This is a genomic window from Gordonia alkaliphila (genome assembly GCF_023017165.1).
GTDB lineage: Bacteria > Actinomycetota > Actinomycetes > Mycobacteriales > Mycobacteriaceae > Gordonia > Gordonia alkaliphila.
This window is the reverse complement of sequence record NZ_JALKBW010000001.1, coordinates 510438-625780: the sequence shown is the minus strand read 5'-3', so window position 1 is coordinate 625780 and position 115343 is coordinate 510438. Positions and strand designations below refer to the sequence as shown.

General features: G+C 66.8%; 41 protein-coding genes and 6 pseudogenes (2 of these 47 cut by a window edge). 30 read left to right on the top strand and 17 right to left on the bottom strand.

Annotation, left to right across the window (positions count from 1 at the left end; all coding sequences use genetic code 11):
- The 14 genes and pseudogenes from MUG78_RS02685 to MUG78_RS02625 all read left to right on the top strand — a co-directional run.
- Positions 1-2856, top strand: a pseudogene (locus tag MUG78_RS02685) (non-ribosomal peptide synthetase); its annotated part reaches 7374 nt to the left of the window's first position; the annotation flags it as partial.
- Positions 2763-6185: a non-ribosomal peptide synthetase gene (locus tag MUG78_RS02680; protein ID WP_246991952.1), complete on the top strand. Its 3423-nt coding sequence runs from the start codon at positions 2763-2765 to the stop codon at positions 6183-6185. The pseudogene MUG78_RS02685 and the gene MUG78_RS02680, both read left to right, overlap by 94 nt.
- Before the next feature lie 28 nt (positions 6186-6213).
- Positions 6214-12936, top strand: a complete 6723-nt coding sequence (locus MUG78_RS02675; protein ID WP_308221320.1) for a non-ribosomal peptide synthetase — start codon at positions 6214-6216, stop codon at positions 12934-12936.
- Positions 12830-13648 (top strand): AMP-binding protein, encoded by an 819-nt coding sequence (locus MUG78_RS18070; protein ID WP_281499936.1) that lies wholly within the window; start codon positions 12830-12832, stop codon positions 13646-13648. The genes MUG78_RS02675 and MUG78_RS18070 overlap by 107 nt, the downstream gene beginning before the upstream one ends.
- Entirely contained in the window at positions 13549-15825 is a 2277-nt protein-coding gene (locus MUG78_RS02670; protein ID WP_281499770.1) for a condensation domain-containing protein, read from the top strand. Before MUG78_RS18070 ends, MUG78_RS02670 begins: the two co-directional genes overlap by 100 nt.
- Before the next feature lie 35 nt (positions 15826-15860).
- Positions 15861-26831: a non-ribosomal peptide synthetase gene (locus MUG78_RS02665; RefSeq protein ID WP_246991950.1), complete on the top strand. Its 10971-nt coding sequence runs from the start codon at positions 15861-15863 to the stop codon at positions 26829-26831.
- Positions 26832-26863: 32 nt separating this feature from the next.
- Entirely contained in the window at positions 26864-48538 is a 21675-nt protein-coding gene (locus MUG78_RS02660) for a non-ribosomal peptide synthase/polyketide synthase (RefSeq protein ID WP_246991942.1), read from the top strand.
- Between the two features lie 202 nt (positions 48539-48740).
- Positions 48741-57662, top strand: a pseudogene (locus tag MUG78_RS02655) (amino acid adenylation domain-containing protein); the annotation flags it as partial.
- Positions 57652-75402: a non-ribosomal peptide synthase/polyketide synthase gene (locus MUG78_RS02650; protein ID WP_246991938.1), complete on the top strand. Its 17751-nt coding sequence runs from the start codon at positions 57652-57654 to the stop codon at positions 75400-75402. The pseudogene MUG78_RS02655 and the gene MUG78_RS02650, both read left to right, overlap by 11 nt.
- A gap of 180 nt (positions 75403-75582) precedes the next feature.
- Positions 75583-76581, top strand: coding sequence for an alpha/beta hydrolase (locus tag MUG78_RS02645; RefSeq protein ID WP_246991930.1), 999 nt, complete (start codon positions 75583-75585; stop codon positions 76579-76581).
- A gap of 102 nt (positions 76582-76683) precedes the next feature.
- Complete coding sequence (locus MUG78_RS02640) at positions 76684-76920, top strand: MbtH family protein (RefSeq protein WP_246991928.1); 237 nt, start codon at positions 76684-76686, stop codon at positions 76918-76920.
- A gap of 179 nt (positions 76921-77099) precedes the next feature.
- Positions 77100-78362: an ATP-binding protein gene (locus MUG78_RS02635; protein WP_246991926.1), complete on the top strand. Its 1263-nt coding sequence runs from the start codon at positions 77100-77102 to the stop codon at positions 78360-78362.
- Entirely contained in the window at positions 78359-79297 is a 939-nt protein-coding gene (locus MUG78_RS02630) for a hypothetical protein (protein ID WP_246991923.1), read from the top strand. The genes MUG78_RS02635 and MUG78_RS02630 overlap by 4 nt, the downstream gene beginning before the upstream one ends.
- 107 nt (positions 79298-79404) lie before the next feature.
- Entirely contained in the window at positions 79405-80910 is a 1506-nt protein-coding gene (locus MUG78_RS02625; RefSeq protein ID WP_246991921.1) for an IS1634 family transposase, read from the top strand.
- Between the two features lie 275 nt (positions 80911-81185).
- Here MUG78_RS02625 and MUG78_RS02620 read toward each other — a convergent pair whose 3' ends face one another.
- The gene (locus MUG78_RS02620) at positions 81186-81698 is read right to left on the bottom strand and encodes an MTB12 C-terminal domain-containing protein (RefSeq protein ID WP_246991919.1); all 513 of its coding nucleotides are present in this window, start codon (positions 81696-81698) and stop codon (positions 81186-81188) included.
- Positions 81699-81759: 61 nt separating this feature from the next.
- On the bottom strand, positions 81760-82524 hold the full coding sequence (locus MUG78_RS02615; protein ID WP_246991917.1) for an acetoacetate decarboxylase family protein: 765 nt from the start codon (positions 82522-82524) through the stop codon (positions 81760-81762).
- Between the two features lie 168 nt (positions 82525-82692).
- On the opposite strand from MUG78_RS02615, the gene MUG78_RS02610 reads away from it, so the two are divergent.
- The 9 genes from MUG78_RS02610 (at position 82693) to MUG78_RS02570 (ending at position 89157) form a co-directional block, all read left to right on the top strand.
- On the top strand, positions 82693-83340 hold the full coding sequence (locus tag MUG78_RS02610) for a DNA-binding response regulator (protein WP_246996766.1): 648 nt from the start codon (positions 82693-82695) through the stop codon (positions 83338-83340).
- A 41-nt stretch (positions 83341-83381) separates the two neighbouring features.
- On the top strand, positions 83382-84593 hold the full coding sequence (locus MUG78_RS02605) for a sensor histidine kinase (protein WP_246991916.1): 1212 nt from the start codon (positions 83382-83384) through the stop codon (positions 84591-84593).
- Positions 84593-85627, top strand: a complete 1035-nt coding sequence (locus MUG78_RS02600; protein WP_246991915.1) for a DUF8320 family protein — start codon at positions 84593-84595, stop codon at positions 85625-85627. The genes MUG78_RS02605 and MUG78_RS02600 overlap by 1 nt, the downstream gene beginning before the upstream one ends.
- Positions 85628-85804: 177 nt before the next feature.
- On the top strand, positions 85805-86083 hold the full coding sequence (locus MUG78_RS02595; protein ID WP_246996764.1) for a response regulator transcription factor: 279 nt from the start codon (positions 85805-85807) through the stop codon (positions 86081-86083).
- Between the two features lie 231 nt (positions 86084-86314).
- Positions 86315-86683 carry a 50S ribosomal protein L14 gene (gene rplN / locus MUG78_RS02590; RefSeq protein WP_246991914.1) on the top strand — a complete coding sequence of 123 codons (369 nt, stop codon included), beginning with the start codon at positions 86315-86317 and terminating at the stop codon, positions 86681-86683.
- A gap of 3 nt (positions 86684-86686) precedes the next feature.
- Positions 86687-87004, top strand: a complete 318-nt coding sequence (gene rplX / locus MUG78_RS02585) for a 50S ribosomal protein L24 (RefSeq protein WP_246991913.1) — start codon at positions 86687-86689, stop codon at positions 87002-87004.
- A 1-nt stretch (position 87005) separates the two neighbouring features.
- Positions 87006-87584 (top strand): 50S ribosomal protein L5, encoded by a 579-nt coding sequence (rplE, locus tag MUG78_RS02580; RefSeq protein WP_246991903.1) that lies wholly within the window; start codon positions 87006-87008, stop codon positions 87582-87584.
- A 1-nt stretch (position 87585) separates the two neighbouring features.
- Entirely contained in the window at positions 87586-87771 is a 186-nt protein-coding gene (locus MUG78_RS02575) for a type Z 30S ribosomal protein S14 (RefSeq protein ID WP_246991901.1), read from the top strand.
- 336 nt (positions 87772-88107) lie between these two features.
- Positions 88108-89157, top strand: a complete 1050-nt coding sequence (locus MUG78_RS02570) for an EAL domain-containing protein (RefSeq protein WP_246991899.1) — start codon at positions 88108-88110, stop codon at positions 89155-89157.
- Positions 89158-89186: 29 nt separating this feature from the next.
- Here MUG78_RS02570 and MUG78_RS02565 read toward each other — a convergent pair whose 3' ends face one another.
- Entirely contained in the window at positions 89187-90269 is a 1083-nt protein-coding gene (locus MUG78_RS02565; protein ID WP_246991897.1) for a GGDEF domain-containing protein, read from the bottom strand.
- A gap of 51 nt (positions 90270-90320) precedes the next feature.
- Here MUG78_RS02565 and nadE point away from each other — a divergent pair, with 51 nt between their 5' ends.
- Entirely contained in the window at positions 90321-91097 is a 777-nt protein-coding gene (gene nadE, locus MUG78_RS02560; RefSeq protein WP_246991895.1) for an NAD(+) synthase, read from the top strand.
- A 227-nt stretch (positions 91098-91324) separates the two neighbouring features.
- Here the strand turns inward: nadE and MUG78_RS02555 are convergent, their stop codons facing one another.
- The 3 genes from MUG78_RS02555 to MUG78_RS02545 form a co-directional block, all read right to left on the bottom strand.
- Positions 91325-92704, bottom strand: a complete 1380-nt coding sequence (locus MUG78_RS02555; RefSeq protein WP_246991893.1) for an HNH endonuclease signature motif containing protein — start codon at positions 92702-92704, stop codon at positions 91325-91327.
- A gap of 350 nt (positions 92705-93054) precedes the next feature.
- On the bottom strand, positions 93055-93852 hold the full coding sequence (locus tag MUG78_RS02550) for a hypothetical protein (RefSeq protein WP_246991891.1): 798 nt from the start codon (positions 93850-93852) through the stop codon (positions 93055-93057).
- 288 nt (positions 93853-94140) lie between these two features.
- A complete protein-coding gene (locus MUG78_RS02545; protein ID WP_246991889.1) occupies positions 94141-94374 on the bottom strand; it encodes a DUF5652 family protein in 234 nt (77 codons plus the stop codon).
- Positions 94375-94497: 123 nt separating this feature from the next.
- Between MUG78_RS02545 and ppsA the strand changes: the two are divergent.
- A pseudogene (ppsA, locus tag MUG78_RS02540) lies at positions 94498-96815 on the top strand (phosphoenolpyruvate synthase).
- Positions 96816-96869: 54 nt separating this feature from the next.
- Positions 96870-97655: pseudogene (locus MUG78_RS02535) on the top strand (purine-cytosine permease family protein); the annotation flags it as partial.
- Between the two features lie 76 nt (positions 97656-97731).
- On the opposite strand, the gene MUG78_RS02530 reads toward MUG78_RS02535, so the two are convergent.
- The 9 genes and pseudogenes from MUG78_RS02530 to MUG78_RS02490 all read right to left on the bottom strand — a co-directional run.
- A complete protein-coding gene (locus MUG78_RS02530) occupies positions 97732-100254 on the bottom strand; it encodes a hypothetical protein (RefSeq protein WP_246991886.1) in 2523 nt (840 codons plus the stop codon).
- Between the two features lie 85 nt (positions 100255-100339).
- The gene (locus tag MUG78_RS02525; protein WP_246991883.1) at positions 100340-100666 is read right to left on the bottom strand and encodes a cupin domain-containing protein; all 327 of its coding nucleotides are present in this window, start codon (positions 100664-100666) and stop codon (positions 100340-100342) included.
- Entirely contained in the window at positions 100663-101889 is a 1227-nt protein-coding gene (locus MUG78_RS02520) for an MFS transporter (RefSeq protein ID WP_246991881.1), read from the bottom strand. The genes MUG78_RS02525 and MUG78_RS02520 overlap by 4 nt, the downstream gene beginning before the upstream one ends.
- Positions 101886-102638 carry a respiratory nitrate reductase subunit gamma gene (gene narI / locus MUG78_RS02515; RefSeq protein ID WP_246991879.1) on the bottom strand — a complete coding sequence of 251 codons (753 nt, stop codon included), beginning with the start codon at positions 102636-102638 and terminating at the stop codon, positions 101886-101888. The genes MUG78_RS02520 and narI overlap by 4 nt, the downstream gene beginning before the upstream one ends.
- Positions 102639-102645: 7 nt before the next feature.
- Positions 102646-103392 (bottom strand): nitrate reductase molybdenum cofactor assembly chaperone, encoded by a 747-nt coding sequence (narJ, locus tag MUG78_RS02510; protein ID WP_246991877.1) that lies wholly within the window; start codon positions 103390-103392, stop codon positions 102646-102648.
- Entirely contained in the window at positions 103392-105053 is a 1662-nt protein-coding gene (gene narH / locus MUG78_RS02505) for a nitrate reductase subunit beta (RefSeq protein WP_246991875.1), read from the bottom strand. Before narH ends, narJ begins: the two co-directional genes overlap by 1 nt.
- Positions 105053-107959: pseudogene (locus MUG78_RS02500) on the bottom strand (nitrate reductase subunit alpha); the annotation flags it as partial. The gene narH and the pseudogene MUG78_RS02500, both read right to left, overlap by 1 nt.
- 51 nt (positions 107960-108010) lie before the next feature.
- Complete coding sequence (locus tag MUG78_RS02495; RefSeq protein WP_246991873.1) at positions 108011-109258, bottom strand: IS256 family transposase; 1248 nt, start codon at positions 109256-109258, stop codon at positions 108011-108013.
- A 135-nt stretch (positions 109259-109393) separates the two neighbouring features.
- A pseudogene (locus tag MUG78_RS02490) lies at positions 109394-110221 on the bottom strand (molybdopterin-dependent oxidoreductase); the annotation flags it as partial.
- A 77-nt stretch (positions 110222-110298) separates the two neighbouring features.
- On the opposite strand from MUG78_RS02490, the gene MUG78_RS02485 reads away from it, so the two are divergent.
- The 4 genes from MUG78_RS02485 to MUG78_RS18235 all read left to right on the top strand — a co-directional run bounded on the left by MUG78_RS02485 (position 110299) and on the right by MUG78_RS18235 (position 114735).
- Positions 110299-111384: a tellurite resistance/C4-dicarboxylate transporter family protein gene (locus tag MUG78_RS02485; protein ID WP_246991871.1), complete on the top strand. Its 1086-nt coding sequence runs from the start codon at positions 110299-110301 to the stop codon at positions 111382-111384.
- 98 nt (positions 111385-111482) lie between these two features.
- Positions 111483-112577, top strand: coding sequence for an LLM class flavin-dependent oxidoreductase (locus tag MUG78_RS02480; RefSeq protein ID WP_246991869.1), 1095 nt, complete (start codon positions 111483-111485; stop codon positions 112575-112577).
- Complete coding sequence (locus MUG78_RS02475) at positions 112574-113221, top strand: CE1759 family FMN reductase (RefSeq protein ID WP_246991867.1); 648 nt, start codon at positions 112574-112576, stop codon at positions 113219-113221. The genes MUG78_RS02480 and MUG78_RS02475 overlap by 4 nt, the downstream gene beginning before the upstream one ends.
- A 212-nt stretch (positions 113222-113433) precedes the next feature.
- Positions 113434-114735, top strand: coding sequence for a helix-turn-helix domain-containing protein (locus tag MUG78_RS18235; protein ID WP_246991866.1), 1302 nt, complete (start codon positions 113434-113436; stop codon positions 114733-114735).
- On the opposite strand, the gene MUG78_RS02465 is transcribed toward MUG78_RS18235, so the two are convergent.
- Together MUG78_RS02465 and MUG78_RS02460 are read right to left on the bottom strand one after the other, a co-directional pair.
- Complete coding sequence (locus MUG78_RS02465) at positions 114710-115315, bottom strand: hypothetical protein (protein ID WP_246991864.1); 606 nt, start codon at positions 115313-115315, stop codon at positions 114710-114712. The genes MUG78_RS18235 and MUG78_RS02465 overlap by 26 nt on opposite strands.
- On the bottom strand, positions 115316-115343 hold the 3' portion of the coding sequence (locus tag MUG78_RS02460; RefSeq protein ID WP_246991862.1) for a hypothetical protein. The gene runs 533 nt beyond the window's last position; only the last 28 of its 561 coding nucleotides appear in the window; its start codon lies off the right edge, out of view; it ends in the stop codon at positions 115316-115318.

The following is a 115343-nucleotide window of genomic DNA, read 5'->3' as shown; positions in this document are numbered from 1 at the left end:
GCGGGTGGTCAGTATGTTCCGGTAGATACCGGCGCTCCTGCTGAGCGTGCCCGCGTCATGCTTGAGACCGCCGGTGCTGGTGTGGTGCTGGTGGCTGCTGGAACCAGCCCGGAGCCGGTTGCTGATCTCGTTGGGGTGCGTCTGCTGGAGGTGGATGCTTCCGGTGAGGTCGACCTGGCGGTTTCTCCGGTGGCTGATGTTGAGCGTTTGTCGCCGGTGCGGCCGGAGTCGGCGTTGTACACGTTGTTCACGTCGGGTTCGACGGGTGTGCCCAAGGGTGTGACGGTGTCGCATGGTGCGGTGCTCAACCGACTGCGGTGGGGCTTGGCTGCTTTCCCGTGGACATCCGGTGATCGAATCATTTTAAAGACGCCGTACACCTTCGATGTGTCGGTGCCCGAACTGTATGCCCCGTTGATGGCCGGTGCGACCGTGGTGATTGCGAAGCCGGATGGTCACCGCGATCCGGGCTATATCGCTGACCTGATTGTCGAGTCGCAGGCGACGTCGGTGCACTTTGTGCCGTCGATGTTGTCGGTGTTCCTGGATGTGGTGGATCGGGAGAAACTTGCGTCGTTGACGTCGCTGCGGTGGTTGTTTGCTTCGGGTGAGGCGTTGCCGCCGGCGACGGTGAAGGCTGCGCACGAGATCTGGCCGGGCATCGGGATTCATAACCTGTTTGGTCCGACCGAGGCTGCTGTGGAGGTGGGTTGGGCTGATGTGTCTGACGCACCCGATGTGGTGACGATCGGGCGTCCGGTGTGGAACACCTCGATGCTGGTCTTGGATGATCGTCTGCGGCCGGTCCCTGATGGTGTGCCGGGTGAGTTGTATCTCGGTGGTGTGCAGATCGCGCGTGGCTATGCGGCGGCGCCTGCGTTGACGGCGGAACGTTTCATCGCTGATCCGTTCGGGGAGGCTGGTGCTCGGTTGTATCGCACCGGTGATCTGGTGCGCCGCAACAGCTGTGGCGATCTCGAGTATTTGGGTCGTACGGATTTCCAGGTGAAGTTGCGTGGTCAGCGTATTGAGTTGGGTGAGATCGAGTCGGTGATCGCGGGTGTGCCGGGTGTGGTGCATGCGGCGGCGATGGTGGCGACTGCGCCCGCGGGGGGTGAGTTCCTGGTCGGGTATGTCTCACCGGCGTCGGTCGATTTGGATGCGGTGAAGGCGCACGTGGCGGCATCGTTGCCGGAGTACATGCGCCCGAGTGTGTGGATGCTGCTTGAGGACGTCGAGCTCAACAGTGCGGGCAAGCTGGATCGTCGGGCGTTGCCCGAGCCGGATCTGTCGTCCACTGCAGTCGAGTACGTCGCACCCGAGGGTGAGGCCGAAGAGGCTTTGGCTGCAGTGTTCGCGGACGTGCTCGGCGTGGAGCGGGTCGGGGTCACCGAGTCGTTCTTCAATATCGGTGGTAACTCGCTGTCTGCGATGCGCGTGGTCGCACGCGCGGGTGACGCACTCGGTGTGGACCTGTCGATCCGGGACCTCTTTGATCACCAGACGGTACGAGAACTCGCGGCCGCCGCGGCTGACCGTGCTCCAGCGCTGCCGCCGGTGACCGCCGTCGTACCGCGTCCGGAGACGATTCCGCTCTCGTTCGCGCAACAGCGGATGTGGTTCATCAACCGACTCGAGCCGGATGCTCCGACGTACAACATTCCGGCGGCGTTGCGTTTGTCCGGTGACGTAGACATTGCGGCACTGCGTTCGGCGGTTGCCGATGTGGTGCGTCGTCACGAGATTCTGCGTACGAGCTTCCCGGATGTGGCTGGTGTTCCGGTTCAGGTGATTGCACCTGAGGCATCGGTGGATGGGGATCTGCCGTGGACTCAGGTGGGGTCGGTGGAGGAGTTCGGCGCGGCGGTGGCTGCTGGTTTCGATGTGTCGAGGCAGTGGCCGATTCGTGCGGTGGTCTTCCCGGACGGTGACGATTATCTGTTTGCCGTGGTGGCGCACCATATCGGTGCGGACGGTGAGTCGGTGTTGCCGTTGATGACCGATGTGTTGACTGCTTACGCTGCGCGTGCGGCCGGTGAGGTTCCGGTATTCGTGGAGTTGCCGGTGCAGTTCGCCGATTATGCGATCTGGCAGCGTGAGGTGTTGGGTTCGCCGGAGGATGCGGATTCGGTGCTGGGCCGGCAGCTTGCTTTCTGGCGAGAGGCGCTTGCTGGTGTCCCGGATGTGTTGGAGTTGCCGGCCGATCGTCCGCGCCCGGCTATCGCCACGCATGTGGGAACCAAGGTTGGCTTCACGATCCACTCGGAGACAGCCGCGCGTATCGGGGAGTTGACGAGCGGCTCGGGACTGACGCCGTTCATGGTGGTCCACGCAGCTCTTGCAGTGCTGCTGGCGCGACTCTCTGGCACTCAGGACATTGCGATCGCGACGCCGACCGCTGGCCGCGGTCAGGCTGAACTCGATGCTCTGGTGGGCATGTTCGTGAACACGTTGGTGTTGCGTGCCCAGGTCGATTCATCGAAGACATTTAGTGACCTGCTCGCTGAGGTGCGGGTTTCCGATCTTGCGGCGTTGGCTCATGCGGATGTGCCGTTCGAGTCGGTGGTCGAGGCGATCGATCCGGTGCGTAGTGAAGCGTTTTCGCCGTTGGCGCAGGTGATGCTCTCATTCGACCCGGGTGCGTCGGCGGCTCAGGCGGACGTGCAGATCGCCGGTATCACGGCGCAGCAGTTGCAGGCGCCGGTCACCCCGGCCCAGGTGGATGTGGCCTTCACCGTGTCGTCGGCCCCGGCCGGACAGGATTGGTCCGGTTCGGTGATCGCTGCGCCGACCTGTTCGACGAGTCGACCGCGCAGTGGCTGGCTGATCGTTTCGTGGCGCTGCTCGGCGAGCTGACTGCAGAGCCCGCCGCTGCCGTGGGCGACGTGGCGTTGCTCGATGCGGGTGACCGTGCCGCGGCATTGGCTGTGGCGACCGGACCGGTGATTGATGTCCCGGCTGGCTCGGTTGCTGATGCTGTTGCTGTGCAGGTGGCTGCGACTCCGGATGCCGCGGCGTTGGTGTTTGAGGGCCGTGAGGTTTCGTACGCCGAGTTCGGTGCCCGGGTGGCAACGTTGGCGCGTGAACTGATTGCCGCGGGTGTGGGCCCGGACGTCGCTGTTGGTGTGTGCATTGATCGCAGCGTGGAGTTGCTGGTCGCCATTCATGCGATCACCGCTGCCGGTGGCCAGTATGTGCCGGTCGACATCGCGGCGCCGGTTGAGCGTGCCCGGGTGATGCTCGATACGGCGGGCGCCCAGGTCGTGCTGGTCGCTGCGGGTACCGCGCCGGAACCGGTCGCCGGCTTGGAGTCGCGGGTTATCGAGGTCGACGGAGCCGCTGAGGTTGATCTCTCGGTTGCTGCGGTGACCGATGCTGAGCGCCTCGCGCCGTTGCATGGTGACAGCGCGTTGTACACGTTGTTCACGTCGGGTTCGACGGGCACCCCGAAGGGTGTGACGGTCTCGCATGAGGCGGTGCTGAACCGTCTGGTGTGGATGCGTGACGACTACGGTCTTGCCGCGGATGCTCGGTTCTTGCAGAAGACGCCGTACACGTTCGATGTGTCGGTGTGGGAGTTGTTCTTGCCGCTCCTGATCGGTGCGCCTCTTGTGATTGCTCGTCCGGATGGGCATCGGGATCCGCAGTACTTGGCGTCGGTGATCGCTGAGGAGCAGGTGTCGGTGGTGCACTTTGTGCCGTCGATGCTCTCGGTGTTCCTCGATGTGGTCGGTGACTGTGTCGCGGCGTTGACGTCGTTGACCGAGGTGTTCACGTCGGGTGAAGCTCTGGCGCCGGCGATTGCGCAGGAACTGCTGACGGTGTTGCCGTCCACGGAACTGCATAACCTGTATGGCCCGACCGAGGCCGCGGTCGATGTGACTGCCGTGCAGGTGTTGCCGGGCGATGAGCTCGTCACCATCGGGCGTGCGGTCGCCAACACGACCGCTCTGGTTTTGGATGATCGTTTGCAGCCGGTCCCCGATGGTGTGCCGGGCGAGTTGTATTTGGGTGGTGTGCAGATCGCGCGGGGTTACGCTGCTGCGCCCGCGTTGACGGCAGAACGTTTTGTCGCTGATCCATTCGGTGAGCCGGGTTCGCGTCTGTATCGCACTGGTGACCTGGTCAAGCGCCAGGCCGGTGGCGATCTCGAGTACCTGGGTCGTACCGATTTCCAGGTGAAGCTGCGTGGTCAGCGTATCGAGCTTGGTGAGATCGAAGCGGTGATCGCCGGGGCTCCCGGTGTGGTGCATGCCGCAGCAACGGTGGCGCAGGCTTCGACCGGTGGCGAGTTCCTGGTCGGTTACGTCTCACCGGCGTCGGTGGATCTGGATTCGGTGAAGGAGCATGTGGCGGCGGTGTTGCCGGAGTACATGCGACCGTCTGTGTGGACGCTACTCGACGAAGTGACGCTGAACTCGGCGGGCAAGTTGGATCGTCGGGCGCTGCCCGAGCCGGATCTGTCGTCGACGCAGGTCGAGTACGTCGCACCCGAGGGCGAGGCCGAGGCGGCTTTGGCGGCGGTGTTCGCCGGTGTGTTGGGCGTGGATCGGGTGTCGGTGACCGAGTCGTTCTTCGATGCGGGCGGCAACTCGCTAGCGGCGATGCGCCTGGTCGCCCGCGCGGGTGAAGCACTCGGTGTCGAGTTGTCGATCAGGGATCTGTTCGATGCGCCCACAGTGCGCGACCTGGTCGCGGCGTCGGTGGGCAAGGAAGTGGCGTTGCCGCCGGTGACGGCGGCGGCGCCGCGTCCGGACCGGATCCCGCTCTCGTTCGCGCAGCAGCGGATGTGGTTCATCAACCGACTCGAGCCAGAACTGGCGACGTACAACATCCCGTTTGCTCTCGAGGTGAGCGGTGATCTCGACGTCGACGCACTGTATCGAGCGGTCCTCGACGTCATCGAAAGGCACGAGATCCTGCGCACGACGTTCCCTGTGGCCGATGGTGACCCGTACCAGCTGGTGCATGCGGCCGGTTCGCGTGAAGCCGAACCCGACTGGGCTGCGGTCGACGACGAAGCGGCGCTGCGCCAGGCGGCGATGACGGGCTTCGACGTCACGACTCGGCCCCCGCTGCGCATCCGCTTGTGGGAGCGCTCCCCGGGCGAGTGGCTGTTCGTCGCGGTACTTCATCACATCGTTGCCGACGGTGAGTCGATGGGTCCCCTGGTCGGCGACGTTGTCGCCGCCTACGCCGCGCGGGCGGAAGGCCGCGCGCCGGAGTTCGAGCCGTTGCCCGTCCAGTTCGCAGACTACGCACTCTGGCAGCGCCGTGAACTGGGTGATCCTTCGGATCCGGCGTCCGTCGTCGGCCGCCAGCTGGAGGTGTGGGAACGCGACCTGGCCGGACTCCCGGGTCTCGTGGAGATCCCGGCGGATCGCCCCCGCCCGCAGGTCGCCTCGCACCGTGGCGCCACGTACACCACCGAGATCCCACACGCGATCGGTGACCGGATCGAGGAACTCGCGCGCCAACGCGGCGTGACGCCGTTCATGGTGGTTCACGCGGCACTCGCAGTGCTGATTTCACGTCTTTCGGCGACGGCCGAGATCGCGATCCTCACGCCGATCGCCGGTCGCGGACAGCGTGAACTCGATCCGTTGATCGGCATGTTCGTCAACACGCTGGTGCTCAGGACCGACATCAACTCGTCGATGAGCTTCGACGCGTTGCTGTCGGAGGTGCGCGGTACCGACTTGGAGGCGTTCGCGAATGCCGACGTGCCCTTCGAGTCACTCGTCGAACGGCTGAACCCGGTGCGCTCGCAGGCGTTCACACCGCTCTCGCAGGTGATGTTGACGGCGGGGCCGGGCTCCCGGGACGCAGAACCGTCCGCAGGCGACATCGATGGGCTGCACATCCGGCCGGCTACCTCTGGGGTGACACCCGCCCAGGTCGACCTCACCTTCGACGTTCGATTCATAGCGGACGGGCCGTGGGCACTGTCGGTCGTTTATGCGACAGATCTCTTCGATGAAACGTCGATTACTACACTGAGTAGAAGATTCATCGCCGTCGTCGACGAGCTGACGGAGAATCCGTATTCTGCAGTGGCGTCTCCGCGACTGTTGGATGAGGCCGAGACCGAGCAGATCACGGCCTGGTCGACGGGCGGCGACGGTCCGCACGGTGTGCACACCGTGCCTGCCCTGGTCGATTCGTGGCCGAACGGCGACGGGTGACGATATGACGTCGAAGGAGGGGGATCCAGTGCCTGAGGTGAGCGAGCGCGGCAGCCATGAGGCGGCAGCCGCGCTGGTCTTCGGGAATCGACGGGTCTCACGTGCCGAATTCAACGCCCGCGTCGCTACACTGGCCCGGAAACTGATCGCCGCGGGAGTCGGGCCGGAGGTAGCGGTCGCCGTCGCCATGCCGCGCTCGGTAGAACTGCTGGTCTCACTGCATGCGATCGAGGCCGCCGGTGGCCAGTTCGTGCCGCTCGACATCGACGCGCCCGAGGGGCGCACCGAATACATGCTGACCACCGCCGGTGCGGAGCTCGTACTGGTTCTGGAGGGCGAGCTGCCCGCATCGGTCCGCGGCGTCGGCGACGACGTGCGCCTACTCGTGGTGGACTGTGACCGCGAGGTCGATTTCGCGGCGCGCCCGCTGGATGATGACGAGCGGCTCGTGCCGCTACTCCCGGAGAACGCCGCCTACACGCTGTTCACCTCGGGATCGACGGGACGGCCGAAGGGCGTCACGGTCGCCCATCGCGCGATCGTCAACCGTCTCGCCTGGATGCGCGACTGGTCGTCACTGGGAAGCGATGACGTCTTCCTGCAGAAGACCCCGATCACCTTCGATGTGTCCGTTCCCGAACTGTTCCTCCCGATGGCGATCGGGGCGACGCTGGTCATCGCCGAACCCGGACGGCACGGCGATCCGCAGTACCTGTTCGACCTGATCAAGCGTGAGCAAATCACCGTCGTGCACTTCGTCCCGTCCATGGCGGCGGCTTTCCTGGACATCCTCGGCGACCGGATCCAGGAACTCACGTCGGTTCGGATGATCTTCGCCTCGGGTGAGGCACTCCCGCCGACAGTCGCTCAACGCTTGCTCGACGTGTTCCCGCACGCCGAACTGCACAACCTGTACGGACCCACCGAGGCCGCCGTCGAGGTGATCGGACAGCACGTGCGGCGCGGAGACAAGACCGTGCCGATCGGATCACCGGTGCCCGGCACGACGTCGTACGTGCTTGACGACCGGCTGCAGCTGGTGCCGACAGGTGTGCCGGGAGAGCTCTACCTTGGCGGTGTTCAGGTGGCGCGCGGCTATGCCGCACAGCCTGCGTTGACTGCGGAACGGTTCATCGCAGATCCGTTCGGCCAGCCGGGCGAGAGGCTCTACCGGACCGGTGACCTGGTCCGCTGGAACAGGCGCGGAGAAATCGACTACCTCGGCCGCACCGACTTCCAGGTGAAGCTGCGCGGTCAGCGCATCGAACTCGGCGAGATCGAAGCGGCGATCGCCGACGTGCCCGGTGTGGTGCACGCTGCCGCGACGGTGCTTGAGGCTCCGGGTGGCGGGGAATTCCTGGTCGGTTACGCGGCACCGTCGTCAGTCGACCTCGAGCAGGTCAAGGCCGGCGTCGAGACCGCGCTGCCGGAGTACATGCGACCGAGCGTGTGGGTACTGCTCGATGACGTGAAGCTGAACACCGCCGGCAAGCTGGACCGGAAGGCGTTGCCGGCACCCGACTTCGACGTGGCCGAGACGGAGTACGTCGCCCCCGAGACGGACGCCGAACGGATCGTCGCGGAAGTCTTCGCCGACGTCCTCGGCGTGGAGCGGGTGTCGGTCACCGCGAGCTTCTTCGACGCCGGCGGCAACTCGCTCTCGGCGATGCGACTGGTCGCCCGCGCCGGAGAGGCCCTCGGCGTCGAATTCTCCGTGCGGGACATGTTCGATGCCCCGACGGTGCGAGAGCTTGTTGCGGCAGTGGCTGATCGTGCACCGGCGCTGCCACCGGTGACCGCGCTGGTGCCGCGCCCAGAGATGATTCCGCTGTCGTTCGCGCAGCAGCGCATGTGGTTCATCAACCGCCTGGATCCGTCGGCGCCGACGTACAACATTCCGTCCGCGTTCCGGTTGCGTGGCGCGGTGAATCTTGCGGCGCTGCGCCAGGCGGTGTCTGATGTGGTCGCCCGGCATGAAGTGTTGCGGACTGTGTTTCCCGATCGCGAGGGTGTGCCGTACCAGCTGGTCGTCGAGGTCGGTGAAGCGGATAGCCGGCTGGATTGGCGGGTCGTTGAGGCCGCAGAGGAGGTGCTGGCTGAGCTGCAGCGCGGGTTCGATGTGACCGTCGAACTGCCGGTGCGGGTGCGGTTGGTGCTCGAGTCTGCCGATTCGCTGGTGCTTGCCCTGGTGGTGCATCACATCGCCTTCGACGGCCAGTCGTTCGGACCGATGGTGGGCGATCTGCTCACCGCGTATGCGGCGCGCAGCGGTGGTTCGGTACCGGAGTTCGTGCCGCTTCCGGTGCAGTACGCCGATTACTCGGTGTGGCAGCACGAAGTGCTCGGTTCACCCGAGGACCCGGCATCGATCATGGGCCGGCAACTGGCGTACTGGACGGATGCGCTGGCGGGCGTGCCCGATGTGATCGAGTTGCCGACCGATCGGCCGCGTCCTGCGGTGTTCTCCTCGGCCGGTGATCAGGTGCAGTTCGCGATCCCGGCCAAACTCGGTGTGGAGATCGACCGGTTTGCCGCGGCATCGGGTGCGTCCCGGTTCATGGTGCTGCACGCGGTGTTCGCGACGCTGCTCGCCCGGATGTCGGGGGCGAGCGACATCGTGCTCGGCACGCCGATCGATGGTCGTGGCCCGCGTGGGCTGGATGCTCTGGTGGGCATGTTCGTGAACACGCTGGTGCTGCGAACGCAGATCGATCCGGCGGAGTCGTTCGAGGCGTTGATGGCGCGTACGCGTACGGCGGACCTGGATGCGTTCGCCCATGCCGAGGTGCCGTTCGAGTCGATCGTGGATGCGATCGATCCGGTGCGCTCGGAGGCGTTCTCGCCGCTGGTGCAGGTGATTCTGTCGGTCGATCCGCTGGCGCAGGCCTCCGATGAGAGTGTGCCGGTCGGAGAGGTGACCGTGGAGCCGTTCGACGGCGCCGACACCCCGGCCCAGATGGACCTGAACCTCACCATCGCCGGTGCCGACGATGGGGCGTCGGACTGGACGGGTCTGCTGACGTTCGCTACCTCGATTTTCGATCACTCAACGATCGAAAAGTTGGGGGAGCGGTTCGTCCGACTGCTCGAGGGTGTGCTGTCGTCCCCGACCGCTCCGGTCGGCGACCTGACCTTGGTCGACGACGTCGAGTCGGCGACCGTTCGTGCCGAGTCGGTTGGCCCGGTGGAGCCGATCCTGGACGAGACGATCGCCGACGCGGTCGCTACACAGGTGGCGGCCCGCCCGGATGCGCTGGCTTTGGTGGCGGGGGAGCGCGAGTTCTCGTACGGCGAGTTCGGTGCCCGGATCGGCGAGTTGGCGCGGACGCTGATCGTTGCTGGCGTTGGTCCCGAGACTGCCGTCGGTGTGGTGATGGACCGCTCCGCAGAACTCGTGACTTCAGTCCATGCGGTGATGGCCGCCGGTGGCCAGTACGTGCCGATCGCTACCGATTCCCCGGCTGAGCGCGCCGAGTACGTGGCCTCAACCGCTGGCGTTCAGCTCGTACTGGTTGCCAACGGTGCCGAGGTCCCCGAGTTCGTCGCCGGATTGAACGTCCCGGTAATCGAAGTCGATTGCTCGAGCGAGCTCGCTGCCGACGCCAAGCCGTTGGATTCGTCCGAGCGTCTTGTTCCTCTGCGTGCTTCCGATGCCGCCTACACCCTGTTTACCTCGGGTTCGACGGGTCTGCCCAAGGGTGTGACCATCCCGCATGGTGCGGTGCGCAACTTTGTGGCGTGGTTCGACCAGACTGTTCCGGCCGGCGATCAGCGTTTGTTGTTCAAGACTCCGCATACGTTCGATGCGTCGGTGTTGGAGTTGTTCTGGCCGTTGGTGGCGGGCCAGACGATGGTGATCGCTGATGCCGGGGGCGAACGCGATCCGCAGTACCTCGCTGACGTGATGAACGCTGCCGACGTGAGCGTTGTGCAGTTCGTCCCGTCACTGCTGGCTGCGTTCTTGGACATCGTCGGCGATGAGCCGCTGTTGCCGAATCTGCAGGTGTTGTTCTCCGGTGGTGAAGCTTTGCCGCCGGCGGTGGCGAAGGATTTCCGTCGCCGGGTGCCGCAGGCCAAGGTGGTCAACCTATTCGGTCCGACCGAGGCCGCGGTCTACACGATGTCGGCAGTGCTCGATGAGGTCGATCAAGTGGTGCCGATCGGTGCGCCGATGGCGAATACGACTGCGTTCATCTTGGATTCGCGTCTGCATCCGGTTCCTGATGGTGTGGCCGGTGAGTTGTATCTGGGTGGTGTGCAGTCCGCACGCGGGTACGCCTCGCGTCCGGATCTGACCGCCGAACGCTTCATCGCCGATCCGTTCGGTGAAGCCGGTTCGCGTCTCTACCGCACCGGTGACCTGGTGAAGCGCAGCAGCGACTCCGGCGAACTCGAGTACCTGGGTCGCACCGACTTCCAGGTGAAGTTGCGTGGCCAGCGTTTGGAGCTCGGTGAGGTCGAGTCCGCGATCGCCGGGGTCGATGGTGTGGTGCATGCCGCGGCTCGTGTGGTCGAGGGCCCGGCGGGTGATCAGCTGGTCGGTTATGTCGCGCCGGCGTCGGTCGATACCAACGCCATCGCCGTTGAGCTGGCCAAGCAGCTGCCGGAGTACATGGTTCCGACCGCCTGGGTGACTTTGGCCGAGATGCCGTTGAACACGGCGGGCAAGGTGGATCGCCGCTCGCTGCCCGAGCCCGAGTTCGCTGCTGTTGAGTACGTGGCCCCCGAAACTCCGGAGGAAGAGACAGTCGCTGTGGTCTACGCCGACCTTGTCGGCGTCGACCGGGTGTCGGTGACCGAGAGCTTCTTCGATGCCGGCGGTAACTCGCTCGCGGCCATGCGTTTGGTCGCGCGGGTGAGTGACGCACTCGGTGTGCAGGTGTCGGTGCGCGACGTCTTCGACGCTCCCTCGGTGCGCGAACTCGTTGCGGAGGTCGCCGGCCGCGCCCCGGCGTTGCCGCCGGTCACCAAGGCAGATCCGCGTCCGGCGCAGATCCCATTGTCGTTCGCGCAGCAGCGGATGTGGTTCATCAACCGCTTCGATCCGTCGCTGCCGACCTACAACATTCCGGCAGTCATGCGGATTACCGGTGCCCTCGATGTAGCGGCACTGCAGGCGGCATTTGCTGATGTCGTGGCACGTCACGAGGTGCTGCGGACCACGTTCCCCGACGCCGATGGTGCGCCGGTCCAGGTAATCGCGCCCGAGTCTGCAGTCGCTGCGCAGTTGCCGTGGATCGAGGTCGAGTCTGAGGCCGAGTTGGTTGCGGAGGTCTCTGCGGGCTTCGACGTGACCGAGCAGTGGCCGATCCGTGCGGTGATCTGTCCTGTCGGTGCCGACGGGTTCGTGTTCGCTGTGGTCGCACACCACATCGCCACCGACGGTGAGTCGATGGGTCCGTTGGTCGCTGATGTGCTGACCGCGTACGCGGCACGCGCGGCCGGCCAGGAGCCGCCGTTTGCGCCTTTGCCGGTGCAGTTCGCCGACTTCGCGATCTGGCAGCGTGACGTGCTGGGCGCGCCGGATGAGGCGGATTCGGTGCTGGGTCGTCAGTTGTCGTACTGGCGCGATGCGTTGGCGGATCTGCCGGATGTGCTGGAGTTGCCCACGGATCGGCCACGCCCGGCGGTTGCTTCGTATGTGGGTGCTGAAGTCCGGTTCGAGATTCCGGCTCGGGTTTCTGAACGGGTCGCGGCGGTTGCCGGTGCTCATGACGTGACACCGTTCATGGTGGTGCACGGCGCGTTGGCGGTGCTGTTGGCGCGGTTGTCGGCGACGCAAGACATTGCGGTCGCTACGCCGGTTGCCGGTCGTGGGCAGGCCGAGCTGGACGCGCTGGTCGGCATGTTCGTCAATACGCTGGTGTTGCGTACCCAGGTCGATTCGGGTGTGTCGTTCACCGATGTGCTCGCACGTGTGCGTCAGGGCGATCTTGATGCTTTTGCGCATCAGGAGGTGCCGTTCGAGGCCGTCGTTGATGCGATCGATCCGGTGCGCAGTGAGGCCTTCTCGCCGCTGGCACAGGTGATGCTGTCGTTCGATCCGGGTGCCTCGATGCGAGGGATCGAAGCAGACGTGCAGGGTCTGCGGGTCGCTGGTGTGCCTGATCCGTTTGTTCCTGCCCAGGTCGATCTGACCTTCCGGGTGCTGCCCGATGGCGATGGCACCTGGTCGGGTGCGGTCGTCTATGCCACCGATCTGTTTGATGAGTCCACGGCGCGGTCGCTGGCCGATCGATTCGTGGCCTTCCTCGATGAGTTGACCAGCGACCCCGGTTCGGCTGTCGGCGATGTTGCACTGTTGGACCAGTCGGCCCGCGACGAGGTGCTCGCGGTGTCTTCGGGACCGGCGGTCCAGGCGCCTGCGCTGCCGATTGCCGATGCGGTGGCGGCGCAGGTGGCTGCGACTCCGGATGCCGCGGCGTTGGTGTTTGAGGGCCGTGAGGTTTCGTACGCCGAGTTCGGTGCCCGGGTGGCAACGTTGGCGCGTGAACTGATTGCCGCGGGTGTGGGCCCGGACGTCGCTGTTGGTGTGTGCATTGATCGCAGCGTGGAGTTGCTGGTCGCCATTCATGCGATCACCGCTGCCGGTGGCCAGTATGTGCCGGTCGACATCTCGGCGCCGGTTGAGCGTGCCCGGGGTGATGCTCGATACGGCGGGCGCCCAGGTCGTGCTGGTCGCTGCGGGTACCGCGCCGGAACCGGTCGCCGGCTTGGAGTCGCGGGTTATCGCGGTCGACGGAGCCGCTGAGGTTGATCTCTCGGTTGCTGCGGTGACCGATGCTGAGCGCCTCGCGCCGTTGCATGGTGACAGCGCGTTGTACACGTTGTTCACGTCGGGTTCGACGGGCACCCCGAAGGGTGTGACGGTCTCGCATGAGGCGGTGCTGAACCGTCTGGTGTGGATGCGTGACGACTACGGTCTTGCCGCGGATGCTCGGTTCTTGCAGAAGACGCCGTACACGTTCGATGTGTCGGTGTGGGAGTTGTTCTTGCCGCTCCTGATCGGTGCGCCTCTTGTGATTGCTCGTCCGGATGGGCATCGGGATCCGCAGTACTTGGCGTCGGTGATCGCTGAGGAGCAGGTGTCGGTGGTGCACTTTGTGCCGTCGATGCTCTCGGTGTTCCTCGATGTGGTCGGTGACGGTGTCGCGGCGTTGACGTCGTTGACCGAGGTGTTCACGTCGGGTGAAGCTCTGGCGCCGGCGATTGCGCAGGAACTGCTGACGGTGTTGCCGTCCACGGAACTGCATAACCTGTATGGCCCGACCGAGGCCGCGGTCGATGTGACTGCCGTGCAGGTGTTGCCGGGCGATGAGCTCGTCACCATCGGCGTGCGGTCGCCAACACGACCGCTCTGGTTTTGGATGATCGTTCGCAGCCGGTCCCCGATGGTGTGCCGGGCGAGTTGTATTTGGGTGGTGTGCAGATCGCGCGGGGTTACGCTGCTGCGCCCGCGTTGACGGCAGAACGTTTTGTCGCTGATCCATTCGGTGAGCCGGGTTCGCGTCTGTATCGCACTGGTGACCTGGTCAAGCGCCAGGCCGGTGGCGATCTCGAGTACCTGGGTCGTACCGATTTCCAGGTGAAGCTGCGTGGTCAGCGTATCGAGCTTGGTGAGATCGAAGCGGTGATCGCCGGGGCTCCCGGTGTGGTGCATGCCGCAGCAACGGTGGCGCAGGCTTCGACCGGTGGCGAGTTCCTGGTCGGTTACGTCTCACCGGCGTCGGTGGATCTGGATTCGGTGAAGGAGCATGTGGCGGCGGCGTTGCCGGAGTACATGCAGCCGTCGGTGTGGAACCTGATCGACGACGTCGTTTTGAACAGCGCCGGCAAGCTCGACCGTAAGGCATTGCCCGCTCCGGACTTCTCTGCCGCGCAGAGTGAGTACGCCGCTCCGGTTGGCTCGGTGGAAGAGCAGCTGGCGGCCATTGTCGGTGGTCTCCTCGGGATCGATCGAGTGTCGGTCACCGAGTCGTTCTTCGCTCTCGGTGGCGATTCGATCATGTCGATCCGGTTGGCGTCGGCGGCGCGGGCGGCCGGCTGGGAGCTCTCGCCACGAGAGATCTTCGAGAGCCGCACCGTGCGCAAGATGGCCGCACTGGTCACAAATTCCGACCGGGGTGTTCAGGTGCTGGACGAGCTTCCGGGCGGAGGTGTCGGGGAATCTGTCATCAGGCCGATCACATCCTGGATGCTTGAGCACTCATCTCAGCCCTCGGACTTCGCTGATTTCGCACAGTCGATGGTGCTTGTTGCCCCGGCCGGCATGACGCCGGAGGCACTGGCCGACATCCTGGCCGCGATAGTCGCCGCACATCCTATGCTCTCGGCGCGACTGGAGATCGTCGACGAGGCGTGGACCCTCACCGCGGGCACTGAATTCGACGCCGCCGAGTCCGTGCTGTCCGTCCAGTCGACAAACGACAGCGGCACCGAAGAGTTCGGTGCCGACGTCCTGCGCGCCTACACCGAGGCGGTGTCCGGGATGGACCCGGCGGCAGGTCGTCTGCTCCGGGCATGCCTCGTCACCACCGGCGACGACCGGGCCCGGATCGTGCTGGCCATCCATCACCTCGGTGTGGACGCGGTCTCCTGGCCGATCCTGATCGAGGACTTGATCACCGCGTGGGCGCAGCACCGGGAAGGTAAGCCGATCTGCTTGCGAGCTGAAGGCACCTCGCAGCGGGCCTGGGCCGGTGCTGTCGCCGGACTGCGCGAGGAGTTCGAGGAACAATCCGGCTATTGGCTGGAGCGGCTGCCGGAGCTGCCCACCCGACTGGGCAGCCGATTCGATGCAAGCCGGGATCGGGACAAGACCTCGGTCGCACTGGTCCACAACGTCGAGGGTGAGGTAGCCGCCGAATTACTCACGCGATTGCCGGAGGCATTCGGCGGCACCGTCGATGACGTGCTGCTGGGGACCTTCGCCCGCGCGGTTCATGGTTGGCAGCGTTCGCGAGGAATCGATGCCGCCGCCACAGTGTCGGTGCTCGCCGAAGGACACGGCCGCGACGAGCATTTGCTGGATCGTGGCGACGAGCCGCGGCGCGCGGAGCTCTCGCGGACGGTGGGCTGGTTCACCACGCTGGCGCCGCTGAAGTTGGATCCGGCCGCCGACGTCGTGCACGCGATCAAGGCCGCCAAGGAGGAACGCCTCGGCACCCCCGACGGCGGAGCGGGATTCGGGGTGTTGCGGTACCGCGAGAACGGTGAACGCGCGATCGGTGATCTCGGATCGAGGCCGTTGCCGTCCATCCTGTTCAACTATCTTGGGGCGACTGGCGCCGCCGGTGTGGGCGTCGAGACGCCGTTCGCTACCGCCGGTGATGTGCCGCCACTACCGGGCAGCGTTCGAGGTGAGATGACCATGTCGGCCGCGCTCATCATCGATGCGATGAGTGTCGCCAGCGAGGATGGCCGCCGCCTGCAGGTGCGGTTCCGATTCCCGGAAGCCATGCTCCAGGCCGAAGACGTCCAAGGTCTGGCCGATCAGTGGTCGGCGGAGCTCTCCGCCGCGGTGGAAGCAGGCCGGAACCAGATCGGTCTTTCGCCGTCGGACGTGCCGGGCTCGGGCATCACTCAGGAAGAACTCGACCTGATCGCGCTGGACGCTCCGGGGGCGCAGGTCTGGCCCTGACGCCGCTGCAGGCCGGATTGTTCTTCCAGGCCGGCATGGTTCGCGACGACGAGCTGGACGTCTATCACGTGCAGGCGCGTGTGCAATTCGGCGACGTCGATACCGGCCGACTGCAAGCGGCGATGGATACCCTCCTGCAGCACCACGAGGTGCTGCGGTCCAGCTTCCGCCAGATCGAAGCCGGAGTGGTGGCAGTGGTTCCCGACGATGTCGTGGTCCCACTGCGCGAGGCGGACCTCGGAGACCTAGACGACGAAGCTGCGGAAGTGCGCCTGGCAGAGATCGCCGACACCGAGCGTGCGCAACGCTTCGACCTGTCATCCCCGCCACTGTTGCGGGCGATCCTGGTCCGCCACCCCAACGGTGCCGACCTGATCGTCACCTCGCACCATATTCTGTTCGACGGCTGGTCCGGCCCGCTGGTCCTAACAGATCTGCTTGCCGCCTATGCGACGGGTGCGCCCTACACGCCGACACACGAGCACAGCTTCGCCGACCACGCGCGAGCGGTGGCGCGCACCGATGCTGCTGCCGGTATCGCGGCATGGCAGGAGAACCTGGCGGCCGTTGACGGCCCGACCCGGATTGCGCCCACAGGAACCACGGCGATCGATCAAGCTCCGCGCGAGGTCGGCTTCGCATTGGCTGATGACACCTCCGCGAACGTCCTGCGCCTGGCACGGGAATGCGGAGCTACGCTGTCGACGGTGCTGCAGGCGGCCTGGGCCGTGCTGCTGTCCCGTCTGACCGGCAACCGCGTGGTCACTTTCGGCGAAACGGTGTCCGGACGGCCAGCCGATCTCGATGGTGTCGACACCATGGTGGGTTTGTTCATCAACACCCTGCCTGTGGTCGTCGATATCGATCCGTCGGTGACGTTCAGAGAAATGCTCGCGGCGTTGCAGCGTGGCAAGGTCCGGGTGCTCGATCACCATCACATCGGATTGCCGGACCTCGCCCGGATCGCACCGCAGGCGCTCGAATTCGACACCCTGTTCATCCACGAGTCGTACCCGATCGATACCGAGTCAATTTCGGAGGCGGGCTCAGACGGACTGGAGTTGCGCGGGATCTCGATGCGGGATGCCACCCACTATCCCGTCAGCTTCATCACCGAAGAACACGGAGGACGCGTCAGTGGACACCTGAAGTATCTGCCGGATGTCTTCGGCGAAGAGCAGGTGACGGTTTTCGCTGACGCCATCGCGGAGATTCTCCGAGCGGGCGCGGCGGTACCGGACGAGCTCGTGGCCGATCTGCCGCTGCTCGATGCCGAGGAACGTGAACGGGTCCTAGTCGAGTCAATGGGTCCGGCGGTGGAGGTTGCTTCCGGGTCGGTGGCCGATGTGATCGCTGCGCAGGTGGTGCGGACGCCGGAGGCGACGGCGTTGGTGTTCGGTGAGCGTGAAGTTTCGTATGGCGAGTTCGGTGCGCGGGTGAATGTGTTTGCGCGGGAGTTGATTGCTGCGGGTGTGGGGCCTGAGGTTTCGGTGGCTGTGGCGGTGCCGCGGTCGGTGGAGATGATGGTCGCGGTTCATGCGGTGGTTGCTGCTGGTGGCCAGTATGTGCCGGTTGATTTGGGTACTCCGGCTGATCGTGTCGAGTACATGCTGACCACGGCGCAGGCGTCGTTGTTGTTGGTGTCTGATCGTTCGCTGGTCGGTGATGCGTTGGCGGCGGCTGAGGCTGCCGGGGTGCCGGTGCGCGAGGTCGATGCGTCGGTGCCGGTGGAAGCGGACTCTGCTGCAGCGGCTCCGGTGACCGATGGTGATCGGTTGGTGCCGTTGCGGGCTGATTCGGCGGTGTACACGCTGTTTACGTCCGGGTCGACGGGGATGCCTAAGGGTGTGACGTTGACGCATGAGGCGGTGCTGAACCGTTTCTGGTGGGGTTTGGATGAGTTGCCGATCGATGGCAGCGATGTGGTGGTGCAGAAGACGCCGTATACGTTCGATTGTTCGGTGCCGGAGTTGTTTGCGCCGTTGATGGTGGGCGCGTCGCTGGTGGTGCTCAAGCAGGGTGGTCATCTGGAGCCGGTGTATGTGGCCGAGGAGATCGTGCGCACTCAGGCGACGATGGTGCATTTCGTGCCGTCGATGTTGTCGGTGTTCTTGGACGTGGTGCCCCGGGCTCTGCTCGACTCGTTGTCGTCGGTGCGGATCGTGTCGACCACGGGTGAGGCGTTGCCGTCGGCGGTGGCGGCTCCTACGCGTGATGTGTGGCCGGAGGCGTTGTTCTACAACTTGTATGGCCCGACTGAGGCGGCGATCGAGATCACCTATCAGCGGATCGGGCAGGTGTCGGCGGAGGATCCGACGGTGCCGATCGGTGTGCCGGTGTGGAATTCGTCGGCAGTGGTCCTCGACGGTCGCCTGCATCGGGTGCCTGCGGGGGTGCCGGGTGAGTTGTATCTGGGTGGTGTGCAGCTGGCGCGTGGCTATGCGGCGCGCGCTGATCTGACTGCGGAACGTTTTGTGGCCGATCCGCATGGGGCACCGGGGGCGCGGCTATACCGCACCGGTGATTTGGTGCGCAGACTCGGCGACGGCTCTCTGGAGTATTTGGGTCGTACGGATTTCCAGATCAAGTTGCGTGGTCAGCGGATCGAGCTCGGTGAGATCGAAGCCGTTCTTGCCGCGGCGCCGGGCGTGGTGCATACCGCGGTGACGGTCGCGACGTCCCCGGATGGTGGCGAGCATCTGGTCGGCTACGTCTGTGCAGGTCCGGGAGAAACACTCGATCTGGATGCGGTGAAGGCCTCCACCTCCGCAGCGTTGCCGGGGTACATGGTGCCGACGGTGTGGATGGTCGTCGACGATATCGCGCTCAATACGGCGGGCAAGATCGACCGCAAGTCGTTGCCGGCGCCGGAGTTCGGTGCGCTGGAAGCGCAGTACGTGGCCCCGGAGGGGGAGACCGAAGAGGCGCTCGCTCGAGTGTTCGCCGATGTGCTCGGGGTTGAGCGGGTGTCGGCGACCGAGTCGTTCTTCGATGCCGGCGGTAACTCGCTGTCGGCGATGCGGTTGGTGGCGCGGGTATCCGATTCTTTGGGCGTGCAGGTGTCAGTGCGCGATCTTTTCGACTCGCCGACCGTCCGCCAGCTGGCGGCGAGCGCGGCCGGTAGCGCACCGATGTTGCCGCCGGTGACCCCTGTGGTGCCGCGGCCCGAGCAGGTGCCGCTCTCGTTCGCGCAGCACCGCATGTGGCTGCTCAACCAGGCCAATCCGAACTCCTCGACTTACAACATTCCGATGGGCTTGCGCGTCACCGGTCCGCTGGACCTCGACGCACTGCACACGGCGATGGTCGACGTCGTGGTGCGCCACGAAGTCCTGCGGACCACCTTCCCGTCCATCGACGGCAACCCCCGTCAGAAGATCGCGCGGGAATCATCGGTGGCCGCGCGTCTGGACTGGGACGTCGTCGACTCGGCCGACGAGATCCAGGAAGCCCTGACGTCCGGCTTCAACCTCACGCGCCAGACCCCGATCCGCATCCGGGTTCTCGCGGCCGGTCCAGACGAGCACATCGTCGTGGTGGTGGTCCACCACATCGCCTTCGACGGCGAGTCGATGGCACCGTTCGTCACCGACCTGCTCACCGCTTACCTCGCCGAAGCCGACGACCGCGATCCGGAGTTCATCGAACTAACGTACGGATTCGCCGACTACGCACTCTGGCAGCACGAGGTGCTGGGAACTCCGGAGGACCCAGAATCGGTCGTCGGTGGCCAGCTCGACTACTGGAAGACCCAGCTCGCCGGACTACCCGAGCTCGTGGAACTGCCGCTCGACCGGCCGCGACCCGCGGTGGCCTCCCAGCGCGGAGATCTGGTTCCGTTCGTCATCCCCGAGGCCGTCGCCGCCGGAATCCGGGCACTCGCAGACCAGTCCGGAGCGACTCCGTTCATGGTCGTCCACGCGGCGCTCGCCGCACTGCTGGCCCGGATGACAGGACAGCGCGACATCGCGATCGGCACCCCGATCGCCGGACGCGGACAGGCCGGACTCGAGCACCTGGTCGGCATGTTCGTGAACACGCTGGTGCTCCGCACCGGAGTGCCGCGCGGAATCACCTTCGACGAGCTGCTGGCCGAGGCCAAGCGTGCCGATCTCGACGCGTACGTCAACGCCGACGTGCCGTTCGAGACGGTCGTCGAGGAACTCGGCATCGTGCAGTCCACGGCCTTCTCACCGTTCACGCAGGTCTGGCTCACGTTCAACCAGACAGACGTGCCGGAACTGGCCGGAGAGACACTGGCCGGTGCCGAGTTCGGCGGCCTCACCGTCGAGCCGGTCGCGGCGCCGGAGACTCCCGCCAAGATCGATCTTCTCGTCACCGTCGCCGACACCCACGGCGACTGGTCCGGCAACCTGCTCTACGCCACCGACCTCTTCGATCGGCGAAGCATGGACATGGTCGCCGCCTACCTGGTGGCGAGCCTGGAACAGGTGGTGGCCGATCCGTCGCTGCCGATCGCCAGCATCACGCTGCCGGAGAACGTCGCCGAAAGCTCCGCTGCGTCCACGGCCGCGCCGAGCGTCTCCGACGTGCCCGAGGTCAGGAAGGCCCGGACGATCCCGACCGATGGTGCCATCGTGTCCGGCGGCGCGGGCGTCGACCCGGCGCTGCTGAGCGAGCTCTTCGCGCAGGCCGTCGACAAGTGGGGGCCGCGGCAAGCCGTCGTCGATCCCGACGGTTCATACCTGACGTATGCAGACCTAGACGCGCGATCGAATCGGCTTGCGCGCTGGCTCATCAATCAGGGCGTCGGCAGCGAACAGCTGGTGGCCCTCGCGATCGAACGCTCGTCGCAGCTGCTCGTCGCGATCTGGGCGGTCGCGAAGACCGGCGCCGGGTACGTGCCGATCGATCCCACCTATCCTGCCGACCGGGTCACAGCGATGATCGAGGACTCCGGCGCTGCGATCGGCCTCGCCGTCGAAGCATCGGGCGATCTGCCAGCCGGCGGCTTCACCTGGCACCGACTGGACGATGACGCCCTCGCGGCCGAAGTCGACGGCCTCGACGCCGTGCCGCTGACCGAAGCCGACCGTCTCCGTCCCGTCCACGTCGACAACACCGCGTACGTGATCTTCACGTCCGGATCCACGGGCCGTCCCAAGGGCGTGTCGGTGACCCACTCGGGCCTCGCCAATTTCGCGGACGAGGAGGTTCGTCGTTCCGAAGCCGATGAGCGCTCCCGGGTACTCGGATTTGCTTCACCGAGCTTCGACGCGTCCGTCCTGGAATACCTGCTGGCGGCCCGGTCCGGCGGCGTCCTGGTGTACCGGCCGGCCGAGGCGGTCGGTGGGCAGGTGCTGCAAGATTTCATGATGCGTCACGCGGTAACGCACACGTTCCTGACGCCGTCGGTGCTGGCGACCATGGATCCGGCGACGCTCCCGGCGCTGCGGGTGGTCTACGCCGGTGGCGAGGCCGTGCCTCAGGCGCTCAAAGACCAGTGGGCCATGTTCCCGCGGATCCAGAATCTCTACGGCCCGACGGAGACCACCATCGGTGTCGCGATCAGCGAACCGATGCAGGTCGGAGCACCGGTGTACCTCGGCGGCCCGCTCGCGGGCGTCGGTTTCCTGGTGCTCGACGACGAACTGCAGCCGGTACCGGTCGGGGTGCCCGGTGAACTGTACGTATGCGGCGACCAGCTTTCGCGCGGATACCTGGGTGTTCCGGCGCTGACCGCCTCGCGTTTCGTCGCGAACCCGTACGGCATCCCCGGCGACCGCATGTACCGGACCGGCGACGTGGTGCGCTGGCGGACCGGCGACGGCGGCCAGCGGGTCATCGAGTACACCGGCCGCAGCGACGACCAGATCAAGCTGCGCGGTCTGCGTATCGAGCTCGGTGAGATCGAGACGGTCCTGGCAGGTCACCCCGATGTGGTGACCGCGGTGGTGGTGGGCGTCGGTGGATCGGTCGCCACCGCACTCGCCGGCTACGTCGCAGTGCGCAGCGGTGCCCAGGTGGAGCCGGCACAGCTGCGCAGTTTCCTGGCCGAACGCCTGCCGAGCCACATGGTGCCCGCGTCGATCAACGTGCTCGACGAGATGCCGCTGACCCCGGTGGGCAAGCTGGACAAGAACGCACTGCCCGAGCCCGTCGTCGAAGCTGCCGAATACATCGCCCCGGAAGGCGCCGAGGAAGTCGCGATTGCCGAGGTCTTCGCGGAAATCCTCGGGATGGACCAGATCTCGGCCACCGAGTCGTTCTTCGATCTGGGCGGCAACTCACTGTCTGCCATGCGCGTGGTCGGTCGTATCGGCGACGCTCTCGATGTCGAGGTCTCCATCGCCGACGTGTTCGCCGCGCCGAGCGTGCGGGAGCTCGCGTCAGCGTTGGCTGATCGAGGCAGCGCGCTGCCGCCGGTGACGGCGGTGGTGCCGCGTCCGGAGCGGATTCCGTTGTCGTTTGCGCAGCAGCGGATGTGGTTCATCAACCGCCTGGAGCCGGAGGCCCCGACGTACAACATTCCAGTTGTGTTGCGTTTGTCCGGTGATGTGAATGTCGGTGCGTTGCGGTCGTCGGTGGCCGATGTGGTGCGTCGGCATGAGGTGTTGCGGACCACGTTCCCCGATGTCGAGGGTGTCCCGGTTCAGGTGATCGCCCCGGAGTCGTCGGTGGATGCGGATCTGGTGTGGATCGAGGCCGATTCGGTTGAGGCCTTCGGGTCTGCGGTGTCCGCCGGTTTCGACGTCACGATGCAGTGGCCGATTCGCGTGGTGATCTGCCGCGAGGGTGACGACTACTTGTTTGCGGTGGTGGCGCACCATATCGGTGCTGATGGTGAGTCGATGCTGCCGTTGGTCACCGATGTGTTGACCGCCTATGCCGCACGGGCTGCGGGTGGGGTGCCGGTGTTTGCGCCGTTGCCGGTGCAGTTCGCTGATTTCGCGTTGTGGCAGCGCGAGGTTTTGGGTGCGCCCGAGGTGGCGGATTCGGTGCTGGGGCGTCAGTTGGTGTTCTGGCGGGAGGCGCTGGCGGGCTTGCCGGATGTGCTGGAGCTGCCTGCCGATCGTCCGCGTCCGGCGATCGCTTCGCATGTCGGTGGGCAGGTTTCGTTTGTGATTCCGGCGGAGATCGGTGATCGGATCGCGGGGTTGACTGCCGGGTCGGGGTTGACGCCGTTCATGGTGGTGCATGCCGGTTTGTCGGTGCTGCTGGCGCGGTTGTCGGCGACCGGGGATGTTGCGGTGGCGACGCCGATCGCTGGTCGTGGCTCGGAGTCGCTCGATGCGTTGGTGGGCATGTTCGTGAACACTCTGGTGTTGCGTGCCCGGGTCGATTCGTCGATGAGTTTCGCTGAGTTGCTTGATCAGGTGCGGGTGTCGGATCTGGATGCGTTCGCCCATGCCGAGGTGCCGTTCGAGTCGGTGGTCGAGGCGTTGGATCCGGTGCGGTCGGAGGCGTTCTCTCCGCTTGCTCAGGTGATGCTGTCGTTCGATCCGGCGGCGTCGGTGGCGCAGGCGGAAATGGAGATCGCCGGTATCTCGGCACAGGCCCTGGCGGCGCCGGTGGTGCCGGCGCAGGTGGATCTGACGTTCAATGTGTCGTCGGCGGCGGCTGGCCGGGACTGGGCGGGTTCGATTCTGTATGCCACGGATCTGTTCGATGAGGCGACCGTGCAGTCGTTCGCGGATCGGTTGGTGGTGCTGCTGGATGGGGTGACGGCTGATCCGGCTTCTCCGGTCGGTGACGTGGTGTTGCTGAACGCCGGTGAGCGGGAGCGGTTGGCGGGGCTGCCTGCGCCGGTGGTTCCCGTGGGCGCCGAGCGGACGCTGGTGGAGTTGTTCGCCGGGTCGGTGGAGCGTTTCGGTTCGTCGCCGGCGGTATCGGCGTTGGGTGTCACCGTGTCCTACGCGGAGTTGGATGGCCGTTCGGATGCGGTGGCAGCTGGTTTGGTGGCTGCCGGTGTGCGTGCCGGTGATCTGGTCGGTTTGGCGACGGCGCGGTCGGTGGATCTGCCGGTGGCGATTCTGGGTGTGCTCAAGGCGGGCGCGGCGTATCTGCCGTTGGATGTGACCAACCCGGTCGAGCGCTTGTCGTACATCGTGGGTGATGCCGGGGTGTCGGTGGTGCTCACGGACGCTTCCACGCAGGGCCACGAACTGTGGTCAGCAGTCGGCGCCGGTGTTGCTGTCCTCGATGTCGATCGGGTGATCGTCGAGAATGCGGGTGCGAGTTTCACGTCGGTGAGCGTGCCGTCGTCGTCGCGGGCGTATGTGATTTACACGTCGGGTTCGACGGGTCTGCCCAAGGGTGTGGAGGTCACGCACGCTGATGTCGCGGCGTTGATGGCTGCCTGTGCGCAGGACTTCGATTTCCGGCCTGATGACGTGTGGACGATGTTCCACTCGTATGCGTTCGACTTCTCGGTGTGGGAGTTGTGGGGTCCGCTGCTCTCGGGTGCGCGTGTGGTGATCGTGGATCGTGATCTTGCCCGCGATCTGGATGCGTTTGTTCAGTTGCTTGCTGATGAGCAGGTGACGTTCTTGAATCTGACGCCGTCGGCGTTCTATCAGGTGATCGATGCGCGCCGCCGCAACCCGAGTGCCGAGTCGGCGTTGCGGTACATCGTGTTCGGTGGCGAAGAGCTCGCGTTTGATCAGGTGCGTCGTTGGTTTGATGAGAACCCCGATGACCGGGCTCGGCTGGTCAATATGTATGGCATCACCGAGACGACGGTGCATGTGAGCTTCCGCGAGATCGATCGCGGCGATGTGCGTTCGGCGGATCCGTCGTTCATTGGTCGTCCGCTCTCGACGTTGGCGATCCATATTCTGGATGATCGTCTTCGTCCGGTGCCGCAGGGTGTGCCGGGTGAAATGTATGTGGCCGGTGCGCAGTTGGCGCAGGGGTATTTGGCTCGCCCGGATCTGACGGGCACCCGGTTTGTGGCGAATCCGTTCGCTTCGGATGGGTCGCGGTTGTATCGCACGGGTGACCGGGCTCGTCGTGTGGGCGACGATATCGAGTATTTGGGTCGCGCTGATGGTCAGGCGCAGTTGCGTGGTTTCCGTATCGAGTACGGCGAGGTCGAAGCCGCGCTGTTGGCTGCCGATGGGGTGACTGGCGCCGCGGCCACGGTGATCGTTGACAGCCAGCGCGGCGATGCGTTGATCGGCTACGTGGTCGCTGATGCGGGTGTGGAACTTGATGTGCAGGCCATTCGTGAGCAGGCCGGCAAGCATGTGCCCCGGTACATGATTCCGGACCTGGTGATGGTGGTCGATCAGTTGCCGTTGACGGCGAACGGCAAGCTTGATCGTAAGGCTCTGCCGGCACCGGACTTCGGTCGCGTACTCGAGGAGTACGTGGCTCCCGAGGGCGCGGCCGAGGAAGCTCTGGCTGCGGTGTTTGCTGATGTGCTTGGTCTTGATCAGGTGTCGGTGACGGCGTCGTTCTTCGATGCGGGTGGTAACTCGCTCTCGGCGATGCGCGTGGTGGCGCGGGCTGGAGACGCGCTCGGGGTTGAGCTCTCGATCCGGGACCTCTTCGATGCACCGACGGTGCGGGAGTTGGCTGCTGCATCGGTGGGTAAGGCTCCCGCCCTGCCGCCGGTGACCGCCGTCGTGCCGCGTCCCGAACGCATTCCGCTGTCGTTTGCTCAGCAACGCATGTGGTTCATCAACCAGTTCGAACCGGGTACCGCCACCTACAACATCCCCATCGCCATCCGTATCGCCGGGGATCTAGACGTCGGTGCCATGCGTGCCGCAGCTAGCGACGTCGTTCGTCGTCATGAAGTACTGCGGACCGTATTCCCGGCCGTCGAAGGGGAACCCACCCAGCGCATCCTGTCCGCCGACGAGGCGATTGCCGACCTCGATTTGTCCGTCGTCGGCTCGCAAGAAGAACTCTTTGCGGCCGCAGCAGCCGGCTTCGACGTGACTCGGCGTCCGCCGTTGCGGATCCGGCTGTGGGAAGAGACCCCGGGCGAGTGGCTCCTGTTGGCCGTGCTGCACCACATCGTCAGCGACGGCGAATCCGGTATGCCGCTCATCACCGACATGGTGACCGCATACGTTGCGCGAGCCAAGGGTGAAGATCCCGCGTTCACTCCGCTCCCGGTGCAGTTCGCCGACGTGGCCATCTGGCAGCACGCGGTCCTCGGCGATCCGACCAATCAACGATCCATCGCCGGAAAGCAGCTGGCCCACTGGGAGAATGCACTCGCGGGAATCCCGGATGTGTTGGAACTCCCGGCCGACCATCCTCGACCGCCGGTCGCGTCCTATGCGGGCGCTGGATTCGACTTCGAATTGTCGGCCGAGGTCGGTGCCCGTGTCGAACAAGTCGCTCGGGTTCGCGGGGCCAGTGTGTTCATGGTGGTCCACGCCGCTCTCGCGACACTGCTCGCACGACTCTCCGCCAGCGACGACGTCACCATCGCGACGCCGATCGCCGGACGCGGACAGGCGGAGCTCGACGGTCTCATCGGCATGTTCGTGAACACCCTCGTCTTGCGTTCGCAGGTCGACATCGGCGACAGCTTCCTCGGCGTCCTCGACGCAACCCGGGATGTCGACCTGGAGGCCTTCGCTCACGCAGATGTGCCCTTCGAATCCGTCGTCGACAGACTGAACCCCGTCCGGTCGCAGGCTTTTTCGCCGTTGGCCCAGGTCATGCTGTCGGTGAATCACCAGCGGCCACCGAAGCAGGTCGTCGAACTCGACGGTCTGACGGTGGCGCCGCTGGAGGTTCCGATCACCACTGCGCAGATGGACCTGTCGTTTACCGTTCAGGCCCGCGCAGGGGACCCGTGGACGGTGTCCATCGTTTATGCGACAGACCTCTTCGCCGAACCCACTATCGCTAAACTCGCAGAGCGGTTCAGCGCAGTGCTCGACGCGCTGACGCAGTCCCCGAACAAGCCCGTCGCGTTGGCCCCGCTGCTCGATAGCTCCGAGCGGTTGGAGATTGCAGGCTGGACCACAGGTAGCTCGCCGACCGGCGACGCCGACACCCTGACGGGGTTGATCGAGTGACGCAGACGCAGGGTAGAAGGAAGGAGAGTGCGGTGAAGCCTAACGATGGCGATATCACACTCATCTTCGGCGACCGCTCGGTCACTCATGCCGAGTTCACCAGCCGCGTTGCGGACCTTGCTCGGCAACTGATTGCCGCGGGCGTGGGCCCCGAGGTTTCGGTGGCGGTAGCGATGCCTCGCTCCGTGGAGCTGATGGTTGGCCTGCACGCGATCATCACTGCTGGTGGCGCCTACGTGCCACTCGATATCGAGGCGCCGGCCGACCGCATTGAGTACATGGTCGAGACCGCCGGCTGCAACCGCGTGCTGGTCTGCGCGGGAGAAGTCCCCGAGGTGATCACCGGACTCGGCGGTCGCGTCAAGGTGATCGAAGTCGACGCATCCGGACCGGTGCCGAAGGTTGCGCCGATTACCGATACCGACCGTGTGGGTCCGGTCAACCCGGACAGTGCGGCCTATACGCTGTTCACCTCGGGTTCCACCGGACGGCCGAAGGGCGTGACCGTCACCCATCGGGCCATCGCGAACCGCCTTGAGTGGATGCGCGACTGGTATGCGCTCGGCAGTGACGACGTGTTCGTCCAGAAGACCCCGATCACCTTCGACGTCTCGGTGTGGGAACTGTTCCTCCCGGCGGCCGTGGGCGCCACGATGGTGATCGCCGAGCCCGGCCGGCACGGCGACGCGGTGTACCTGGCGAACTTGATCGAACGCGAGAACATCAGCGTCATCCACTTCGTCCCCTCCATGCTCGCCGCCTTCGCTGACACGCTCGGCGATCGGTTCAGTGATCTGAGTTCGCTGCGGGTGATGTTCACTTCCGGGGAGGCGTTGACCGCCTCGGTGGCACATCGCGCCTTCGAAGCTATTCCGCAGTTGGAGTTGCAGAACCTCTACGGCCCGACCGAAGCAGCGGTCGACGTGACCGCCCACCGGGTGACTACCGGCGATCGGACCGTCCCGATCGGTGTTCCCGTTCCGGCGACCACCGTCTACATCCTTGACCGGTGGCTGCAGTGGGTGCCGCCGGGAGTGCCCGGCGAGTTGTATCTCGGCGGCGTGCAGTTGGCCCGCGGCTACGAGTCGCGCCCCGACCTGACCGCCGAGCGATTTGTGGCGGATCCCTTCGGTGGCGCAGGCAACCGTCTCTACCGCACCGGTGACCTCGTCCGCTGGAATAGGTCCGGTCAGATCGAGTACCTCGGTCGTACCGACTTCCAGGTGAAGCTGCGTGGCCAGCGCATGGAACTGGGCGAGGTCGAAGCCGTCCTCGCCAGCGCTCCCGGCGTGGTCAATGCGGCCGCCGCCGTCGTCAACTTTCCGGCCGGCGAACAGCTGGTCGGATACTTGTCACCGCCTGACGTCGATACAGACCAGGTTGCGCAAGCACTTGCCGTCCGGTTGCCCGAGTACATGCGCCCCACCCAATGGGTGTTGCTGGACGAGCTCCCGCTGAACAGTGCGGGCAAAGTTGCGCGCCGTGAACTACCCATGCCTCAACTACGGGAAGCGGAGTATGCAGCACCCGAAGGCGACGCTGAGGAGGCACTCGCAGCGGTTTTCGCTGACGTGCTCGGCGTGGAGCGGGTAGGTGCCACCGAGTCGTTCTTTGATGCAGGCGGCAACTCGCTGAGCGCGATGCGCGTGGCTGCTCGCGCGGGTGAAGCACTCGACGTCGAATTCTCGGTCCGTGACCTGTTCGATTACCCAACCGTTCGAGAGTTGGCTGCAGCTGCGACGGGCAAGGCGCCCGCTCTGGCTCCGGTGACCGCCGTTGTGCCGCGCCCCGAACGCATTCCGCTGTCGTTTGCCCAGCAGCGGATGTGGTTCATCAACAGGTTCGATCCCACGCTCCCGACCTACAACATCCCGACGGTACTCCGGATCACCGGCAGCTTGGATGTGGCTGCGCTGCGGGCGGCGTTCGCTGACGTGGTGCGCCGGCACGAGGTGCTGCGGACCACGTTCCCCGAGGTGGACGGTGATGCCGTTCAGTTGATCGCCAGTGAGTCCGAGGTCGAGACGTCGTTGCCGTGGCAGCAGGTTGCTTCGGAAGCCGAACTTGCCGCTGCTGTCGGCGAGGGGTTCGATGTGTCGGCGCAGTGGCCGATCCGGGCGATCATCTACCCCGTAGGCGTCGACGAGTTCGTGTTCGCCGTGGTGGCCCACCACATAGGGTCCGACGGTGAATCGATGCTGCCGTTGATCACCGACGTGCTGACCGCGTACACCGCACGCGCGGCCGGTGAGGTGCCGGGGTTCGTGCCCCTGCCGCTGCAGTTCGCGGACTATGCGATCTGGCAGCGCGAGGTCCTAGGTGCGCCGGAGGATGCCTCGTCTGTGGTGGGGCGTCAGCTGGGGTTCTGGCGGGAGTCGTTGGCTGGCGTTCCTGAGTTGCTTGAGTTGCCGACGGATCGTCCGCGGCCGGCGGTGGCGTCGCAGGCTGGTGCGTTGTTTGATTTCGAAGTCCCGGCGGAGGTTGCGGCGGGAGTGTATTCGGTCGCTCGCGCCACGAGGACGACGCCGTTCATGATTGTTCATGCGGCGCTGGCGGTCTTGATGTCGCGGTTGTCGGGTTCGGATGATGTGGTTATCGGGTCCCCGATTGCCGGTCGTGGGCAAGCGGTGCTTGATCCGTTGGTTGGTATGTTCGTCAATTCGCTGATGCTGCGGACGCACATCGATCCGTCGGTGAGTTTCGGTGAGTTACTCGAGGCTGTTCGGGTTGCCGACCTGGCGGCGTTCGAGCATTCTGATGTTCCGTTCGAAGCGGTCGTAGATGCGCTCGATCCGGTTCGGAGTACGGCGTTCGCGCCGCTTGCTCAGGTGTGGTTGTCGTTCAATGAGCAGGCATCGGCGATGGATCCCGGTGATCTGGGTGCCGTCTCGGGCGTGACGGTTCGGCCGGTGGATTCTGAGCTTCAGTCGGCAAAGGTCGACCTGCAGTTCACGGTGTCGGCTGCTGGTGAGGGGCGCAGCTGGGGTGGGTCGGTCCTCTATGCGACGGACCTTTTCGATCGTGACACTGTTGCCGTTCTTGCCGACCGACTGTGCACGGTTCTGGGTTCGGCGGTTGCTGATGCGTCCGTGGCGGTGGGCGATCTTCCGATCTTGCTGGCTGGTGAGCGTGCCGAGTTGCGTGCGGTTTCGCAGCGGGTTGTGGCCGATAACGTGGTCGGGTCGCTCATTCGTGTGAATGTGCGGACGTTGGCGGATCTGCTTCCGGCTGCCGTCAGCAAGTATGGCGAGTCGGTTGCCGTGGTCGCTGGGACGCGGACGTGGACGTTCAGTGAGTTCGGTGCAGAGGTTGAGGCGCTGGCCGGTGAGTTGCGGGCCGGCGGGGTCGGGCCAGGTGTGGCCGTGGCGGTGTGTGTGCCGCGTTCGGTGGAATTGCTGATTGCGGTGCACGCGGTGATCGCCGCGGGTGGCCAGTATGTGCCGGTCGCCGTCGATACACCCGCGGTGCGTGCGGAATACATGCTGTCCACGGCTGAGGTGCCGCTGGTCATGACGGTGTCGAGTCAGCTCGGCGAACCGGCGGTGGTTGCTGCGGTTGAAGGTGGCCGGAGAATAATCGAAGTGGACGCGCCGCGTCAGGTTGGCGGTGAGGTCGTCGGTGCCGGTCAGCTGATTCCGGTCGAGAGTCCGGCGTACACGATCTTCACGTCGGGCTCGACGGGGTTGCCCAAGGGTGTGACGGTGCCGCATCGTGCGGTGCTTGCTCATTTATTGTTCGACAACGAGTATTACGGTTTCGGGCCGGACGATGTGTTCTTGCAGATGCTGGAGTACACGTTCGATCCGTCGGTGCTCGAATTGTTCCGCTGGGTGATTTCCGGTGGGCGGGTGGTCGTGATGGAGCCCGGTGAGCATCGGGATCCGTGGGCGATCGCCGGTTATGTCGAGCGTGAATCGGTGACTTCGGTGATCTGGGTGCCGTCGTTGTTGGCGTCATTGGCAGAAGCGCTTGATCCTGCCGACCGGATGCCGTCGCTTCGCTATATCGCGACCGGTGGTGAGGCGCTGACTCTTAGTGGCGCGAGGGAAGCGGTCGAGCGGTGGCCGGGGGCCCGTCTGGATAATCAGTATGGGCCGACCGAGACGACGATCTACGCGACGGTGGCGCGGGTGCTCGCCGATGAGCCGGTGAAGATCGGTGCTCCTGTCTCGGGTGTGTCGGCGTTCGTCCTTGATAACCGGTTGAATCCTGTTCCGCACGGTGTTGTCGGTGAGCTGTATCTTGGCGGGGTTCTGGTTGCTGAGGGTTACGCGGCGCGTGCGGGGCTGACTGCGGAGCGGTTCGTTGCTGATCCGTTCGAGCCGGGGTCGCGGCTGTATCGCACTGGCGATCTGGTCCGGTCCGACACGACCGGGCAGCTCGAGTATGTCGGCCGCGTGGACTTTCAGATCAAGTTGCGTGGCCAGCGGATCGAGCCGGAGGAGATCGAGTCGGTTCTGGCAGAGGCCCCAGGCGTCGTTCACGCCGCGGTGGCGGTGGCCGAGCCTCCCTCGGGAGGACAGATCCTGGTTGCCTATGCCGCTGGCGATGGCCTGACGCGCGACTCTCTTGAGGCGTTTGCACGCGATCGCCTCTTGCCGCACATGCAGCCTGGCCTGTGGTATCTGATTGAGGAGATGCCGCTGAACTCGGCGGGGAAGGTTGATCGGCGAGCATTGCCGGTGCCGGACTTCGCTGCTGTGGACCATGAGTATGTGGGCCCGATTGGCGCGGTCGAGGAACAGCTGGCGGCCATTGTCGGTGGCCTCCTCGGGATCGATCGGGTGTCGGTGACCGAGTCGTTCTTCGCATTGGGCGGCGATTCGATCATGTCGATCCGATTGGCCTCGGCGGCCCGGGCTGCCGGGTGGGAGCTGTCGCCGAAGGAGATCTTCGAGAACCGGACGGTCCGGAAGATGGCTGCGCTCGTCGCCGATTCCGGCCGAGGAGTTCAGCCGGTACCGGAGTTGCCCGGCGGTGGCGCGGGTGAGTCGACGCTTCGCCCGATCGTGTCGTGGATGCTTGAGCATTCGTTTGCGCCGGAAGACTTCGCCGATTTTGCACAGTCGACGGTGCTGGTGGCCCCGGACGGGATGACCACGCAGATCCTCGGTGAGCTGCTGGCAGCGGTCGTGGCGGCGCACCCGATGCTCTCAGCGCGGCTGGTCGAGGTCGACCAGGTGTGGACGGTGACCGCCGGCGTCGACTTCGACGCGGCGGCTGCGGTCGCGGCCCGGCAGTCGGCGCATGACAGTGGCAGTGCGGAGTTCGGTGCGGATCTCCTCGCCGCGTACACCGACTTGGTCTCCCGGATGGATCCGGCGGCAGGCCGGTTGGTGCAAGCAGCGTTGGTGACTTCTTATGACGGCCGCGCGCGGATCGTGTGGGCGATTCACCACCTCGGCGTGGACGCAGTCTCGTGGCCGATCCTCATCGAGGACCTGATCACAGCGTGGGCGCAACGGCAGGCGGGGATGGACTATGCGTTGCGTCCGGAGGGCACCTCGCAGCGCGCGTGGGCTGCCGCTGTCGAGAGCCTCACTCCCGTCTTCGAGGCGCAGGCCGGCTACTGGCTTGATCGGCTGCCGGAGCAGCCGACCGACCTGGGCGCGGAGCTCGACCGGAACCGGGATCGGGACAGTGCTGCGGTCGTTGTGCAGCACTTCATCAGCAGCGACGTCGCTGATGCGGCTTTGACGCGGCTGCCCGAGGAGTTCGGCGGCAGTGTCGATGACGTGCTGCTGGGCACCTTCGCCCGTGCCGTGCGGTCCTGGCAGGTGGCCCGGGGAATCACCGACAATGCGGCAGTCTCGGTGCTCGTGGAGCGTCACGGCCGCGACGAACACCTGCTGGAACGTGGTGCCGATCCACGGCGTGCGGACCTGGCGCGGACGGTCGGCTGGTTCACCACGATCATGCCTTTGAACCTGGATCCGGCCGCCGATGTGGTGCATGCGATCAAGGCGGCCAAGGAAGAACGCCTCGGCGTCCCCGATGGCGGCGCCGGATTCGGTGCGCTGCGGTACAGCGGTGACGGTCACCGCGCGACCGGCGAACTCGGCGCGCGTCCGTTGCCGTCGATCCTGTTCAACTACCTCGGCTCGAGCGGTTCGGGAGAATCGGGCTCGAGGGATTCGAACGAGGTGACCGCCGAGACGCCGTTCGCCGGCACCGCCGATGCACCGGCCCTTCCATCCAGTGTCTCCGGCCGGATGGTCATGCCCGCAGGCCTGGTCATCGATGCGATCGGTGTCGTCGACTCGACCGGACGTGGCCTGTCGGCCCGATTCCGGTTCCCCGAAAACCTGCTGGCTCAAGCAGATGTGCAGGATCTTGCCGACCGCTGGACCAGTGAACTCGCCGACGCGGTGGTCGCGGCCGAAACCGGAGTCGGGTTGTCTCCGTCAGACGTGCCGGGCTCCGGAGTCAGGCAGGACGAGCTGGATCGGCTCGCTGTCGAGTTCCCGGCCGCCGACCTCTGGCCATTGACCCCGCTGCAGTTGGGGTTGTTCTTCCAGTCCGGCCTGGTCGGCGACGACGAGATGGACGCCTACCACGTGCAGGCTCGCGTGCAGTTCGGTGGCCAGGTCGATCTGGAACGTCTGCAGTCGGCGATGGATGCGCTGCTGGCACATCACGATGTGCTGCGCTCCGGTTACGTTCAGATCGATTCCGGCGTGGTGGCCGTGGTGCCCGCCGAACTGTCGGTGCCGCTGCAGGTGATCGATCTCGCTGACCTCGACGAGGCTGCGACGGACACGCGCCTGGACGAGATCGCTGACGCCGAGCGTGCCCAGCGCTTCGACCTGTCGTCGCCGCCGCTGATGCGCGCGGTGCTGGTACGCCACAGTGCCGGCGCCGACCTGGTGGTGACTTCGCACCACCTACTGTTCGACGGCTGGTCCGGTCCGCTGGTGCTGGCGGATCTGCTCGCCGCGTACGCAACCGGCTCCACCTTCACACCGACGCACGAGCTCAGCTTCGCCGATCACGTGCGCGCCATCGCCGGCGCCGACGCTGCCGCCGGACTCGCGGCGTGGCAGGAGCTGCTGGCACCGGTGGAGGGGCCGACACGGATCGCCTCGGCCGGGATGACCGGGATCGATCAGGCTCCGCGAGAGGTGCCGCTGGCTCTGTCCGAGGAACTCTCAGAGGACGTCATGCGTCTGACGCGAGAATCCGGTGCGACGCTGTCGACGGTGCTGCAGGCGGCGTGGGCGGTGCTTCTCTCTCGGGTGACTGGCAATCGGGTGGTGACCTTCGGTGAGACCGTGTCGGGTCGCCCGGCCGGCCTCGACGGCGTGGACACCATGGTGGGCCTGTTCATCAACACCTTGCCGGTGGTCGTGGATGCCGATCCGTCCTCGACCTTCGGGGAACTGCTTGCTGCACTGCAGTCCGACAAGGTGCGGGTGCTCGATCACCAGCATGTCGGACTGTCGACGCTGGCCGGCATCGAGCCGCACGCGCTGGAGTTCGACACGCTGTTCGTCCACGAGTCGTACCCGATCGATACCGAGTCCATCTCAACGGTCCGGTCGGACGGACTGCAACTGCGAGGCATCTCCACCCGCGATGCCACCCACTACCCGGTCAGCTTCATCACCGAGGAGCACGGCGGACAGATCAGCGGACACCTGAAGTACCTGCCGGGTGCGTTCGACGAAGCGCAGGTTCAGGTCTTTGCCGATGCGATCACCGAGATTCTCCGGGCCGGTGCTGCGGCGCCGGACCAGGTAGTGGCCGACCTGCCACTGCTCGACTCCGATGAGCGCGATCGGGTCCTGGCGGCGTCGTCGGGCCCGGTGACCCCTCGACAGGCGCGGGGAGCGGGAGGCGCCGCCCTTGCGGATGCTGTTGCGGCGCAGGTGATTGCTTCTCCGGAAGCTGCGGCTCTGGTGTTCGAGGGTCGGGAGGTGTCGTACCGCGAATTCGGTGCGCGCGTGGCGACGTTGGCGCGTGAGTTGATTGCTGCGGGCATCGGCCCGGATGTTGCGGTGGGTGTGTGTATCGATCGCAGCGTGGAACTGCTTGTGGCGATTCATGCGGTGACTGCGGCGGGTGGCCAGTATGTGCCGGTCGATACGGCGGCTCCGGCCGATCGTGCCCGGGTGATGTTGCAGACCGCTGGCGCGCAGGTCGTGCTGGTGGCCGAGTCGGTGACGGAAGCGGTCGCTGGTCTTGAGGGCGTCACGCTCATCGAGGTTGATGCCTCGGGCGAGGTGGATCTGACGGTTGCCCCGATCACGGATGCTGATCGCCTTGCGCCGGTGCGGCCGGAGTCGGCGTTGTACACGTTGTTCACGTCGGGCTCGACCGGTGTGCCGAAGGGTGTGACGGTGTCGCATGAGGCGGTGCTGAACCGTCTGGTGTGGATGCGTGACGATTATGCACTGGGTGCGGATGCCCGGTTCTTGCAGAAGACTCCGTACACCTTCGACGTGTCGGTGTGGGAACTCTACTTGCCGTTCCTGGTGGGAGCGCCCCTGGTGATCGCGCGCCCCGACGGGCATCGGGATCCGCAGTACTTGGCGTCGGTGATCGCTGAGGAACAGGTGTCGGTGGTGCACTTCGTGCCGTCGATGTTGTCGGTGTTCCTCGATGTGGTCGGCGATGGTGTTACGGGGTTGACGTCGTTGACCGAGGTGTTCACTTCGGGTGAGGCGCTGTCGCCGGCGATCGCGCAGGAACTGCTGGCCGCGTTGCCGTCGACGGAACTGCACAACCTGTATGGACCGACCGAGGCAGCGGTCGACGTGACCGCGGTGCAGGTGTTGCCGGGCGACGAGCTGGTGACGATCGGCCGCGCGGTCGCCAACACGACCGCTCTGGTTCTGGACGATCGTTTGCAGCCGGTGCCCGATGGTGTGCCTGGCGAGTTGTATCTCGGTGGGGTGCAGGTCGCTCGTGGCTACGCTGCCGCACCTGGCCTGACCGCCGAACGCTTTATTGCTGATCCGTACGGCGATCCCGGTGCGCGTCTGTACCGGACCGGTGACCTCGTCAAGCGCCTCTCCGGCGGAGACATCGAGTATCTGGGGCGTACGGACTTCCAGGTGAAGTTGCGCGGTCAGCGTATCGAGCTCGGTGAGATCGAAGCGGTGATCGCCGGTGCGCCGGGTGTGGTGCATGCCGCCGCGACTGTGGCGACGGCCCCGGCCGGTGGCGAGTTCCTCGTCGGCTACGTGTCGCCGGCATCGGTGGATCTGGATGCGGTGAAGGCACATGTGGCTGCATCGTTGCCGGAGTACATGCGCCCGAGCGTGTGGACTCTGCTCGAGGACGTCGCACTGAACTCGGCGGGCAAGCTGGATCGTCGTGCGCTGCCCGAACCCGACCTGCAGTCGACCGCAGTCGAATATGTGGCCCCCGAAGGCGACACCGAACAAACGCTAGCGCGGGTGTTTGCGGAGATTCTCGGTGTGGAGCGCGTCGGCGTCACCGAGTCGTTCTTCGACGCCGGCGGCAACTCGCTCAGCGCCATGCGGGTGGTCGCCCGCGCCGGTGAAGCACTCGGAGTGGACCTGTCGATCCGGGACCTGTTCGACGCCCCGACCGTCCGCGAACTCGCGGCCGCGTCGGTGGGCCGTGCGGCAGCTCTGCCGCCGGTGACCGCCGTCGCACCGCGACCCGAACGCATTCCGTTGTCGTTCGCGCAGCAGCGCATGTGGTTCATCAACCGACTCGATCCGTCGGCGCCGACCTACAACATTCCGACGGCCTTCCGGCTGCGCGGTGATGTCGACCGCGGTGCGTTGCGCCAGGCCATGCTGGACGTGGCGACCCGGCACGAGGTGCTGCGGACGGTGTTCCCGGACGTCGACGGCGTGCCATTCCAGGACGTGATCGCCGTCGAAGACCTTGACTCGCGCCTGGACTGGCGTGTGGTCGACACGATCGAGGACGTCTTCACCGACCTTGGTCGCGGATTCGATGTGACCACCGAACTGCCGTTGCGGGTGCGACTGCTGGAAGAGGGTGACGATTCGCTCGCCCTCGCCGTAGTGGTTCACCACATCGCGTTCGACGGTCAGTCTTTCGGTCCGATGGTGACGGACCTGCTGACGGCCTATGCCGCTCGCAACGCGGGCGACGTTCCCGAGTTCGCGGCGATGCCGGTGCAGTACGCCGACTACGCGGTGTGGCAGCGCGAAGTTCTCGGTTCACCCGACGACGCCGAGTCGATCCTGGGTAAGCAGTTGGCGTACTGGGAACAGTCGCTAGTCGGTGTGCCCGATGTGATCGAGCTGCCGACCGACCGCCCGCGTCCGCCGGTGTTCTCCTCGCAAGGCGAGCAGGTGCAGTTCGCGATCCCCGCCGACCTTGGCGCCCGAATCGACGAGTACGCCTCCCGGTCGGGAGCGTCGCGGTTCATGGTGTTGCACGCCGCGTTCTCCGCGTTGCTGGCACGACTGTCGGGATCGAACGACATCGTGTTGGGCACTCCGATCGACGGTCGCGGACCGCGCGGGCTGAACGCCCTGGTGGGTATGTTCGTCAACACGCTGGTGCTGCGCAGCGAGGTGGATCCGGCCGAGTCGTTCGAGCAGCTGATGGCACGCATCCGTGCGGGAGACTTGGATGCCTTCGGTCATGCCGATGTGCCGTTCGAATCGATCGTGGACGCGATCGATCCGGTGCGCAGCGAAGCGTTCTCGCCGCTGGTCCAGGTGATCCTGTCGGTCGACCCGCTGGCGCAGGCATCCGACCAGAGCATCGAGGTCGGCGACGTGACGGTGGAACCGTTCGACGGCGTCGGTACCCCGGCGCAGATGGACCTGAACCTGACGATCGTCAGCGGCGACGCCGTCGACTGGTCGGGTCTGCTGACGTTTGCGACGGCGATCTTCGATCGCTCAACCGTCGAGAAGCTCGGTGCTCGATTCGTGCGCCTGCTCGATGCGGTGCTGGCCTCGCCGACCCTGCCGGTGGGCGATGTGATGGTGATCGAGGAAGCCGAGTCGGTGGCGGTGCTCGCCGAGTCGGCCGGACCTGTCGAGCCGATCTTGGACGAGACGATCGCTGATGCGGTGGCCGCGCAGGTTGCCGCGCGCCCAGACACGATCGCTGTGGTCGCGGGGGAGCGCGAATACTCGTACGCCGAGTTCGGTGCCCGGATCGGTGAGCTGGCTCGCACTCTGATCGCTGCCGGTGTGGGTCCGGAGACTGCCGTCGGTCTGGTGATGGACCGTTCCGCTGAACTGGTGATTGCGGTGCACGCGGTCATGGCGGCGGGCGGTCAGTACGTGCCGATCGCGATGGACTCCCCGGCCGAACGCGCCGAGTACGTCGCGACCACGGGCGGCGTGAAGTTGGTTCTCGTCGCCAAGGGCGGCGAGGTTCCCGAGTTCGTCGCCGGCTTGAACGTTCCGGTCCTCGAAGTCGATTGCTCGACCGACCTGCCGGTCGGTGCGAAGCCGTTGGATCCGGTCGAGCGCCTCGCGCCGCTTCGGGTCGACGATGCTGCGTACACGTTGTTCACGTCGGGTTCGACGGGTCTGCCCAAGGGGGTGACGATCTCCCACGGTGCGGTGCGTAACTTCGTGTCGTGGTTCGACCAGACCGTGCCGGCCGGTGGACAGCGTCTGCTGTTCAAGACTCCGCATACTTTCGATGCGTCGGTGTTGGAGTTGTTCTGGCCGCTGGTGGCCGGTCAGACGATGGTGATCGCTGATGCCGGTGGTGAGCGCGATCCGCAGTACTTGGCCGAGGTGATGAACCGGTCCGATGTGTCGGTGGTGCAGTTCGTGCCGTCGCTGCTGGCGGCGTTCCTGGACGTCGTCGGCGACGACCCGCTGTTGCCGAGCCTGCGGGTGTTGTTCTCCGGTGGTGAGGCCCTGCCGCCGGCGGTGGCCAAGGATGTGCGTCGTCGGGCGCCGCAGGCCAAGCTGGTCAACCTGTTCGGTCCGACCGAGTCCGCGGTGTACACGATGTCGGCGGTGCTCGATCAGGTAGGTCAGGTGGTGCCGATCGGTGCGCCGATGGCCAACACCACGGCGCTGGTGCTCGATTCACGACTGCATCCGGTGCCCGATGGTGTGGCCGGTGAGCTGTATCTCGGTGGTGTGCAGTCGGCACGTGGCTATGCTTCGCGTGCGGATCTGACCGCGGAGCGCTTTGTCGCCGACCCCTTCGGCGGCGAGGGCGCTCGCTTGTATCGCACCGGTGACCTGGTCAAGCGCAACAGCGCCACCGGCGAACTCGAATACCTGGGCCGTACCGACTTCCAGGTGAAGCTGCGCGGTCAGCGGCTGGAGCTCGGTGAGGTCGAGGCGGCGATCGCCGCTGTTGAGGGTGTGGTTCATGCGGCTGCCCGCGTCGTCGAGGGCCCGGCCGGTGACCAGCTCGTCGGTTATGTGGCTCCTGCGACGGTGGATACCGATGTGGTGGCTGTTGAGCTGGCTAAGCATGTGCCGGAGTACATGGTGCCGACGGTGTGGGTGGCTCTGGAGCAGATGCCGCTGAACACGGCCGGCAAGGTCGACCGGCGTTCGCTGCCCGATCCCGAGTTTGCCGCTGCCGAATACGTGGCCCCGGAGACGCCGGACGAAGAAACCGTGGCCGCCGTCTACGCCGATCTGCTCGGCGTCGATCAGGTGTCCGTCACCGAATCGTTCTTCGATGTCGGCGGTAACTCGCTCGCCGCTATGCGTTTGGTCGCTCGGGTGAGTGAGGCATTGGGCGTGCAGGTGTCGGTGCGCGACGTGTTCGACGCGCCGTCGGTGCGTGAACTCGTTGCCGCGGTCACCGGCCGCGCCGCGGCGTTGCCTCCGGTTACCAAAGCCGATCCGCGTCCGGCGCAGATTCCGTTGTCGTTCTCGCAGCAGCGCATGTGGTTCATCAACCGTTTCGATCCGTCGCTGCCGACCTACAACATTCCGGCCGTCCTGCGTATCGACGGGGCGCTGGATGTGGCGGCGTTGCGGGCAGCCTTCGCCGACGTGGTGGTTCGGCACGAGGTGCTTCGCACGACGTTCCCCGACGTCGACGGTGTACCGGTCCAGGTGATCGCGCCCGAGACCGCAGTGGCGCAGGAATTGCCCTGGTCGCAGGTCGCCTCCGAGACCGAGTTGATGGCTGCGGTCACCGCCGGTTTCGATGTCACCTCGCAGTGGCCGATCCGCGCGGTGATCTACCCAGCCAGCGAAAACGAGTTCGTGTTCGCGGTGGTGGCGCACCACATCGCCACCGACGGTGAGTCGATGGGCCCACTGGTCACCGACGTGCTGACCGCGTACGTGGCGCGCGCTGCCGGCCAGAAGCCGCCGTTCGCGCCGTTGCCGGTGCAGTTCGCCGACTTCGCCATCTGGCAGCGCGAGGTGCTCGGTTCACCGGACGACGCAGATTCAGTCCTGGGGCGGCAGCTGGAGCACTGGCGCGAGCGGCTGACCCATCTGCCCGACGTGCTGGAATTGCCGGCCGATCGCAAGCGTCCGGCGGTGGCGTCCTATCGCGGCGCCGAGTTGTCGTTCGAGATTCCCGCCGAGGTGGCCGAACGGGTGGCCTCGACAGCCGCCGAGCACGACGTGACTCCATTCATGGTGACGCACGCTGCCTTCGCGGTGCTGTTGGCGCGGTTGTCGGCCACCGAAGACATCGCGGTCGCTACCCCGGTCGCCGGTCGCGGCCAGGCTGACCTGGATGCACTCATCGGCATGTTCGTGAACACGCTCGTGCTGCGCACGCAGGTCGACTCGGGTGCCTCGTTCACCGAGCTGCTGCGCCAGGTCCGCAGCGTCGACCTGGACGCGTTCGCCCATTCCGACGTGCCGTTCGAGGCCGTGGTCGATGCTCTCGATCCGGTGCGCAGCGAGGCCTTCGCGCCGCTGGCCCAGGTGATGCTCTCATTCGATCCGGGCGCTTCGATCCGCGGCGTGGACGCCGGCATCGGTATCGGCGACCTCCAGGTGTCGAGCCTTGCCGACCCGTTCGTGCCGGCACAGGTGGATCTGACCTTCCGCGTGCTGCCCGGCGACCAGGGCACCTGGTCGGGCCTGGTGGTGTACGCCACCGATCTGTTCGAGGAGTCGACCGCCCGATGGTTCGCCGAGAGGTTCGTCGCCTTCCTGGATGAGCTCACCGCCGACCCGACCTCCCCGGTCGGCGACGCGGCGCTGCTGGATCGGCCTGGCCGCGACGGTGTGCTCGCCATCTCGTCGGGTCCGGACATGAAGATCCCGGCAATCTCGATCGCCGACGTCGTCGCCGAGCAAGCGGCGCGTAACGCCGAGGCACCCGCTTTGGTGTTCGAGGGCCGTGCAGTCTCGTACGCCGAGTTCAGTGCTCGGGTCGCGACATCGGCGCGCGAACTGATTGCCGCCGGCGTCGGCCCGGATGTGGCCGTGGGCGTGTGCTTCGATCGCAGCGTGGAGATGATGGTCGCCATTCACGCGATCACCGCCGCCGGTGGCCAGTATGTGCCGATCGATGTCGAGGCGCCCGCCGACCGTGCGCGGGTGATGTTGGAGACCGCCGACGCCCGAGTGGTGCTGGTGGCCGCCGGTGCTGTTCCGGGACCGGTTGCCGATCTGTCCGGTGTTCGGGTGCTCGAGGTCGATGCGTCGGGCGACGTGGACCTGGCGGTTGCCCCGGTCACCGATGCCGACCGGATCGCACCGGTGCGTGGCGACAGTGCGTTGTACACCTTGTTCACCTCGGGTTCGACGGGTACGCCCAAGGGTGTGACCGTGTCCCACGAAGCGGTGGTGAACCGCCTGGTATGGATGCGCGATGACTACCGCATCGATGCGGCTGACCGCTTCTTGCAGAAGACGCCGTACACCTTCGACGTGTCGGTGTGGGAACTCTACTTGCCGTTCCTGCTGGGTGCGCCCTTGGTGATCGCGCGCCCCGACGGGCATCGGGATCCGATCTATCTGGCCGAGGTACTCAAGGACGAGTCGGTGTCGGTGGTGCACTTCGTACCGTCGATGCTCTCGGTGTTCCTCGATGTGGCCGGCCGACGCGTCAGCGAACTCTCGTCGCTGCGACTGGTGTTCACCTCGGGAGAAGCGTTGCCGCCCGCCGTCGCCCAAGACCTGCTCGCCGCGTTGCCGACAACCGGCCTGCACAACCTGTACGGGCCGACCGAGGCCGCAGTCGACGTGACCGCTTCGGAGATCAAGGCCGGCGACGCGATGGTGACCATCGGCGGCCCGGTCGCCAACACCACGGCGCTGGTGCTCGACGACCGACTGCAGCCGGTTCCCGACGGGGTGCCCGGCGAGTTGTACCTCGGTGGTGTGCAGATCGCGCGCGGCTATGCTGCGGCACCGGCACTGACCGCGGAACGCTTCATCGCCGACCCCTACTCCGCGTCGCCGGGTGCCCGCCTGTACCGCACCGGCGACCTCGTGAAGCGCCTGCCCGGCGGAGAGATCGAATATCTGGGTCGCACCGACTTCCAGGTGAAGCTGCGTGGCCAGCGCATCGAACTCGGCGAGATCGAAGCGCTGATCGCGGGTGCCCCGGGCGTCATCCATGCCGCCGCCACCGTGGCCACGGCTCCGGCCGGCGGCGAATTCCTGGTCGGCTACGTGGCACCGGCCTCGGTGGACCTCGACGAGGTGAAGGCGCACATCGCCGAGTCACTGCCGGAGTACATGCGCCCGAGCGTCTGGATGCTGCTCGACGATGTCGCACTGAACACGGCCGGCAAACTGGACCGCCGCGCGCTGCCCGAGCCCGACTTCGGTTCGCTGCAGACCGAGTACGTGCCGCCGGCCAACGAGGACGAGGAACGCGTTGCGGAGGTGTTCGCGCAGCTCCTCGGCGTCGAGCAGGTCAGCGTCACCGAGTCGTTCTTCAACCTGGGCGGCAACTCCCTGGCTGCGATGCGTGTGGTCGCTCGCGTCGGCGAAGTACTCGGCGCCGACCTGTCGGTGCGCGACGTCTTCGATGCGCCGACCGTGCGTGAACTGGTGAGCGCGGCCGCCGGCCGCGCACCGGCACTGCCTCCCGTCACCGCCGTGGTGCCGCGACCGGAGACGATTCCGCTCTCGTTCGCACAGCAGCGCATGTGGTTCATCAACCGCCTCGACCCGGCAGCGTCGACCTACAACATTCCCATTGCGTTCCGGTTGCGCGGAGCCGTGGACTTGGTCGCGCTGCGCCAGGCCGTCTCCGATGTGGTCACCCGGCACGAAGTGTTGCGGACGGTGTTCCCCGATCACGGCGGCGTGCCGTACCAGCTGATCGTCGACGCCGACGAGGCCGACGCCCGGTTGGATTGGCGCATCTCTGATTCGATGAGCGAGATCATCGCCGAGCTCAATCGCGGTTTCGACCTGACCACCGAACTGCCGCTGCGCGTGCGCGTGTTGATCGAATCCGACGATTCGGTGGCAGTCACCATGGCCGTCCACCACATCAGCTTCGACGGGCAGTCGCACGGCCCGATGGTGATGGACCTGGTTGCCGCGTACGCGGCCCGCGCCGAGGGCCGGGCGCCGGAGTTCATGCCTCTGCCGGTGCAGTACGCCGACTACTCGCTGTGGCAGCACGGGGTGCTCGGTTCGCCGGAAGATGCCTCGTCGATCATGGGTCGCCAGCTGGCTTTCTGGGAAGACGCACTGGCCGGTGCGCCCGATGTGATCGCCCTCCCCACCGACCGGCCACGACCGGCCGTGTTCTCGTCGCACGGTGACCAGGTGCAGTTCGCCATCCCGTCGGACCTGGGTGCACGGGTCGATGAGTTCGCCGCGGCGTCGGGTGCCACCCGATTCATGGTGTTGCACGCGGTGTTCGCAGCGCTGCTCGCGCGGGTGTCCGGCACCGGCGACATCGTGCTGGGCACGCCGATCGATGGTCGTGGGCCGCGCGGACTCAACGCGCTGGTCGGCATGTTCGTCAACACCCTGGTGCTGCGCACCGAGATCGACCCGGCTGAGACGTTCGAGGCGCTGATCGCGCGCACGCGGGCCAGCGACCTGGATGCGTTCGCGCATGCGGAGGTGCCGTTCGAGTCGATCGTCGATGCGATCGATCCGGTGCGTAGCGAAGCGTTCTCGCCGCTGGTCCAGGTGATCCTCTCGGTGGATCCGCTCGCCCAGGCTGACGAGGGCGTCGCGGTGGGTGATGTGAGCGTCGAGCCGCTCGGCGGCATGGAAACCCCGGCGCAGATGGACCTGAACCTGACGATCATGGGTGGGGAGTCCGGCGACTGGACGGGTCTGCTGACCTTCGCCACCGCTATCTTCGATCGCTCGACGATCGAGCAGCTCGGCACCAGGTTCGTGCGCCTGCTCGAGGCGATGATCGCCGATCCGGCGGTGGTGGTCGGTGACGTGACCGTCGCCGATGAGCTGGAGCGTGATCGCGTGCGGGCCGCGTCGACCGGTCCGGTGGAACCGATCCTGGACGAGACGATCGCCGATGCGGTGGCCGCGCAGGTGGCGGCCCGCCCGGAGGCACCGGCTCTGGTCACTGGCGATCGCGAGATCACCTATCGCGAATTCGGTGCCCGCATCGGTGAACTGGCCCGGACGTTGATCGCTGCCGGCGTGGGCCCGGAGACCGCCGTCGCGGTGGTGATGGATCGCAGTGCCGAACTGGTGACGGCGATCCATGCCGTGATGGCCGCGGGTGGACAGTACGTGCCGATCGCGACCGATTCGCCGGTCGAGCGTGCCGAATACGTGGCCTCGACGGCCGGTGTTCAGGCGGCGCTGGTGGTGGCCGGCGCCGAGGTTCCCGAGTTCGTGGCGGGCCTGAATGTGCCGGTGCTGGAGGTCGATTGCTCCACCGAGTTGCCGGCGGAGGCGAAGCCACTGGATCCGGCCGAGCGCAGTGCCCCTCTGCGTGCTTCGGACGCTGCCTACACGTTGTTCACGTCGGGTTCGACAGGTCTGCCCAAGGGCGTCACCATTCCGCACGGTGCGGTCCGCAACTTCGTGGCGTGGTTCGACCAGACCGTTCCGGCCGGCGATCATCGACTGCTGTTCAAGACCCCGCACACCTTTGACGCCTCGGTGCTCGAGTTGTTCTGGCCGTTGGTGGCCGGTCAGACGATGGTGATCGCCGACGCCGGTGGTGAACGTGATCCGCAGTATCTGGCCGATGTGATGAACGCTGCCGATGTATCGGTTGTGCAGTTCGTCCCGTCACTGCTGGCTGCTTTCTTGGACATCGTCGGCGATGAGCCGTTGCTGCCGAACCTGCAGGTGTTGTTCTCCGGTGGTGAGGCTCTGCCTCCGGCGGTGGCGAAGGATTTCCGTCGTCGGGTGCCGCAGGCGAAGGTGGTGAATCTGTTCGGTCCGACCGAGGCTGCGGTGTACACGATGTCGGCGGTGCTCGACGTTGTGGGTGATGTGGTTCCGATCGGTCGTCCGATGGCCAATACGACGGCGCTGGTTCTTGATTCGCGTCTGCATCCGGTGCCTGATGGGGTGCCCGGTGAGCTGTATTTGGGTGGTGTGCAGTCCGCGCGCGGCTACGCAGCCCGTCCGGATCTGACCGCCGAACGCTTCATCGCCGATCCGTTCGGGGTTCCGGGTGAGCGTCTGTACCGCACCGGTGACCTTGTGAAGCGTCGTCCGTCCGGCGAACTCGAATACCTGGGCCGTACCGACTTCCAGGTGAAGTTGCGTGGTCAGCGTCTGGAGCTCGGTGAGGTCGAGGCGGCGCTCGCCGGCGCCGAGGGTGTGGTGCATGCGGCGGCCCGCGTGGTCGAGGGCCCGGCGGGTGATCAGCTTGTCGGCTATGTGGCGCCGGCGGCGGTCGATACGGACGCGATCGCTGTTGAGCTGGCGAAGCATCTGCCGGAGTACATGGTGCCGACAGTGTGGGTGGCGTTGGAGGAGATACCGCTGAACACGGCGGGCAAGGTGGATCGTCGTTCGCTGCCGGATCCGGTGTTCGAGGCGGTGGAGTATGTGGCCCCCGCAACGCCGGACGAGGAGACTGTCGCGGCGGTGTACGCCGAGCTGCTCGGCGTCGAGCGGGTCTCGGTGACCGAGTCGTTCTTCGACGCGGGCGGTAACTCGCTGGCCGCGATGCGTCTGGTCGCGCGCGTCAGCGATGCGCTGGGCGTGCAAGTGTCGGTGCGCGATGTGTTCGACGCTCCTTCGGTGCGTGAACTCGTTGCCGCAGTCGCCGGGCGCACGGCCGCACTGGCGCCGGTCGCCGCAGCAGATCCGCGTCCCGACGAGATTCCGCTCTCCCGGGCGCAGCTGCGCATGTGGTACCTCAACCAGGTCGATCCGACCTCACCGACGTACAACATTCCGATGGCTGTGCGGCTCACCGGGCCAGTCGACGTCGACGCGCTGGTCGAGGCGATCCACGATGCGCTGGAACGCCACGAGGTGCTCCGGACGATCTATCCGGCGACGGGCGCCACACCGCAACAGCAGATCCTGCCGTCGGCGCAGGCGCGCGAGCGCTTCGACTGGGCCGAGGTGGACTCCCTGGAAGAGCTGGCCACCGCGGCGACCACCGGATTCGACGTCTCGACCGAGCTCCCGATCCGCGGGCGGATCCGGCGCGGCGACGACGGGGTCATCGAGCTAGCGATCGTGGCACACCACATCGCCTTCGACGGCGAATCCATGCCCGTCCTGCTCAAGGACGTGCTCGCCGCCTACGCGCGGCGGGTCGATCCGGCGGTGCCGGCGCAGCCGGAACTGTCTGTGCAGTATGCGGACTTTGCGCTCTGGGAGCATGACGTGCTCGGCGACGGTACCGATCCGGACTCGCCGCTGGGCCGGGAGACCGCGTACTGGCGCGACAAACTGCGTGCACTGCCGGAGGTCACCGATCTGCCGATGGACCGGCCGCGGCCCGACATCTTCGACAGCCGCGGCGATATGGTTCGACTGACCCTCGACGATGACCTCGTCGCGCAGCTCGATGAAGTGTGCCGGGTGTATCGGGTGACTCCGTTCATGGTCACCTACGCGGCTCTCGTCGTGATGATCGCGCGACTCGGCGCCACCTCTGACGCCGTCGTCGCGGCACCGACGGCTGGGCGTACCAGTGCCGCGATCGACGATCTGGTCGGCATGTTTGTCAACACGCTGGTGCTCCGCGCCGACGTCTCTCCCGGCCACAGCGTCGACGATCTGCTGCGGGAGGTGCGTAAGGACGTTCTCGACGCGTTCGCCAACGCCGACGTGCAGTTCGACGAACTGGTCGAGATGCTGGCGCCGCCGCGTTCGACGGCGTACTCGCCGCTCGCGCAGATGGCCTTCACCTACGCCGAACAGCAGAAGGTCGACGGCCCTGTCTCGGTGGGCGGCATTCAGGCCGAGCCCGTCGACGTCGCCGGATACGTGGCGAAGTTCGACCTGATGGTGATCGCGGAGGGGCGCACCCCGCACACTCCGATGTCGGTCGGCTTCCTCTACTCGACGGCGCTGTACGACAAGCGCACCGTCGAGGGCTTCGCCGAAACCTACCGCCGGATCCTCACCGCTATCGTGAACGATCAGCGCATCGCCATCGGCGACATCGACATCGTCGGTCGTCGCGAGGTCCCGGCGGCGCGGAAGCGGCCTGAACTGCCGGCCGGTGCCGGAGGCGACGTCGAGGACGGCACGCTTATCGACCTCCTCGCCCGACGCGAACTCGACGAGTACCACCCGGCGCTGATCAGCGACGGCGAAGAAGTCGACTACGACGAGTTCGAGGCCCGGACCAACCGGGTCGCGCGGGCGCTGCTCGCCCGCGGCATCACAGCCGACGACGTGGTCGCCATCGGCATGCGCCGGTCGATCGAATCGGTCGTTGCGATGTGGGGCGTCGTCAAGGCGGGTGCCGCGTCCGTCGCAGTCGATCCGGAGCGCCCGGACCATCTCGCCGAGCTCCTCGGCGATCGGCCGGCCCGACTCGCTGTCACCCGGTCCGCCGACGCGGATGCGGCAGGTCTCAGCGACGGCGCCTGGCTCGACCTCGATGAGCTGGCCGGCGAAGCCGAGTCCGATGATCCGATCAGCGACGCGGAGCGCAACGGATCGGTACGTCTGGCGAATCTGGTTTACCTGGCAGCGGCGGGGGAGACCGGGCCGGTGGCGATGACGCAGGCGAGCATGGCAGATCTCGTCGAAGCGTTCGGGAAGGTGACCGGCTCGCTGGAGGACGACCCCGACACCCGGATTCTGCACCTCGCGCGACCGGATTCCGGCCGGTCCTTCGTCGAGACGGCCTGGGCGATCACCATGGGTCACACGCTGGTGATCGTTCCGGACGGCAGCGAATCGGGCGACGACCTCGGCGAGGTCCTCGAGACCGAAGAGGTCACCGATCTGCTGGTGTCCCCGTCGGACCTCGACGGCGTCGATCCGGACAGCGGCGAGTACGTCCGCACCCTGGTGTTCAGCGGGGAAGGGTGCTCGGACGAGCTCGTCGAGGAGTGGTCCGCGCGCGGGCGCAAGCTGTTCAGCGTCTACGACGCCACCGGCCTGCCCGGATATGCGACCAGGGCCCGGCTGACGGCAGGTGAAGCGATCACCTCGGGCCGCCCGATCGAGGGAGTCGGTGTGCGGTTGCTCGATGACGCTCTGGCACCGGTGACCGACGGTGAGGTCGGTGAACTCTACGTCGTGACGGACGGTCTGGCGCGCGGCGTTGCGCACGCTCCGGGGAGCACTTCGGCCCGGCTCGTGGCCGACCCGCTCGGTGAGCCGGGGGCCCGGATGTATCGAACCGGCGACCGGGCGCGATATGTGAAGGGGGACCTTCTGATCGTCACAGACGCAACGGAAGGGTGACCCGCCGGGAAGAAGCAGACGTTCGACCGACTGTTTCGGCCGTGGGAGCCGCAGTATTCTTGAAGTTTGCGCTCAGCGGGAATGAGCCGGTGCGGGCAGCAGAGGTGCGCTGCTGCGCAGTGACGAGTTAAGCGGCGCCGAGCCGGATGAGAGGAAAGTAGTGTCTGAGAGAGGGACCTCGCGCGACCGTGCCGTCGTTCAGGGAGGACGCGTCGACACCGGCACGTTGCTCGACATCCTGGCCGGGCGCGAGCTCGATGAGCATCACCCCGCGCTGATCAGCGGAGACATCGAGGTCCGGTACGGCGAGTTCGAGGCTCGGACCAACCGGATCGCGCGGGCTCTGCTGCGGCGCGGCGTCCGCCCCGGCGACGTGGTCGCTGTCGGCATGGAACGTTCCATCGAATCGGTTATCGCGGTGTGGGGCATCGTCAAGTCCGGGGCCGCCTACCTGTCGATCGACCCCGCCTACCCCGACGAGCGCATCGCCTACATGCTCGACGACTCGGCGGTGGAATTCGGCGTGACCCTCCCCGACACCAGAGACCGGCTGGGGGAGACCGACTGCACCTGGATCGGCCTGGCGGACCTGGAGGGTGAGGCCGATTCCGGAGAGGACATCGCCGACGCCGAGCGCAACGGCACCGTGTACCTGGAGAGCCTGGCCTATCTGATCTACACGTCCGGATCGACGGGGCGCCCCAAAGGCGTCGCGGTATCGAATACGGGTATCGCCGACCTCGTCGCCAACTATCGCAAGGTCACCGGATCGGTCGAGGACGATCCCGACACCCGGATTCTGCACGTCGCCTCACCGAGCTTCGACGCCTCGTTCTTCGAGATGGCCTGGGCGATCACCGCCGGGCACACGCTGGTGATCGCGCCGCACGCCGACTACGCGGGTGAAGCCCTCGACTCGGTGCTTGAGCGCGGTGAAGTGACCGATCTGGTCATCACGCCGTCGGTGCTGGCCACCCTCGACCCCGAGCGCAGTGAGCTCATCCGCAACCTCGCCACCGCCGGCGAGGCGTGCCCGCCGGAACTTGTCGAGCGCTGGGCCGCTCGGGGCCGTCGGCTGTGGAACTTCTACGGTCCTTCTGAGACCACGGTGTGGGCCACCCGCGCCCGCATGATGCCGCGCAAGCCGGTCACGATCGGCCGTGCCGTCATCGGCTTCACCGCGCGCGTCCTCGATCCCCGTCTGCACCAGGTGCCCGACGGCGTGGTGGGTGAGCTCTATCTCTCTGCCGCCGGTCTGGCCCGCGGTTACCTCGGTCGTCCGGACCTGACCGCGACCAGCTTCGTCGCCGACCCGTTCGGTGAACCGGGCGACCGGATGTACGCCACCGGCGACCTCGTGCGCGTGGTCAAGGGCGACCTGGAATTCGCCGGTCGTGCCGATCACCAGGTCAAGATCAACGGCCAGCGCGTCGAACTCGGCGAGATCGAGGCCGTCCTCGAAGAGCAGTCCGGCGTCGCGCAGGCCGTGGTCGTCGGCCACGACGTGGAGCAGGGCGGGCGCAAGCACACCCAACTCGTCGCTTATCTGGTTTCCCGGCCGGGGGAGAGCGTCGACGTCGACGCCGTCGCGGTGGACATCGCCGACCGGCTCGCGGCCCACATGATCCCGTCGCAGCTGTTCGCCATCGACGAGATCCCGCTGACGCCCGCCGGCAAGCTCGACCGCACGGCACTGCCCAACCCGGAGGCCGGCTCCGCGCGCGCCGCGTACGTCGCACCGGAGACCGACGGTGAACGCACCCTGGCCTCGATCATCGGTGGCCTGCTCGGCGTGGAACAGTTCGGCGTCACCGAGTCGTTCTTCGCGCTCGGCGGCGATTCGATCATGTCAATTCAGGTCTCGTCGGCGGCCAAGGCAGCCGGTCTGCCGGTCTCGCCGCGGGACGTCTTCCAGTACAAGACTGTCCGCGAGATCCTCCGCGCCGTGGAAGCCGATGCCGACGCGGTGCCCGCGCTGGAGGAGCCGAGCGGCGGCGGTACCGGCGAGGTGGCGCTCCCGCCCATCGCCGCGTGGATGATCGAATCGTCGTCGGGCGATCCCGCCGCGTTCGCCGACTTCAACCAAGCGAACCTGTTCGCGGTCCCCGCCGGCCTGGACACCTTCCAGGTCCGGGAGATCCTGGCGGCGGTCGTCGCCGCCCACCCGATGCTCAGTGCGCGACTGAGCCGGACCGAGGACCGGTGGACACTGGTCGCGGGCGAACCGTTCGACGCCGAGGCCGCGCTCACCGAGCGTGACGTCGAGATCGCCGCGGACTCCGCGGACTACAGTGCGCAGATCCTCGACGCCTACGCCCATGCCGAAGGACGACTCGACCCGGCCGCAGCACAGCAGGTGCAGGCGGTACTGGTCCGCTTCGCCGACGGCGCGAAGCGTCTCGTCCTCGTCGTTCATCATCTGGCGGTGGATGCGGTCTCCTGGCCGATTCTCATCGAAGACCTCGCGACGGCGGCCGCCCAGGTCGCGGCCGGGGAGCCGATCTCGTTGCGGGCCGAAGCGACCTCCGAGCGCGCCTGGTTCGCCGCCCTCGACGCCCGGCGCGACGAGCATGCGGGCGAACTCGATTACTGGCTGCAGCAGTCACCCGAGCAGCCCACCAGGTTCAGGGAAGAGCCTGCTCCGCAGACGCTGATTGGCGAGTCGACGTTGCTGGCGCATCAGATCCCGGCGGACCTCACCGAACGGCTGCTCAGCGACGCGCCGCTGGCGTTCGGTGGGACGCTCACCGACGTGCTGCTCGCGGCACTTGCCCGCGCCGTCCGCTCGTGGCAGCGCGACACCGGCATCGACGACGACGCACCCGTCACGGTGATGAGCGAGGGCCACGGCCGCTACGAGGACGTGCTGGAGTCCGGTCCGAATCCGCGGCGCAGCGACCTGTCGCGGACCGTGGGCTGGTTCACCACCATCGCTCCGATGCTGATCGACCCCGCCGAGGACATCGTCCATGCGGTCAAGGCCGCGAAGGAAGCCCGGTTGGGGCAGCCCCAGCACGGCATCGGTTTCGGGCTGCTCCGCTACGGCGGTGACACCGAGCTCAGCGCTCGGCCGTTGCCTTCGGTCGCGTTCAACTACCTGGGTGGCCGCGGCGTCGCCGTCGACGCCGCCACCTCCTCCGACGCCGAGTTCGTCGCAGACGATCTGCTGCTGCCCGCGGCCGGTCCGAGCCTGCCGGGTGGTGCTGGCGGCATGACCGAGACCGGCGTACTGGCGATCAATGCCAGCACCGTCGCCGGTGCCGCCGGACCGGTGATCGCTGCCAGTATCCGTTTCCCCGAGTCGGTGATTTCGTCCTCGCACGTTCAGGACATCGCCGATCGCTGGACCGCCGAGGTCGAGGCGGCGATCGCCGCGGCCGACGGTACAGCTGTCGGTCTGTCGCCGTCGGATGTGCCGGGCACCGGAGTGACCCAGGCCGATCTCGACGACCTCGCGGCGCAGTATCCGGGCGCAGCGGTCTGGCCGCTCACCCCGCTGCAAGCAGGCATGTACTACCAGGCGCGGGTCGTCGGTGCCGATGAGATCGACGTCTACCTCACGCAGGCACGGTTGCAGTTCTCCGGAGCGCTCGACCTCGCGAAACTCGATGAGGCATTCGCGTCGCTGATGAAGCACCACAGCGTGCTGCGCTCGGCGTACGTGCAGTGCGAGAGCGGCGCGGTGGTCGCTGTGGTCCCCGACCAGGTGAAGAGCCCGATCCGCACGGTGAACCTGCACGGAGTGGCCGGGGACGAGGTCGCCGAACAGGTCCGGGCGATCATGGATTCCGAACGGGTCCAGCCCTTCGACCTCGCCGCACCGCCGCTGATGCGGGCCGCGGTGGTCGAGCACGACTTCGGCACCGATGTGGTGGTCACCAACCACCACATCCTGTTCGACGGCTGGTCAGGGCCGCTGGTGCTAGCTGACCTCCTTGCGCTGTATGCGACCGGGAACCCCGTGACACCGGCGCACGAGTACGACTTCGGTGACCATGCGCGCACGGTGGCTGCCGCGGATCTGCGGCAGGCGCTGGACGCCTGGGCAGAGGTGCTGACCCCGGTCGACGGTCCCACGCGTCTCGCCGGAACAGCGCTCGCCAAGACCGATTCGGTGCCGCAGGACAACGAGGTCCTGCTCGATCCGGAACTCACCCGGGAGCTGTCCGCGTTCGCTCGCAGGGCGGGGGTCACACTGGCGATCCTGCTGCAGGGAGCGTGGGGGCTGTTGCTCTCCCGGGTGACGGGCCGCCAGGTAGTCACCTTCGGCGAGACGGTCGCCGGACGGCCCGCTGACGTACCGGGTGTGGAATCCATGGTGGGTCTGTTCATCAACACCCTGCCGGTGGTCGTCGATCTCGATCCGTCGGCGTCGTTCGCCGATGTCGTCCAGACGCTGTACCGGGACAAGGCGCGGCTGCTCGATCACCAGGCGGTGGGTCTGCCGGTGATCGCGTCGGCGTCGCGCCATGCGCTCGACTTCGACACCTTGGCTATTCATGAGTCGTATCCGGTCGACACCGACTCCATCGTCGAGGCGCCGCTGGGTGACCTGGCCTTGCATGGAGTGTCGGGCCGCGACGCGACTCACTTCCCGCTCACCCTGGTCACGGCAGAGATCGGCGACCAGGTGATGCTCCGCCTGAAATACCTGCCGTCGGTGTTCGACGAAGCGCAGGTCGCTGAATTCACCCGGGTTCTTACGCAAATCCTGCGGTTCACCGCGGGCCACCCCGACGTCCCCCTCGACGAGGTCCAGCTACTCGGCCCCGACGACAGCGATGCCATCGCGGTACTCGAACGCGGAATGCGCCACCAGGTCCCGGCGGCCGTGACCGTCGCCGATGCGCTGGCCGATCAGGCACAGCAGACGCCGGACGCGGTGGCACTGGTGGCCGGCGATCGGGAGGTCGTTTACGGCGAGTTCGCCGCACGGGTCAATCTCCTCGCCCGAACCCTGATCGATGCGGGCGTGGGCCCGGAGACCTCGGTGGCGTTGTGCCTGCCGAGGTCGGTGGAGATGATGGTCGCGGTACATGCGGTGATCACCGCGGGCGGCCAGTACGTTCCGATCGATCTCGACACTCCCGCTGACCGTGCGGAGTACATGCTGGAGACCTCGCAGGCCAAGCTGTTGCTGATCTCCGATCGTGCGGCGGCGGCGGGAGCGGTGGCGGCCGCGGCTGGCGCCGGCATCGGGTCGGTCGCGGTAGACGCCTCCATCGACATCGATCATGCCGCGCCGCGGGCGGCGCGGGTCACCGATACCGATCGGCTGATGCCGTTGCGCCGCGACTCGGCCGTGTACACGTTGTTCACTTCGGGGTCGACCGGTCGGCCGAAGGGTGTGACGCTGACGCATCGTGCGGTGCTGAACCGATTGTGGTGGGGTTTGGATGAGTTGCCGATCGATGGCAGCGATGTGGTGCTGCAGAAGACGCCGTACACGTTTGATTGTTCGGTGCCGGAGTTGTTCGCGCCGTTGATGGTGGGCGCGTCGCTGGTGGTGCTCAAGCAGGGTGGGCATCTGGAGCCGGTGTATGTGGCTTCGGAGATCGCGCGCACCGGCGCGACGATGGTGCATTTCGTGCCGTCGATTCTGTCGGCGTTCCTGGATGTGGTTCCGCAGTCGCAGCTGGCAGCGCTGAGGTCGGTGCGGATCGTGTCGACGTCGGGTGAGGCGTTGCCGCCTGCGGTGGCGGCGTCGACGCGTCGGGTGTGGCCGGAGGCGTTGTTCTACAACTTGTACGGTCCGACCGAGGCTGCGGTGGAGATCACCTATCGGTCGATCGGTGAAGTCCACGCTGATGATCCGACGGTGCCGATCGGTGTGCCGGTGTGGAATTCGTCGGCGGTGGTGTTGGATTCGCGGTTGCAGCGGGTGCCTGCGGGGGTGCCGGGTGAGTTGTATTTGGGTGGTGTGCAGTTGGCGCGTGGTTATGCCATGCGCGCGGATCTGACTGCTGAGCGGTTTGTCGCTGATCCGTTTGGGGCGCCGGGTGGGCGGCTGTATCGCACGGGTGATTTGGTGCGCAGACTCAGCGACGGTTCGCTGGAGTATTTGGGGCGTACGGACTTCCAGGTGAAGTTGCGTGGTCAGCGGATCGAGTTGGGTGAGATCGAGGCTGTTTTGGCGGCTGCGCCGGGTGTGGTGCTGACGGCGGCGACGGTCGCATCGTCGCCGGACGGTGGCGAGCATCTGGTCGGTTATGTGTGTGCCGGTCCGGGCGAAATGCTGGATCTGGAGGCGGTGAAGGCGTCGGCGGCTGCCGCGTTGCCGGGGTACATGGTGCCGACGGTGTGGATGGTCGTCGACGATATCGCGTTGAACACGGCGGGCAAGATCGATCGCAGATCGTTGCCGGCGCCGGAGTTCGGCGCGCTGGAAGCCGAATACGTCGCGCCATCCGGTGACGCTGAGACCGCGGTCGCGGCGGTGTTCGCCGACGTACTGGGTGTCGAGCGGGTGAGCGTCGCCGAGTCGTTCTTCGATCTGGGTGGCAACTCGCTCTCGGCGATGCGCCTTGCAGCGCGCGCCGGGGAGGTGCTCGGGGTCGAGTTCTCGGTGCGGGATGTGTTCGACGCGCCGTCGGTGCGGGAACTCGTTGCGGTGGTGGCTGACCGGGCACCAGCGTTGCCGCCGGTAGTCAAGGTCGATCCGCGACCGCAGACGATTCCGCTGTCGTTTGCTCAGCGGCGGATGTGGTTCATCAACCGGTTGGAGCCGGATGCTCCGACGTACAACATTCCGGCTGTGCTGCGGCTGTCCGGTGATGTGAATGTTGAGGCGTTGCGGGCGTCGGTGGCTGATGTGGTCCGCCGGCATGAGGTTTTGCGGACGAGTTTCCCCGACGTCGACGGGGTCCCGGTTCAGGTGATCGCTCCCGAGTCATCGGTGGATGCGGATCTGGTGTGGGTCGAGACCCCTTCGGTGGAGTTGTTCGGGGAGGCGGCCGCTGCCGGCTTCGATCTCGCGGCGCAGTGGCCGATTCGCGCGGTGATCTGCCGCGACGGTGACGACTACTTGTTTGCGGTGGTGGCGCACCATATCGGTGCTGACGGTGAGTCGATGCTGCCGTTGGTGACCGATGTGCTGACCGCATACGTCGCGCGCGCAGCGGGTGAGGCACCGGTGTTCGCGCCGTTGCCGGTGCAGTTCGCTGATTTCGCGTTGTGGCAGCGCGAGGTCTTGGGTGCGCCCGAGGATGCCGATTCGGTGCTCGGTCGCCAGCTGGCGTACTGGCGTGAGGCGCTGGCCGGGCTGCCGGATGTGCTGGATCTGCCGATGGACCGCCCGCGTCCGGCGATCGCCTCACACCGGGGCGTTCAGGTCGGCTTCTCGGTTCCGGCGCAGGTGGGGACCCGGATTCTGGAGGTGAGCCAGGCCGCCGGCGCGACGCCGTTCATGGTGGTGCATGCGGCGTTGTCGGTGCTGCTGGCGCGGTTGTCGGCGACCGACGATATCGCGGTTGCGACGCCAGTGGCCGGTCGCGGTCAGGCTGAGCTGGATGCGTTGGTGGGCATGTTCGTGAACACCTTGGTGTTGCGTGCTCGGGTCGATTCGTCTATGAGTTTTGCTGAATTGCTTGCTCAGGTCCGGGAGACGGATCTGGCGGCGCTGGCCCATCAGGATGTGCCGTTCGACTCGGTGGTCGAGGCGGTCGATCCGGTGCGGTCGCAGGCGTTCGATCCGCTGGCGCAGGTGATGCTGTCGTTCGATCCAGGTGCCTCGGCGTCGCAGGCAGGTGTGGAGATCGCAGGAATTTCGGCGGCGCCACTCGAGGCGCCGGTGATTCCGGCCCAGCTGGATGTGGCCTTCAACGTTCAATCCGCACCGGCCGGCCGGGATTGGTCGGGCTCGGTGATCGTCGCAACGGACCTGTTCGACGAGTCGACCGCGGAGTGGCTGGGCGACCGATTTGCGGCGTTACTCGATGCGCTGACTGCCGATCCGGGTGTGCCGGTGGGTGATGTGGCGGTGCTGGCTGAGGCTGAGGTAGTTGCTGAGGTCGGGCGTGAGTGGGGCCGTTCTGTGGGGCTTCCTGCGGTGGTGTCGGTCGCTGATGCGGTAGCGGGGCAGGTGGTGCGGACGCCGGAGGCGACGGCGTTGGTGTTCGGTGAGCGTGAAGTTTCGTATGGCGAGTTCGGTGCGCGGGTGAATGTGTTTGCGCGGGAGTTGATTGCTGCGGGTGTGGGGCCTGAGGTTTCGGTGGCTGTGGCGGTGCCGCGGTCGGTGGAGATGATGGTCGCGGTTCATGCGGTGGTTGCTGCTGGTGGCCAGTATGTGCCGGTTGATTTGGGTACTCCGGCTGATCGTGTCGAGTACATGCTGACCACGGCGCAGGCGTCGTTGTTGTTGGTGTCTGATCGTTCGCTGGTCGGTGATGCGTTGGCGGCGGCTGAGGCTGCCGGGGTGCCGGTGCGCGAGGTCGATGCGTCGGTGCCGGTGGAAGCGGACTCTGCTGCAGCGGCTCCGGTGACCGATGGTGATCGGTTGGTGCCGTTGCGGGCTGATTCGGCGGTGTACACGCTGTTTACGTCCGGGTCGACGGGGATGCCTAAGGGTGTGACGTTGACGCATGAGGCGGTGCTGAACCGTTTCTGGTGGGGTTTGGATGAGTTGCCGATCGATGGCAGCGATGTGGTGGTGCAGAAGACGCCGTATACGTTCGATTGTTCGGTGCCGGAGTTGTTTGCGCCGTTGATGGTGGGCGCGTCGCTGGTGGTGCTCAAGCAGGGTGGTCATCTGGAGCCGGTGTATGTGGCCGAGGAGATCGTGCGCACTCAGGCGACGATGGTGCATTTCGTGCCGTCGATGTTGTCGGTGTTCTTGGACGTGGTGCCCCGGGCTCTGCTCGACTCGTTGTCGTCGGTGCGGATCGTGTCGACCACGGGTGAGGCGTTGCCGCCGGCGGTGGCGGCTCCTACGCGTGATGTGTGGCCGGAGGCGTTGTTCTACAACTTGTATGGCCCGACTGAGGCGGCGATCGAGATCACCTATCAGCGGATCGGGCAGGTGTCGGCGGAGGATCCGACGGTGCCGATCGGTGTGCCGGTGTGGAATTCGTCGGCAGTGGTCCTCGACGGTCGCCTGCATCGGGTGCCTGCGGGGGGTGCCGGGTGAGTTGTATCTGGGTGGTGTGCAGCTGGCGCGTGGCTATGCGGCGCGCGCTGATCTGACTGCGGAACGTTTTGTGGCCGATCCGCATGGGGCACCGGGTGCGCGGCTATACCGCACCGGTGATTTGGTGCGCAGACTCGGCGACGGCTCTCTGGAGTATTTGGGTCGTACGGATTTCCAGATCAAGTTGCGTGGTCAGCGGATCGAGCTCGGTGAGATCGAGGCCGTTCTTGCGGCGGCGCCGGGTGTGGTGCATACCGCGGTCACGGTGGCGGTGTCTCCGGATGGTGGCGAGCATCTGGTGGGGTATGTGTGTGCCGGTCCGGGAGAGAGTCTGGATCTGGATGCGGTGAAGGCCTCCACCTCCGCAGCGTTGCCGGGGTACATGGTGCCGACGGTGTGGATGGTCGTTGACGATATCGCGCTCAATACGGCGGGCAAGATTGATCGCAGGTCGTTGCCGGCGCCGGAGTTCGGCGCCCTCGAGGAGCAGTACGTCGCTCCTGAGGGGGAGACCGAGCAGGCGCTCGCTCGGGTGTTCGCTGATGTGTTGGGTGTGGAGCGAGTTAGCGTTACCGAGTCGTTCTTCGATGCCGGTGGCAACTCGCTGAGCGCCATGCGGTTGGTGGCACGAGCCAGCGAAGCGCTGGGTGTCGAGTTGTCCATCCGGGATCTCTTCTACGCGCCGACCGTCCGCGAACTCGCCGCTGCGTCCGCGAGCGGAACCGAAGTGTTGCCGCCGGTGACCGCAGTGGAGCCGAGACCGGACCGCATTCCGCTATCCTTCGCGCAGCAACGCATGTGGTTCATCAACCAGTTCGATGCGGCTGCGCCGACCTACAACATCCCGGCCGTCCTCAAGCTGTCGGGCGAGCTGAACACTGACGCGCTCCGGGTGGCTTTTGCCGACGTGCTGCGCCGTCACGAGGTGCTGCGGACGATCTTCCCGGCCGTCGATGGCGTACCGGTTCAGGTGATTTCGGCTGAGTCGGCGGTCGACCGGGATCTCCCGTGGACCGAAGCAGCATCGGCGGAGGCGTTTGGCGAGGCGGTCGCCGCCGGGTTCGACGTGACGCAGCAGTGGCCGATCCGGGCGATCCTTCATCGGGGCACGCGGAATGAGTTCTTGTTCGCGGTGGTGGCACATCACATCGGCGTCGACGGCGAGTCGATGCTGCCGTTGATGACCGATGTGCTTGCGGCCTACTCCGCCCGGAGTGCCGGTCAGATGCCGGCCTTCGTGCCGTTGCCGGTGCAGTTCGCGGACTTCGCCATCTGGCAGCACGAGGTGCTGGGGACGCCGGACGATCCGGGCTCGGTGCTGGGTCGCCAACTGACGTTCTGGCGGGAGACCTTGGCGGGAATCCCGGATGTGCTGGAACTGCCGGCAGACCGGTCGCGGCCGGCAGTGGCGTCGTACACGGGCACGAGTGTCGACTTCTCGATTCCGGCCAGCATCGCGGCTCGGCTCAGAGAAGTGAGCCGGCTTTCCGGTGCGACGCCGTTCATGGTGGTCCATGCCGTCTTGGCAACGTTGCTTGCCCGGTTGTCGGCGATGCCGGATATCACGATCGCGACCCCGGTGGCCGGTCGCGGTCAGGCCGAGCTGGACGCGCTGGTGGGCATGTTCGTCAACACGCTGGTGCTGCGAACCCAGGTCGACTCGGCGGAGTCGTTCGCCGATCTGCTCGGTCGGGTGCGGATGGCGGACTTGGCGGCACTGGCACACCAGGAGGTGCCGTTCGAGTCGGTGGTCGAAGCGGTCGATCCGGTGCGCAGCGAGGCCTTTGCGCCGCTGGCGCAGGTGATGCTGTCGTTCGATCCGGCGGCATCGATGACGCAGGCGCAGGCCCAGACCGCCGGGATCAGCGTGGAGGCGCTCGCGCCCCCGGTGACACCGGCGCAGGTGGATGTGACGTTCAATGTGGCTTCGGCGCCGGCCGGTGAGGCGTGGTCGGGTTCGGTGGTCGTGGCCGCGGATCTGTTTGATGTGTCGACGGCACGGGCGTTCGCGGATCGTTTCGTGGCGTTGCTCGGCGAGTTGACCGCTGATCCGGAGGTCGCGGTCGGTGATGCGTCGGTGCTGATCGGTGATGAGCGTGCGGCGGCATTGGCAGCGGGGACTGGGCCGGTGGCCCCTCGACAGGCTCGGGGAGCGCAGGGTGCTGCTGGGGGAGCGGAGGGCGCCGGAGTCTCGGTGGCGGATGCTGTTGCGGCGCAGGTTGTTTCGACTCCGGATGCGGTGGCGTTGGTGTTCGAGGGCCGTGAGGTGTCCTACCGCGAGTTCGGTGCTCGGGTTGCGACGTTGGCGCGTGAGTTGATCGCTGCCGGTGTGGGTCCGGAGACTGCGGTCGGTGTGTGCATCGATCGCTCGGTGGAATTGCTGGTGGCGATTCATGCGGTGACTGCTGCGGGTGGCCAGTATGTGCCGGGCGATCTTTCTGCTCCGGCCGATCGTGCGCGGGTGATGTTGGAGACTGCGGGCGCGGAGTTGGTGTTGGTGGCCGCTGGCGCCGTGCCTGCGCCAGTTGCCGATCTCAGCGACGTGGGTCTGCTGGAGGTGGATGCGTCCGGCGAGGTGGATTTGTCGGTCGCGCCGGTCACCGATGCGGATCGTTTGGCGCCGCTGCACAGTGACAGTGCTGTGTACACGTTGTTCACGTCGGGGTCGACGGGGGTGCCTAAGGGTGTGACGGTGTCGCACGGCGCGGTGCTGAACCGCTTGTGGTGGGGTCTGGACGCGTTCCCGTGGGGTGTGGACGACAGGGTCGTTTTGAAGACGCCGTACACGTTCGATGTGTCGGTGCCGGAACTGTACGCACCGCTGATGTCGGGTGCGACGGTCGTGGTGGCGCGGCCGGATGGGCATCGGGATCCGGGGTATATCGCTGATCTGATCGCCGAGACCGAGGCGACGAGTGTGCATTTTGTGCCGTCGATGTTGTCGGTGTTTTTGGATGTGGTCGATCGCGGCACGTTGGCCTCGCTGACGTCGCTGAAGTGGCTGTTTGCTTCGGGTGAAGCGCTGCCGCCGGCGACGGTGGCTGCGGCGCATGCGGTGTGGCCGCAGGCTGAAATCCACAACCTGTTTGGTCCGACGGAGGCTGCGGTCGAGGTGGGTTGGGCTGATGTGTCCGATGCGCCGGAATTGGTGACGATCGGCAAGCCGGTCGCGAATACCTCGATGCTGGTGCTCGATGATCGTTTGCAGCTGGTGCCCGATGGTGTTCCGGGTGAGTTGTATCTGGGCGGGGTGCAGATCGCGCGTGGTTACGCCGATCAGCCTGCGCTGACCGCGGAGCGCTTCATCGCTGACCCGTTTGCCGCGCCGGGCGTTCCAGTTACGCCGGTGTCACCGGTTCCGCCTGTACCACCGGTTCCTCCCGTGCCGCCCGTGCCACCGGTTCCTCCGGTTCCGCCGGTCGCGCCGGCGGCTCCGGCAGGTCCTGTCGCACCGGTTGCTCCGCTGCCGCCGCTAGCTCCTCTAGCTCCGCTGGCACCGGTAGCGCCAACCGCGCCGGTCGCACCTGTCGCACCGGTAGCGCCAGCTGCGCCGGTCGCACCTGTCGCACCAGCTGCGCCGGTCGCACCTGTCGCACCTGTCGCGCCAGCTGCTCCCGTCGTTCTTGGTGCTCGCCTGTATCGAACCGGCGACCTGGTCCGGCGGTTGGCCGACGGATCGCTCGAGTATCTCGGCCGCACCGACTTCCAGGTGAAGCTGCGGGGTCAGCGGATCGAGCTCGGGGAGATCGAGTCGGTGATCGCCGGTGCGCCCGGGGTGGTGCATGCCGCGGCGACCGTCGCGACGGCGCCGGCCGGTGGCGAGTTCCTGGTCGGGTATGTCTCGCCGGCGTCGGTCGATCTTGATGCGGTGAAGGCGCAGGTGGCTGCGTCGTTGCCGGAGTACATGCGTCCGAGTGTGTGGATGCCGATCGACGAGGTGACGCTGAACTCGGCGGGCAAGCTGGATCGGCGGGCGTTGCCCACGCCGGATCTCTCGTCCACCGAGACCGAATACGTCGCTCCCGAAGGCGAGGCCGAAGAGGCCCTCGCTGCGGTGTTCGCCAGCGTGCTCGGCCTGGATCGGGTCAGTGTGACCGAGTCGTTCTTCGATGCCGGCGGTAACTCGCTGAGCGCGATGCGTGTGGTGGCGCGGGGTGGCGATGCCCTCGGTGTGGACCTGTCGATCCGGGACCTCTTCGATTCTCCGTCGGTACGTGAGCTGGCCGCGGTATCCGCCGGCAAGGCGGCGGCGTTGCCGCCGGTGACCGCGGTGGTGCCGCGGCCGGACCGGATTCCGCTCTCGTTCGCGCAGCAGCGGTTGTGGTTCATCAACCGGCTCGAACCGGCCTCCGCCGGATACAACCAGCCGACCGTGCTGAAGGTGAGCGGCGGACTCGATGTCGCCGCTCTGCGGGCGGCGATCATCGACGTCGTCGTTCGGCACGAAGTGCTGCGGACGACGTTCCCGTCCGACGGTGGCGTGGCATACCAGGAGATCGGTGACGCGGCTGCGGTTCCCGGTCGCCTCGATTGGGCGGTGGTGTCGTCGCAGGTGGACATCGAGTCCGCCGTGGTGACCGGCTTCGATCTGACGCGCGAATGGCCGCTCCGGTCGAGGGTCTGGGAGTCGGCGCCGGGTGAGTTCGTGGTCGCACTGGTGACGCACCACATCGCCTTCGACGGCGAATCGCGGCTCCCCCTGGTCAGTGACCTCCTCGAGGCCTACGCCGCGCGGACCGCGGGCCATGCGCCGGATTACTCGGCGCTGACGGTCCAGTTCGCCGATTTCGCGATCTGGCAGCACGAGGTGCTGGGTTCTCAGACCGACCCCGGATCGGTGGTCGGGCGTCAACTCGACTACTGGCGAGGGCAACTCGCCGGGGCACCGGACGTACTGGAACTGCCGTCCGACCGGCCGCGGCCGGCGGCGGCCAGTGGTCGTGGCAAGCACCTGGAGTTCGGTATCCCGGAAGAAGTCGGTGAGCGGGTATTGATGCTGGCTCGTGAGCACGGCGTGACGCCGTTCATGGTGCTCCACGCCGGGCTGGCGGCAGTTCTCTCGCGGCTGGGCACGACGGACGACGTCAGCGTGGCGACGCCGATCGCCGGCCGCGGCGATGCGGTGCTCGATCCGCTGGTGGGCATGTTCGTCAACACGTTGGTGCTGCGCACCCAGGCACCGTCCGGAATGCCGTTCGCCGAGTTCCTGGACGTCGTCCGCACGGTGGATCTGGACGCGTTCGCACATGCCGACGCACCGTTCGAGTCAGTGGTTGAGGCAGTGAATCCGGTGCGCAGCGAGGCCTTCCAGCCGCTGGCGCAGGTGGTGCTGACGGTGGATCAGGGTGGGGGAGTCGATACCCCGGCCGTCGACATCGGTGACCTGCGGGTGGAACCGATCACCTCCGACGAACCGCCGGCGCAATTCGACCTGCATATCGGAGTCGGCATCGAAACCGGCCGCGAATGGCACATGGTGCTGCTCTACGCGACCGACCTGTTCGACGTAGCAACGATCGAACAGTTCGCGACGCTCCTGGTGTCAGCACTGGATGCGCTCACGGCTGATCCGATGCGGCCGATTGGCGACGTCGACCTGCTGAATGACGCTGAGCGCGCGCGGCTGGCCGGGCTGCCGGCACCGGTGGTGCCTGCTGCGGCGGGGTGTTCGCTGGTGGAGGCTTTTGCCGGGTCGGTGCGCGAGCACGGGGCGTCGGTGGCGGTCTCCGCCGGCGGTAGGTCGCTTTCCTACGCGGAGCTCGATGCGGCGTCGGACGCGGTGGCTGCCGGGTTGGTGGCTGCCGGTGTGCGGCCCGGGGATCTGGTGGGTCTGGCGACGGCGCGGTCGGTGAATCTGGTGGCGTCGATCGTGGGTGTGCTGAAGGCGGGTGCGGCGTATCTACCGCTGGACACAACCAATCCGGTGGACCGGTTGCACTTCATCATCGCCGACGCGGGGGTGTCGGTGATCCTCACCGATGCTTCGACGCAGGGTCATGAACTGTGGTCCGGTGTCGGTGACGGGGTGCGGGTTCTGGATGCCGACGTGCTGGTGGCTGAGGGCGATCGTGCCGGTTTCACTGCGGTGACGGTGCCGCCGGCCTCCCGGGCGTACGTGATCTACACGTCGGGTTCGACGGGTCTTCCCAAGGGTGTGGAGATCACGCATGCTGACGTGGGCGCCCTGATGGGCGCCACGGCGGCCGATTTCGATTTCCGGCCCGATGACGTGTGGACGATGTTCCACTCCTATGCCTTCGATTTCTCGGTGTGGGAGTTGTGGGGGCCGTTGCTGTCCGGTGCCCGGCTGGTGGTGGTCGATCGGGAGCTGGCCCGTGATTTCGATGCGTTCCTGAGCGTGCTTGAGGACGAGCGGGTCACGTTCTTGAATTTGACGCCGTCGTCGTTCTATCAGCTCATCGATGCGCGGCGGCGCCGTCCGGATGCCGAACTGGCGTTGCGTTATGTCGTGTTCGGTGGTGAGGAGCTTGGTTTCGATCAGGTTCGTCGCTGGTTCGATGAGAACCCTGACGATCCGGCGCAGTTGGTGAATATGTACGGCATCACCGAGACGACGGTGCATGTCAGTTTCCGGCCGATCGATCGGGCCGTGGTGTCGGCCGATGATCCGTCGTTCATCGGTCGTGCGTTGAGTTCGTTGGCGATTCGTATCCTCGATGACCGGTTGCGGCCGGTGCCCGCCGGTGTGGTCGGTGAGATGTATGTGGCCGGTGCGCAGTTGGCGCAGGGTTATCTGGATCGTCCGGGGCTGTCGTCGACGCGTTTCGTTGCCGATCCGTTCGACGGGGACGGGTCGCGTCTGTATCGGACCGGTGACCTGGCGCGTTGGGTCGGCGACGATATCGAGTATCTGGGCCGGGCTGATGGTCAGGTGCAGTTGCGTGGTTTCCGTATCGAGTACGGGGAGGTCGAAGCGGCGTTGCTGGCCGCCGGCGGGGTGACCGGTGCGGCGGCTGCGGTGGTCGCCGATGCGGCCCGCGGTGATCTGCTGATCGGTTACGTCGTTGCTGATCAGGGTGTGGTGCTGGACGCTCAGGTGGTGCGGGAGGCCGCGAGTGCGCGGGTTCCGCGGTACATGGTGCCGGATCTGGTGATGGTGGTGGACCGGCTGCCGTTGACGGCGAACGGGAAGCTGGACCGCAAGGCGTTGCCGGCACCGGTGTTCGACGGTTCCGGCGAGTATGTGGCGCCGGGGTCGGACGCGGAAGAGGCTCTGGCTGCGGTGTTCGCCGATGTGCTCGGCGTCGAGTGTGTCAGCGTGACCGAATCGTTCTTCGATGCCGGCGGTAACTCGCTGAGTGCGATGCGGGTGGTGGCCCGGGCCGGTGATGCCCTGGGTGTGGATCTGTCGATCCGCGATCTGTTCGATGCGCCCTCAGTTCGGGAACTGGCTGTCGTAGCCGGTGGTCGGGCCCCGGCATTGCCTCCGGTGACCGCTGTGGTGCCGCGCCCGGATCGGATTCCGCTGTCGTTCGCGCAGCAACGGATGTGGTTCATCAACCGATTCGATCCGTCGTTGCCGACGTACAACATTCCGGCGGTGCTGAGGATCACCGGCGACCTCGACGTGATCGCGTTGCGGATCGCCGTCGCCGATGTGGTTCGCCGGCACGAGGTGCTGCGGACGAGTTTCCCCGACGTCGACGGTGTACCGGTTCAGTTGGTCGGACCGGCCGCCGTTGTCGATGCGGAACTCCCGTGGATCGACGCACGCTCGGCGGAGGAGTTCCGCGCTGCGGTGGCCGCAGGATTCGATGTGGCCACCCAGTGGCCGATCCGGGCCGTCGTGCATCCCGAAGGCGACGGGTACTTGTTCGCGTTGGTGGCCCACCACATCGGCGTCGACGGCGAGTCGATGCTCCCGCTGATGTCCGATGTGCTGGCGGCGTACGCGGCGCGTGCCGCAGGCGAAGTCCCGCAGTTCACGCCGTTGCCGGTGCAGTTCGCCGACTATGCGATCTGGCAGCGTGACGTGCTCGGTTCGGCGGATGACGCCGACTCGGTACTCGGCCGCCAACTCGACTTCTGGCGGGAGACCCTGGCCGGTATTCCGGATGTGCTGGAACTTCCGGCCGATCGCCAGCGCCCGCTGGTCGCGTCGTATGTCGGCACCAGCGTGGACTTCTCGGTGCCGGCCGAGGTCGCTGATCGGGTCGCCGAAGTGAGCCGGGCCTCGGGCACGACGCCGTTCATGGTCGTCCATGCCGTCTTGGCGACGTTGCTCGCCCGGTTGTCTGCGACGCAGGACATAACGATCGCCACGCCGGTGGCCGGTCGCGGTCAGTCCGAGCTCGACGCTCTGGTCGGCATGTTCGTCAACACGCTGGTGCTGCGTGCGCAGGTCGATCCGGCGGAGTCGTTCGCCGGACTGCTCGATCAGGTGCGGGAGGCCGACCTCGGCGCCCTCGCGCACCAGACCGTGCCGTTCGAGTCGGTGGTCGAGGCGGTCGATCCGGTGCGCAGCGAGGCCTTCGCGCCGCTGGCGCAGGTGATGCTGTCGTTCGATCCTGCTGCCTCGGCGTCTGAGGCGCAGGTGGAGCTCGCCGGGATCTCTGCGGAGCCGCTCGACGTGCCGGTGATTCCAGCTCAGGTGGATGTGACGTTCAACGTGCATTCGGCGCCAGTTGGTGAGGCGTGGTCGGGTTCGGTGGTTGTGGCCGCGGATCTGTTTGATGCGTCGACGGCGCGGGCGTTCGCGGATCGTTTCGTGGCGTTGCTCGGCGAGTTGACCGCTGATCCGGAGGTCGCGGTCGGTGATGCGTCGGTGCTGATCGGTGATGAGCGCGCCGAGGCGCTGGCGGTCGGGACCGGACCGGTGGAGGGGACGCCGGCTGGTTCAGTGGCCGATGCTGTTGCGGCGCAGGTGATTTCGACGCCGGATGCGGCGGCGCTGGTGTTCGAGGGCCGCGAGGTCTCGTACGCGGAGTTCGGTGCTCGGGTGGCGGTGTTGGCGCGTGAGTTGACCGCTGCCGGTGTGGGGCCTGATGTGGCGGTCGGTGTCTGCATTGATCGCTCGGTGGAACTGCTGGTGGCTGTTCATGCGGTGACTGCTGCGGGCGGTCAGTATGTGCCGGTCGATCTTTCTGCTCCGGCCGAGCGTGCGCGGGTGATGCTGGAGACTGCCGGTGCCGAGTTGGTGTTGGTGGCTGCTGGCGCCGTGCCTGAGCCTGTTGCCGATCTCATCGATGTGCGTCTGCTGGAGGTGGATGCGTCCGGTGACGTTGATCTGGCTACTGCCGCGGTGACCGATGCGGACCGGTTGGCGCCGCTGCACGGTGACAGTGCTTTGTACACGTTGTTCACGTCGGGGTCGACGGGTGTGCCCAAGGGTGTGACGGTGTCGCACGATGCGGTCCTGAACCGCTTGTGGTGGGGTCTGGACGCGTTCCCGTGGGGCGTGGGCGACAGGGTCGTTTTGAAGACGCCGTACACCTTCGATGTGTCGGTGCCGGAACTGTACGCGCCGCTGATGTCGGGTGCGACGGTCGTGGTGGCGCGGCCGGATGGGCATCGGGATCCGGGGTATATCGCTGATCTGATTGCCGAGACCGAGGCGACGAGTGTGCATTTTGTGCCGTCGATGTTGTCGGTGTTCTTGGATGTGGTCGATCACGACCGACTGGCGGGGTTGACGTCGTTGCGGTGGTTGTTCGCCTCGGGTGAGGCGTTGGCGCCGGCGACGGTGGCTGCCGCGCATGCGGTGTGGCCGCAGGCTGAGATTCACAATCTGTTTGGTCCGACTGAGGCTGCGGTCGAGGTGGGTTGGGCCGATGTGTCGGATGCGCCGGAGTTGGTGACGATCGGCAAGCCGGTCGCGAATACCTCGATGCTGGTGCTCGATGATCGTTTGCAGCTGGTGCCCGATGGTGTTCCGGGTGAGTTGTATCTGGGTGGTGTGCAGATCGCGCGGGGTTACGCCGATCAGCCGGGCCTGACCGCGGAACGTTTCATCGCCGATCCTTATGGTGCTGTCGGATCCCGGCTGTACCGGACCGGTGACTTGGTGAAGCGTCTGCCGGGCGGGGATATCGAGTACTTGGGTCGTACTGATTTCCAGGTGAAGCTGCGGGGGCAGCGGATCGAGCTCGGTGAGATCGAGGCGGTAATCGCGGGCGGTCCGGGTGTGGTGCATGCGGCGGCGACGGTCGCGACTGCACCCGCGGGTGGCGAGTTCCTGGTCGGCTATGTGTCGCCGGCATCGGTGGATCTCGATGCGGTGAAGGCACACCTTGCTGAGTCGTTGCCGGAATACATGCGCCCGTCGGTGTGGACGCTGCTCGACGAGGTGACGCTGAACTCGGCGGGCAAGCTGGATCGTCGGGCGTTGCCCGCACCGGATTTGTCGTCGACGCAGGGCGAGTACGTCGCACCCGAGGGCGAGGCCGAAGAGGCGTTGGCTGCGGTGTTCGCCGAGGTGCTCGGTGTGGAGCGGGTCGGTGTCACCGAGTCGTTCTTCGATGCGGGTGGTAACTCGCTGAGCGCGATGCGGTTGGTCGGCCGCGCGGGCAAGGCGCTGAATGTCGGTCTGTCCATTGCCGACGTCTTCGCGGCACCATCGGTACGTCAGCTTGCCGTCGCAGCGTGGGGTCGCGGTGGCGCCCTCCCGCCGGTGACGAGTGTGGTTCCGCGCCCCGACAGGGTGCCGTTGTCGTTTGCGCAGCAGCGGATGTGGTTCATCAACCGGCTCGATCCGATGACCCCGACCTACAACATCCCGGGAGCCTTCCGGCTTCGCGGCGACGTCGATCGTGGTGCATTGCGACAGGCCGTGATCGATGTGGTGGAACGGCACGAGGTGCTGCGGACGGTGTTCCCGGACAGCGCCGGGGTGCCCTACCAGTTGGTGATACCGGCCGGTGACGCGAGTGCCCGGCTGGATTGGCGTCTCGTTCATTCGGCGGAGCAGATGGTCGACGAGCTCGCCCGGGGCTTCGACGTCACCCGCGAGTTCCCGCTGCGGGTCCGGGTGCTGATCGAGGACGACGAGTCGTTGGTGCTGGCGATCGTCGTGCACCACATCGCGTTCGACGGGCAGTCCTATGGCCCGATGATCGCGGACCTCCTGACTGCCTATGCTGCGCGCAGTGCCGGTCAGCCTCCGGCGTTCACGGCCTTGCCGGTGCAGTACACCGATTTCGCGGTGTGGCAGCACGAGAATCTCGGATCGCCCGAGGATTCCTCTTCGGTGCTCGGACAGCAGCTCGAGTACTGGAAGCAAGCGCTTGACGGAGTACCCGACGTCATGGCCCTGCCGACAGACCGGCCGCGGCCGGCGGTGTTCTCGCCGCGTGGTGACCAGGTTCAGTTCACCGTTCCCGCGGAGTTGGGCGCACGGGTCGACGAGTTGGCGAGCAGGACCGGAGCCTCCCGGTTCATGGTGCTGCACGCGGTCTTCGCGGCGTTGCTGGGTCGTCTGACCGGCTCGGATGACATCGTCGTCGGCACGCCGATCGATGGCCGTGGGCAGCGTGACCTCGGTGGCTTGATCGGCATGTTCGTCAATACCCTGGTGCTGCGGAGCCGCGTCGATCCGGCCGAGTCGTTCGAAGCCTTCGTGGCGCTGACGCGCATGTCGGACGTCGAGGCCTTCGCCCACGCGGATGTGCCATTCGAGTCGGTGGTCGATGCACTCGATCCGGTGCGGTCGGAGGCGTTCTCGCCGCTAGTGCAGGTGATCCTGTCGGTCGATCCGATCGGTGCAGTCGAGAGCGGTGTGGAGTTCGCAGGAGTGCAGGTCGAGCCGTTCGGCGCAATCGACACCCCTGCTCAGATGGACCTGAACCTGACGCTGGCCGCGGGCGAGGCCGCGACAGACTGGACCGGCCTGCTCACCTACCCGACGGCACTGTTCGATCGATCGTCGATGGAGAAGCTCGGCGAGCGATTCGTGCGGGCTCTCGAGAATCTGGTGAATTCGCCAGAGATACCGATGGGCGACGTCGAACTGCTCGACGCGCGGGAAGCATCGATCGTCATCGAGGAGTCGACCGGGCCGGTAGCGCCCATGCGGGCCGAGACGATCGCCGCTGCGGTGGCCGAGAGTGTCCGGCGCGCACCGGAATCCGTGGCCTTGATCGCGGGACGACGAGAGCTCTCGTATCGGGAGTTCGGTGCTCGCGTCGCGATGCTCGCAAGAGAGTTGATCGCTGCCGGTGTCGGTCCGGATACGGCGGTCGGCCTCGTCATGGACCGCAGTGTGGAACTGGTCGTTGCGGTCCACGCGATCATGGCTGCCGGCGGACAGTATGTGCCGATCGCCGTCGATTCTCCGGCGGAGCGGGCGGAGTACGTGGCGGCGACCGCGGGCGTGTCCGTGGTTGTGATCCGGACGGGTGAAGCGGTACCCGGCTTCGTCTCGTCGCTGGGCGTTCCGGTGGTCGAGGTCGATGGTGGCGTCCCGGCCGAGAATGTGCTCCCGCTGGATCCGGCTGAGCGGTCGGCGGCACTGCGGCCGGAGCATGCGGCGTACACGTTGTTCACCTCGGGATCGACTGGTCAGCCCAAGGGGGTGACCGTTTCGCACGGTGCGGTCCACAACTTTGTCAGCTGGTTCGACGAGCTGATTCCTTCCGGCGACCAGCGTTTGCTGTTCAAGACCCCGCACACCTTCGATGCGTCGGTGCTGGAACTTTTCTGGCCCCTGGTCGCCGGCCAGACGATGGTGATCTCCGAAGCGCAGGGCCATCGCGACCCCCAGTACCTGGCGGATGTTATGAACCGGCAGAAGGTGTCGGTGGTGCAGTTCGTACCGTCGTTGCTGGCAGCGTTCCTGGACGTCGTTCAGGAACGGCCGCTGCTGCCTGGTCTGCGAGTGCTGTTCTCCGGAGGTGAAGCGCTACCACCGGCGGTGGCCGACGATTTCCGGTCCCGAGTGCCGCAAGCGGAAGTGGTGAACCTCTTCGGTCCCACCGAGGCCGCGGTGTACACGATGTCCGCCCGGCTCGGCGGCACGGAGGCAGTGGTCCCGATCGGCCGCCCGATGCGGAACACCACGGCGTTCATCCTCGATTCGCGCTTGCATGTGGTGCCCGACGGTGTGGCAGGTGAGCTGTATCTGGGCGGCGCCCAGTCCGCGCGCGGCTACGCGGCCAGACCGGACCTGACCGCGGAGCGGTTCGTTGCCGATCCGTTCGGGGTGGCCGGTTCGCGCCTGTACCGGACCGGTGACCTGGTCCGCCGTAACCCACGGTCCGGGGACCTCGAGTATCTGGGCCGTACCGACTTCCAGGTGAAGCTCCGCGGTCAGCGTCTGGAGCTCGGCGAGGTCGAATCGGCGATCGCAGCCGCACCGGACGTGGTGCATGCGGCGGCCCGGGTGGTCGAGGGCCCGGCGGGCGATCAGCTGGTCGGCTATGTGGCGCCGGCATCGGTGGACACCGCTCAGCTGGCCGCCGAGCTGGCGAGCAGACTGCCGGAGTACATGGTGCCGACGGTGTGGATGGCGCTGGAGACCATGCCGCTCAATACGGCGGGCAAGGTCGATCGGCGCGGGTTGCCCGATCCGGTATTCGAGGCCGTGGAGTATGTGGCACCGGCCACCGAGACCGAGCAGATCGTGGCCGGCGTGTTCGCCGAACTGCTCGGTGCTGATCGGGTCTCTGTGACCGAGTCGTTCTTCGAGGCCGGCGGCAATTCGCTGGCGGCGATGCGCCTGGTCGCCCGGGCTTCCGAGGCGCTGGGGGTGCAGGTGTCGGTGCGCGATGTGTTCGATGCGCCGAGTGTGCGTGCGCTGGCTGTGGCGGTCGCCGATCGCGCCCCGGCCTTGCCGCCGGTGACGGCAGCGGTGCCGCGCCCGGCTCAGATTCCGTTGTCGTTTGCTCAGCAGCGGATGTGGTTCATCAACCGGTTCGATCCGTCGTCGCCGACCTACAACATTCCTGCTGTGCTGCGGATCAACGGTGAACTCGACACGCAAGCGCTGCACGCCGCGGTAGTGGACCTGGTGACACGCCACGAGGTGCTCCGCACGTCATTCCCGGACGTCGACGGCGTGCCGTTCCAGCGGATCGGCGACGTCGCCGAGATCGAGGGTCGCCTCGATTGGGCCGTCGTCGATTCGATGGACCAGGTCCACGAGGCGCTGGTCTCCGGATTCGATGTGAGTGCCGACTGGCCGCTGCGAGTCCGCCTGTGGCCGACCGCGGACGGTGACCATGTACTCGCCGTCGTCACGCATCACATCGCCGCCGACGGCGAGTCGCGGCTTCCGCTGATCATGGATCTGGTGGCCGCCTACGCGGCTCGCGTGAACGGCGAGGCTCCGTCGCTCGCGCCGTTGCCGGTGCAGTTCGCCGATTTCGCGATCTGGCAGCATGAGGTGCTCGGTTCGCCGGATGACCTCGAGTCGGTCGTCGGGCGGCAGATTCGCTACTGGCGTGAGCAGCTTGCGGGCGTGCCCGATGTGCTGGAACTGCCTGCAGACCGGCCTCGGCCAGCGGTGGCCTCGCACCGTGGTGCGGAGTTCCGTTTTGAGATTCCCGCCGAGGTAGCCGAGCGCATCCGCAGTGTGGCACAGCGACGGGGAATGACCCCGTTCATGGTGGTGCATGCGGCGCTGGCCGTCCTGCTCGCCCGGCTGACCGCCACCGACGACATTGCGATCGCGATTCCGACGGCGGGGCGCGGTCAGGCCGCGCTGGACAGGCTGATCGGCATGTTCGTGAACACCCTGGTCTTACGTACGCAGGTTGACGTCGATGCGACCTTCGATGAGTTGCTTGATGCGGTGAACACGGTGGATCTGGAGGCATTCGCGCACGCGGACGCGCCGTTCGAGACCGTCGTCGACGCCCTCGACCCGGTGCGCAGCGAAGCCTTTGCGCCACTCGCCCAGGTGATGTTGTCGTTCGATCCCGGTGCCTCGGCCCAGCAGGCGGAGGTGGATGTCGCGGGCCTGTCGATCACCGGCGTGGATGGGGCCGATGCTCCCGCACAGGTCGATCTGGCACTGGCTGTGCTCACCTCGCCCGAGGGGCAGGCATGGACGGCGTCATTCACCTATGCGACGGATCTGTTCCTCGAGCCGACGGTAGCAACTTTCGCGGAACGCTTCGTCATGCTTGTCTCCGGGCTGACCGAGAATCCGGTCGGTGCGGTCGGCGACGTTCCGCTCCTGGCGATCGACGAGGAGTTCCGGGCGTTCGATCTGTCGGTGGGCCCCGAGGTCCTGCGGGGCCCCAGCACCCTGGCTTCGGCGGTGGCCGCACAGGTCGCGCGGACGCCAGAAGCTACGGCGGTGGTGTTTGCCGACCGTGAGCTCAGCTACCGAGAGTTCGGGGCGCGAATCGCGACTTTGGCCCGTCAACTCATCGAAGGTGGCATCGGACCCGATATTGCGGTGGGCGTGGCGATCGACCGGTCCGTGGAGATGCTTGTGGCAGTCCATGCGGTGATCGCTGCGGGCGGCCACTATGTGCCGATAGACACCGCTGCCCCCGTGGACCGCGTCGCATCGATGCTCGACACGTCGGGTGCGACGGCGGTGCTCGTCGCCGCTAGCGCGTCGCGACCTGAATCGATCGCAGAAATGGTCGACGATATCCGGGTGATAGAGGTCGATGCCGCCGCAGCGGTGGACCTGGCGGCGCCGCCGGTGTCCGATGACGAGAGAGCGGCGACGGTGCGCGGTGACAGTGCGGCCTACACGCTGTTCACTTCTGGATCGACTGGACGTCCGAAGGGCGTGACGGTGACGCATTCGGCGATCGTCAACCGGCTGGCCTGGATGGCGGATGACTACGCATTCGGCGACTCCGATCGGGTGCTCCAGAAGACGCCGTACACGTTCGACGTGTCGGTGTGGGAACTGTTCCTGCCGATGGTGACGGGCGGTACTTTGGTCATCGCTGAACCCGGCCGCCACACCGAGCCCGACTACCTGGCGCAGATCATCTCGGAGCAGCGGATCTCCGTCGTGCACTTCGTCCCGTCGATGCTCTCGGTCTTCCTCGGCGTCCTCGGCGCCGAGGTGCGGACACTCGACACGCTGCGACTGGTGGTGACCTCGGGTGAGGCACTCGCGCCCGGCGATGCTCAGGCGTTGCTCGCCAGGCTCCCGGAGGTCCAGTTGGAGAACCTCTACGGTCCGACCGAGGCTGCCGTCGATGTGACCGCGCATCGGGTTCGGGCCGGAGAGACCATCGTGCCGATCGGTCGGCCGGTCACCAATACCGGAACCCTGGTGCTGGACGGACGCCTGGCGATGGTGCCGGTCGGTGTCGCTGGCGAACTCTATTTGAGTGGTGTTCAGCTGGCGCGGGGCTATGCCTCTCGGCCCGACCTGACCGCTGAGCGCTTCGTCGCCAGTCCCTTCGGTGTCGAAGGGGAGCGGCTCTATCGCACCGGCGACCGGGTGCGCTGGAATGCGGCGGGCGAGCTCGAATACTTGGGCCGTAACGATTTCCAGGTGAAGCTTCGTGGGCAGCGGATCGAGTTGGGGGAGATCGAGTCGGTGCTCGCCGGCGCCCCCGGGGTCGTCCACGCGGCGGCGACGGTCGCGACCGCATCGAGTGGAAGTGACCATCTCGTCGCGTATCTGGCACCTGCCACGGTGGATCTGGACACTGTGAAGGCGGCGGCGTCGCAGGCGCTGCCCGGCTACATGGTGCCGACTGTCTGGGTAATGCTCGACGGTGTTCCCCTGAGTACTGCTGGCAAGATCGACCGGCGGGCTCTTCCTCCTGCGGACTTCGGGCAGCTGGCTGCGAAATACGTCGCACCAGAGGGGCCGGTGGAGGAACTCGTCGCTTCCGCTTTCGCCGACGTGCTCGGCCTTGACGAGGTTTCGGTGGTCGAGTCCTTCTTCGATCTCGGGGGGAGTTCGCTGTCGGCAGTGCAGTTGACCGCTCACCTACGGAAGGCGGGCTGCGAGGTCGAGCTGCCGTGGCTGTTCTCGCACCCGACGGTTCGCAACCTCGCCTCGGTGATTTCGGGTGAGGCCCGTTCGTCGGGTGTCCTGATCGGACTGCGGACCGCGGGGTCGCGACCTCCGCTGTTCTGTTTCCCGCCAGCCGACGGTGTCTCGTGGATGTACGGTGACCTGCTGCCCTACATTGCGGATAGGCCGGTTTACGGTTTGCAGGATCCAGCCGTGATCGCGGGAGAGGAACGCTTCTCCTCGATCGAGGAGTTCGCAGACCGGTACGTCACCGAGATCCTCGACGTCGCGCCGCACGGCCCGTATCACCTGCTCGGCTGGTCTCTCGGCGGTGTGATTGCTTTTGAGGTGGCGCGGAAACTGAAGGCGATGGGGCACGAGGTTGCGCTCCTGGGCCTTCTGGACCCCGCGGCCGGTGCGGTATACGAGGAACAGATCACGCCCGAAGAGCACGCTGCGAGTGTCGCCGAGCTCCGTGCAGGCTGGGAGGCGATGCTCGCCGACGACCAGTCGCCGGGCTCTGCAGGCGACACATTGGCGCGGAATCTCAGGGCGGCCGGCCTGGACTTCGGCGACCTGTCCGGGCGCATGATCGGTGCCTTCGATGCGGGTGCGGACCTGCTGATCGGTCACGAACCGGGCAGCGTGGACGTGCCGGTGTTGTTGTTCACTGCGACTCGTCGTGATCGGCCCGGGCGGGTCACGGACTACTGGCGCGACCGGGCGCTCGGTGAGTTTGTCAATATCGATGTCGACATAGAACACGGATCGATGGGGAGCGCCCACGGATTCGCCGTGCTTGGACCGCTCATCGAACGTCGTCTGAACGGACCAATTCTGTGAACTCCGCTGACGTGTTAGGACTGGCCGGCGGACATCCGTACGCCCAGGTTCTGATGGTTGCGGCGCTGCGAAGGGACAATGAACGTGGCTCGGTGATCGGAGTGGCCGGCTATGTCATCGATGTCAGAAGTGTCCACAGTCGCGGGTATCATTCCGCATGTCTGCTGTGAAAGGGAATCAATGAAGATCCACGCACGGGCGTTTGTCGCCCACTTCGCCGTGATCGCTGTCGCGGTACTGGTCGGCTCCGGTCTGCTTGGAGTAGGAACTGCTTCGGCAGCTCCGTCGCGAATCTCGAACAGCGAGAGCCTGGGGCCGCAGCACCAGCGACTCACTGTCTATTCGGAGTCGATGGATCGTCAGATCCCGCTCGACGTATTCGTTCCGAAGGATCAGAGCCGTCCGGCCCCGGTGCTGTACATGCTCAATGGTGTCGCCGGTGGTGAAGGCGAGGGCAACTGGGCAGACAAGACCGACTACCAGGAGTTCTTCGAGAACAAGCACGTCTATGTCGTGACTCCGCTGGCCGGCGGTGGTTCGTACTACACCGACTGGCAGAAGGTTGACCCGATCATCGGCAAGAGCAAGTGGGAGACCTTCCTGCTGAAGGAACTGCCGCCGCTGCTTGCCGCGCGATACAACACGAATGGCAAGAATGCGATCGCCGGAATCTCGATGGCAGGCACATCGGTGCTGAACTTGGCGATCAAGAAGCCGGGGCACTATAAGGCGGTCGCCTCCTACAGCGGTTGCGCACAGACCAGTGACCCGATCGGTCAGGAGTTCATTCGCCAGGTCATTGTCGGGCGGATCGGTGCGGACATGACCAAAATGTGGGGTCCGCTCGACGGTCCGGACTGGCGGAAGCACGATCCGCTGATCAACGCGAACAAGCTGCGCGGAACGTCCCTCTACATCTCGTCGATGTCGGGTCTGCCCGGACCTGACGAGCAGATCCACTCGCTCGGCGATCTTGACCCGAAGATGATCGATCAGATCGCGCTGGGTGGTGGGATCGAGGCCGCGATGACGTACTGCACCCTGAACATGCAGCAGCGGCTGAAGCAGCTCAACATTCCGGCGACCATCGTGATTCGGCCGGCCGGTACCCATTCGTGGGGTTACTGGGAGCGTGAGCTGAAGGCATCCTGGCCGCAGATTTGGGCTGCGATCCGCTGATCGGACACCGGAGAACCTTCAGGTGGCCGGTAGCATCCGACTGTGTCGCCGTGGGTCTTGCCGACGCTGAGATCCATAGATTTACTACTGAGGAGATTCCTTATGACGAACCCCTTTGACGACGAGAACGGACGCTTCTTCGTGCTTGTCAACGACGAGAATCAGCACTCGCTGTGGCCGACGTTCGCCGACATCCCCGCTGGCTGGACGAAAGTGTTCGGTGAGGACAGCCGCGACGCCTGCCTGGCGTACGTCGAGGAGAACTGGACTGATCTGCGGCCCAAGAGCCTGATCGACGCGATGGACCGCGACGCCGCCGAGCGGGGTGCCGGCGGCTGACCCGGCAGGCTCGATCGCGATCGCCGAGATGATCGCGACGCAGCATCGAGCAGAGCGTCACGGCCTTCGATCGGCCCGGTTCCCTCCGCGGAATCGGGCCGTTCGGCATCTCAGCCGGTCGGCGAGGCCTGGAGTACCCTTGCGACGACGATCACTTCGACTGTGTGGAAAGGACGTCTGTGACGCCCACCGGCCTTCTCGCGCGCGCCGACGCCCGAGTTCCGGCGAGTGTGTTGGGTGCGGGCAGCCCCTCGTCGACGGCGGCGGCGCAGCGCTTCGGGTCCTTCATGCTGGCGGCCGCCTACACGGCGCTGTTCGTGCTCGCCGTGGCCTCGTACGACGAGTACGACGAGCTGGTGGCGTCCTGGTGGTCGCCGCTGCACCTGAGCGGGCTGCTCGTGTGCGCGCTGGCGTGGCTCACCGCGGGGCTCCTCGGCCGGTCCGGCGGGTACACGGTGGTCGCCTTCCTGAGTTGGGCCATGTGTCTGTCCTCGGTGATCGCGTGGCAGTTCGCGTGGACCGGGGCACACCTGGGCCTGCTCGGGGTGGCGGATCGACCCATACTGCAGAGCCTCTATGCCCACCTGCCCGCCGTCGCGCTGATCCTGGTGCATCGTCCCCGGCTCGCGATCCTGGCCTTGGTCTCGTGCGTGGCGATCGGGGCGGTCGGCGTCGGCCAGCTCAGTTACGGCCGTCTCGACGTGGCGCTGCTGATGGCGACCCTGTGGTCGCTGTGCGTGACCCTGGTGTATCTCGCGCTGGTGTGGGCGGTGGTGGTGATCGCCGATCGGACCGACCACGAGCGCCGCCGTGCGCTGAAGGCGGCGCGCCAGGGCAGCTGGTACATCGCGCGGGACCGGGAAGGCCAGCGCCTCGACGCGCTGGTGCACGACCGAATCATCGCTGTACTCGCGGAGCTGCATTCGGGCCGTATCGACGCGCACACCGCCGAACAGGCCCGGGCGGTGCTCGACGAACTCGAGAACTGGTCGGTGGCGGCCGATGCCGAGGCGCCCGCTCGGCCGCTGACGCGCGACGAACTGGCCGAGAAGCTCAGTACCGCGGTCGCCGAGGTGGGCGGCGCCGAGGGGGTGCAGGTCGACGTCGACGCCGAACGCGCGGCCGAGTACCCGTTCGAGGCGGCCGTGGCGCTGTCGGATGCCGCGGTGGAAGCGGTGCGTAACGCCCGCCTGCACGCCGGACCGACGGCGACGTGCGTGGCGATGATCGTGCTGCGCGGCGACGAAGTGGTCGTCGACGTCGTGGACGACGGCGTCGGGTTCGACGTGGAGCAGCTTCCGCCGACGGCGATCGGGCTGCCGATCGCGATTCGTGAGCGCATGGGCCGTCTGGCCGGCGGTAGCGCCGACGTGCAGAGCGCCATCGGTTCGGGGACCCGGGTGCGGCTGCGGTGGCGGCGTCCGCGGACGGTTGCCGCGTGACGGCGACGCGAGGCCGCAGCGCCACGGTCCGGCCGTGGCAGCCGGTGCGGTTGGCGCTCGTCCTGGCACTCTTCGCGTTGGCGGGCACCGTTCCGGTGGTGATCGCGCCGACCCGGCACGCGACCGCGTACTGGTGGCTGACCGTCGGCGCGGTGGTTGCGGTGGCCGCGGTACTGATTCAGCTCGTCTTCCTCTGGGACAGCGGGGACCGGCGTGCGGGTCGATGGTTCGCCGCGCTCGGGCTTGTCGCCAGTGCAGCGATGGCCGGCGCCTCGATCGCGGTGGGGGACCCTCCGTCGATCACCGGCCACTACCCGGTGATCTCGGCGAGCGTGCTGGCCATGGTGCTGATGGTCTTTCGCGGTGCCCCGTGGCTGGCCTGGGGCTGCTTCGCCGGCATCAGTGCGGCGGGGTTGGTGGCGGCGCAGCTGCTCGGCTTCACCGGCTGGATGGGGGTGGGGTACCCGGTCGCCCTGGGCGTCACCTTTCTCACCATCTCGGCGACCGCGGTGATGCTGCAGGGGGTGCGCAGCGATTTTGTCGCGCTGAAGGGCAGGCGCCAGGAGGCGGCGGTGCGGACCCGGACCGCTCGGGCGTCCCGCAACCGGCGCAGTGATCGGATCGAACGGCTCTCGGCGCAGGTGGGACCCATTCTGCGGAGGGTGGCCGCGGAAACGCCGCTGACCGATGCAGACCTGCGCGAAGTGCACCTGCTGGAACTCGGTCTGCGCGACGGCATCCGGGGGGCCGCGCTCGACGATCCGGACCTGGCCGCCGCGGTGCGGGCGGCGCGCGAGCGGGACATCACGGTCACGCTGCTCGACGACGGCGGATCCGCGGCGCTCGGCGAGCGCCAGAAGCATGCGGTCCTCCGCACCGTCACGGCGCTGGTCGTCGAGGAACTCGGGCCACTGCCGGCCGGCCGTCTCACCTGACTTTTATCACCGACTCGGACATATTGGACTTTGCTTGTTGCGACCTGCGGGTTTAGAGCTGTTTCGGGCTGGATTTGTGCACTAAGGATCGCCGATAGGGTGGGTGGATGGCCTACGTTCGGACCGTGAAGACCGCTTCGGGAGCGCGAGCAGTCCAGATCGTTCACGGTTCGCGGAAGGGGTCGCGGTCGATCGAGCACATCGGGTCAGCGCACACCGACGACGAGTACGCCGCGCTCAAGGCCGTGGCTGCGCGGCGTCTTGCTGCAGGTCAGGGCGAGTTGGACCTAGGCATTGCGGATGTCGTGCCGGCTTCAGCGGAGCCGTTACCGATCCAGTCCTCACGGATGGGGCACCTGTGGGATGGACTCGAGTACCTCTACCGCGAACTCGGCTTCGACGACGCGACCGGCGGTGATCCGGTTTTCCGCGACCTGGTGTTGGCGCGGATCATTGAGCCCACCAGCAAACTCGACTCGATCCGTGTCCTCGAGGAAGTTGGTGTGCCGGCAATGTCGTATCCGACGATGAACCGTCGCCTGCCGATCTACGCCACCGACACCTGGCGACAGAATCTCGCTGCCGCGTGTGCCAAGCATGCAGGCCTGGGGCCTACGACGCTCGTGTTGTACGACGTCACGACGCTGTACTTCGAGACGGACAAGGCCGATGGATTCCGCGAACCCGGATTCTCGAAAGAACGTCGTCTCGAGCCGCAGATCACCGTGGGGATGCTCACCGACGCCACTGGTTTCCCGCTGTTGATCGAGGCGTTCGAGGGCAATAAGAGCGAGAAACTCACGATCGTTCCGACCGTCCTGAAGTTCATGGCAGCCCATGACCTCAGCGACGTCACCGTCGTCGCCGACGCTGGCATGATCTCCGCGGAGAACATGAAAGCGATTGAACGAGAGGATCTTTCGTTCATCCTCGGTGAGCGGATGCCGTCGATCCCGTACCAGATCGCCAAGTGGGTCGCCGACCATCCCGATCAGACGCCAGCGGACGGGCTGACCCTGGCCCAGCACCAGCGCGCACACGCGAAGACGAGCTTTCGGCGCAACCGGGTCACCTATTACCGGTATTCGGCCGATCGGGCTCGGCGGAGCCTGCGCGGGATCAACGAACAGATAGGAAAAGCCGAGAAGGCCGTGGAAGGCAAGATTCCGGTCAAGCGGAACCGGTTCGTCACTCTCAAGGGCGCGGACAAGAGCGTCAATCGCGAGTTGGAGACGAAGGCGCGGACGCTGGCCGGGTGGAAGGCCTACATCACCAACATCGATGGGCCGACTCCGGAGTTCGTGATCGGCGCCTACCATCAGCTGTGGCGGATCGAGAAGAGTTTCCGCATGTCAAAGGGCGATTTGGCGGCGCGGCCGATCTACCACCGGACCGAGGACTCGATCCGTGCGCATTTGGCGATCGTGATGGCAGCACTCGCGGTGACACGGGTGGTCGAGGAACGGACAGGCTGGTCGATCAAGAAGTTCGTGACCACCACCCGCCGCTACCGGACCATCGAGATCCGCGTCGGCGACCAGATCATCACCGCCGCCGACCCACTACCGGACGACCTCGCCGACGTGCTCAGTGCGATCCGAGGTGCGCACTAAATTGATAAAAGTCAGGCGCTCGGCGAGCGCCAGAAGCATGCGGTCCTCCGCACCGTCACGGCGCTGGTCGTCGAGGAACTCGGGCCACTGCCGGCCGGCCGTCTCATGGCGCGAGTGCTGCCTCCGGGGCGCGAGCCGGTCGTGGTGATCACCGTCGAACCCGACGGCGAGCCGCTGCACCGGTGGAGCGTGTCCGCCGACGGAACGGCCGCGCCGGCCACCGCTGGGTGATCGGCGCGGCCGGAGAGCGCGCGGTTGGTGCGTCTGGTGGAGACTTACCGGCCCATGGCGGCCAGCTGGGTCACCGCGTCGCTGCTGAGCTTCCACGTGCCGTCGACCTCGACGAAGACGAGGGGCATGTCGATGGGCTGCGGGACGTGCGGCGACTTCACCGAGACGGTCACCGTCGCGGCGTCCTTGCCGTCGACCTTCTCAGCCGCGGACACCGACGTCACGGTGAACGCGTCCGGGGTGTAACCGGCAGCGGTGGCGCCCTTGGCGAAGCCCATGAGTGCCGCCGTGGTCGCCGGATCAGCGGCGTCGACGACGCTATCGAGGTCGGCGGCCGGGGTGGCCGGGTCGACGGCCGTGCGCAGGATGTCCTGAGCCTGGGCATTGTCGAGGCCGTCGACGGCCGCCTTGACCTGGTCGGTGGCCGATGTCGCGGCCGAGACGGCGCTACTCGTGGCGTTGTCGGTGCTGTCGCTGGAGCAGCCGGTCAGGGCGATGGCGGCACCGGCCGCGAGAGCGGCGACGGCCAGAACGGGCTTGCGCAGGGTCTTCTGCATATTCAGATCCTTCATGCGATGGTCAGGTGAACCTAACCTACCCCGCGCGCGGGGCGGGGGACTAGCCCCGGTCGTCGTCCAGAAGGTGGGGAGCGTCGAAGGTCATCGTGAGATCGGCGACCGAACTGCTGGTGAGAGCATGTCGGGACAGGCGCAGGGCGCGCAGCTCGTCGGCGATCGGATGCGTGCCGAGGGTCAGGGCGGCGCCGCCGAGTCGGGTGCGGGTACCCGTGGTGGAACCCAGCCGCCAGGGGGTCCGCCGGGTCACGCCGTCGAGCTGCGAGTACGACTGCAGGACCGTCTCGGAACCGGCACCGGGCACGGGGAGGCCGGGCCGGACGGTCAGTTCGGCGATGAGTCGCCCGTCCGCGGACACCCGGCCGCGTTTGGTGCGGCTCGTGTGGTCGACGTCGAAATCGGCCATGATCTTCGGGAAGCCCCAGATGCCGCGGCCGGCCGCCCTCGTGAAGTCGCCGTCGACCGGCAGTTCGTGGATCAGGGCGTGCGCGTCGCCGCGGCCGAGCGCACGCAGCGCACCCAGTCCGGAGGAGGCCGGTGCGGCCGGGTCCTCGACCAGGAAACAGACCCCGAATTCGTGATAGGGCCCCAGGTCGCCGTCGAGGTACTCGACGAAGACCAGCATGCACAGCGCGCGGCCGGAACGGATCTGCAAAGGACGCAGCCCCGCCGTGCCGCGTTCGGCGATCGCCCGGCCGACCGCCTCGGCGTCCGCGGTGTATCCGGCCACGAAGCAGCGGGCCGAGCGGATCTGCACGGGGAGGGCGACGGTGGCGCCCAGGATGTCGTACGAGTGGTTGGCGGTCATGTCTGCCAAGGGTAGATGTGACAGTGGTCCGAGTTGTCGTATCCGCCAGATACTGTGCAGACCAAAGTGTACGACCCCGGTATCCATACCGGAGTGTGTGCCTCGGATCGTGAATAGACGGAGGGGACCGTGTCCGCGAAGGAGTACAGCACCATCCTGCGTGTGGGGATGGTCGACGATCACCGGTCGCCGGTGTGGGGTATCGAACGCATTCTGGAAGACGTCCCCGACCTGCAGCTCAGTACCTCCGCCACCACGGTGGGCGCACTGCTGGATCAGACCCGCAACCTCGACGTGGTGCTGCTGGATCTACGGCTCGGCGACGGGACCACGCCGATGGAGAACGTCAGTCGGCTGGCGGAGCACCAGATCGGCACGGTGGTCTACACCTCCGGCGAGCACCCGGATCTACTGCGTTCTGCGGCGCGTGCGGGCACGTTGGGCGTGGTGCTCAAGTCGGCATCGGAGCAGGAGATCGTCGATGCGATCCGCGCGGCAGGCCACGGGGAGGAAGTGCTCACCACCGAGTGGGCGGCCGCGATCGACGGCGACCCGAACCTGGCTGCGGTGAACCTGAGCCCCCAACTGCAGCGCGTGCTCACCCTGTACGCCTCCGGCGGCACGTCCGCGAGCGTCGGCGCCGAGCTCGGCGTCGCACCGGACACCGTGAACGAATATCTCAAGCGGATTCGCCAGAAATACGCCGATGCCGGCCGTCCGACGCGTACTAAACTCGACCTGTTCAAGCGGGCGGTGGAAGACGGCTGGCTGCCTATGCCGCAGCGGTCGGTCTCCGACGACGGGTACCAGCCATAGTCGCGCTGTCGTGGTTCCGCAGTGATCGGCGAGGGGGCGACGTGAGGGCGACCGGTGTCCGCGGAGCCATCGTCTCGGGACGGACGGAAACCGATCGGCTCCTGGTCATGTTGGCGCGGTTCGTGGCCGCGGGCTTCGGCGTCTACTTCCTGATCTCGCTCCCGACGTTCGGTCAGCCGCCCGGGCTGGTCGCCGACTGGTTCGCACCCGTTGCCGCGGTGGCCGCCTTCGTGCCCGCGGCGCTGATGATGTTCGCGACGTTCCGTGTGCGGTCCGCGGCCCTCCACCCGGTATTCGCCTACCTCTGCGGGGTCGGCTATCTGGCGGCGTCCGGATGCTGGTTCCTGGCGTGGGGCGGCGAGACCACCGAAGTGGAGCAGGTCAGTTGGCTGATCAACTTCGCCGGTCTGCCTGCACTCGCGCTGGCGCTGTACCGACTGCGCGATGCGGCATTGATGCTGATCGCCTGCTCGCTGGCACGTGCGGCCATCATCGAGGCCGCCCGCGGTGCCGGACTGGAGGTGCTGTGGCAGGAGGCCCTGTGGAGCATCGCCTTCACCGCGCCGTTCGTGGTGGCCTTCCGCATGGTAATCCGCGTCGGTCGACTCCTCGATCAGACGCGCGCGACCACGGCCATTCGCGCCGCCGCGGAGGCGGCCGGCGCCGCAGCTCGGAACGCGGAGCGCTCCCGATTCGACGCGCTGATCCACGATCAGGTGATCGCGACCCTGCTGGCAGCCAAGTCCCGCGAGCCCGATCAGCGGCTCGCCGAGCAGGCGCGATCGGCGCTGCACGAACTCGCACTGATCGCCGACGACGGTCCCGACTCCGCCGATGCGGAACTGTCCATCGCCGAGACGGTGGCCAGGCTGCGCACCCTGGCGACATCGATAGAGGCCGATGCGTCGCTAGGCGTGGTGAACAAGGAAGGCCTGGACGAAGCAGTGCCGCGCTATCCCGAATACGCGGTGCGGGCCATGGCCGAGGCGATGGGCGAGGGCCTGCGCAATTCGGTGATGCATGCCGGCGCCGACGCGGAACGGGCCATTCTGGTGGAGGCGGGTCCCGACTGGATCCTATTGACGGTCGCCGACAATGGCGACGGCTTCGACCTCGACGAGGTGCCCCCGGAACGGCTCGGCATCGAGGTGAGTATCCGGGCGCGGCTGGAGGGCATTCCGGGCGGCAGCGCAGCACTCGGCAGTGTGCGGGGCAAGGGCACGACGGTCCGTCTCCGCTGGAGCCGTCAGTGATGCAGCGACGCGAGTGGTGGTTGCCTGCGCGACACGATCTGTCGGCGATCATCGGGATGCAGTCGCCGAGCGCCGGTCTGTTGGCCGTTGGGCTCCTCGTGGTGTACCTGGTGCTCGGCCTCACCGGCAGCGGCGTCACGTCGCCGGGATCCTACGTCCTGGCCATGGCGCTGCTCGGTGTGTCCGGGCTGTTGGTCCTGATCGCCCCGGGTGAACGCATGGACTGGCGAGCCACCGCGGTGGCCACCGTCCTGCCGTCGGCGGCGATGCTGGTCGGCGCCGTCGCCACCGAGGAGCGTCCCGGAATGGCGCACGCGACGCTGACCGGCGGTGTGGTGACGGTGCTTGCCTTCATCTGCGTGCGCGGACGACTGGGCTCGGCGTGGGCCGGCTTCCTCCTCAGCGTGGCGGTGACGGTGTTCGCGGCACAGATCGGCGGGCCGAATCCGGCGCTGGTCGCCGCGGTCATGCCCAACACCGCGGTGCTGCTGCTCGCCACCTTCTTCGAAGTGATGGTCCGGCCGCGGGCCGAGCAGATTCACGCGCTGCGCCGGCAGACCGAACGCCAGGTGGTGGCGCAGGCCGCAGCCCAGGGAGCGATGGAAGTGCGAGAACGGCAGCTGACCTATCTCGAACAGCGGGCACGGCCGCTGCTCGAGCAGATCGCCCTGGGCGGTGCGCTCGACCCTCCGCGCATCGCGGAGTGCGGCCTCGTCGAGGCGGCGCTGCGGGACCGTATCCGAGCGCCGGGACTCGAACTGTTGGACATCGCCGCCGAGGTGTGGGCTGCGCGTGCGCGCGGAGCCCGCGTGGTGCTGCTCGACGACCTGCGTGCCACTGACGACGAGGTCGCCGCGCGGCTGCAGCTCCTGCGTGCGGAGACCGTGGCGGCGCTCGGTCGAGCGGGCGCCGGCGACGGCGTCACCGTTCGACTGCTCCCGCCCGGCCGCGACCTGCTGGCCACGCTGTCCGTGGTCGACGACGACGGACAGCGTCGTCGTGAGTTCGATCTGACCGGCGCGATCCGCGCCTGACGAGAGCGCCTGCGGTGTCAGTCGTCCAGAGGATTGACGTAGGCCCCGGCGGGTGGATGGGTGTCCCCAGTTCTGGGTCTACCCGGCATATCGCGCGCTCCCTAGGCTGAGACGGCGGGGGATGATCCGTATCGGTCGGGAGTTTTGCGAAGGGGAACGATTGTGACTTTGGCTGCGGTGAACGCGGACTTCGATTACGCGGAACGCAGGATTCTGGGGTCGCTGGCGAACCGACCGGTTCTCTCCGAACGGGAGATCGAGGTCTTGATCGCCTGGCTGCTGGCGGAGTCCAAGGAAGAAGCGGCGGCGAGCCTGTACATCTCGGCGTCGACGGTGAGCACGCACATCTCGCGGATTCGGGCCAAGTACGACGCCGCCGGACGGGCCGCGCCCACCAAGGCGCACCTGCTCGCCCGGGCGCTGCAGGACGGTTACACCGACCTCGATCGTTGGTGACACGCCGACGGGGGTGACGGGCCGGCACCACGAATTTGCTGCTGGCCTGCGCGAACCCCTACACTAGAGCGGTTGCCTGCGGTGCTTGCACCGCGAATCGGCGCGCGAACCCACTGGTACCGTCCAGCTCTGCTGGAAAGTGCCAGGCAGGCGCGTGTTTCGGTGGCAGCGGACCGAGTGTGTCGGGTCGGCAATCCGGCACACATCCAGACCAGGTCAAGGAGACCAGCAGTGATTCAGCAGGAATCGCGCGTGCGGGTCGCCGACAACACCGGTGCGAAGGAAATCCTTTGCATCCGCGTGCTCGGCGGATCCTCGCGTCGCTACGCCGGCGTCGGCGACGTCATCGTCGCCACCGTCAAGGACGCAGTGCCCGGCGGCAACATGAAGAAGGGCGAGATCGTCAAGGCGGTCATCGTGCGCACCGTCAAGGAGCGTCGTCGCCCGGACGGCTCGTACATCCGTTTCGACGAGAACGCCGCCGTCATCCTCAAGAACGAGACCGAGCCCCGCGGCACCCGCATCTTCGGACCGGTGAGCCGCGAGCTGCGTGACAAGAAGTTCATGAAGATCGTGTCGCTGGCACCGGAGGTGATCTGACCCATGAAGATTCACAAGGGTGACACCGTGATCGTCATCTCGGGCAAGGACAAGGGCGCCAAGGGCAAGGTCATCGAGGCCTACCCGAAGCGCGAGCGCGTCCTCGTCGAGGGTGTCAATCGCATCAAGAAGCACACGGCTGCTTCGGCCAACGAGCGTGGCGCCGAGTCCGGCGGCATCGTGACCCAGGAAGCCCCGATCCACGTCTCGAACGTGATGGTCGTGGACTCCGACGGCAACCCGACCCGCGTCGGCTACCGGGTGGACGAAGAGACCGGCAAGAACGTCCGTATCTCGCGCAAGACCGGGAAGGACCTCTGATATGACCACCTCTGAGAAGACTCAGCCCCGCCTGAAGACTCGCTACCGCGAGGAGATCAAGGGCAAGCTGAACGAAGAGTTCAACTACGACAACGTGATGCAGATCCCGGGTGTCGTCAAGGTCGTCGTGAACATGGGTGTCGGTGACGCCGCTCGCGACGCCAAGCTGATCAACGGTGCGGTGGCCGACCTGGCGCTGATCACCGGTCAGCAGCCCGAGATCCGTCGTGCACGCAAGTCCATCGCGCAGTTCAAGCTGCGCGAAGGCATGCCGATCGGCGCCCGGTCCACCCTCCGCGGTGACCGCATGTGGGAGTTCCTGGATCGCCTGGTGTCGATCGCGCTTCCGCGTATCCGTGACTTCCGCGGCCTGAGCGACGCTCAGTTCGACGGCAACGGTAACTACACCTTCGGCCTGAATGAGCAGTCGATGTTCCACGAGATCGATATCGATTCGATCGACCGCCCCCGCGGCATGGACATCACCGTCGTCACCTCGGCCACCAACGACGAGGAAGGCCGCGCGCTGCTGCGCGCCCTGGGCTTCCCGTTCAAGGACTCGAACGCGAAGGACAACTGACATGGCAAAGAAGGCTCTGCGGATCAAGGCCGCCAAGAAGCCGAAGTTCGCGGTGCGTGGGTACACGCGCTGCAACAAGTGCGGTCGCCCGCACTCGGTCTACCGCAAGTTCGGCCTGTGCCGAATCTGCCTGCGCGACATGGCGCACGCCGGCGAACTGCCGGGCGTGCAGAAGTCGAGCTGGTAAGAACCACGCGGCGCCCCGCGCCGTGACGGCTTGATCGTCGGCCCCGTCTCCCAACAAGGGAGACGGGGCCGACGTCGTGTGCGGGTTGGCCCGCGCGGCCGGGGGATGGGAGTATGCTCGCCTGATGGACCGCGGAGCCGGGGATCCGCTGCACATGCACGTATGTGGCAGCGGAGGCGTGGGGGACGAATGACGCTGAAAGCTGACTGCGCTCGGTTCGTGGTCGCCGTCGACATCGATCCGACGCACCGACTCTCCGCCGTTCTCGGGCGCACCATCGTGGCCGAAGCGGGCTAGTCGTTCATCACGCAACTCGTCGGCGGGCTGCCGCAGGCGGTGCAGACCACCCGGCGCTCCGACCTCGGATGGCTGATCGCGGCCGACACCGGCGCGCTCGAGGCGCTGTACGCGGTGGTCGCCGACGAGCCGGGAGTCTTCCTGGTCGACGTCGTCGGGGTCGAGTGCTATCTCGATCCGGCCCTGGGCATCGCCGACGCGTGGACCGTGCGGGAAGTCGACCGCGACGCGACCCAGCAGACGCTGATCGACTGCGCCGACGGGGCCCTCGCCGAGGCGATCCAGCGCTCGCGACGCATCGCGATCCACGGTAACGCCCGGATGAGCGAGATCCGTCGGGACTATCAGCTGGCGGTGGCGCTGGCCCGCGGCTCGGCCGCTGACGTGATCCCCGTCTATCAGCCGATCATGCGGATCGCCGACCAGCAGATCACCGGGTTCGAGACGCTGATGCGCTGGCGCCGCGACGGCGAGACCCTGCTGGGGCCCGCGGAGTTCATGGACGTCGCCGAATCGACGTCGCTGATCGTGAAGATGGGGCGCACGGTCCTCGGCCAGGGGATCAGGGCGCTGGACGCGGACATCAGTACACGGCACGGCGACGACGTCATGCTGACGGTGAACCTGTCGCATCGAGAACTGCTCGCCGAAGGCACCGTGGACTTTCTGTATCGAACCGCGGGCGAGGCCGGGGTGGACACGGGCAGAATCGGCCTCGAGATCGTGGAGAACGACGCGATCGACCTCCGCTCGCCGGCACGCCGAGCGGTGCAGGACTTGAGCGCCTTGGGCTTTCGGATCATCGTCGACGACCTCGGTGCCGGCTACTCGGCGCTCAGCTACCTGCGGGACCTGCCGGTCAACGCCGTGAAGATCGATCGATCGATCGTGTCGCGCACTCCGGACAGCGACGTCGACCGCCGATTGTGCACGGCGATCCGCTCCATGTCGGAGGCGCTGGGGATCAGTACCGTCGCCGAGGGCGTCGAGACGAAGGAGATCTGCGACGTGATCGGGGATCTCGGCTTCGAATACGGGCAGGGTTACTACCTGGGCATGCCCGAGGGCGCCGAGACGCTCTTCGGCTGACCGCGGCGCGGCGTCGACCTACCCGGCCATCAGGTGGCCAGCGTCTTGACGACCGAACAGTCGCGGCCCGCACGTTTCGCCTGATAGCCGCAGTCGTCGGCACGATCGATCAGGTCTTCGAGCCGGTGCTCGGCGCGGCGCCCGGTCGCCATGTCCACGCGCACCGGATGCGGAACGTGGACACCGCCGACGCTCACGGTCACCGGGGTACTCGCGGCGATCGCCGAGCGCAGTTTCGCGGTGATCTCGCACAGCGCGGCGGACGTTTCGGCCGGTACGAAGACCAAGAACTCCTCGCCGCCGTAGCGGCAGGTGAGCGACCGGTCCGGCACCGTCCGCGCGAGCGTGTCGGCCACGTCGCGCAGGACGATATCGCCGCGCACGTGGCCCAGCTCGTCGTTGATCCGTTTGAAGTTGTCGATGTCGATCAGCAGGATTCCGAAGGGGTCGACTTCGTTCTCGGCGGGCTGCTGAAGTGCGTGTTCGCGGAAGAATCCGCGACGGTTCAGGAGCCCGGTCAGCGGGTCGATGCCGCTCAGTGTCGCCTCGTGGGCGAGTTGGGAGTGCAGTGCGGATCGAAGGGTCGCGATGAGAATCACCGGTAGCGTGATCGCGCTCAGCGCGGCGGTGAAGCCGATGACGAGTTCGCCGGCGGAGATCTCGCCGGGAATGGCGACGCTCACCGTGGTGCCCACCGCGCAGGTCAGCAACCAGACGATCAGCGGTATCGACGGCGTGAGCGCCGCGATGGTCGGGATGACCACCGCGAGGGCCAGGATCGGGTAGGCCAGCTGGTAGTGGGCCATCAGGTGTGCGGCGAAGCCGATACCGAGGATCCCGGCCGTGCCGATGACGGCGAACTCGACGTCGTTCAGCGAACCTCGGATCGCGATGTAGACGACGACGCCGACCATGGCGGTCCAGACGACCAACATCCAGGGCAGACCGCCCGGAATGAGCAGGCCGGGCACGGCGACGGCCACGAAGGGCAGCGGCAGAACGCTGGCGATCGCGAGCAGGGTGGTGACCGACCGGACGTCGAGACGCCCGAAGGCGAGCGCGCCGCTGCGGCGGGTCCGAGCCTTGAAGATCGGGAAGTCGGACGCGATCATGACGCGACTCCCGTCGGCTTGTCGCGAACTGCCGCGAGCAGCAGTCGCGTCATGCAGGCGATGTCCTTGCGGGCGTCGAGCAGGTTGATCTCGGCCTCGCTCGGCATCGACTCGGCGCTCGAAGAGCTGTCGCCGATCCTGGAGGCGGCCGGCTGCTACCGGCGCCGCGATGACGCGATCCGCTTGGTGGTCCCCGACTACGGTCCCGGGTACAAGTCGAAGATCATCCTGCCCAGCGTCGTCGACTCCGACAGCTTCCGGCTGTACTCGGTGGTCATCGAGGATCCCGACGGCGTGCAGAGCACCCACCGCCTCACCACCGAGGCCTACCTGGGCATCGTGGCCGCGACCAACTTCAAGCAGCGGGTGCGCAAGATGCTGGAGTACTACCACGCCGATCGGCTGAACTACGTCACCACCGGCACCCCGAACCGGCTCGAGTACGACCAAGGGTTCTTCGTGAAGCTCGGCGACGGTTCCGCCGACGTCAAGCCGATCGCGCACCTCTACAAGGGGCAGGTCTACCAACTGGCCGAGTACCTCGGGGTCCCGAAGGAGATCCGGGAACGACCGTCGACCACCGACACCTACTCGATCCCGCAGTCCCAGGAGGAGTTCTACTTCTCCCTCCCGCACCAGCGGATGGACCTGTGCCTCTACGGGCTCAACAACGATGTGCCGATCGAGCAGGTGGCCGCGGCCACCGACCTGGACGAGGATCAGGTGCGACGCGTCTACCGCGACATCGACCAGAAGCGGAAGACGACCGAGTACCTGCACCTGGTCCCGGACCTGCCGGTCGCCGTCGACGAGGTGTCGACGCACTGACCCGCGCACAATGGTCTCCGCCTTCCTGTCGGGGGAGACGGAGGCCATTGTGCTGTGCCCCCACCGGGGGCCGTATGGAATTCTCAAACAACGCATCGCGCCGGGACCGGCTCCCGACACTGCATTCAGTTGGTTCTACATCTCACCGAGGGTGAGAGTCGTTGGCGGACAGCACTTCTGGCGCTGCTGGGACTTCAGATCGCGGAACAGGCGTCGCAGCGCGGGGCTTAGGCCGCGCCGGGCAATAACGTCAGCGTGCGCCGGGCGTTGGAGGGGATCGGTTCCCGGAAGCGCTTCGGATGCTCCGGGTCGGCCGGCGGCACGAACCAGGGATGCCGGTCGTGGCCGATGAATACTTCCCAGCCGCTCTGGTGAATCAGCATGTGGTGGCGACGGCAGAGCAGCACGCCGTTATCCAGGCAGGTCTGCCCGCCGTGCTCCCAGTGCTCCACGTGGTGGCCGTCGCACCAGGACGGCGGCAACCCGCAGCCCGGGAACGCGCAGCCGCGGTCGCGCAGCACGAGCGCCTTGCGGATGGCCGGCGTGAACAGTCGCTTCTCGCGTCCCACGTTCAGCGGGACACCGTTCTCGTCGAGGAGCGCGATCGCCACCGATGCCTCGCACATGATCAGTTCCGCGGTCCGCGCGGAGATCGGCCCGCCGAACCCGAGCCACGGCACGGCGGTGTCGCTGTTGGCGAACGGAATCGAGATAGTCTGTCCCGCAACCGAATCGAGTACCTGCCCGTTCATCACCACTGCCGCCGGCACCGACAGGGTCACGTGTGGCAGCACTCCGCCGGACTCCGGGCGTTCGGAGTGCGCCAGATAGGTGCGGACCACCTGGGTCATCGCATCCGCGCGGCGACGCTTGGCCGAGCGCTTGTCGTTCGAACCGTCCGGTTCCGGCACCGGCCGCGTCAGCGGATCCAGCGCCGCGAACAACTCCTCGGCGGCCACGGTGTCCAAATCGATGGTCACGGCGACGCGCCCGTCGTCGGTGCGGTCCATCGTCATCTCGTTCAGATCGTCACGCTCGGCGACCGGCACCTGACCGTCCGGGGTCTCGACCGGCGCGAGCTTGATCGCCCACGCGCGGGCCTTCTCCTTCACGCGCGCCGGGGTGGTCTGCACCATCAGCGAATGCACCACGCGCGCGCGGTCTACTTCGGAGAGGTCGACGACGCGACCTTCCACGTGGCCGATACCGGTCACGACGGCGTCGCCCTTCTCCGCCGACACCGCACCGTCGCGGATCCCACGAGTCACTGCCCGCAGGCCTTCGTCGGCGATCGCCCACCCGATGCGAACCGCCCGGTGGGCTACCGCTGGGGCCGCGCCGAGTTCGGTCACGATCGCCGCGGCCGACCGCACATGCTTGCGGGCAGGCAGACCGCTGCGCTCGATGGCCGCACAGGTGGCCGCGATCGAGTAGTCGACCACGTTGCGCAGCCGTAGGAGCGCCGCGGTCACGGCGAGGAGTTCTCGGTCGTCGTCGACCGCGCGAACACGCGCCAGGAAGCGCGCGAGATTGTCGACGGTGTCGTCGTTGTCGGTGACGTCGTCGACCATGAAGTCGGCGAGTGCGGTCAAGCCTGCTGCGTCCACCTGGGACACCTCCGGGTCGGAGAGTAGGTACAGCGATGAACCGGTCGAGCTGCCCGACGGTCGGTCAGACAGCCACTCGATTCGGCAGACGGGCAGAGGTATCCGCATCGTCCAACTCCAAGTTACGCCTCATATTCAGTTAGCACAACAGTTCGTCGAAACTGTTTTCGAAAGATTCTCGAAAAATGCTCGCGAGCCTTCTACCTGCTCAAATGTCCCTGGTTGCTTGCTGTGGCTGAGCTGGGGAATGACTTATGGAGGCGTCCCGGGCGCTGCGGAGTGTTTGTGCACGGCAAAGGCGTCAGCCCTCGCGGTTTTGAACGCGGGGGCTGACGCCTTATGCGTGCCTGCTATTGGGCGGGTGCGTCGTCACCCAGGATGATCGGTCCTATTGCCGATGGTGGCGGGAACAATGGGGACGGCATTCCAGGGTATGGGAGAGGGCCTATTCCCTGCAGGTTCTCCACTCCGGAAGACGTGCGTGTGCACACGCTACTGGTGCCCGGCATCCGGATGGTCATCCGGTCGGTGATCGTGTACGACGTCTGGACGGTCGACGTCAGCCCGGCGTTGAGGGTGCTCAGCGTGTTGTTCACGACTCCCGGGTGCTGCCGCTGGCGCTGTCGCGGCTTGTTTTGAGTGTCTGGTTTGGAATCGGGCTTGCTTCGCTGCTTACGGTCCGGGTCGGTCTTCGGGGTCTGCGGTCTCTGGTGGGGTTTGCCGCCTACCTGGATGGGTCCTGGTGAGAAGAGCACCTGGTAGGCCATCATCACCTGATTGTTGGGATTCTCCCAGTGGACCGTGGATTCTCCGGGCCATCTGGCGACCTGCCCAGGTCGAACGCGGATCTGGTTGCTCCACGGCCGATCGATGCGGTCCAACCGCCATTCGCCGGATTGGGGCAGGTAGACGATCGGCCGGAACATCACCCACGCCTCTCCCGACGTGGGGGCGTGAACGGTCGGGTTGTCCTGCGTAATCCGGAGTGATTTCACAAGGTCATGGCACGCCGCAGCCGGGGCCAGGTCGACTCTTCCAACGCGCCCTTCGTTGATGCTGTACTGCCCAGCTGACGCCTCGCCTGCTGCGGCTATGCAGCCCAGGGCGGTTGCTGTCGCGCAGGCTGCGACGATGAGTTGCTTCTTCACGCGTGCTCCATTCTCGAGGCTGGTCGGTCGCTCGGCGGATTATCGCCGGACCTGCCGCACCCCGGGCGTTCGGCTGCGATGGAGTTGCGCCAGCACCTTGAGACTAACAGTGATGTACATCACAGGCAGTCCCCAGTTTGGGGGACTCCGCCGCGGTCGGCGGTGATCGGCAGTGAGGCGGCGTAAGGAAAGTGGGATCGTCGTTGGCTGCGGAAAGCGTTCGACCCCGTCTCCCAACGGAGACGGGGTCGAGAAGTCGTACGGCGATCTACGATCGCTCGGGTCGGCTCAGGCCTGCGGGGTCTTGCGGCCGCGAAGTAGGTAGATCACCGGCAGGATACCCATCGAGTTCACCAGCGACAGTCCGGTGGCCCACGCCCACTTGGGACCGTTCACCTCGGCTGCGGACCGGGAAGCCAGATCCTGCCCGGCCCACACGCGCAGACCTGCGTCGACGGCGCTGACCGCGATGGCGGCGCCCTTCTGTCCGCGGGACAGGTCACTCCACTTCTTCTTATCCATGGCTGTCACCGTACCGGCGGGGCGACCCGATCCCGGGAATCCCGGGACCAATGGCTCATGCCGGTGTCGGCAGCGCTTCGTATCGTGGAAGGCACACGATCGGAAAATGTGAGGGGCCACACAATGGCGGGTGAGGCGGAGACACAGGAATGGGTCCGACCGTTGGCTGGTCTCACGCTGAACGATGCGCCGTCGGTCGGCGGCAAGGGCGCCAATCTGGGGGAACTGATCGGTGGCGGATTTCCGGTGCCGGGCGGCTTCGTCGTCACCAAAGAGGCGTACCTGGCGGCGATGGACGCGGCGGGCCTGCGCACCGAACTCGCTGCGCGGGCGCTGCCCCCGACCGGAGTGACCGAACAGGAACTGCTCGCCTTCGCCGAGGACGTGCGGACGCGCGTGTCGAAGGCGGCGATCCCGGACGCGATCGCCGGTTCGATCACCGAGGCCTATCGGAGGCTGGGCGATGATCGACGCGTCGCTGTGCGCTCGTCGGCGCCGGCCGAGGATGCGGCGGACACGTCCTTCGCCGGGATCCACGACAGCTTCACCGACGTCGCGGGCCCCGCTCAGCTGCTCGAGGCGATCGTGCGGTGCTGGATGTCGCTGTGGTCGGCGCGCGCCCTGACCTACCGCAAGGTGCAGAACGTCGAGGAGGAGCCGTCGGTCGCGGTAGTGGTGCAACTGATGGTCGATTCGGTGAGTGCGGGCGTGATGTTCACCGTCGACCCGCTCACCGGGGATCCCGACCGCATCATGATCGAGGCGGCCCGCGGCCTCGGCGAAGTGGTGGTCGGCGGTCAGGTGGAGCCGGACACGTACATGGTGAGCAAGACGGAGCCGCGCGCGGTGCTCAGCGCACACGTCGGGGCGCAGGCGTTCCAGCTCGTCGCCGGCGAGAGCGCCGACGAGGTGCCCGAACAGATCCCCGAGTCCGACCGCGGACGGCGCGTGCTCACCGATCGCCAGGTGTTGGCAGTGGCCGCGCTCGGTGTGGACGCCGAGAAGCACTACGGCGTGCCGCAGGACATGGAGTTCTCCTTCTGCCCATCCGCGAACGGCAGCGACCCGGACCTGTACATCGTGCAGTCACGGCCGATCACGACGCTGGCGCAGGGCGGCGCCGGCGCGGACTCCGGTCCCAGCGGTGCGGGCGAGCTGCTGGTCAGCGGCCTGGGTGCCAGCCCCGGCGTGGCGAGCGGACGCGTGCGGATCATGCGCGAGGTCGCCGACGCGGGCAGCCTGAACGACGGCGACGTCCTCGTCGCCCCGATGACCCGACCCGACTGGCTGCCGGTGCTGCGGCGTGCGTCGGCGATCGTGACCGACGGCGGCGGAATCACCTGCCACGCGGCGATCGTCGGACGCGAACTCGGCAAACCGGTGGTCGTCGGGGCGCGTGGAGCCACCGGCACCCTCGTCGAGGGTGCCCTCGTTACGGTGGACGGCAGCGCGGGCACGATCTCGGCGGGTGCCCCGGCACCCGGCGAGGTACGGCCGCTGCCGTCCGCTGAACCGGTGGCCGCCGCGCCGACGCGGGAAGTCACGGCGACCCGCGTCTACGTCAATCTGGCGACCCCGGATACCGCGGAGGAGGTGGCCGCCATGGACGTCGACGGTGTGGGTCTGTTGCGGGCCGAGTTCATGATCACCGAGGCGCTCGACGGGTTGCACCCGGCCAAGCTGCTCGCGGAGGGACGGCGCGCGGAGTATGTGGAGAAGATGGCGGCCGGGTGTCGACGATCGCGGCCGCGTTCGGTGATCGCCCCGTGGTCTATCGGGCCATCGACTTGCGCTCCAACGAGTTCGCCGCGCTCGACGGCGGCGACGTGGAACCGGACGAGGACAACCCGATGATCGGCTACCGGGGGTGCTACCGGTATGTCCGCGAACCGGAGTTGTTCCGCCTCGACCTCGACGTGATCGCCGCGGTGCGCGCGCGGCATACCAACGTGCACCTGATGATTCCGTTCGTGCGAACCAAATGGGAACTAGCGGAATGCCTTTCGCTGCTCGACGCGCATCCGCTGGGCCGGGACACCGGACTCAAGCGGTGGATCATGGCGGAGGTCCCCTCGGTGGTCTATTGGTTGCCGGAGTACGCTGCGCTCGGCATCGACGGCGTCTCCATCGGCAGCAACGACTTGACGCAGCTGATCCTCGGCGTCGACCGCGACTCCGAAGTCTGCAAGGACCTGTTCGACACCCGCGACCCGGCAGTGCTCGATGCGATCGACCAGATCATCGCGCGGGCCTCGGCGGCCGGGCTCACCACCTCGTTGTGCGGGCAGGCGGTGTCGCTGTATCCCGAACTCGCCGAACATCTCGTGCGACAGGGGATCACGTCGGTTTCGGTGACCCCGGACGCCGCCGTGGCCACGCGGCACAACGTGGCGGTGGCCGAGCGGGCGGTCATTCTGGAGGCGGCTCGGCGACGGGTCTGACGAGTTCGTCGAGGCCGGCGGAGCCTCCGATACTCGGCATGCGCGACCCGAGCCGCCTGCCGGCCGGTGCACCAGTTCGTGATGATCTACGAGGAGTTCATGCTGGCCTGGCTGGCGATGACGCTCGCGGTGATCCTGGTGGTCATCTCGCAGATCAAGATCAACGTCACCAACGCCTACTCCGGCTCGTTGGCGTGGACCAACTCGTTCACCCGGGTCACCGGCCGCTACCCCGGCCGCCTGGTGTTCGTGGTGGTGAACCTGGTGATCGCGCTGGTGCTGATGGAAGCGAACATGTTCAGCTTCCTGTCCGAGCTGCTGAACTTCTACGCCAACTGCGGTATCGCGTGGATCGTCGTGGTGGCCACCGACATCGTGGTGAACAAGTACCTGCTGAAGCTCAGCCCGATGCACCCGGAGTTCCGCCGCGGCATGCTGTACGCGGTCAATCCGGTCGGCTTCGTGTCGGTGATCGTCGCCGCGGGCGTGTCGATCATGGTCTTCTTCGGGGTCTTCGGCGCCGATGTCGCACCGATCTCCCCGTTGTTCGCGGCGGTTCTGGCCCTCGTCCTGCCGCCGATCCTCGCGATCGTCACCCAGGGCCGGTACTACCTGCGTCGCAGCGACGACGGCATCGATCTGCCGATGTTCGACGACGACGGCAATCCCAGCGACGCGAAGCTGTGGTGCTGCGTGACGCAGACCGAGTTCGAGCGCCCCGACATGCTCGCCTCGGCGGTGCCCGGACCGGACGGGGAGAAGCAGTACATCTCTTCGCTCGCGCTGGCCTGTGACCGCACCGGCGAACACATCCTGCCCGCCGATCCTCCGATCAGGTAGGACCGGCCCGCCGACGACCAGGGCGCCGGCACCTGCTTCGGCAGGTGGCGGCGCCCTTGCGGCCGGTGAGGTCAGGTCAGTCCGCTCCGTCTGTTTCCGCAGCGGGGACGGGGCCGGGGGCGTCGGGTTGGCCGACGAGTTCCTGGACGAACCGGGGCCACGCGGGGTCGCGCACGTAGTTGCTGTGGCCGCGGCTGAAGGCGTACTCGACGACCGGCGGCGGGTCGGGCAGCCAGCGCTCGTTGCCTATTTCCAGGTACCGGATCCGGGATTGGTCCTCGTCCGTGATCCCGCTGGTCCGCGTGGCCCAGGAAAACCTGTTCAGTCCCGTCACGGCGAGGGCATTCCCCTGGAAGCCGGCGACGCTCCCCTGCGGGTTCTGGTCGGCTCCGGGTAGCCGCACATTCCAGGAGAGGACACTGCCGCCGACCGGGTCGGTGGGGCGGATCAGATTGATCCATCGGCCGTCGAGGTCCTTGAAGAGGTGACAGTTGGAATGGAAATTGAGGTGCGCGGGGAAGGCACGCCCGTAGATCCAGCGCAATTGCGAGCCGTAGGTCAGCAGGCTGAGGTTCTGTGGCGTGGACACTTGGCGTCGCAACAGTCGTAAGGCGGCTGCGTACATGATGAGCGACCCCTGGCTGTGCCCGCAGAGGACGATCTTCCGCGTCGGGTCGGCCTTCTGCTCGTGCTCGACCCGGGTCACGATGTCGTGGATGACGACGGTCGCGTACGACTGCGGAACCACCGGATGTCCTTCGCGCGGCCAGAAGGACGCGACATCCCACAGCACGCCGAACTTACGGCCGACATCCGGACTGCGGATCGAGCGTTGAATGGCCCATCCGATCCCGCCAACGAACAGGATGAGGAGGACGGTGCCCAGCAGTTGGATCCACGTCATGACGGAGTTGGCGATGTAGTCCGCCCGGAGAAGCCAGATCGCGGCGATGAGAGCTGAGAAGATCGCCATCAGTAACACGAAGAGGACAGCCGGCAGGCGATCGTGGTTGGCAGCCAGTCCCCAGGCGCGCCGCACTGACCCCGGTGCAGGCGTGGTGGAGTCCATCCCAGACAGTGACCGTTGCCACGTGTCGGGATACTCCGATTGGTTTGGGAGCGGAACGATGACCCAACCGATGAAGCTGCGGAAGGCGAAGCAGAAGAGGGTCACGACGAGGACGAGGGCGCCGACGACGAGGAGCAGGAGTGCGATCAGACCCCACATCAGGCTGATTGCGGAATAGCTCCAGGGCATTTCGAGTGCGACGTCGCTCGGTGCTGTGGTCCACTTCCGGGCGGCAAGGAGTTCGAAACCGTGTGCCGCACCGGCACCGAAACCTGCACCGAACGCAATGCCGAGTCCACTGACCACCCAGGCCCCGAGGCCATGCAGCCATGGCCGGTAGCGGTCCGGGAAGCCGGCCCAGGAAGCGAACTTACTCCTGCACACCACCACCAACGAGGCGAGTAGCAGGCTTCCCGACAGGCAGAGGCAGATCACAAGTGTGATCTCGATGGGTCTGGATGTGCTGTACAGCGACCCGCTGCCGGGGTTATCCGCAAGTCGGTCCGGCAGATACCAGAAACCCATGCCTGCGGCCACGAGGTACGCGATGAGACCGGTAGTTCGGGCGACTGCCCGGATGAAGGCTTGGCACTGTGGCGGCAACCTGGCGCTGCGAGTGAACGCAGCCAGGTCGCGCAGATCGGTGCCGGCGAGCATCACCGCCAGTGCGATCAGCACGCCGAGCGGAATCAGCCACCAGTATCCGGCCTCGCCGTCGGGATTCGCCAGCGTCATGACCAGGACCAGCGTGGTGGGCGCGGCGATGCCGTGGACAGCGCGCAGCCCCGAAGCGAGGGGACTGCCGTCGTGGAAATCCTGCGATTCCAGGGTGGTCTCCGCTTCTGGACCGCCCCCTGCGGCTGCTGCCAGTTCAGTGTCCGCGGGTCCGACTTCGTCGACCTCGGTGAACCGGGTGATCGTAGTTATCAGGGCCATCAGTGCGATGAGAAGAACAGTTCCGGCGACAGCCAGCCTGTCCGGCTCACTGGCGAGCAGACCGTGCCCGGGAACTTTGCCCAGGCACCCTAAGCCGTCGGTGGCACTGCCCAAGCACTGATACGCCACCAGGTCGAGGACCAGCATCGAGACCTGCATTGTGAAGAGCACCGTCAGGGCCAGACCCAGCAGATGCATGGAGGCGCGCGTGAAGCGGGCCGCGATCGCGCCGCTGGAATCGGGGAGCATGGCGTACGCCATGTTGATCAGGGCGAACGGGATGAGGAGCGCCCACAGCGCCTTCTTCCAACCACCGGACGTCATGCTGCCCCAGGAATACGCCCAGACGTGATGGTCCGGGTTGCCCGGCTCGGTGACCGGATTGCCCTGAAGATCCACGAGATGCGTGAAGCCGCGGTCGGGCGCAGTGGAATCCGGAACGGCGTGGATCGCGCCGGTGTTGGCGGCAGCGGTGGGGCGGGCCAGGATCTGCTCGGGCGGCGTGCCACTGACCCCGTGCGTGCGGATCTCGAGGATCCGCGGTAGTCCGCGACCGGTGGAGGCCGTGGGCGTCGGGACGGCATCGTCGGACATGGCAACCTCCGTTCGCGCTACCTCGATGATCTACCCGAGGAAGCGCGAACGGAGGCGAACCGGCTGGTAGCGGTGGGGCGCGTGATTACAAGGCGACGGTGAGGAGCACGACGGCGTCGGTGTCGGCGCTGAGACCGTGTCGCACCGGCGGGATGTCCGTGCGGTCGCCCGCGGTCAACGCTTGGCTGCCGCCGTCGGGCACGGTGAGACGAACCTCGCCGCGCAGCACCTGGAGGGTGGCCTCGCCGGGCGACTCGTGGTCGTGCAGTGCCTGACCGGCGAGCAGCGCGATCACCGTCTCGCGGAGTCGGTCGCCGTGTCCGCGCACCGTCTCCGAGGCGCGGCCGGCCCGAGCCTGTGCCGCGTGGGCCAGCAGTTCGTCGGCCAGGGTGTTCAGGTTGACGGTGGTCATTTCTTCTCGCTTTCCGTGCGCGCGATACCGAAGATCGTGAACAGGCAGGCGACGGCGGCGAACGCCACCAGCAGACCCAGGCCGATGGTGTACGAGTGCGCCTCGGCGTCGTACGTCGCGCCCATCACCAGCGGTGGGAAGAACCCGCCGAGGCCGCCGGCCGCACCGACGATGCCGGTCACCGCGCCCACGCGGGCCGCCGGGGAGGCGATGGCCACCCAGGCGAACACGGCGCCCGCGCCCATGCCCATCATCACGGCCATCAGCAGGAAGTCGGCACCGGCCCACCAGGGCAGGGACGGCTTGAAGATCATCCACACGGCCAGCAGTGCCGCGCCGCCGCAGGAGATCGCGGTGATCAGTCGGGGACCGAACTTGTCCGACAGGATGCCACCGATCGGGCGGGCGACGACCGCCGCGATCGCGAAGCCCGCGGTGCGCGCACCGGCCGACTTGAGGTCGGTCATCTCGTAGACGTCGTTCAGGTAGGTCGGCAGGTAGGTGGAGAAGGCGACGAAGCCGCCGAAGGCCGCCGCGTACAGGAAGGACATCTGCCAGGTGATCGGCAGCTTGAGGGCGTCGACCAGCTTGGGGACCGCCTTGTCGGTGGCCGGCTCCCACGTCGGGGAGTCGCGCATCCACAGCCAGCAGATCACCGCGACCACCAGCAGCGCCACGGCCATGATGATGTGCGTGGGGAAGTAGCCGAACCATTCCTTGAACCGGGGCGTGAAGAAGGCCGACAGGGCGGTGCCGCCCATGCCGGCACCGAAGACACCGGTGGCGAAACCGCGCCGGTGCACCTCGTACCAGTTGTTCACGAACGGAATGCCGGCCGCGAAGCTGGTACCGGCGATGCCCAGGAAGAAGCCCACCACGATCATGAACGGGTACGACTTCAAGGAGCCTGCGACGGCCACCAGGATCACGAACGGGGCCGACAGCACCAGCAGCAGGGTGAACATCACCCGGCCGCCGTACTTCGGGGTGAGCACGCCGACGATGATGCGGCCCAGCGAGCCGACCAGGATCGGGACGGCGATCAGGATGGACTTCTGGGTGGAGCCCAGATCCATCTCGCCGGGGCTCGCGTAGAAGACGCCGAGCGGAGCGATGAGGTTCCACGCCCAGAAGGTGATGGCGAAGGCCAGCGTGGCCAGGATCAGGTTGCGGGTCTGCAGGGCCGGTGAATACACCGGGGCGTCGGCGGTGCTGGTGGTCATCGTCGGTCACGATCCTCGGTACCCACCGGCGCCCACGCCGACGGCAGCTCCTGCGAGCCGGGTGCGGAGCGTGCATCGCGGCTGCGGTACACGATGTACGGGCGGAACAGATAGTGCAGCGGTGCGGTGAAGATGTGCACCAGCCGAGTAAACGGCACCAGGATGAACATCAGCATGCCGATGACGACGTGGACGTGGAAGCGCAGCGGGGCCGCTTCCATCGCGTGGATGTCGGGTTGCAGGATCCAGATGGAGCGGAACCACGGGGAGACGGTCTCGCGGTAGTTCACGCCTGCGCCGTGCGGATCGATCATGCCGATGACGGTGATGTAGGTGCCGGCGACCAGCGCGGACACCAGCACCAGATACATCAGCTTGTCGTTGGCGGTGGTGGCGGCGAAGACCGGGCCGGTGGCACGACGACGATAGATCAGGATCGCGACGCCCACCAGGGTGGCGATCGCGGCGATGATGCCGCCGACCGCGGCGATCCAGTGGTACGCGTCCTCGCTGAGCCCGATCGCGTTGGTCCACGACTCCGGGATCACCAGGCCGATCGCGTGCCCCGCGATCACCGCCAGGATGCCGTAATGGAACAGCGGTGACCCGATGCGCAGCAGCTTGGATTCGTACAGCTCCGACGAGCGGGTGGTCCACCCGAACTTGTCATAGCGGTAGCGCCAGATGGTGCCGCCCACCACCGAGATCAGAGCCACGTAGGGGAGGACGCCCCAGAGGAAGATGTTCATCGCCAGCTCACCATCTGATCGGGCCGAGTCGATCGGCGGAGTCGTCGTTGCTCGTGTACAGCGGTAGTAGCTTGCGCCCGCCCGGGCCGCTCGGCGGCGGACCGCTCATGGCGGGGCCCGAGGAGTCGAGGCCGACGGCTTCGACGGCCGGGCCGGCCGCGGCCATCGCGAGCGCGGTGGCCTTGTCGGCGGGGGACGCGCCGGGCAGGGTCGCGCAGACGGCGGCCAATACGTCGGCGTACGGGGAGTCACGCTCGTCGAGCGCGATCCGAATCAGTTCGAGGGCCGGACGGTTCTCCACGAGCAGGGTGTGGCCGCCCTCGGCGTCGACGCGGGCGGCGAACTCGAGCACCATCGGCAGGTAGTCGGGGAGCTCGCCGTGGGTGTCCACGAGGAAGCCGGAGTCGCGGTAGCGCTGCTTGAAGGCGCCGAGCGAGGTGCCGCGGCGTCGCGTGTCCCCGTCGGTCCAGTACGTCAGATACAGCGTGTGCCGCCGCGTCATGTCGAAGACGTCCACGTAGTTCTGCCTGGCCGTCGCCGGATCGGCGGCCGCCAGATGTTCGACGACGCCGCGCAGCGTCCGCACGGCCGCCGAGTCGGGCTGCTCGTCGAGTGCCGCGGCCAGCATCGGCAGCCGGCCCAGCAGGTCGTCGTCCGGATAGCTCAAGCACCACGACGCACCCTGGTAGACGATCCGGTGATCGTCGCGCTTGCGTCCGACCCGACGGCGGGTGGCGGTCAACCGGTTGCGCATCAGCGGTCCCTGCTGTCCGGGAACATGCCCGGCGGCGTGCCGTTGCCATCCCAGTTGAGTAGGTTCACCCGGCCCTTCAGTGAGTGCTCACCGGCCGGGCGGTCGCTGGTCTGCCGCTGCTTGAGCGCCTGGAAGGTCTCCACCGACACCGGGGTGGGGCGCCCGCTGGCCTCGCCGAAGGCGCCGGACTCGTACATGCCGGGGCCGTCGTCGAAGTCGAGGGAGCAGCCCATCTCCTCCAGATTGTGCGCCTGCTCGTGGTGCGCGGTGGGGATGACGTACCGGTCCTCGTACTTGGCGATCGCCATCAGGCGGTACATCTCGTACATCGTCGACTCGTCCATGCCGACCGAGGCGGGGATCAGCGGATTCGGTTCGCGGCCGAGGGAGACGTCACGCATGTACGACCGCATGGCCGCCAGCTTGCGCAGCACGCCGTCGACCACGCTCACGTCACCCGCGGAGAACAGTTCGGCCAGGTACTCGATCGGGATGCGCAGCGCTTCGATGGCGCCGAACAGGGTCTCGTGGCCTTCGCCGTCGTGGCCCTGCTCGGTCAGCAGATCGACGATCGGCGACAGCGGCGGGACGTACCAGACCATCGGCATGGTGCGGTACTCCGGATGCAGGGGCAGCGCGACGCGGTACTTCTTGGCCAGCGCGTACACCGGCGAGCGCTGGGCGGCGTCCAACCAGTCGTCCGGGATACCCTCGGCGCGGGCGGCGGCGATGACCTCCGGGTCGAAGGGATCGAGCAGCAGATCGAGCTGCGCCTCGTACAGGTCCTTCTCATCGGGGGTGGACGCGGCGGCGGTCACGGCGTCGGCGTCGTACAAGAACAGGCCGATGTAGCGCAGCCGGCCCACGCACGTCTCCGAGCAGACGGTGGGCTGACCGACCTCGATGCGCGGATAGCAGAACGTACATTTCTCGGCCTTGCCCGAGCGGTGGTTGAAGTAGATCTTCTTGTACGGGCAGCCGGTGATGCACTGACGCCAGCCGCGGCAGCGGTCCTGATCCACCAGCACGATGCCGTCTTCTTCGCGCTTGTAGATGGCGCCCGACGGGCACGATGCCATGCACGACGGGTTGAGGCAGTGCTCGCAGATGCGCGGCAGGTAGAACATGAACGTCTGCTCGAACGAGAACTTGATCTTGTCCTCGGACTCCTTGCGGATCTTCGCGACGATCGGGTCGAGGTGACCGAACGACGTGGTGCCGCCGAGGTTGTCGTCCCAGTTGGCCGACCACGACACCTTCATGTCCTCGCCGGTGATCAGCGACTTGGGGCGGGCCACCGGGAAGTCGTCGCCGAGCGGCGCGCTGACCAGTGTCTCGTAGTCGTAGGTCCACGGCTCGTAGTAGTCGTCGAGCGTGGGCTGCACGGGGCTGTGGAAGATGGTGAACAGTTTCTGCAGGCGGCCGCCGGTGCGCAGGCGCAGATCGCCCTTGCGGTTGAGTTCCCAGCCGCCCTTCCAGCGTTCCTGGTCCTCGTAGGTGCGGGGATAGCCGAGGCCCGGGCGGGTCTCGACGTTGTTGAACCACACGTACTCGGTGCCGGCTCGGTTGGTCCACGCCTGCTTGCAGGTCACCGAACAGGTGTGGCAGCCGATGCATTTGTCGAGATTCATCACCATCCCGACCTGAGCCATCACTCGCATCAGTAGGTCACCTCCTGGCTGCGCTTGCGGATAGTGGAGACGTTGTCGCGTTGATTCCCGGTGGGCCCGAGGTAGTTGAACGCGTAGGACAGCTGGGCGTAGCCGCCGATGAGGTGCGACGGTTTCACCAGCAGGCGGGTCACCGAGTTGTGGATGCCGCCGCGGCGGCCGGTGGCCTCCGACTTCGGGACGTCGATGGTGCGTTCCTGCGCGTGGTGCACGTAGGTGACGCCGACCGGAATGCGGTGACTCACCACGGCGCGGGCCACGAAGACGCCGTTGGTGTTGACGCATTCGATCCAGTCGTTGTCGGCCACGTCGATCGACGCCGCGTCCTCCGGTGACAGCCAGGCGGTGGGCCCGCCGCGCGAGAGCGACAGCATGAACAGGTTGTCCTGGTACTCCGAGTGGATCGACCACTTGTTGTGCGGGGTCAGGTAGCGGACGGTGATCTCCTTCTCACCCGTCGGCCCGAGCTTGGGTTCCCCGAACAATCGGTGCATGTCCAGCGGTGGACGGTAGAGCGGGAGGGCCTCGCCGATGTCGAGCATCCAGTCGTGGTCGAGGTAGTAGTGCATGCGACCGGTGAGGGTGTGGAAAGGCTTGTCGCGTTCGATGTTGACGGTGAACGGTGCGTACCGTCGACCGCCGGTCTCACTGCCCGACCACTCCGGCGAGGTGATCACCGGGACCGGCTGCTTCTGGGTGTCGGCGAACGAGATCCGCTTCTCCTCGGCGCCGGCCGCCAGATCCACCAGCTTCTTGCCGACCCGCTTCTGCAGCTTCTCGAAACCGTCGACGGCGAGCTCGCCGTTGGTGGTGCCGGAGAACATCAGGATGGCTTCGGCCATCTTGGCGTCGGTGTCGATGGCCGGACGGCCGTCAGACACGCTGCCGTTCGCCGAGAGCATCACGCCGTTGGTGGCGGCCAGCTTCGGGATCTGCGAGGCGATGTCGAAGGTGACGTTCTTGACGGTGAAGCCCATCGTGTCCGCGAGCGGGCCGACGGAGGCCAGCTTGTCGGCGATGGCCGTGTAGTCGCGCTCCACCACGCTGAACATCGGCATGTTCTTGCCCGGGATCCCCGGGTTGCCGGTCTCGCGCCAGTCGATCACGCGGCCGTGGGCCTGCGCCATCTCGCCGGGGGTGTCGTGCTGCACCGGGACGCTCACCAGGTCGTGCACCACGCCGAGATGCTTCTCGGCCTGGCGGGACAGCTCCTGGGCGAGCAGGTGGAACAGGTCGAAGTCGCTCTTGGCCTCCCACGGCGGGTCGATGGCCGGGGTGAAGGCGTGGACGAACGGGTGCATGTCCGTGGAGCTCAGGTCGTGCTTCTCGTACCATGTGGCGGCCGGGAGCACGATGTCGCTGAGCAGGGTGGTCGACGTCATGCGGAAGTCCGCCGACAGCAGCAGGTCGAGCTTGCCCTCGGGCGCCTGATCGTGCCAGCGCACCTCGGCCGGACGCGGCGTGTTCGGGTTCTCCGTGCCGAGCACGTTGTGATGGGTGCCGAGGAGGTGGCGCAGGAAGTACTCGTCGCCCTTGGCCGAACTGCCCAGCAGGTTGGACCGCCACAGCACCAGGGTGCGCGGCCAGTTCTCCGGGGCGTCGACGTCGGCGATCGCGGGGGTGAGGTCGCCGTCGCAGAGCGCCTTCGCGACGTAGGCCGCCGGAGTGTCCGCGGTGCCCGCGGCCACGGCGGCGTTCGCGTCGTCGGCCACCTGCAGCGGGTTGGTGCTGAACTGCGGGTAGAACGGCATCCAGCCCATCGCCGCCGACTGCGCGACCGCGTCGGCGGTGTGCGCGTGATCGAGGGTGCCGCGCGAGAGCGGCGAGGTGAGGGCGGTGGTGGAGTAGCCGTCGTTGCGCCACTGATCGGTGTGCATGTACCAGTACGACGTGCCCGGTTGGGTGCGCGGCGGCCGCGACCAGTCGAGCGCGTTGGCCAGCGAGATCCAGCCGGTGATCGGCCGGCACTTCTCCTGGCCGACGTAGTGCGCCCAGCCGCCGCCGTTGCGGCCCATGCTGCCGGTGAGGGTGAGCATGGCCAGGATGGCGCGGTAGGTGGCGTCACCGTGGAACCACTGGCAGATGCCGGCACCCATGATGATCATCGACCGGCCGCCGGACTCACGGGCGTTGACCGCGAACTCGCGGGCGATGCGGATGGCCTGCTCGGCGGGAACGCTGGTGATCGCGGCCTGCCAGGCCGGGGTGTACGGGGTGTTCGGGTCGTCGTACCCGGTGGCCCACTGTCCGGGCAGACCGTCGCGGCCGACGCCGTACTGGGCCAGCATCAGGTCGAACACGGTGGTCACCAGGCGGCCGGCGATGCGACGGGCCGGAACGCCGCGGGACATCACCGAGCCGCTACCGTCGGGGGCTTCGAACGCGGGCAGGCTCACGGCGACCGGTTCGGCGCCGTCGGTGCCGTACAGGCTCAGGCGCGGAGTGACGCCCTCGAGGTCCAGGTTCCAGTCGCCTTCGCCGGAGTCGGAGTAGCGGAAACCAATGGAGCCCTTGGGGACCACCGGTTCGCCGGTGGCGTCGTCGATCAGGACGGTCTTCCACTCCTCCTCGGGCGCGGTGGCGGTGCCGCCGGTGAGGGCTTCGGCGGTGAGGAACTTGCCGGGCACCAGGGTGGTGGTGCCGTCGGCGTCGAACTCGTCGAGCTCGATGAGGAACGGCAGGTCGGTGTACTTGCCGCTGAACTCGGTGAAGAAGTCGGTGGTGTGATCGACGTAGAACTCTTTCAGGATCACGTGACCCATCGCCATGGCGAGCGCGGCGTCGGTGCCGGCCTGCGCGGGCACCCATTCGTCGGCGAACTTGATGTTGTCGGCGTAGTCCGGGGCCACCCCGACCACCTTGGTGCCGCGGTAGCGCACCTCGGCCATCCAGTGGGCGGGTCAAGTCCCGAGTAGTGGTGTAGCGCTGCGATCCTTCGTTGGTGCTGGTTAAGCGCTGAGTTCGTGGGTGGTGTCGGCGTTTACCTCGATTCCGGTGGCGGGGACGGGGGTGAGTCGGCTTTTGGCGAGGATGTCCAGGCCGAGGTAGCGGCGGCCTTCTGCCCATTCGTCGGTCTGTTCGGCCAGGACTGCGCCGACCAGACGGACGATCGCGTCACGGTTGGGAAAGATCCCAACGCTGTCGGTGCGGCGTCGGATCTCCCGGTTGAGGCGTTCGTTGGGGTTGTTAGACCAGATCTGCTGCCAGAGTCCTTCGGGGAAACCGGTGAAGGCCAGGATGTCGGCCCGAGCGGTGTCGAGGTGATCGTGCGCGTCAGGCAGTTTGGTGTCGACGTAGTCGAGCAGTCGGTCGAACTGGGCGTTGACCGAGGCGGCGTCGGGCTGGTCGTATACCGAGTGCAGCATCGCTTTGACTGCCGGCCACAGACTTTTCGGGGTGACGCTCATCAGGTTCGCCGCGTAGTGGGTGCGGCAGCGTTGCCATGCTGCCCCGGGCAGGTTCGCTGCGATCGCTTCGACGAGGCCGGCATGAGCATCGCTGGTTACCAGCCGGACTCCGGTCAGGCCGCGGGCGACCAGGTCGGCAAAGAAGCTGTTCCACGCCACTGTGGTTTCCGCGGTGGCTACCTGCAGGCCCAAGACCTCTCGGCGCCCGTCGGCGTTGACCCCGGTCGCGACCAGCACGACCGCGTTGACCACGCGACCACCTTCACGGACCTTCATCGTCAACGCGTCCGCGGCGACGAACGTGAACGGGCCCGCTTCACTCAAGGGGCGGTGCCGGAACTGCTCGACGTGCTCATCGAGATCAGCGGCCATCCGCGAGACCTGGGACTTCGACAGCGAGTTGATCCCCAGTGTCTTGACAAGCTTGTCCATGCGGCGGCTGGACACCCCGGCGAGGTAGCAGTCAGCGACCACGGTGATCAACGCTGCTTCGGAGCGTTTGCGCCGCTCGAGCAGCCATTCCGGGAAATACGTGCCCTGCCGCAGTTTGGGGACAGCGACATCGATCGTTCCGACCCGAGTATCGAGGGCGCGGTGCCGGTATCCGTTGCGCTGGTTGGTGCGCTCAGCTGATCGCTGCCCCCATTCAGCGCCGCATACCGCGTCGGCATCAGCGGAGAGCAGGGCGTTGATCACAGCTTGCAGCAGTTCGCGCATCAAGTCCGGCGACGCATCGCTCAGGGCTTGGCTCAGCAAGCCCGAAGGGTCGACAATGTGTGGTGCGGTCATCGTGATGACTCCGTTCGAGTGGGTTGTAGGAGATTCCTCGAAGGATCACACGGTGACCGCTCCCGCTCCGAGCAACGACACGCTGCTCGTCATGGTCCCGGTCACCGGGCTACACCACTCTATGGGGCACTACTAGTGGGCGTCCGGGGTGCGGGTCACCGGCACGTTCGAGCCCCACATCATCAGGTAGGTGGCGTCCCACCAGTCGCCGGACTCGGGGACGTCGGTCTGATCGCCGAAGACCTGCGGGCTGGCCACCGGCAGGTCGGCGTACCAGTCGTAGAACGACGTCATCACGCCGCCGATCAGCTGAATGAACCGGGTGCCGACGCAGTGGCTCACCTGGGACATCGCCGGAATCGGCGAGAAGCCGGCGCACCGGTCGGGGCCGTAAGTCTTGATGGTGTGCACGTGCGCGGCGGCGGCGATCTCGATGGCCTCGTCCCAGGTGACACGCACCAGGCCGCCCTTGCCGCGGGCCTGCTGGTAGGCGCGACGGCGGACGGGGTCGCCGGTCACGTCGGCCCACGCGAGCACCGGGTCGCCGAGCTTGGCCTTGGCCTGGCGGTACATCTCCACCAGGACGCCGCGGGCGTACGGGTGTCGCACGCGCGTGGGGGAGTAGGTGTACCAGGAGAAGGCGGCGCCGCGGGGGCAGCCGCGCGGCTCGTACTCGGGGCGGTCCGGGCCGGCCGTCGGGTAGTCGGTCTCCTGCGTCTCCCAGGTGATGATGCCGTCCTTGACATACACCTTCCACGAGCAGGAGCCGGTGCAGTTGACACCGTGCGTGGAGCGGACGATCTTGTCGTGACTCCAGCGGTCCCGGTAGAAGACGTCGCCGGCGCGGCCGCCTTCGCGGAAGACCGCGCGCTTGTCGTCGGACTCGTCCCACCGGGTGAAGAAGCGCCCGACGTCGAGCAGTGCTTGGGCGGCGTCGCCCTGAGTTCGCGGTGTGCCAGCCATGTCTGTGACCCTATGCCCGATTGAAGGCAACAGGGTTCATTTAAACGAAACGCTGACCGACGAAAGCGGAGGCCGCGATGGCTGAACGAAGCGGGTCCATGCCGAGCCGGTGGCAGCGCCTTCGGTTGGAGCACTTCACCTTCGTGATGGCCACCGGCATCGTGTCGACGGCGTTGCTCAACACCGGTGCCGTGGTGCTGTCGGAGATCGTCTTCGCGATCGCGCTGGCCGGGTACGCCGTGCTGGTGGCCGGAGCGCTCGCCGGCTTTCTCGCCGGGCTGCGTCCGGTGCGCGAGGAGAACGCGTCGCGGGCCGCGCGCACACTGGCCGTCATCGCCGCCGGTGGCGTGTTGGCGGCGCGGATGGTGCCACTGCACTGGGACACCGCGGCCCTGGTGCTCATCGTGGTCTCGGCCGTCGCCTGGGGGGTGCTGCAGTACGGGATCTTCGCGGCAGTGGTGGTGGCCGCGAGTGGTCGCGGCCCCGCCGACTCCGGTCCGGGGCTGAAGCAGATGGACGGCACCTGGTTCCTGGTGGTGGTCTCCACGCAGGCGCTCGCGGTGTCGTTGGGGTCGTGGTCGGCGGCCGCCGACTCGGACCTGGGCGCCACGCTGGCCGCCCTCGCGTGGGGCCTGGGCGTGCTGCAGCTGATCATCGTGGCGGCGCTGGTGTCGGCGCGGCTGCTGCTGGTGGGCGTCGCACCCACCGACGAGGTGTCGCCGTACTGGGTGTTCCTGGGCTCGGGTGCGATCAGCATTCTGGGCGCCGCCGAGGTGCTCGGTGTGCGGGCCGATCAACCGGTGGTGCCGGACGTGCTGATCGGCGGGGTGGCGATGGCGCTGTGGGCGTTCGTCACGTGGATGCTGGTGCCGACCATCGCGTTGACGCTGTGGCAGCGGCGTCGTCCGGGCGCGATCCGCGGCTACCGCGCCGCACTCTGGTCCATGGTGTTCCCCATCGGCATGTACGGGGAGTCCACGCGACAGCTGGGGCAGATGCGCGCCATCGACTGGCTCGTCGACATCGGCACCTGGGAGGCGTGGGTGGCCTTCGCCGTCTGGCTCGGGGTGGTGGCGCTCGCCGCCGTCGCGGTGCGGGACAGCTCCCGCTCCGGCGAATCCGATCGGACGCAGCGGGTGGGGCCGGGCGAGTTCGTGCGATAGCTCGCCACTCCGCTTGCCGCGCGCAGCGCCGGGAATTATCCGGACCAAGGTCCGGTTGTGCTGGGTGACAACGGACCCCACGACCGGAAGGCGCGGCAATGCAATTCGGACTCTTCAGCGTCAGCGACATCACCACCGACCCGACCACCGGCGTGACGCCCAGCGAACACGAGCGGATCAAGGCGACCGTCGCGATCGCCCGCAAGGCGGAGGACATCGGCCTCGACGTCTTCGCGCTCGGCGAGCACCACAACCCGCCGTTCTTCTCGTCGTCGCCCACCACCACGCTGGCCTACATCGCCGCGCAGACCGAGAAGCTGCAGCTCTCCACGGCCACCACGCTGATCACCACCAACGACCCGGTGAAGATCGCCGAGGATTTCGCCATGCTGCAGCATCTCGCCGACGGCCGCGTCGATCTGATGCTGGGCCGCGGCAACACCGGCCCGGTGTACCCGTGGTTCGGTCAGGACATCCGCCAGGGCATCCCGCTGGCCATCGAGAACTACGCGCTGCTGCACAAGCTGTGGACCGAGGACGTGGTGAACTGGGAGGGCAAGTTCCGCACCCCGCTGCAGTCGTTTACCTCCACTCCGCGGCCGCTCGACGACGTCGCGCCGTTCGTCTGGCACGGCTCCATCCGCAGCCCGGAGATCGCCGAGCAGGCCGCGTACTACGGCGACGGCTTCTTCGCGAACAACATCTTCTGGCCCAAGGGCCACTTCCAGCGGTTGATCGGCTTCTACCGCGAGCGGTACGAGCACTACGGCCACGGCGCCGCCGACGAGGCCATCGTCGGCTTGGGCGGACAGTTCTTCATCCGGAAGAACTCCCAGGACGCGGTCAACGAGTTCCGCCCGTACTTCGACAAGGCGCCGGTCTACGGGAACGGACCGTCGTTGGAGGACTTCAGCCGGGAGACTCCGCTGACCGTCGGCAGCCCGGCCGAGTTCGTCGACAAGACGTTGAGCTTCCGGGAGAGCTTCGGCGACTACCAGCGCCAGCTGTTCCTCGTCGACCATGCCGGCTTGCCGCTCAAGATCGTCCTCGAGCAGCTCGACGAGCTGGGCGAGGTGCTGCCCGAGCTGCGGGCCGGCTTCGCCGAGAACCGTCCGGCGCACGTGCCGGACGCACCGACCCACGCCTCGCTCGTCGCGAAGGCGCAGGACTCGAAGAAGGAGGTGCTGGTGTGAGCGCGCTCAAGATCGTCGCCGTCAACGCCGGACTGTGCGAGCCGTCGTCGACCCGCATGTTGGTCGACCGGCTCGGGGAGGCCACCCTCGCCGCGCTGCCCACCTTCGGCGCGGAGTGGAGCGTGATCGACCTGCGCGACGTCGCCGCCGATGTCGGTGCGTCGATGGCCGCCGGTTTCGCCACCGGCGCCGCGGGCCCCGCGATCGCGCAGGTCCAGGAGGCGGATGCGCTGATCGTCGCCAGTCCGGTGTTCAACGCGTCGTATTCGGGGCTGTTCAAGGCCTTCTTCGACCTCGTCGACGTCGACGCGATGAACGGCAAGCCGGTGCTGATCGCCGCCACCGGCGGCAGCCCGCGGCATTCGATGGTCCTCGACCACGCGCTGCGGCCGCTGTTCGGTTTTCTGCGGACCGTCGTGGTGCCGACCGGGGTGTACGCCGCCAGTGAGGACTGGGCCGGCGGGAGCGGTGACGCCACCACGCTGGCCGGCCGGATCGACCGAGCCGCGGGGCAGTTGGCCGCGCTGCTCGGCGAACGCGAACGACCGGCGGCGAGCATCTCGACGGTGTCGGCTGCGGCCGGTCCGTCGAGCGCCGAAGCCGCCGGAATGGCGACCTTCGCCCGCCTGCTCAGCGGGAACTAGCGCGGTCCGGGGTGGGGAGGGAGCCGGTGCGCCGGGGCCGGACCGAGGTGCGCCGTCGGATCCAGGGGCTGGCTGACCAGGTGCATCGCACGGGGGTCGTACGGTAGGTCGGCGGGGCCCACCAGGTTCGGTGCGCAGCCGTCCTGCACGATGATTCGCCGGACGTACCCTGGCGGCAACGTCGTCTTGTGGAGACCGAGGGGTCCGATCGCGTGAAAACTACGACGGCACGACGCAGCGACCGATCGCCGGCTGAGCTCCGGCTGTCCCGCGACGTCACGGCCAAAGTCGCGGCGGCGGGTGCGGCCACGCCCGGGCTGTCGCCGACGATCGTGCAGGCCGCACGCCTCCTGGAAGGGCGGGCGACGTCGATCGCCGAGACGGTGGTCGCGCGGATCCGCGCCGAAGTACCCCACTACGGAGACCGGATCAGCGGCCCGCCGGAACTCGGAGCGCTGCTGTACTCGGCGCTGGAGTCGTCCGTGGGGTCGCTGGCCAACCCGGAGCGCGTCCTCGACTCGGCCGAATACGCCTGGAACCTGGGGCAGCTCCGTGCTCGGCAGGGCGTGCCGCTGCTGGCGTTGCGCGACTGCTACCGGATCTGGGCCGCCGAGCTGTGGCGGGAGCTGGTGGAGGCCGCCACCGCGCACGACCCCGACGACGCGTTGGAACTGGCACGCAGTGCCGGCGGGTTCTGGAGCTTCTGCGAACGCGACACCAAGCTGATGATCGAGTCGTACCGGTTGGCGTCCACGGGCGCCGCCGCCGACGCCGAACGCAAACTGCTGCCTATGCTGCGTGCCTTCCTGCGCGGCCACGCCGACCCGGTGGACGTGGTGAGCGCGGCGATCGCCCTGGATCTGCCGACCGACGGGCGGTACGCGGTGGTGCGCGTCCCCGACGAGGCGGTCGGGAGCGGCCGCCCGGTGCGCGACGAGCTCGACGGCATGACGCTCTACTGGTGTCCGCAGCGGTCCGGGCTGTCGTTGCTGGTGCTGCTCGGCGACCGGACACCGACCGAGGTGCGGGTGGCGTTGGCGTCGTCGTACCCCGGAACGCTCGCGGGCATCAGCCCGGCGGTCGACGGCCTGATCAACGTGGGGCGGGCCAACCAACTCGCCGAACTCGCGCTGCGCGCCGCCGGGGCAGCCGACGGCCCGGTGCTGCTGACCGACCGGCTCTCGATGGCACTGCTGGTGGCGCGACCCGATCTGAGCGCCGTGCTCGCCGCGAACATTCTGGGACCGGTGCTCGAGCTCGACGCCGGGGAACGCGCCGTGCTGCTGGACACGTTCCGCGCGTGGCTCGACGCCGACGGATCGGCGGCTCGCGCAGGCAAAGTGCTGTTCTGCCACCACAACACGGTCCTGAACCGGTTGCGCCGCTTGGAACGGCTCACCGGTCTGCACCTGGACCGCCCGCGCGAACTGGTGGAACTGACCCTCGCGCTGGAGGCGGTCACCGCCGGCGTCGCCGCTGTGCCCGTAGCTACTGGAGGATCGTCATCTCGCTGATGAGCCACTCATCGTCGGCTTTGACGAGCGTGTAGCGGCCGGCGACGCGCTTCGTGTCGTCGCCGCCGAGGAGGCTGTCGGTGGTGACGGTCAGCGCACCGAGGATCTCGGCGGTGTCGCCGTCGAGGCTGATCAGGCCGGCGTCGTCGACCTTGCAGGATCCGCTCGCCTTGCTCTGCCGGACGGTGCGGGCGGTGGTCTCGCGCTCCTTGTCGAACTCGGCTTTCGCCGCGCCGGTGAGGACCCGTGCTGCGGCGTCCATGTCGGCGTCGTACGTGGTGTAGCCGAAGGTCAGGGGCTGGCAGATGATGTTCTGCGCGCGTGTCATCACCTCGTCGACCGCCTTCTGAGTGGCCGCTCGCCCGGGGCGCGTGTCGTCGGCTTCGGCTGCCCCGCCGATGACACCGGTGCCGATCAGCGCGGCGACGACGATGACGGCGATCGCGGCGAGCACCGCGAGCGGTGCGGCGATCCGCCACCCGCCCGGACCCCGATGCGGGTCGGTGCCGAAACCAGGTGGCGGTGGGAAGACCGTCGGCATGCCGTCGGGGCTGTTGCTCGGAGGTGGGAAGTCGGTCATTCAGTTCACCCCCGCAATCGTCATCTCG

Coding starts and splice junctions, on each gene's coding strand:
- MUG78_RS18070 (WP_281499936.1), top strand. CDS start 12,830: ATGCTCGATACGGCGGGCGCCCAGGTCGTGCTGGTCGCTGCGGGTACC.
- MUG78_RS02665 (WP_246991950.1), top strand. CDS start 15,861: ATGGTTCGCGACGACGAGCTGGACGTCTATCACGTGCAGGCGCGTGTG.
- MUG78_RS02645 (WP_246991930.1), top strand. CDS start 75,583: ATGAAGATCCACGCACGGGCGTTTGTCGCCCACTTCGCCGTGATCGCT.
- MUG78_RS02640 (WP_246991928.1), top strand. CDS start 76,684: ATGACGAACCCCTTTGACGACGAGAACGGACGCTTCTTCGTGCTTGTC.
- MUG78_RS02625 (WP_246991921.1), top strand. CDS start 79,405: ATGGCCTACGTTCGGACCGTGAAGACCGCTTCGGGAGCGCGAGCAGTC.
- MUG78_RS02620 (WP_246991919.1), bottom strand. CDS start 81,698: ATGCAGAAGACCCTGCGCAAGCCCGTTCTGGCCGTCGCCGCTCTCGCG.
- MUG78_RS02615 (WP_246991917.1), bottom strand. CDS start 82,524: ATGACCGCCAACCACTCGTACGACATCCTGGGCGCCACCGTCGCCCTC.
- MUG78_RS02610 (WP_246996766.1), top strand. CDS start 82,693: ATGGTCGACGATCACCGGTCGCCGGTGTGGGGTATCGAACGCATTCTG.
- MUG78_RS02600 (WP_246991915.1), top strand. CDS start 84,593: ATGCAGCGACGCGAGTGGTGGTTGCCTGCGCGACACGATCTGTCGGCG.
- rplX (WP_246991913.1), top strand. CDS start 86,687: ATGAAGATTCACAAGGGTGACACCGTGATCGTCATCTCGGGCAAGGAC.
- rplE (WP_246991903.1), top strand. CDS start 87,006: ATGACCACCTCTGAGAAGACTCAGCCCCGCCTGAAGACTCGCTACCGC.
- MUG78_RS02575 (WP_246991901.1), top strand. CDS start 87,586: ATGGCAAAGAAGGCTCTGCGGATCAAGGCCGCCAAGAAGCCGAAGTTC.
- MUG78_RS02565 (WP_246991897.1), bottom strand. CDS start 90,269: ATGATCGCGTCCGACTTCCCGATCTTCAAGGCTCGGACCCGCCGCAGC.
- nadE (WP_246991895.1), top strand. CDS start 90,321: ATGCAGGCGATGTCCTTGCGGGCGTCGAGCAGGTTGATCTCGGCCTCG.
- MUG78_RS02545 (WP_246991889.1), bottom strand. CDS start 94,374: ATGGATAAGAAGAAGTGGAGTGACCTGTCCCGCGGACAGAAGGGCGCC.
- MUG78_RS02530 (WP_246991886.1), bottom strand. CDS start 100,254: ATGTCCGACGATGCCGTCCCGACGCCCACGGCCTCCACCGGTCGCGGA.
- MUG78_RS02525 (WP_246991883.1), bottom strand. CDS start 100,666: ATGACCACCGTCAACCTGAACACCCTGGCCGACGAACTGCTGGCCCAC.
- MUG78_RS02520 (WP_246991881.1), bottom strand. CDS start 101,889: ATGACCACCAGCACCGCCGACGCCCCGGTGTATTCACCGGCCCTGCAG.
- narI (WP_246991879.1), bottom strand. CDS start 102,638: ATGAACATCTTCCTCTGGGGCGTCCTCCCCTACGTGGCTCTGATCTCG.
- narJ (WP_246991877.1), bottom strand. CDS start 103,392: ATGCGCAACCGGTTGACCGCCACCCGCCGTCGGGTCGGACGCAAGCGC.
- narH (WP_246991875.1), bottom strand. CDS start 105,053: ATGCGAGTGATGGCTCAGGTCGGGATGGTGATGAATCTCGACAAATGC.
- MUG78_RS02495 (WP_246991873.1), bottom strand. CDS start 109,258: ATGACCGCACCACACATTGTCGACCCTTCGGGCTTGCTGAGCCAAGCC.
- MUG78_RS02485 (WP_246991871.1), top strand. CDS start 110,299: ATGGCTGAACGAAGCGGGTCCATGCCGAGCCGGTGGCAGCGCCTTCGG.
- MUG78_RS02480 (WP_246991869.1), top strand. CDS start 111,483: ATGCAATTCGGACTCTTCAGCGTCAGCGACATCACCACCGACCCGACC.
- MUG78_RS02465 (WP_246991864.1), bottom strand. CDS start 115,315: ATGACCGACTTCCCACCTCCGAGCAACAGCCCCGACGGCATGCCGACG.